This is a genomic window from Brevibacillus sp. RS1.1, assembly GCF_013284365.1.
GTDB lineage: Bacteria > Bacillota > Bacilli > Brevibacillales > Brevibacillaceae > Brevibacillus > Brevibacillus brevis_D.
In genome coordinates this window covers 461374-576716 of the sequence record NZ_JABSVA010000001.1, presented here as the reverse complement: position 1 = coordinate 576716, position 115343 = coordinate 461374, and the positions used below count along the sequence as shown (strand labels likewise).

112 protein-coding genes (2 of these 112 only partly in view) are annotated in these 115343 nt (G+C 46.8%); 103 read left to right on the top strand and 9 right to left on the bottom strand.

The window, feature by feature from the left end; genetic code table 11:
- From HP570_RS02515 to HP570_RS02090, 86 genes are all read left to right on the top strand, one after another.
- Positions 1 to 151, top strand: the final stretch of a protein-coding gene (locus tag HP570_RS02515; RefSeq protein ID WP_173624795.1) for a TIGR02530 family flagellar biosynthesis protein. 245 nt of this gene lie to the left of the window's left edge; the window shows 151 of its 396 coding nt (coding positions 246-396); the start codon falls outside the window, past its left edge; its stop codon occupies positions 149 to 151.
- A gap of 100 nt (positions 152 to 251) precedes the next feature.
- Complete coding sequence (gene flgG, locus HP570_RS02510; protein WP_173624794.1) at positions 252 to 1067, top strand: flagellar basal body rod protein FlgG; 816 nt, start codon at positions 252 to 254, stop codon at positions 1065 to 1067.
- A 69-nt stretch (positions 1068 to 1136) separates the two neighbouring features.
- Positions 1137 to 1358 carry a flagellar FlbD family protein gene (locus tag HP570_RS02505; RefSeq protein WP_015891749.1) on the top strand — a complete coding sequence of 74 codons (222 nt, stop codon included), beginning with the start codon at positions 1137 to 1139 and terminating at the stop codon, positions 1356 to 1358.
- Positions 1359 to 1373: 15 nt separating this feature from the next.
- On the top strand, positions 1374 to 1829 hold the full coding sequence (locus HP570_RS02500; protein ID WP_173624793.1) for a flagellar basal body-associated FliL family protein: 456 nt from the start codon (positions 1374 to 1376) through the stop codon (positions 1827 to 1829).
- Positions 1830 to 1868: 39 nt separating this feature from the next.
- Entirely contained in the window at positions 1869 to 2864 is a 996-nt protein-coding gene (gene fliM, locus HP570_RS02495) for a flagellar motor switch protein FliM (RefSeq protein WP_173624792.1), read from the top strand.
- Complete coding sequence (gene fliY, locus HP570_RS02490) at positions 2857 to 4197, top strand: flagellar motor switch phosphatase FliY (RefSeq protein ID WP_173624791.1); 1341 nt, start codon at positions 2857 to 2859, stop codon at positions 4195 to 4197. The genes fliM and fliY overlap by 8 nt, the downstream gene beginning before the upstream one ends.
- 35 nt (positions 4198 to 4232) lie before the next feature.
- Positions 4233 to 4595 carry a response regulator gene (locus HP570_RS02485; RefSeq protein WP_007719294.1) on the top strand — a complete coding sequence of 121 codons (363 nt, stop codon included), beginning with the start codon at positions 4233 to 4235 and terminating at the stop codon, positions 4593 to 4595.
- Complete coding sequence (locus HP570_RS02480) at positions 4595 to 5275, top strand: flagellar biosynthetic protein FliO (RefSeq protein ID WP_016743327.1); 681 nt, start codon at positions 4595 to 4597, stop codon at positions 5273 to 5275. Before HP570_RS02485 ends, HP570_RS02480 begins: the two co-directional genes overlap by 1 nt.
- Complete coding sequence (gene fliP, locus HP570_RS02475) at positions 5272 to 6033, top strand: flagellar type III secretion system pore protein FliP (RefSeq protein ID WP_173624790.1); 762 nt, start codon at positions 5272 to 5274, stop codon at positions 6031 to 6033. The genes HP570_RS02480 and fliP overlap by 4 nt, the downstream gene beginning before the upstream one ends.
- Positions 6034 to 6063: 30 nt before the next feature.
- Entirely contained in the window at positions 6064 to 6333 is a 270-nt protein-coding gene (gene fliQ / locus HP570_RS02470; protein ID WP_007719290.1) for a flagellar biosynthesis protein FliQ, read from the top strand.
- Positions 6334 to 6336: 3 nt separating this feature from the next.
- The gene (gene fliR / locus HP570_RS02465; protein WP_015891743.1) at positions 6337 to 7119 is read left to right on the top strand and encodes a flagellar biosynthetic protein FliR; all 783 of its coding nucleotides are present in this window, start codon (positions 6337 to 6339) and stop codon (positions 7117 to 7119) included.
- Positions 7116 to 8213 carry a flagellar biosynthesis protein FlhB gene (gene flhB / locus HP570_RS02460; RefSeq protein ID WP_016743330.1) on the top strand — a complete coding sequence of 366 codons (1098 nt, stop codon included), beginning with the start codon at positions 7116 to 7118 and terminating at the stop codon, positions 8211 to 8213. Before fliR ends, flhB begins: the two co-directional genes overlap by 4 nt.
- An 18-nt stretch (positions 8214 to 8231) precedes the next feature.
- Positions 8232 to 10274 carry a flagellar biosynthesis protein FlhA gene (flhA, locus tag HP570_RS02455; RefSeq protein WP_173624789.1) on the top strand — a complete coding sequence of 681 codons (2043 nt, stop codon included), beginning with the start codon at positions 8232 to 8234 and terminating at the stop codon, positions 10272 to 10274.
- The gene (gene flhF / locus HP570_RS02450; RefSeq protein ID WP_173624788.1) at positions 10271 to 11617 is read left to right on the top strand and encodes a flagellar biosynthesis GTPase FlhF; all 1347 of its coding nucleotides are present in this window, start codon (positions 10271 to 10273) and stop codon (positions 11615 to 11617) included. The genes flhA and flhF overlap by 4 nt, the downstream gene beginning before the upstream one ends.
- A 4-nt stretch (positions 11618 to 11621) precedes the next feature.
- Entirely contained in the window at positions 11622 to 12485 is an 864-nt protein-coding gene (locus HP570_RS02445) for a MinD/ParA family protein (RefSeq protein WP_173624787.1), read from the top strand.
- A gap of 31 nt (positions 12486 to 12516) precedes the next feature.
- Positions 12517 to 13632 (top strand): protein-glutamate methylesterase/protein-glutamine glutaminase, encoded by a 1116-nt coding sequence (locus HP570_RS02440; RefSeq protein WP_173624786.1) that lies wholly within the window; start codon positions 12517 to 12519, stop codon positions 13630 to 13632.
- 21 nt (positions 13633 to 13653) lie between these two features.
- A complete protein-coding gene (locus HP570_RS02435; RefSeq protein ID WP_173624785.1) occupies positions 13654 to 15678 on the top strand; it encodes a chemotaxis protein CheA in 2025 nt (674 codons plus the stop codon).
- A 16-nt stretch (positions 15679 to 15694) separates the two neighbouring features.
- Positions 15695 to 16171 (top strand): chemotaxis protein CheW, encoded by a 477-nt coding sequence (locus tag HP570_RS02430; RefSeq protein WP_173624784.1) that lies wholly within the window; start codon positions 15695 to 15697, stop codon positions 16169 to 16171.
- Between the two features lie 5 nt (positions 16172 to 16176).
- Positions 16177 to 16803: a chemotaxis protein CheC gene (locus tag HP570_RS02425; RefSeq protein WP_173624783.1), complete on the top strand. Its 627-nt coding sequence runs from the start codon at positions 16177 to 16179 to the stop codon at positions 16801 to 16803.
- Complete coding sequence (locus HP570_RS02420) at positions 16790 to 17275, top strand: chemotaxis protein CheD (RefSeq protein WP_173624782.1); 486 nt, start codon at positions 16790 to 16792, stop codon at positions 17273 to 17275. The genes HP570_RS02425 and HP570_RS02420 overlap by 14 nt, the downstream gene beginning before the upstream one ends.
- A gap of 3 nt (positions 17276 to 17278) precedes the next feature.
- Positions 17279 to 17662 (top strand): hypothetical protein, encoded by a 384-nt coding sequence (locus HP570_RS02415; protein ID WP_173624781.1) that lies wholly within the window; start codon positions 17279 to 17281, stop codon positions 17660 to 17662.
- A gap of 16 nt (positions 17663 to 17678) precedes the next feature.
- A complete protein-coding gene (locus HP570_RS02410; RefSeq protein WP_173624780.1) occupies positions 17679 to 18467 on the top strand; it encodes a FliA/WhiG family RNA polymerase sigma factor in 789 nt (262 codons plus the stop codon).
- A 31-nt stretch (positions 18468 to 18498) separates the two neighbouring features.
- The gene (locus tag HP570_RS02405; protein ID WP_173624779.1) at positions 18499 to 19917 is read left to right on the top strand and encodes a flagellar assembly protein A; all 1419 of its coding nucleotides are present in this window, start codon (positions 18499 to 18501) and stop codon (positions 19915 to 19917) included.
- A gap of 46 nt (positions 19918 to 19963) precedes the next feature.
- Positions 19964 to 20302, top strand: a complete 339-nt coding sequence (locus tag HP570_RS02400; protein ID WP_015891730.1) for a hypothetical protein — start codon at positions 19964 to 19966, stop codon at positions 20300 to 20302.
- A gap of 23 nt (positions 20303 to 20325) precedes the next feature.
- Positions 20326 to 20850, top strand: coding sequence for a DUF6115 domain-containing protein (locus HP570_RS02395; protein ID WP_082910099.1), 525 nt, complete (start codon positions 20326 to 20328; stop codon positions 20848 to 20850).
- Entirely contained in the window at positions 20825 to 21520 is a 696-nt protein-coding gene (locus HP570_RS02390) for a DNA polymerase III subunit gamma/tau (RefSeq protein WP_173624778.1), read from the top strand. Before HP570_RS02395 ends, HP570_RS02390 begins: the two co-directional genes overlap by 26 nt.
- Before the next feature lie 246 nt (positions 21521 to 21766).
- A complete protein-coding gene (gene rpsB, locus HP570_RS02385; protein WP_015891726.1) occupies positions 21767 to 22477 on the top strand; it encodes a 30S ribosomal protein S2 in 711 nt (236 codons plus the stop codon).
- Between the two features lie 137 nt (positions 22478 to 22614).
- Positions 22615 to 23502 (top strand): translation elongation factor Ts, encoded by an 888-nt coding sequence (gene tsf / locus HP570_RS02380; protein WP_015891725.1) that lies wholly within the window; start codon positions 22615 to 22617, stop codon positions 23500 to 23502.
- Between the two features lie 160 nt (positions 23503 to 23662).
- Positions 23663 to 24385 (top strand): UMP kinase, encoded by a 723-nt coding sequence (pyrH, locus tag HP570_RS02375; RefSeq protein WP_007719254.1) that lies wholly within the window; start codon positions 23663 to 23665, stop codon positions 24383 to 24385.
- A gap of 2 nt (positions 24386 to 24387) precedes the next feature.
- Positions 24388 to 24945, top strand: a complete 558-nt coding sequence (frr, locus tag HP570_RS02370; protein WP_015891724.1) for a ribosome recycling factor — start codon at positions 24388 to 24390, stop codon at positions 24943 to 24945.
- A gap of 66 nt (positions 24946 to 25011) precedes the next feature.
- On the top strand, positions 25012 to 25782 hold the full coding sequence (locus HP570_RS02365) for an undecaprenyl pyrophosphate synthase (RefSeq protein WP_173624777.1): 771 nt from the start codon (positions 25012 to 25014) through the stop codon (positions 25780 to 25782).
- 17 nt (positions 25783 to 25799) lie between these two features.
- On the top strand, positions 25800 to 26585 hold the full coding sequence (locus tag HP570_RS02360) for a phosphatidate cytidylyltransferase (RefSeq protein WP_173624776.1): 786 nt from the start codon (positions 25800 to 25802) through the stop codon (positions 26583 to 26585).
- 40 nt (positions 26586 to 26625) lie between these two features.
- Positions 26626 to 27774 carry a 1-deoxy-D-xylulose-5-phosphate reductoisomerase gene (locus HP570_RS02355; protein ID WP_173624775.1) on the top strand — a complete coding sequence of 383 codons (1149 nt, stop codon included), beginning with the start codon at positions 26626 to 26628 and terminating at the stop codon, positions 27772 to 27774.
- 43 nt (positions 27775 to 27817) lie between these two features.
- Entirely contained in the window at positions 27818 to 29083 is a 1266-nt protein-coding gene (gene rseP / locus HP570_RS02350) for an RIP metalloprotease RseP (RefSeq protein ID WP_173624774.1), read from the top strand.
- A gap of 55 nt (positions 29084 to 29138) precedes the next feature.
- The gene (gene ispG, locus HP570_RS02345; protein ID WP_015891719.1) at positions 29139 to 30221 is read left to right on the top strand and encodes a flavodoxin-dependent (E)-4-hydroxy-3-methylbut-2-enyl-diphosphate synthase; all 1083 of its coding nucleotides are present in this window, start codon (positions 29139 to 29141) and stop codon (positions 30219 to 30221) included.
- A gap of 43 nt (positions 30222 to 30264) precedes the next feature.
- A complete protein-coding gene (locus HP570_RS02340; RefSeq protein ID WP_173625124.1) occupies positions 30265 to 32010 on the top strand; it encodes a proline--tRNA ligase in 1746 nt (581 codons plus the stop codon).
- A 116-nt stretch (positions 32011 to 32126) separates the two neighbouring features.
- Entirely contained in the window at positions 32127 to 36431 is a 4305-nt protein-coding gene (locus tag HP570_RS02335; RefSeq protein WP_173624773.1) for a PolC-type DNA polymerase III, read from the top strand.
- Between the two features lie 167 nt (positions 36432 to 36598).
- Positions 36599 to 37057, top strand: coding sequence for a ribosome maturation factor RimP (rimP, locus tag HP570_RS02330; RefSeq protein WP_015891716.1), 459 nt, complete (start codon positions 36599 to 36601; stop codon positions 37055 to 37057).
- A gap of 53 nt (positions 37058 to 37110) precedes the next feature.
- The gene (nusA, locus tag HP570_RS02325; protein WP_015891715.1) at positions 37111 to 38202 is read left to right on the top strand and encodes a transcription termination factor NusA; all 1092 of its coding nucleotides are present in this window, start codon (positions 37111 to 37113) and stop codon (positions 38200 to 38202) included.
- Between the two features lie 2 nt (positions 38203 to 38204).
- Positions 38205 to 38495 (top strand): RNase P modulator RnpM, encoded by a 291-nt coding sequence (gene rnpM / locus HP570_RS02320; RefSeq protein WP_015891714.1) that lies wholly within the window; start codon positions 38205 to 38207, stop codon positions 38493 to 38495.
- Positions 38492 to 38791 carry a YlxQ family RNA-binding protein gene (locus HP570_RS02315; protein ID WP_015891713.1) on the top strand — a complete coding sequence of 100 codons (300 nt, stop codon included), beginning with the start codon at positions 38492 to 38494 and terminating at the stop codon, positions 38789 to 38791. The genes rnpM and HP570_RS02315 overlap by 4 nt, the downstream gene beginning before the upstream one ends.
- Positions 38792 to 38812: 21 nt before the next feature.
- Positions 38813 to 41446, top strand: a complete 2634-nt coding sequence (gene infB, locus HP570_RS02310; protein ID WP_173624772.1) for a translation initiation factor IF-2 — start codon at positions 38813 to 38815, stop codon at positions 41444 to 41446.
- Complete coding sequence (locus HP570_RS02305) at positions 41446 to 41727, top strand: DUF503 domain-containing protein (RefSeq protein ID WP_173624771.1); 282 nt, start codon at positions 41446 to 41448, stop codon at positions 41725 to 41727. Before infB ends, HP570_RS02305 begins: the two co-directional genes overlap by 1 nt.
- 27 nt (positions 41728 to 41754) lie before the next feature.
- On the top strand, positions 41755 to 42120 hold the full coding sequence (gene rbfA, locus HP570_RS02300; protein ID WP_007719226.1) for a 30S ribosome-binding factor RbfA: 366 nt from the start codon (positions 41755 to 41757) through the stop codon (positions 42118 to 42120).
- Positions 42110 to 43105 (top strand): DHH family phosphoesterase, encoded by a 996-nt coding sequence (locus HP570_RS02295; RefSeq protein WP_173624770.1) that lies wholly within the window; start codon positions 42110 to 42112, stop codon positions 43103 to 43105. The genes rbfA and HP570_RS02295 overlap by 11 nt, the downstream gene beginning before the upstream one ends.
- Complete coding sequence (gene truB / locus HP570_RS02290; RefSeq protein ID WP_087346763.1) at positions 43098 to 44024, top strand: tRNA pseudouridine(55) synthase TruB; 927 nt, start codon at positions 43098 to 43100, stop codon at positions 44022 to 44024. Before HP570_RS02295 ends, truB begins: the two co-directional genes overlap by 8 nt.
- 3 nt (positions 44025 to 44027) lie before the next feature.
- A complete protein-coding gene (locus HP570_RS02285; RefSeq protein ID WP_173624769.1) occupies positions 44028 to 44969 on the top strand; it encodes a bifunctional riboflavin kinase/FAD synthetase in 942 nt (313 codons plus the stop codon).
- A gap of 133 nt (positions 44970 to 45102) precedes the next feature.
- Positions 45103 to 45372, top strand: coding sequence for a 30S ribosomal protein S15 (gene rpsO, locus HP570_RS02280; protein WP_015891708.1), 270 nt, complete (start codon positions 45103 to 45105; stop codon positions 45370 to 45372).
- 266 nt (positions 45373 to 45638) lie between these two features.
- Entirely contained in the window at positions 45639 to 47786 is a 2148-nt protein-coding gene (gene pnp / locus HP570_RS02275; RefSeq protein ID WP_015891706.1) for a polyribonucleotide nucleotidyltransferase, read from the top strand.
- 159 nt (positions 47787 to 47945) lie between these two features.
- Positions 47946 to 48923 carry a polysaccharide deacetylase family protein gene (locus HP570_RS02270; RefSeq protein WP_015891705.1) on the top strand — a complete coding sequence of 326 codons (978 nt, stop codon included), beginning with the start codon at positions 47946 to 47948 and terminating at the stop codon, positions 48921 to 48923.
- Positions 48924 to 49035: 112 nt separating this feature from the next.
- The gene (locus HP570_RS02265) at positions 49036 to 50289 is read left to right on the top strand and encodes a M16 family metallopeptidase (protein ID WP_173624768.1); all 1254 of its coding nucleotides are present in this window, start codon (positions 49036 to 49038) and stop codon (positions 50287 to 50289) included.
- A 72-nt stretch (positions 50290 to 50361) separates the two neighbouring features.
- Positions 50362 to 50622 carry a YlmC/YmxH family sporulation protein gene (locus HP570_RS02260; RefSeq protein WP_015891703.1) on the top strand — a complete coding sequence of 87 codons (261 nt, stop codon included), beginning with the start codon at positions 50362 to 50364 and terminating at the stop codon, positions 50620 to 50622.
- 137 nt (positions 50623 to 50759) lie between these two features.
- A complete protein-coding gene (dpsA, locus tag HP570_RS02255; RefSeq protein WP_173624767.1) occupies positions 50760 to 51662 on the top strand; it encodes a dipicolinate synthase subunit DpsA in 903 nt (300 codons plus the stop codon).
- The gene (locus HP570_RS02250; RefSeq protein WP_007719213.1) at positions 51659 to 52255 is read left to right on the top strand and encodes a dipicolinate synthase subunit B; all 597 of its coding nucleotides are present in this window, start codon (positions 51659 to 51661) and stop codon (positions 52253 to 52255) included. The genes dpsA and HP570_RS02250 overlap by 4 nt, the downstream gene beginning before the upstream one ends.
- A gap of 57 nt (positions 52256 to 52312) precedes the next feature.
- Positions 52313 to 53353, top strand: coding sequence for an aspartate-semialdehyde dehydrogenase (locus tag HP570_RS02245; RefSeq protein WP_015891701.1), 1041 nt, complete (start codon positions 52313 to 52315; stop codon positions 53351 to 53353).
- Between the two features lie 11 nt (positions 53354 to 53364).
- Positions 53365 to 54591: an aspartate kinase gene (dapG, locus tag HP570_RS02240; protein ID WP_015891700.1), complete on the top strand. Its 1227-nt coding sequence runs from the start codon at positions 53365 to 53367 to the stop codon at positions 54589 to 54591.
- Positions 54592 to 54648: 57 nt separating this feature from the next.
- Positions 54649 to 55515 carry a 4-hydroxy-tetrahydrodipicolinate synthase gene (gene dapA / locus HP570_RS02235; protein WP_173624766.1) on the top strand — a complete coding sequence of 289 codons (867 nt, stop codon included), beginning with the start codon at positions 54649 to 54651 and terminating at the stop codon, positions 55513 to 55515.
- Positions 55516 to 55660: 145 nt separating this feature from the next.
- Positions 55661 to 57337 carry a ribonuclease J gene (locus HP570_RS02230; RefSeq protein ID WP_064202410.1) on the top strand — a complete coding sequence of 559 codons (1677 nt, stop codon included), beginning with the start codon at positions 55661 to 55663 and terminating at the stop codon, positions 57335 to 57337.
- Between the two features lie 121 nt (positions 57338 to 57458).
- Positions 57459 to 58283: a ClpP family protease gene (locus HP570_RS02225; protein ID WP_064202409.1), complete on the top strand. Its 825-nt coding sequence runs from the start codon at positions 57459 to 57461 to the stop codon at positions 58281 to 58283.
- Entirely contained in the window at positions 58280 to 58510 is a 231-nt protein-coding gene (locus HP570_RS02220; RefSeq protein WP_173624765.1) for a YlzJ-like family protein, read from the top strand. The genes HP570_RS02225 and HP570_RS02220 overlap by 4 nt, the downstream gene beginning before the upstream one ends.
- Positions 58511 to 58619: 109 nt before the next feature.
- Positions 58620 to 60998 carry an FtsK/SpoIIIE family DNA translocase gene (locus tag HP570_RS02215; protein ID WP_173624764.1) on the top strand — a complete coding sequence of 793 codons (2379 nt, stop codon included), beginning with the start codon at positions 58620 to 58622 and terminating at the stop codon, positions 60996 to 60998.
- A gap of 239 nt (positions 60999 to 61237) precedes the next feature.
- Positions 61238 to 61963: a GntR family transcriptional regulator gene (locus HP570_RS02210; RefSeq protein WP_015891694.1), complete on the top strand. Its 726-nt coding sequence runs from the start codon at positions 61238 to 61240 to the stop codon at positions 61961 to 61963.
- A gap of 57 nt (positions 61964 to 62020) precedes the next feature.
- Positions 62021 to 63067, top strand: a complete 1047-nt coding sequence (locus HP570_RS02205; RefSeq protein ID WP_015891693.1) for a BMP family lipoprotein — start codon at positions 62021 to 62023, stop codon at positions 63065 to 63067.
- Between the two features lie 93 nt (positions 63068 to 63160).
- Positions 63161 to 64702: an ABC transporter ATP-binding protein gene (locus HP570_RS02200; RefSeq protein ID WP_015891692.1), complete on the top strand. Its 1542-nt coding sequence runs from the start codon at positions 63161 to 63163 to the stop codon at positions 64700 to 64702.
- Positions 64695 to 65768: an ABC transporter permease gene (locus tag HP570_RS02195; RefSeq protein ID WP_015891691.1), complete on the top strand. Its 1074-nt coding sequence runs from the start codon at positions 64695 to 64697 to the stop codon at positions 65766 to 65768. The genes HP570_RS02200 and HP570_RS02195 overlap by 8 nt, the downstream gene beginning before the upstream one ends.
- The gene (locus tag HP570_RS02190) at positions 65768 to 66727 is read left to right on the top strand and encodes an ABC transporter permease (RefSeq protein ID WP_015891690.1); all 960 of its coding nucleotides are present in this window, start codon (positions 65768 to 65770) and stop codon (positions 66725 to 66727) included. The genes HP570_RS02195 and HP570_RS02190 overlap by 1 nt, the downstream gene beginning before the upstream one ends.
- 128 nt (positions 66728 to 66855) lie before the next feature.
- A complete protein-coding gene (locus HP570_RS02185) occupies positions 66856 to 68034 on the top strand; it encodes a stalk domain-containing protein (protein ID WP_173624763.1) in 1179 nt (392 codons plus the stop codon).
- 53 nt (positions 68035 to 68087) lie between these two features.
- Entirely contained in the window at positions 68088 to 68243 is a 156-nt protein-coding gene (locus tag HP570_RS02180) for a hypothetical protein (protein WP_016743372.1), read from the top strand.
- Between the two features lie 211 nt (positions 68244 to 68454).
- Complete coding sequence (yfmF, locus tag HP570_RS02175) at positions 68455 to 69750, top strand: EF-P 5-aminopentanol modification-associated protein YfmF (protein ID WP_173624762.1); 1296 nt, start codon at positions 68455 to 68457, stop codon at positions 69748 to 69750.
- A 1-nt stretch (position 69751) separates the two neighbouring features.
- Complete coding sequence (yfmH, locus tag HP570_RS02170; protein WP_173624761.1) at positions 69752 to 71044, top strand: EF-P 5-aminopentanol modification-associated protein YfmH; 1293 nt, start codon at positions 69752 to 69754, stop codon at positions 71042 to 71044.
- Positions 71045 to 71051: 7 nt separating this feature from the next.
- A complete protein-coding gene (gene ymfI, locus HP570_RS02165; RefSeq protein WP_087346722.1) occupies positions 71052 to 71789 on the top strand; it encodes an elongation factor P 5-aminopentanone reductase in 738 nt (245 codons plus the stop codon).
- Positions 71790 to 71889: 100 nt separating this feature from the next.
- Positions 71890 to 72159, top strand: coding sequence for a DUF3243 domain-containing protein (locus tag HP570_RS02160; protein ID WP_015891685.1), 270 nt, complete (start codon positions 71890 to 71892; stop codon positions 72157 to 72159).
- Between the two features lie 108 nt (positions 72160 to 72267).
- Positions 72268 to 73047, top strand: a complete 780-nt coding sequence (locus tag HP570_RS02155) for a YmfK family protein (protein WP_015891684.1) — start codon at positions 72268 to 72270, stop codon at positions 73045 to 73047.
- Positions 73048 to 73059: 12 nt separating this feature from the next.
- A complete protein-coding gene (locus HP570_RS02150; RefSeq protein ID WP_173624760.1) occupies positions 73060 to 73959 on the top strand; it encodes a helix-turn-helix domain-containing protein in 900 nt (299 codons plus the stop codon).
- A gap of 111 nt (positions 73960 to 74070) precedes the next feature.
- Positions 74071 to 75417, top strand: coding sequence for a 30S ribosomal protein S12 methylthiotransferase RimO (rimO, locus tag HP570_RS02145; RefSeq protein ID WP_064202400.1), 1347 nt, complete (start codon positions 74071 to 74073; stop codon positions 75415 to 75417).
- Positions 75418 to 75993: a CDP-diacylglycerol--glycerol-3-phosphate 3-phosphatidyltransferase gene (gene pgsA, locus HP570_RS02140; protein ID WP_015891681.1), complete on the top strand. Its 576-nt coding sequence runs from the start codon at positions 75418 to 75420 to the stop codon at positions 75991 to 75993. It abuts the gene before it with no gap.
- A 107-nt stretch (positions 75994 to 76100) separates the two neighbouring features.
- Entirely contained in the window at positions 76101 to 77345 is a 1245-nt protein-coding gene (locus tag HP570_RS02135; RefSeq protein ID WP_173624759.1) for a competence/damage-inducible protein A, read from the top strand.
- 8 nt (positions 77346 to 77353) lie between these two features.
- Positions 77354 to 78943, top strand: a complete 1590-nt coding sequence (locus HP570_RS02130) for a DEAD/DEAH box helicase (RefSeq protein WP_015891679.1) — start codon at positions 77354 to 77356, stop codon at positions 78941 to 78943.
- 166 nt (positions 78944 to 79109) lie between these two features.
- Complete coding sequence (gene recA, locus HP570_RS02125) at positions 79110 to 80168, top strand: recombinase RecA (protein WP_015891678.1); 1059 nt, start codon at positions 79110 to 79112, stop codon at positions 80166 to 80168.
- Positions 80169 to 80237: 69 nt separating this feature from the next.
- Positions 80238 to 80879: a RecX family transcriptional regulator gene (locus HP570_RS02120; protein ID WP_015891677.1), complete on the top strand. Its 642-nt coding sequence runs from the start codon at positions 80238 to 80240 to the stop codon at positions 80877 to 80879.
- A gap of 271 nt (positions 80880 to 81150) precedes the next feature.
- On the top strand, positions 81151 to 82692 hold the full coding sequence (rny, locus tag HP570_RS02115; protein WP_007719154.1) for a ribonuclease Y: 1542 nt from the start codon (positions 81151 to 81153) through the stop codon (positions 82690 to 82692).
- Positions 82693 to 82801: 109 nt separating this feature from the next.
- Positions 82802 to 83596, top strand: coding sequence for a TIGR00282 family metallophosphoesterase (locus HP570_RS02110; protein ID WP_015891676.1), 795 nt, complete (start codon positions 82802 to 82804; stop codon positions 83594 to 83596).
- 118 nt (positions 83597 to 83714) lie between these two features.
- Complete coding sequence (gene spoVS / locus HP570_RS02105; RefSeq protein ID WP_003385776.1) at positions 83715 to 83975, top strand: stage V sporulation protein SpoVS; 261 nt, start codon at positions 83715 to 83717, stop codon at positions 83973 to 83975.
- Positions 83976 to 84083: 108 nt separating this feature from the next.
- A complete protein-coding gene (locus HP570_RS02100) occupies positions 84084 to 85022 on the top strand; it encodes a dipeptidase (RefSeq protein WP_173624758.1) in 939 nt (312 codons plus the stop codon).
- A gap of 192 nt (positions 85023 to 85214) precedes the next feature.
- Positions 85215 to 86993, top strand: a complete 1779-nt coding sequence (locus HP570_RS02095; RefSeq protein WP_015891674.1) for a 2-oxoacid:acceptor oxidoreductase subunit alpha — start codon at positions 85215 to 85217, stop codon at positions 86991 to 86993.
- Positions 86965 to 87831: a 2-oxoacid:ferredoxin oxidoreductase subunit beta gene (locus tag HP570_RS02090; RefSeq protein WP_015891673.1), complete on the top strand. Its 867-nt coding sequence runs from the start codon at positions 86965 to 86967 to the stop codon at positions 87829 to 87831. Before HP570_RS02095 ends, HP570_RS02090 begins: the two co-directional genes overlap by 29 nt.
- Before the next feature lie 46 nt (positions 87832 to 87877).
- Here HP570_RS02090 and HP570_RS02085 read toward each other — a convergent pair whose 3' ends face one another.
- Positions 87878 to 88912, bottom strand: coding sequence for a YkvI family membrane protein (locus HP570_RS02085; protein WP_173624757.1), 1035 nt, complete (start codon positions 88910 to 88912; stop codon positions 87878 to 87880).
- Positions 88913 to 88965: 53 nt separating this feature from the next.
- On the opposite strand from HP570_RS02085, the gene HP570_RS02080 reads away from it, so the two are divergent.
- The 3 genes from HP570_RS02080 (at position 88966) to HP570_RS02070 (ending at position 91574) form a co-directional block, all read left to right on the top strand.
- Positions 88966 to 89715 (top strand): MBL fold metallo-hydrolase, encoded by a 750-nt coding sequence (locus HP570_RS02080; RefSeq protein WP_173624756.1) that lies wholly within the window; start codon positions 88966 to 88968, stop codon positions 89713 to 89715.
- Positions 89716 to 89748: 33 nt separating this feature from the next.
- Positions 89749 to 90309: a tRNA 5-(aminomethyl)-2-thiouridylate-methyltransferase MnmM gene (mnmM, locus tag HP570_RS02075; protein WP_087346693.1), complete on the top strand. Its 561-nt coding sequence runs from the start codon at positions 89749 to 89751 to the stop codon at positions 90307 to 90309.
- A gap of 164 nt (positions 90310 to 90473) precedes the next feature.
- Positions 90474 to 91574, top strand: coding sequence for a YheC/YheD family endospore coat-associated protein (locus tag HP570_RS02070; RefSeq protein ID WP_173624755.1), 1101 nt, complete (start codon positions 90474 to 90476; stop codon positions 91572 to 91574).
- A gap of 68 nt (positions 91575 to 91642) precedes the next feature.
- Here the strand turns inward: HP570_RS02070 and cbpB are convergent, their stop codons facing one another.
- From cbpB to HP570_RS02050, 4 genes are all read right to left on the bottom strand, one after another.
- Positions 91643 to 92113 carry a cyclic-di-AMP-binding protein CbpB gene (gene cbpB, locus HP570_RS02065; RefSeq protein ID WP_015891668.1) on the bottom strand — a complete coding sequence of 157 codons (471 nt, stop codon included), beginning with the start codon at positions 92111 to 92113 and terminating at the stop codon, positions 91643 to 91645.
- Positions 92114 to 92378: 265 nt separating this feature from the next.
- On the bottom strand, positions 92379 to 93518 hold the full coding sequence (locus tag HP570_RS02060; protein WP_173624754.1) for an acyltransferase: 1140 nt from the start codon (positions 93516 to 93518) through the stop codon (positions 92379 to 92381).
- 58 nt (positions 93519 to 93576) lie between these two features.
- Positions 93577 to 94419, bottom strand: coding sequence for a lipoate--protein ligase family protein (locus tag HP570_RS02055; RefSeq protein WP_173624753.1), 843 nt, complete (start codon positions 94417 to 94419; stop codon positions 93577 to 93579).
- Positions 94420 to 94583: 164 nt separating this feature from the next.
- Positions 94584 to 95828 carry an S-layer homology domain-containing protein gene (locus HP570_RS02050; protein WP_015891665.1) on the bottom strand — a complete coding sequence of 415 codons (1245 nt, stop codon included), beginning with the start codon at positions 95826 to 95828 and terminating at the stop codon, positions 94584 to 94586.
- A gap of 335 nt (positions 95829 to 96163) precedes the next feature.
- On the opposite strand from HP570_RS02050, the gene miaB reads away from it, so the two are divergent.
- From miaB to HP570_RS02015, 7 genes are all read left to right on the top strand, one after another.
- Positions 96164 to 97675, top strand: a complete 1512-nt coding sequence (miaB, locus tag HP570_RS02045; RefSeq protein WP_173625123.1) for a tRNA (N6-isopentenyl adenosine(37)-C2)-methylthiotransferase MiaB — start codon at positions 96164 to 96166, stop codon at positions 97673 to 97675.
- 6 nt (positions 97676 to 97681) lie between these two features.
- Positions 97682 to 98125 (top strand): YlbF/YmcA family competence regulator, encoded by a 444-nt coding sequence (locus HP570_RS02040; protein ID WP_173605038.1) that lies wholly within the window; start codon positions 97682 to 97684, stop codon positions 98123 to 98125.
- Positions 98126 to 98261: 136 nt separating this feature from the next.
- Positions 98262 to 98822 (top strand): outer spore coat protein CotE, encoded by a 561-nt coding sequence (gene cotE, locus HP570_RS02035; RefSeq protein WP_015891662.1) that lies wholly within the window; start codon positions 98262 to 98264, stop codon positions 98820 to 98822.
- 111 nt (positions 98823 to 98933) lie between these two features.
- Positions 98934 to 100220, top strand: coding sequence for a putative amidoligase domain-containing protein (locus HP570_RS02030; protein WP_173624752.1), 1287 nt, complete (start codon positions 98934 to 98936; stop codon positions 100218 to 100220).
- 89 nt (positions 100221 to 100309) lie between these two features.
- Positions 100310 to 102898 carry a DNA mismatch repair protein MutS gene (gene mutS / locus HP570_RS02025; protein ID WP_173624751.1) on the top strand — a complete coding sequence of 863 codons (2589 nt, stop codon included), beginning with the start codon at positions 100310 to 100312 and terminating at the stop codon, positions 102896 to 102898.
- Positions 102899 to 102922: 24 nt separating this feature from the next.
- A complete protein-coding gene (mutL, locus tag HP570_RS02020; RefSeq protein WP_173624750.1) occupies positions 102923 to 104995 on the top strand; it encodes a DNA mismatch repair endonuclease MutL in 2073 nt (690 codons plus the stop codon).
- Positions 104996 to 105965: 970 nt separating this feature from the next.
- The gene (locus tag HP570_RS02015; protein ID WP_173624749.1) at positions 105966 to 106775 is read left to right on the top strand and encodes an aminoglycoside phosphotransferase family protein; all 810 of its coding nucleotides are present in this window, start codon (positions 105966 to 105968) and stop codon (positions 106773 to 106775) included.
- 557 nt (positions 106776 to 107332) lie between these two features.
- On the opposite strand, the gene HP570_RS29860 is transcribed toward HP570_RS02015, so the two are convergent.
- Entirely contained in the window at positions 107333 to 108304 is a 972-nt protein-coding gene (locus HP570_RS29860) for a globin-coupled sensor protein (RefSeq protein ID WP_087346669.1), read from the bottom strand.
- Positions 108305 to 108596: 292 nt separating this feature from the next.
- Here HP570_RS29860 and HP570_RS02005 point away from each other — a divergent pair, with 292 nt between their 5' ends.
- The 5 genes from HP570_RS02005 to hfq all read left to right on the top strand — a co-directional run bounded on the left by HP570_RS02005 (position 108597) and on the right by hfq (position 112111).
- The gene (locus HP570_RS02005) at positions 108597 to 109487 is read left to right on the top strand and encodes an alpha-amylase family protein (RefSeq protein WP_254494988.1); all 891 of its coding nucleotides are present in this window, start codon (positions 108597 to 108599) and stop codon (positions 109485 to 109487) included.
- A 15-nt stretch (positions 109488 to 109502) separates the two neighbouring features.
- Positions 109503 to 109799, top strand: coding sequence for a hypothetical protein (locus HP570_RS29440; RefSeq protein ID WP_254494986.1), 297 nt, complete (start codon positions 109503 to 109505; stop codon positions 109797 to 109799).
- Between the two features lie 301 nt (positions 109800 to 110100).
- Positions 110101 to 110886: a class I SAM-dependent methyltransferase gene (locus tag HP570_RS02000; RefSeq protein ID WP_016743401.1), complete on the top strand. Its 786-nt coding sequence runs from the start codon at positions 110101 to 110103 to the stop codon at positions 110884 to 110886.
- Entirely contained in the window at positions 110883 to 111842 is a 960-nt protein-coding gene (gene miaA, locus HP570_RS01995) for a tRNA (adenosine(37)-N6)-dimethylallyltransferase MiaA (RefSeq protein ID WP_173624748.1), read from the top strand. Before HP570_RS02000 ends, miaA begins: the two co-directional genes overlap by 4 nt.
- A 29-nt stretch (positions 111843 to 111871) precedes the next feature.
- A complete protein-coding gene (hfq, locus tag HP570_RS01990) occupies positions 111872 to 112111 on the top strand; it encodes an RNA chaperone Hfq (RefSeq protein ID WP_007719110.1) in 240 nt (79 codons plus the stop codon).
- Between the two features lie 144 nt (positions 112112 to 112255).
- Here the strand turns inward: hfq and HP570_RS01985 are convergent, their stop codons facing one another.
- The 3 genes from HP570_RS01985 to HP570_RS01975 all read right to left on the bottom strand — a co-directional run bounded on the left by HP570_RS01985 (position 112256) and on the right by HP570_RS01975 (position 114547).
- Positions 112256 to 112687, bottom strand: coding sequence for a VOC family protein (locus HP570_RS01985; protein ID WP_064202666.1), 432 nt, complete (start codon positions 112685 to 112687; stop codon positions 112256 to 112258).
- Positions 112688 to 112799: 112 nt separating this feature from the next.
- Positions 112800 to 114023 carry a multidrug effflux MFS transporter gene (locus tag HP570_RS01980; protein WP_217364479.1) on the bottom strand — a complete coding sequence of 408 codons (1224 nt, stop codon included), beginning with the start codon at positions 114021 to 114023 and terminating at the stop codon, positions 112800 to 112802.
- Between the two features lie 56 nt (positions 114024 to 114079).
- A complete protein-coding gene (locus tag HP570_RS01975) occupies positions 114080 to 114547 on the bottom strand; it encodes a MarR family winged helix-turn-helix transcriptional regulator (RefSeq protein ID WP_015891650.1) in 468 nt (155 codons plus the stop codon).
- A gap of 201 nt (positions 114548 to 114748) precedes the next feature.
- Between HP570_RS01975 and infC the strand changes: the two genes are divergently transcribed.
- Both infC and HP570_RS01965 read left to right on the top strand, forming a co-directional pair.
- Positions 114749 to 115234, top strand: a complete 486-nt coding sequence (gene infC, locus HP570_RS01970; RefSeq protein WP_016743406.1) for a translation initiation factor IF-3 — start codon at positions 114749 to 114751, stop codon at positions 115232 to 115234.
- A 20-nt stretch (positions 115235 to 115254) separates the two neighbouring features.
- On the top strand, positions 115255 to 115343 hold the beginning of the coding sequence (locus HP570_RS01965) for a DUF4184 family protein (RefSeq protein ID WP_173624746.1). The gene runs 664 nt beyond the window's last position; 89 of the gene's 753 nt are visible here — the first part of the coding sequence; its start codon is at positions 115255 to 115257; its stop codon lies beyond the right edge, outside the window.

The window sequence follows — 115343 nt, the reverse complement described above, 5'->3', positions numbered from 1 at the left end:
AGCCGCCAAAGGCGCCAGAGAGTCTCTCATTATGATGGATAATGTGGCCTACGTCGTGAGCATCGTAAATCGGAAAATTATTACCGTCGTAGACGATGGCAGCATGAAGGATAACGTATTTACAAACATTGACAGTGCCGTCTTCGTGTAGGTGGCTGTTTACGGGCTGGACCTTCTTTTGAGGAAGCCCATTCGGCTACTGACTGACAGAAGTAGCCGCTGTAATTGAGAAGGTAAAGGAGGAAATAACAATGCTTCGCTCTATGTACTCAGGTATTTCAGGCTTGCGCGGTTTTCAAACTAAGCTGGATGTTATTGGTAACAATATCGCGAACGTAAACACCGTGGGCTTCAAAAAGGGTCGTGTTATGTTCCAAGATATTTTGAGCCAAAACGTTCAAGGGGCTGGGGCTTCAACAGATGATAAGGGAGGAACAAACCCGCTTCAAATTGGTCTGGGTTCATCTATTGCCTCCGTTGATACTGTATTTTCAACTGGTAGCCCGATGACAACAAACTTGCCAACAGATCTTTCCATTGAGGGAGACGCCTTTTTTATGGTGAGAGCAAGTGATGATTCACCTATCTACTACACACGTGCGGGTAATTTTACTCGTGACTCTCAGGGATTCTTGGTTAATCCACAGGGATACAAATTGCTAGATTCTGGTGGAACGCCAATTCAGATTGATCAGGAGGCTGGTGTCGTCTCCTATTCGATCGGGAAAGATGGTGTCATTACAACGGTTGACGATGCTGGGGAACTTACCTCAGATATTACGATTGGTGTCATGACTTTTAACAACCCTGGTGGCTTAAAGAAAATCGGAAACTCTCTTTATGAGAACACAGTTAATGCAGGTGCGAGAGCAGGAGCCCCTGATACTCCTGTCACTCCAGGAGATGCAAGTGTAAACATCATCGCAGGCCAACTGGAAATGTCCAACGTTGACCTTTCTGAAGAATTTACAGAAATGATCGTGGCACAACGCGGATTCCAAGCAAACTCTCGGATCATCACGACATCCGACACAGTACTGGAAGAACTGGTGAACCTGAAACGATAATTTCGTTTAACGGAAAAGCCGGGGAAGTGTTCTAAGCCTTCCCCAGCTTGATCCGGAAAGGAGCAGCCGATGATTAAGTTAACGCGGTTTAACGGTTCTACTTTTTATCTGAACATCACTCACATTGAAACTGTTGAAGGAACTCCGGATAGCGTAATTACGCTGTTCAACGACAGAAAGTACATCGTGAAGGATTCGGTGGAATCCATCGCTGAACGTGTTCAGGCTTTTTATCATAATGTTCCTCCGGCAACATCTGTACCGAAAATGCCGGGTGATTCAAATGAATAGCGGGAGGCATTAGCGATGTTTCAAAATCGATTGTTTAACATGGCTCTAATCATTATCATCGCGATATCGCTACTGGGAGTGATCTCGTTTGTTCTCTGGCAAACCTATCTCTCTCCAGCTGCGCAAACAGCTTCGACGGAAGAGCAAGAAGTGAAGCCACTCACGGCAGAGGAAATGAAAGAGTTCTCCGTTGACACTGGCGAAATTACTACGAACTTGCTAACGAATAATTACATGATCGTACGCTTTAGCATTACGGCTGACAGTACTGCTGCCAAAACAGAGTTGGAGCAGCGTTTGCCGCAAGTCAATCAGGTAATTATTAAAACATTGGCGGGGTTGACACCAGAAGACATAAAAGGAACTGAAGGTGTGAACAAGCTGGAAGCAAAAATTATGAATGAAATCAGCTCCCTGATGCAAGAGGGTAAGATTGTTCAAGTAGTGACAACCAAACGCGTCTTGTCGTAGGAAGCGATTATGGTATACATAGCAAGGAGGTGACGACATATGGCCGAGGTTCTCTCACAGAGTGAGATTGATGCGCTGTTGGCCGCCCTATCTTCGGGCGAAATGGATGCCAACGAGCTGAAAAAGGAAGAAACTGAGCGTAAAGTCAAAGTATATGATTTCAAACGCGCCCTGCGATTCTCGAAAGATCAGATCCGTGGTTTAACGCGAATCCATGAAAACTACGCGAGGCTGTTGACTACGTATTTTTCAGCTCAGCTCCGTACCTTCGTGCAAATTACGGTTGCCTCCGTCGATCAATTGCCGTATGACGAATTTATACGTTCTATTCCCAAGATGACCATCTTGAACATCTTTGAAGCTCCTCCGCTGGAAGGACGAATGGTTTTGGAAGTAAATCCAAACATCGCCTATACCATGTTGGATCGACTTCTGGGAGGTCAGGGGGCGATTCCGGAAAAAATGGGCGCCCTTACGGAAATTGAAACAACGGTGATGGAACGAGTATTCGGCAAAGCGCTGGATACTTTCCACGAGGCATGGAAGCAAATCATTGAACTGGACCCATATCAGGAAGGCTTGGAGATGAATCCACAGTTCATGCAGATCGTCTCACCAAATGAGATTGTCGTGGTAATCTCTTTTAGTACCAAAATCGGAGATACAACAGGAATGATCAATCTTTGTTTGCCTCACGTGGTACTGGAGCCAATCATGACAAAACTGTCTGGACAATACTGGTTCTCCAAACAGAAAAAAACGCGAGATGAAGAAGAGCGCCTGCGAGTAGAAGAGCGAGTAAAAGTTGCGAAATTACCGATTGTTGCTGAGATGGGAACAGCTACGATTACAGTAGGAGATTTCTTGCAGCTACAAAAAGGCGATGTCATTCAATTAGATCAATCGATCGACAACAAGTTGAAAATTAAAGTTGGCGATCACGTAAAGTTCGTGGGTCAGCCAGGAACACATAAAGGAAGAGTCGCCGTACAGATTGATGAAGTCATAGAGGAGGGGGAGGAACAAAATGAGTAGAGATATGCTTTCTCAAGACGAGATTGACGCGCTGTTACGTGCGAACAACTTGGTTGAGGACGAAGAGGAAGCTGTATCGGCAGTGACCCAGGATGTTGCCGATTTTCTGTCCCCGTTTGAACAGGATGCACTCGGAGAAATTGGTAATATCTCCTTTGGGAGCGCAGCTACTGCGTTATCTACTTTGTTAAGTCAAAAGGTAGATATTACAACCCCTACTGTTTCCGTAGTCAATGTTGATGAATTGGAAAGTGAATTTCCGATTCCTCACGTGGCTGTCCATGTGGAATATACAGATGGATTCAAAGGAATTAACCTGCTCGTCATTCGCATGGAAGATGCTGCAGTTATCGCGGATCTGATGATGGGAGGAGACGGTAGACCAGCGAGCACAGAAATGTCTGAGCTTCATATCAGCGCGGTTCAGGAAGCAATGAATCAGATGATGGGTTCCGCTGCTACGTCCATGTCGACAATTTTCAACCAGTTCATTAATATTACGCCACCAGGCATTGATGTAATGGATCTGGCGCAAGGCAAGGGTGGAGACAGCTTCTCTGATGATGACAGTCCTCTGGTGAAAGTATCTTTCCGCTTAAAGGTAGGAGAACAAGGTGAACTTATCGATTCAAATATTATGCAGCTTCTTCCGCTTTCCTTTGCGAAAAAGATGATTGATCGACTGGTGGGAGGTTCAGAGGATGAAGCAGCAGCAGCGGCCCTCATAGACGAGGTGCAGATGCCTTCTCTGCCTGCTATGAGTCTGTCGGCTCCTTCTGTTCAACCAAGTGTTCAAGAACAACCACAGAGCCACGTGCCGCCTGTAGCGCAGCCGCCACAGCAACAACCGATGTATCAGCAACCGCCGGGTTACGTACAGCCGTCGATGTATCCTGACGCGTATGGACAACCAATGATGCCACCAGGCTACGCTCCGTACCCAGGTATGTATCAGCAGCCTCCAATGGCTCCGTCAACACCGCAGCATTTCGGAGGTCCAGCCGCTAACCACGCGAATGTAGTACCAGCACAATTTGCTCCACTTGGAGGTGCTCCTATGTATACAGGAGATATACAGAACTTGAACTTGCTTCACGATATTCCATTACAAGTAACAGTTGAGTTAGGTCGTACGAAAAAGCTTATTAGAGAAATCCTTGACTTGTCCGCTGGATCGATTATACAGTTGGACAAGCTGGCAGGTGAGCATGTAGACATCTTGGTGAACAACAAATTAATTGCTAAGGGTGAGGTTGTCGTCATTGATGAGAACTTTGGGGTTCGTGTTACAGACATCATCAGTCAGATAGATCGTGTTCAAAAATTACAATAAACCAATCAAGAGGGAAGTATTAGGAGGAGCTATTCATGTCTAACAAAGTTTTGATCGTAGACGATGCAGCATTCATGCGTATGATGATCAAGGAAATTCTTTCGAAAAACGGGTACAGCGTCGTAGGGGAAGCGAGTGACGGTGCACAAGCAGTTGAAAAGTACAAAGAATTGGGACCTGATCTCGTAACCATGGATATTACCATGCCAGAGATGGATGGAATTTCTGCATTGAAAGAAATTAAAAAGTTGGATCCTAACGCGCGCGTGATTATGTGCTCTGCGATGGGACAACAAGCGATGGTAATCGATGCGATCCAGGCGGGCGCAAAAGACTTCATCGTAAAACCATTCCAAGCGGATCGTGTTTTGGAAGCGATCAAAAAGACAATGAGCTAATGATGATGATCCGGAATGCAGGGGCAAGACTCATTTTAGCCTTCAGTCTGATCCTGTTGCTTTTCGTCTCCTCCCTGCCGAGTACCGCTTTTGCGGAAGGTTCAGTAGCAGATGCGTACAACCAGGGAAAAGTGCCAACTAGCAATGCGCCCGCCGGCAGTGAACAGCCGGCGGCCATTCCGGGCAGCGGAACAGGAAGTATGATCGGGTATCTGGTTCAAGTCATCTTTTCGCTTGGCTTTATTGCAGTATTGATCTTTTTATTGCTCCGTTTTCTTGGTCGACGTCAAGGGGCTCAAAGTCATGGACCGATTAAAGTGATTAGCGCAACTGCGCTAGGTAATGGCAAAACACTGCAGGTTGTTATGATCGGTGAGTCGTTGTACATAGTGGGAGTAGGAGAAAACGTTCAATTGCTTCGTAGAATCGAACCGGGTGAAGAGGTAGATTTGATTTTGGCTGACGCTGAGATCAAACCGATGAAAAGCCCATTCTCGCTAGAATGGCTTCCGTTCGGTAAGAAAAAGCAGGCAGAAGAAGAAATCTTGTTTTCTTCTGAAATGGACGGGAAAAGCTTTCAAGATCTGTTGCAAGGTCAATGGAACGACTTGAAGAATCGTCCAAACCAAACAGAACATTGGAAGAACGAGCAAGCTCAGGACAGAGGGGACCAAAAATGAAATATTTTTTGCAGGTGCTGATGCTTGTCGCAGTGTTTCTATCCGTACCTGATATGGCCATGGCGGCGCCAGTGGGGACACCGCTTGTTCCAAGCATTGATTTGAAGATAGGCGGCGGAACAGGAACACCGCAGGAGACATCGACGGCCATTCAGCTGTTACTGATTTTGACAGTATTATCTGTAGCTCCAGCGATTTTGCTTTTAATGACTAGTTTTGCGCGAATTATCATTGTCTTGTCTTTTGTAAGAAATGCGTTGGCAACTCAGCAAATGCCACCGAATCAGGTATTGATTGCTCTTGCGTTATTTATGACATTTTTCATAATGGCCCCAACGCTCGGACAAGTAAACGAAACAGCCGTGCAGCCATTTATGCAAGGAAAGCTAACGCAACAGCAGGCATTTGACGCGGCGGTCATACCCTTTAAGCAATTTATGGCAAAACAGACGCGGGAAAAAGATTTAGCACTTTTTCTGGAATACACAAAAGCCGAACGACCAAAAACGATCCAAGATATTCCTTTGAATGCGCTGGTACCTGCTTATGCCATCAGCGAATTGAAGACGGCTTTTCAGATCGGCTTTATGATATTCATTCCTTTTCTCGTAATTGATATGATCATCTCCAGTATTTTGATGGGGATGGGGATGATGATGTTACCGCCGGTGATGATTTCATTGCCGTTTAAGATTTTATTGTTCATCATGGTGGACGGCTGGTATCTCATTGTGAAATCACTTTTGACCAGTTTTTAGCGACATTCCGAATGCCTCAGGAGGTAGAGCATGACACAAGAATTACTTATGCAGATTGCCCAAAGCTCTGTTTATACCATCCTGCTGATTTCGGCACCCGCACTTGGGGTCGCCTTGCTGGTCGGTTTGATGGTCAGTGTCTTTCAGGCAACGACACAAATTCAGGAGCAGACACTCGCTTTCATTCCGAAGATCGTGGCCGTATTTGTCGTGATCTTGGCTGCTGGTCCATGGATGCTTCGGGTACTGCTTGATTTTACGATGGGGATCTTCGGTAACCTTCATCGTTTTGTTGGGTAGCATATGAATCTTTTTCTGATGTATTTACCCATATTCATGCTTGTTTTTGTCCGAATGAGTGCTTTTTTTGTAACGGCTCCGTTCTTTTCCATTCGTGGAGTACCGAATCAGTTTAAAATCGCGCTCGCGTTTATCATTGCCGTCATCAGCTTTCAATCCTTGCCCGTACAAGGCGAGATTCCAATGGATTTGACATTTGTTATGTATGTCATAAAAGAAGCGCTTGTTGGTGTCATTCTTGGTTACATATGTGAAATGATGTTTATTGCCATTCAGGTTGCCGGCGGACTGATGGACATGCAGATGGGTCTTGCCATGGCAAACGTGATTGACCCGAAAACGGGTGCGTATATCCCAGTGACAGGTAACTTCAAAAACATACTCGCTGTCTTGTACTTTTTCAGTATCGACGGGCATCACATGCTGATACGAGGTGTGATAAGCAGTTACCAGGTTATACCGGTGGACATCATGTGGGCGGCTTTCGGAAGCGAAAACGTCATGATGACAGCAGTAAAGACATTTCTAACGATGTTTACGAGTGCGTTTATGATTGCGGCACCGATCGTCGTTGCATTGTTTCTGGTTGATCTCTCTCTTGGTATTATCGCCAAATCTGTCCCGCAGTTTAATATCTTTGTGGTGGGTTTGCCCATTAAACTGCTTGCCGGCTTTTTACTACTTATCGTAGTGATGCCTGCGTTCTTGCTGACCCTGAACGGATTGTTTGGGAATATGTTCCGGGCACTTGCAGAAATGATGAAATCGCTCGGAGGATCACCATGAATCAATTGAGGCTTTCTTATCAAGTAGATCTTCAATTTTTTAATGGGGAAAAGACGGAAAAAGCTACGCCCAAGAAAAAACAAGACGCACGAAAAAAAGGGCAAGTTGCAAAAAGTCAGGATCTTTCCCCAGCCCTATCTTTGACAGCATTTTTCTTTCTGTTAATGATGCTTGGCTCTACCATGCTAGGCACCTTTCAAGATTTGATGCGGGAGTCATTGATTACATACACCACGTGGCAATTAAATGAAGAAAATTTAAAAGTCATGGTGATGCAACTCGTATTTGAAGCAATAAAAATTGTAGGACCTATCTTAGGCTTGAGTTTTCTTGTCGCGTTTGCGGTGAACTACATGCAAGTAGGCTGGCATATTAGTACAGAGCCCCTTCAAATGAAGTTGGAAAAGATCGATCCGATTAAAGGGGCAAAAAGAATTTTTTCCTTACGCTCGCTCGTAGAGCTGCTGAAGTCTTTATTAAAAATAAGCGCAGGCATATACGTCGCGTACGTCATTTTGTGGAATGCAAAGGAACAAGTTGTACAACTTTCCTTATTGTCTCTCGGAGCAGTCCTATCGTTTACTGCCGAAGAGGTGACAAAGCTGGGAATCTATCTCGGGTTATTGCTTTTCATTCTCGCGGTTCTGGACTATGCCTATCAACGTTATGAGCATGAAAAGAATCTGCGGATGTCCAAACAGGATCTCAAGGACGAGCATAAGCAAGCGGAAGGTGATCCGCTCATCAAAGGGAAGATTCGTGAACGGCAAAGAAGTATGGCCATTCGCCGTATGATGCAGGAGCTTCCCAAAGCGGATGTCATTATTACGAACCCGACCCACTTTGCCGTTGCCGTTCGCTATGACGCAAGTGCGATGAGTGCACCAACGGTAATCGCCAAAGGGCAAGACTATCTAGCATTAAAAATAAGGGAAGTAGCGAAAAAGCATCGTATCGTTACCATGGAAAACAAGCCCTTGGCCCGGGCTCTCTATAGTCAAGTTGAAGTTGGGCAACAAATTCCCGAAGAGATGTTTAAAGCGGTCGCGGAAGTTCTCGCGTACGTCTACAAGCTGCAAGGGAAAGTGAAATAAATGGAAGGAGGATAACCAGTGGGATTCAAATTTAAAGAAGTTGGTACGATCCTTTTTGTCATAAGCATTGTTGTCATGATGGTAATCCCACTTCCTTCAGCGCTTCTTGATTTGCTGTTGATTTTGAATATCTCCCTTGCATTGACCATCTTGCTTGTGTCGATGTATACAAAAGAGACTTTGGAATTCTCGATCTTTCCGACGGTTTTGCTTATTACAACACTTTTTCGACTAGCCCTAAACGTGTCGACGACGAGAAATATTCTCTCGCACGGTGAAGGCGGTAAAGTTATTGAAACGTTCGGTAGTTTTGTAGTAGGTGGTAATCAAGTCGTCGGTTTCGTCGTGTTTCTGATCTTGATCATCATTCAGTTTATCGTAATCACCAAAGGTTCTGAGCGTGTCGCTGAGGTAGCAGCACGTTTTACGTTGGATGCGATGCCTGGTAAACAGATGAGTATCGATGCGGATCTGAATGCAGGAATGATCACAGAAGCTGAAGCACGTGTCCGAAGAAAAAAGATTGAGAACGAAGCTGACTTTTATGGAGCAATGGATGGTGCCAGCAAATTCGTAAAAGGGGATGCCATCGCGGGTATTATCATTTTTATCGTAAATATTATCGGTGGTTTTATCATCGGGATGCTCATTCACGATATGAGTTTTGCCGAGTCTGCCTCTCGTTTCACTACCATGTCTGTCGGTGACGCATTGGTGAGCCAGATTCCAGCGCTTTTAATCTCGACTGCAGCAGGTATTATTGTCACGCGTTCCACTTCTGGTGATGGTCTGGGAGAAGACATTGTCAAGCAAATGTTCAGCTTTCCGCGTCTTCTCTATATCGTAGCAGGATGTATGTTACTACTGGGACTCTTTACACCGATTGGAATTCTGCCTGTGCTTCCGGTAAGTGGGATAATGGCGTTTGCAGCTTGGAAAATGGAAAAGAACCAAAAGATGCAGATACAAGAATCCGCCGATATGGTGGAAGAGCAACAAATGGAAGAAGTACGCAGTCCAGAAAGCGTCGTGAACCTGCTACAGGTCGACCCGATCGAGTTCGAGTTCGGTTATGGCTTAATCCCGCTTGCTGATGTGAAGCAGGGTGGAGATCTGCTAGATCGAGTCATTATGATTCGAAGACAAATCGCACTCGAGATGGGGATCGTTGTACCGGTTATTCGTATACGTGACAACATCCAGCTTCGACCGAATGAATACATGATCAAAATAAAAGGCAACCAGGTCGCTAAAGGGGAAATCATGCTGGATCACTATCTAGCGATGAGCCCGGGGATTGAAGATGATTCCATTGTTGGGATAGAAACCGTAGAACCTGCGTTTGGATTGCCTGCATTATGGGTAACAGAAGAGAATAAGGAGATTGCTGAGCTGTCTGGCTATACAGTTGTCGATCCTCCATCTGTTGTGGCTACACATCTGACAGAGGTTATCAAGCGACATGCCCACGAACTGTTAGGTCGCCAAGAGACAAGGGCCCTGATCGACAATGTACGGGAGACAGCACCAGTTCTCGTAGACGAGCTGATTCCAAGTCTGCTAGCCATTGGGGACGTACAAAAAGTATTGCAAAAGCTGTTGCGAGAAAAAGTCTCAGTTCGAAATCTCCACGTCATTCTCGAGGCACTTGCGGATCATGCCTTGTATACAAAAGATCCGGATGTACTGACAGAATATGTGAGACAAGCGATGGCGAGACAGATTACACTCCAATTTACGGAGCCAGGACAACCACTTCGCGTGCTTACAGCTGGAGCAGGATTGGAAAAAGCAATCTCCGAACGTGTGGAACAGTCTGAGCAAGGAAGTTATCTGGCGATGGATCCGGAAACGTCTCAGAGGATTTTCCAAAACATGTCGACTGAAGTGAGCAAAATGATCAACTCGGGTCAACAACCGATCATTCTATCATCACCAGCGGTTCGAATGTATTTGCGTCAATTAGTAGATCGAATGATGCCAGACGTTCCCGTTTTGTCGTACAGCGAGCTCGAACCACATGTTGAAGTGCAAAGCGTAGGGATGGTGAACATTTCGTGAGGGTAAAGCGTTACATTGTCGATTCGATGCCAGAAGCAATGGAAAAAATCAGAACGGACTTAGGAATGGATGCAGTGATTCTGAATTCTAAGCCGATCAAAACAGGTGGATTGTTCGGGATGTTTGGCAAACAACGAATCGAAGTAATCGCTGCTGTCGATGAAAAGGCATCCGAGCGAGAAAATTCCACAGTAGCAGCTGAACATCGAACCAACAACGTTTTGCCCAAATCGCAGACGGGTACGTACACGGCTGCTCAAGCGTATCGAAGACCGACTGTGACCAAAACATCAGAGAATCAACAAGCTGAATCAACAGGTAGGGAGCAGGTCGTAGTCGCGATGACACAAACCGCGGTTGCGACGCTTCCACAGGAAGAGATCACAGATACGAGAGCTATGCCAAAGCAAGGCGAGCCAACTGAGCAGCATGCTCCTGACACGACGTCCCAAGAAAGAGCTTTACCCGCAAGCAATCATGACGCGATTGCTACTGAAATGCGAGATATGCGTCAAATGTTTCAAAAGCTGTTGGTGCATGACTTAAGTGAGCAACTTCCTCCAGCGGTACAGTCTATTCGTGCACAGTTATTGAAGCAGGAAGTGACTGAAGAGCTGACAGCGGAAATCATTCGCAAAATAATGGAAAAGTCGCAACCGGGTGAAAAGTGGACGGAGGAAGAAGCGTTTACGGTATGCCGGACAATCATCACTTCTATGATCGAGCCATATACAGCATCATCGCCAAGGCTGGGTAAGAACGTACGGTATGCTTTCTTTTTCGGTCCGACAGGGGTAGGAAAAACAACGACGATTGCCAAGCTTGCAGCGAACAGCATGTTGAAGGAAAAGCGGAAAATCGGCTTTATCACGGCGGATACGTATCGAATGGCGGCTGTAGAACAACTGAAGACGTATGCAAACATCTTGAATGTCCCGCTGGAGGTTGTCTTTTCTCCGAGAGAAATGGCGGCAGCGATGGAGCGCTTAAGTGATTGTGACCTCATTTTTGTAGATACGGCTGGACGAAATTTTCGCAACGATGAGTACGTCGAAGGCATTCGTGAATTGCTGGAGCATGGAAAAGACAGCGTGAACTATCTAGTACTTAGCTTAAGCTCCAAATTCAATGATATGAAAGCGATCGTCCAAAATTTTGCGGAAGTTCAAGTGAAGCAAGTCATTTTTACAAAAGCGGATGAAACGAGCAGCTTTGGCACGATGTTGAATGTTTGTCAGGAGATGAATCTACAGCTCTCCTATGTAACGACAGGTCAAAATGTACCAGATGATATCGTTGTAGCTACACCCGAGCTGGTTTCAACGATGATTATGGGAGAGTAAACAGATGCGTGACCAAGCAGAGCAACTCCGTGAGAGGATGCTACAAAACAAGAAGACACGGCCGACTAGACTGGTGACAGTGACGAGTGGAAAAGGTGGTGTCGGCAAGTCCAATTTCAGCCTGAATTTTGGACTTGGTTTGATTGAGAAGGGTCATAAGGCGGTTTTGTTTGACTTGGACCTGGGTCTGGCAAATCTGGATGTATTAATGGGAATTACCCCAAAAAAGCATCTGTTTCATTTGTTAGAGCCAGATACGACTGTTTGGGACATTATCGAGCACGGGCCTGGAGGCTTAGAATTCATCGCGGGTGGTTCTGGATTTACGCAGATCATGCAGTTAGATGATGAGAAGCTTGATCGCTTATTCTCACATCTGGACCCATTGCAGGGCTATGCTGACACTATCATTTTTGATACGGGAGCAGGTTTTTCAAAAGAATCCATGAGATTCATGCTCTCCTCAGACGAGGTCATCCTTGTTACCACTCCCGAACCACCAGCGATAACGGATGCATATGCAGTCATCAAGATGCTTCACTCACGTAACCCCGCTGTTTCCATTCGATTGGTGATAAACAGGGCGTCGTCGGAGAGAGAAGGGAAAATGACGGCAGACAAGATTGCGATGGTTTCCAAACGTTTTTTGAATATGGATATTCATTCGCTTGGATATGTTTCGGATGATCCTTATGTTTCTAAAGCTGTTAAACTGCAGCGTCCTTTTCTACTTACATATCCACAATCGCAAGCTGCGAGAAGCATACGAAATCTGGTAGAGCGGTACTTGGATCGTCCGGTTACTACAGACGATTCTATCAGTGGTCTCAAAGGTTTTCTTGCGAGGTTGAGGCACTTCATACGATGAGACACAAAAGTAGGAAAGGAGCGACATTCGAATGAGCAAAATCCGCGTTCTCGTCACGGACGATTCTGCATTCATGCGTAAAGTGATTTCGGACATTTTATCTACGGATCCTGAGATTGAAGTGATTGATCGAGCCAAGAATGGACTCGAATGCATTGAAAAATGTAAAGAACTGGCGCCGGATGTCCTCACACTTGACATTGAAATGCCGGTCATGAACGGTTTGGACGCTCTGGAAAAGTTGATGAATGAGTGCCCAGTTCCGATCGTCATGTTGAGCAGTCTGACGAAAGAAGGGGCCGAAGCTACGATTCATGCGTTGGAACTAGGTGCGTTTGACTTTGTAACGAAGCCCTCTGGACCAATTTCTCTCGACATCCACAAAGTGGGCGATCGTCTCATAGAGCGCGTGAAGGCGGCGGCGGCATCGAAAGTACGTTTGAAACAGCAGATGACTCGGGTAGCCAAACCGGTATCCTCTGAATCAAAAGCAGCACCTGTTACACCGGTAACTCCAGTAATACGTACGAAAATACCGAGCCCGCCTACTGTGATGCGGTCACAAGTGGGTGGAAAGGCAAGACTGGTGGTTTTAGGTACTTCAACAGGTGGTCCTAAAGCATTGCAAAGTGTACTAACTGCAATTCCGGCGAATTTTCCGGCACCAATTGCCATCGTTCAGCATATGCCGGCAGGTTTCACAAAATCGTTAGCAAATCGACTAGACTCGTTATGCCAAATTCGAGTAACCGAAGTTGTCGATGGCGAGTATTTGGAAAATGGGACAGCGTACATCGCTCCAGGAGGCTTCCATTTCGAAGTTCGTCAAGTGAATGGGAGACTACAGGCCTATTTGCATCAAGAGGAGCCACGAGGCGGACACAGACCATCTGTCGATATCCTGTTTGAATCAGTCAGTCAATTGACAAATGTAGACAAATGGGCAATCATCATGACGGGCATGGGAAATGATGGGACTAAAGGACTAAAGCTCATGAAGGAGCTTGGCCATGTCACAAGTATTATCGAAGATGAGTCGAGCTGTGTCGTATATGGAATGCCACGAGCAGCCATTCAAGCAGGCTTGGCAGACAACGTGGCCCCATTGGAAAAGATTCCAGAGCTGTTGTGCAAGCTCTTGCACTGATTTTTGGGAGGTGGATCACCTATGGATATGAATCAGTATTTGGACATGTTTATTGAGGAGTCAAAGGAACACCTACAGGCGATCAACGCTAACTTGTTACTCTTGGAAAGTGATCCGGGCAATATTGGTCACGTCAAAGAGATTTTTCGTTCCGCACATACATTGAAAGGTATGTCGGCAACTATGGGCTATGAAGACATGGCGAGTTTGACTCACGAAGCGGAAAATGTATTGGACCTGATTCGCAATCAGAAGTTAACGATTACCAGCGACATTATGGACGCTATTTTCCAGAGTGTAGATTTGATTGAAGGCATGGTCATCGATATCACAGAAGGCGGAGACGGTTCCGCGGATGTAACCGCTATTGTAAAGAAGCTGCGAGCGATTGTAGCGGGAGACTTTTCAGCCGAGCAGGAAGTAGCAGCTACTACGATGGCTGTGGAAGCACCGCAAGAGGAAAGTACACCAGCTGAAGATCATGAGCTGGATGACTATGCCATGATGGTCTTGAAGCAGTCTCAGGAGCTCGGTAACAATGTTTTGTGGATCAAAGTGACATTGAATGAAAACTGCTTGCTTAAAGCCGCTCGCTCTTACATGGTTTTTGATCAATTGGAATCCATGGGTGAAGTGATCAAAACGAAGCCAGCTGTTGAAGATATCGAGAATGAGAGATTTGAACAATCGTTTGAAATCGCCTATGTGACGGAGCAATCGATTGAAAAAGTTCGCACTACGATTCTTAACATTTCGGAAATCCAAGATGTGACAATCGAAACGATTCAAATGAAGAGTGAAGCTCCACCTGCTCCTGTAGTACAACAGACACCAGCACCAGCTGAAAAAGGAGCAGCAGATGCTCCTCAAGCACCCGTGAAGAAGGCGACGGCTGGTGGTAAAACCATTCGTGTGGATATCGAACGCTTGGATATCTTAATGAATCTGTTTAGCGAATTAGTTATTGACCGCGGTCGTCTGGAGCAGTTGGCGCGGGAGATCGGAAAGAACGAACTACAGGAAACAGTGGAGCACATGAGCCGGATTAGTGGCGATTTGCAAAACATCATTCTGACCATGCGCATGGTACCGGTGGAGCAAGTATTCAATCGTTTCCCACGTATGATTCGTGATCTGCAAAAAGATCTGAATAAAAAAGTGAATCTGGAGATCATCGGTGCGGAGACAGAATTGGACCGTACCGTCATCGACGAAATCGGGGACCCACTCAATCACTTGCTGCGTAACTCGCTTGACCACGGAATTGAGTCTCCAGCAGATCGGAAAAAGGCGGGTAAGCCAGAAGAAGGAAAAATCGAGCTTCGCGCTTTCCACAGTGGGAACCACGTATTTATTGAAGTAAAAGATGACGGTGCTGGAATCAATAAAGATAAAGTCCTAAAAAAAGCGCTTGAGAGAGGCATTGTCAATCCTGCTATTGCAGATAGCATGAGCGACAAGCAAATCCACGAATTGCTTTTTGCAGCAGGCTTTAGTACAGCGGAAGTTGTCTCTGATATTTCCGGTCGTGGTGTTGGACTGGATGTCGTGAAGTCCAAAATTGAATCGTTGGGCGGTAGTGTCGGCGTAGATTCTGTGCGCGGTCAGGGCACGACTTTCCTCATTCAATTGCCACTTACGCTCTCTATCATTTCCGCGATGTTGGTACAAGTGAAAGATGAGAAGTACGCTGTCCCACTCAGCTCCATCATTGAGACGGCTGTATTTAAAAAAGATCAAATCATGATGGCTCACCGCCAAAAAGTGATCGACTTCCGGGGACGTGTAGTTCCGCTCGTTTCGCTGCAGGACATTTTCCAAGTGCCTGAAAATGGAGAAACGATGGAAGATGAAGTGGCAGTCGTCATCGTACGTAAAGGTGAGAAAATGGCAGGCCTTGTCGTCGATTCGTTCATCGGCCAACAAGAGATTGTTCTAAAATCTTTGGGCAAATATCTTGTGAATGTATTTGCCATTTCAGGTGCAACGATTCTGGGAGACGGTCAGGTCGCGCTCATCATAGATTGTAACTCGCTGATTAAGTAGAAGGAGGGGCAGCCACATGCTCGATCATAAAGAAGTCATTAGCGAAGTCAAAGTGATTGTCTTTCGATTGAAGGACGAAGAGTATGGCGTAGAGGTTCATCAGGTCAAATCTATTGAAAAGCTGGAGCACATTACAAGAGTTCCTCGAACGCCTAGTTTCGTCAAAGGGGTTATTAATCTGCGCGGCGTTGTGACACCGATTATTGACCTGCGCAATCGTTTTAGTCTCGAAGAAAGCGTCTATTCCGAAACCACTCGAATCATTATCGTGGCCGTAGGTGAATTGGAAGTGGGTCTCATTGTAGATGCTGCAAACGATGTTATCGATATACCAGTTGATGCGATTGAACCGCCTCCAGAGGTTGTTGGTGGTGTGGAGGCTGCTTATTTGAGAGGCGTCGCTAAGCTGGATAAACGACTGTTAATCCTCTTAAACCTTGATAAAGTTTTGAGTACTGAGGAAATCAAGCAGTTGGACGCAATTGAGGGGTAAGTAAAATGGGCGATTTTACGAAGTTTGGGGATTTCCAATTTGACGTTTTACGGGAAATCGGGAACATCGGTGCTGGTCACGCTGCCACTGCTCTCTCCAAGCTCATACAAAAAGAAATTGATATGAAAGTTCCGCAAGTCAAGATTATCGCCTTCGACGAAGTGGCAGATTGTGTAGGAGGAGCGGAAACTGTAGTAGTGACCGTCTTCCTCCGAGTAGAAGGGGATTGTCCAGGGAACATGTTTTTTATCCTTGATTTGGATTCTGCCAAGCACCTGCTCGAACAAATTACAGGAATTGATAAAGATGTGTATGAGTGGGAAGAGCTGGAGATCTCAGCGCTGCATGAGATTGGCAACATTTTAACAGGTTCTTATCTATCATCGTTAGCTGATTTTACTAGACTAAATTTACAGCCGTCTGTACCTGCACTCGCTGTAGATATGGCTGGAGCTATTCTAAGTTATGGATTAATAGCGTTGGGTCAAGCGGGTGACTTTGCCCTCACGATTGACACCGCTTTTTTCGAAGGCAACGATCAAGTAAAAGGAAACTTTTTCTTAATTCCTGATCCTGAATCGCTCCCAATACTATTTCGTTCATTAGGGGTTCCGTTCGATGGAGATTATTAAGATAGGGATGGCTGATCTTGGTGTGGCAAAGCCGCCGAGTAAGCTGCGTACTACGGGTTTAGGTTCTTGCGTAGGGGTAGTGCTCTACGATCATATCCATAAAATTGCAGGTATGGCACATGTTATGCTCCCTGAATCGTCTTTGGCTAAAAGCGGGGAGTTAACGATAGGCAAGTATGCGGACACAGCAATCCCCCATCTGATTCAGTTGATGGTGAAGGCTGGTGCGGAGACCAGACACACAGTTGCGAAATTGGCTGGCGGTGCACAAATGTTCGCATTTTTAGGGAATAATGACACCATGCGGATTGGACCTCGAAATGTAGAGGCGTGTAAACTTGCATTGAAGGATGCTCATATAAAGATCGTGGCAGAAGATACAGGGGGAAACTGCGGTCGGACAATAGAGTTAGATGCCACTAACGGGGTTCTTCAAATCAGGACCGTAAATCAAGGTGTGAAGGAAGTATAACAAATGTTAGGGACCATTTGGATTAATTTTGGATTAGGGATGCTCGCATTTCTTGTAACGCTGGGCACGGCTGTGGCGAGTAATGTCTGGCTCGTATCACTGGAGAGAGCAGGTATCGCATTTGTCCTATTCTTCCTCGCTGCATTTCCAATTCGTTGGCTGATTTCAACATTTATACAGTCATCTACTCCACCAATGGTTACGGACGCGCTAGAGGGGACAAGCTCTCCTCTAGCTGAAGGTGGAGTCGTACTGGAAATTGGACAACAATTCGAACAGGAAGATCAAGAATTTGCACCACTCTCAATCAACAAGATGGATAGGATTCATCCAACTGAGGATCCAGCCACCGTTGCAGAGGTCGTTAGGCGCTTATCAGATGAGTAAAGGTTGGTGACTATTCGTGGCACGGCTAACCAGTCAAGAGAAAGCAAAAGAGTTCGATAAATGGGTCATGTGGAAACAAGAGGGGAGTCGCGAGGCGGAGGTTGACTTGATCACACGTTTTTTGCCACTAGTAGATAAGGTGGCAAATCGGTTGGCAATTAACCTGCCAGCAAATGTGGACAAGGATGACTTGATTAGTTATGGTCGTTTTGGCCTATTGGACGCTTTGGCTAAATTCGATCATACACGGGGTCTCCAGTTTGAGACGTATGCCATGTGGCGGATTCGTGGTGCGATGATCGATGGACTACGCGAGAACGACTGGATCCCTCGTACTGTTCGAGACAAGGCCAAAAAAATCGAAGAAGCATACACCACCTTGGAACAGCAAATGCTGCGAATGCCAACCGATCAAGAAATATCTGATTATCTGGGAATAAGCAAAAAAGAGCTTCAACAGGTTTTCTTGGAAACCTCTCTTGCTAGCATGGTTTCTATTGATGAGGCAGTAGGGGATGAAGACGAACAAAAAACAGCAAGACATTCGTATATCATCGACGAACTCACACCTCGCCCTGATAACGTGGCGGAAGTATCCAGCTTAAAAGAGGTTCTTGTAACGGTCATTGACAAATTGCCTGAAAAGGAACGTTTGGTTGTCTCCTTGTTTTATTTTGAAGAAATGACCCTATCGGAAATTGCAGAAATCATGAGCTTGTCACCTTCAAGAATATCCCAGTTGCATTCAAAAGCTCTTTTCCGACTTCGTTCGGCATTGTCTAGATGGAAATCGCAATTGATGTAAAAAGAAATTACCCAAGCTTGAGAGGGGTAGAATGATGGAAGGGATCGGGAAATATAAAATAGAAGCGAAAATTTCAGCTGACAAATTGGAGGCTGAGGTACTTCTACGTGTGGACGAACATGATGTCGACGAAATTGTCGTCTTGGAAACAGATGTATATAAAGCATTACAAGCAAGCAATGTTAAGTATGGAATTCTGGATGAAGTAATTCAGAACTTGTGTACCTTACCAGCAAAGTATGCAAACGCGAGAGTAAAAGTTGCTCAAGGGATTGCCCCTGTGGCTGGCACCGATGGGACTATCGAGTACTCTTATTTGGCGACTATTAATGAAGGCGAAGGTCCAAAAGAGCTAGAGGATGGCCGGGTTGATTTTTATAATGTGACGACGATTCCCAATGTGGCAAAAGGACAACTATTGGCACGTAAAATATCAGCAACCCAGGGACAACCTGGCACAGCAGTTACCGGAGAGCCCATCGCTCCCAAAGCAGGCAAGGAAATTAACATAAAGCCTGGGAAAAATGTTGTTCTCAACCAAGAGCGAACGATGCTGTACGCCGCTATTGACGGACAAGTCTCCTTTACGGAACAGGCAAAAATGAATGTCTTTCCCGTATTTGAAGTAAACGGCGATGTTGATTTTGGTGTTGGCAATATTGATTTTGTGGGAACGGTGGTCATTCGCGGGAACGTATTGAATGGCTTTCGCGTAAAGTCATCTGGAGATATCCGCGTACTTGGCAGTGTAGAAGGGGCCGAGTTGTACGCGGAAGGCTCCATTGAAATCAAAAGCGGGATTGTTGCTCAGGACAAAGGCAGTATTGTCGCAGGGAAAGATATCCGAACATCCTTTATCCAAAACGCCAATGTAACGGCAGGCAATCAAGTGATTGTTTCACAAAGCATTATGTTCTCAACCGTACGGGCCGGAAAGCAAATCATTTGCAAAGGTTCAAAAGGCTTCGTTATTGGCGGCGTGCTGCAAGCTGGCGAAAAGATTGTGGCGCGAGTATTCGGGAACAGCAGCGCCACTCCGACGATACTCGAAGTGGGAGTAAAACCAGAATTAAGACAAGAGCTGGCAAATATTCAAAAGGAATTACAAAATGTGTATGAAAATTTACGCAAAACTGACCAGGGATTAGGGGTTATTAACCAGATCCTCCAAGCCAGCAAAGAACTTCCAGCAGACAAACGTCTCATGCAAGTAAAGCTAACCAATACTCGTTTGGTTCTAGAAAAAGAAAGCAAGGAACTGGAAGCACGCAGAAATGATATTGAGCTTGAGTTGAAAGGGGAAGGCCCCGCAGCCATTGAGGCATATCATGTCATGTATCCAGGAATTAAAATGACGATTGGAAAGTTGATGCACTTTATCAAGCACGAGTATGCCAGAACGCGTTTTTTTGTGATGGATGGTGAAATTAGTACAGCAACTCTTATCTGATCCAAGAAGCAAGCGTACTTAGTTTGAAAAAGGGAGTTGTGGCCATATGAGTTTGAAAGCGGTTGAATTGCAGGTGGCAATACCACGCACGTTAGAAGTCAGCCGAATTCAGGAGCATCAGCAACAACGAACCATGCATGAACAACAATCAATGATTGATCAGCGAAGAGACCTGGATGAACATATGCGCCAGCGTCCGAGCGATCTTGAGCAATCACAAAAAAACCAGATACGCGAACGAGAAAAAAAACAGGGGCAGCAAGAACATCAGGACAAAAAAGAATCCACTGGGAGCCAATTGTCCGAATCGAGCGAAGGTGTATCTACGAATGCTGACCTCATGAGAGATCCGTTGCGTGGACGGATTATAGATATTTCTTTATAAATGAAGTCAAGCCAGAAATAAAGGTGGACAACATGGACGTAGTGTATCCCATCCTGATTGGAGCAGGAATGATCAGCATGCTTCTTGCTTTTGTTATTAAAAAGAAGCAGCCTGTTGACTCCTTTTCCTCATTACCGACACAACGCACGACGGACAAGGACGAGCTCGAAAAAAGCGTGCAGCGTCTTCAAAAACAGGTAAAGCAAGAAACCAATCTTCTTGCGGCGGAATGGCAGGAAATGAGAGCGGATCTTCTTGAGGATATCGCTGGTTTGCGCACACGCTTAGACAATATGGAAGAACAATGGCAAAAGAGTTCGAGTCACAAACCAGAAGCTCCAAAGGATACGAATAGGATAGAACCAGCACCTCAAGTTCAAGAGGTGGATATGCTGGCCTTGCGAGAACGTTATCGCCGTGCCTTTGAACTGAGTAAGGAAGGTTTGTCTCGGGATGAGATCGCAAAACGACTCGGTGCCGGCAGAGGGGAAATCGATTTGATCTTTTCCTTGGCTGACAGGCATGAGCGAGGTCTTGCCGATGCGTAAACAAGAGCTATTATTTGGATTTGGAGCAGGACTAATTGTGGCTACCTCCATTATCGGACTGATAGCGCCTAAGCAGACTGCGCAAGCCCCAGCCATGTCTGTAGATCAAATGAAGGTAGCTGCACAAGAGTTGAAAATGGTCGTACTTACGGCAGAAGAATACAAACAGTGGCAGGAAGAAAAGAAAGTAAACGTACAGCCAGCTCCTGGAGTGCCTAAGGCGCCAGTTACGCCAAAGGTAGGTCAAACAGTGACGCCCGTGACAAAGCAGCCACAAACGCCAACTGTACAGCCAACGACTCCTGGAGCTACATCGGAACAAAAGGTGAATCCGCCAACAAATCCAGTGAGTAAGGACGGCCAGGCTATTCCAACCGTACCGAATACGCAGACACCAACGTCTCCCAATACGGTGGCACCTAAAGCTCCGACAGTGGAAGCACCTGTAGCAGATAAAAAGGTTTCTTTCACCGTTCCTTACAAAGCAACTGCAGAGGATGTAGCGCAGATTCTCGTAAAGGAAGGAATCCTTCCTGCCGAAAATCAATTTGTGTCCCAGCTACGAGCGAGCGACAAATTAAATCGTATTCGTGTTGGTACCTATGAAGTGTCGACCGCCGCTAAGGAAGCAGATATCGTCAAGTTGATAACAACGCCGCCTAAAAAATAGGCGGTTTTTTCAATGTAACCAAATGTGTCCAATTGTCGTCAGCCAAGAAGGGTCAAAACTTTTTTTACGAAATAAATGGAATTCGTTTGTTGCAATTGAAACTCCCATATGATATATTCATTTACGGTGTTGAAATCGCACGTCCACCAATTCCAGCAACGGTGCTGCCAATGGCAGAATTGCTTGGAACATGCGGTGAGGCGGAGGTACGCATCACAAAAACCATCTTTGAAGGAGGTGTGAAATATGGCAGTAATTTCGATGAAACAATTGCTCGAGGCTGGTGTACACTTCGGTCACCAAACTCGTCGTTGGAACCCGAAAATGGCTCGCTATATCTTCACCGAACGTAACGGAATCTACATTATCGACCTGCAAAAAACCGTTAAAAAAGTAGAGGAAGCGTACAACTTCGTACGTGAACTCGCTCAAGACGGCGGAAAAATTCTCTTTGTTGGTACGAAGAAACAAGCACAAGAATCCGTTAAAGAAGAAGCAGAACGTACAGGTCACTACTTCATCAACCAACGTTGGTTGGGTGGTACTCTGACAAACTTCACAACCATCAAAAAACGTACTGCTCGCTTGGCTGAGCTGAAGCGTATGGAAAACGATGGTACTTTCGCAGTATTGCCTAAGAAAGAAGTTATCGTTCTGCGCAAAGAAATGGATCGTCTGGAAAAATTCTTGGGCGGTATCGCTCACATGGATAAACTGCCTGACGCTCTGTTTGTCATCGATCCTCGTAAAGAGCGCATCGCTGTAGCAGAAGCTCGTAAATTGGGTATCCCAATCGTAGCGATCGTAGATACTAACTGCGATCCAGATGAAATCGATTATGTGATCCCAGGTAACGATGACGCAATTCGCGCTGTGAAATTGCTCACTGCTAAAATGGCAGACGCTCTCCTGGAAGGAAACCAAGGTACAGAGCAACAAGCAACAACAACTGCGTAAGCATGTGTGTTAAAGGGTGGACTGAGGGTGTCAGAACCCCCGTCCATCCTTTTTTGCTGAATAGCGTCGCCGAGGTTAACAGGTGACTGGCTTTTCGATTATAATAGGATCGTAACTTTTCGAGGAGGTTTCACTCAATGGCAATTAGTGCACAAGCGGTTAAAGAACTGCGCGAGCGTACAGGCGCAGGTATGATGGATTGCAAACGCGCGCTGGAAGAAACAGCAGGCGACATGGAAAAAGCAATTGACTTGCTCCGTGAGCGCGGTGTAGCGAAAGCAGCGAAAAAATCCGGACGTATTGCAGCTGAAGGTTTGACTGCGACAGCGGTAGCTGGAAACGTAGCAGCAGTTGTAGAAGTAAACTGCGAAACTGACTTCGTTGGTAAAAACCCTGAGTTCCAAACACTCGTGAAAGACATCGCTGAGCACGTTGTATCCCAACGTCCTGCATCTGTTGAAGAAGCTCTGGAGCAACCTTTCAAAGGTGCTGGCGAGACTTTGGGTCATGTAATCAACGAGAAAATCGCGACTATCGGAGAAAACATCTCCTTCCGTCGTTTTGCACTCTCCGAGAAAACAGACAACGGCGTTTTCGGTGCTTACCTGCACATGGGTGGCCGCATCGGCGTTCTGGTTACTTTGGAAGGTACACAAGACGAAACACTCGCTCGCGACCTGGGCATGCACGCAGCAGCGTCTAACCCTCGTTTTGCTAACCGTGAAGAAGTTTCCGCTGATGAGATCGAGCGTGAGCGTGAGGTTCTGAAAAACCAAGCACTGGCTGAAGGTAAACCTGCTAACATCGTTGAGAAAATGGTAGAAGGCCGCCTCTCCAAATTCTTCGAAGAATACGTACTGGTTGAACAACCATTCGTAAAAGATACTGACAAGAAAGTAGCTGTACTTCTGAAAGAAGCAGGTGCTACCTTGAAAGGATTCGCTCGCTTCCAAGTTGGCGAAGGTATCGAGAAGAAACAAGAAGACTTCGCAGCTGAAGTAATGGCTCAAGTTAATAAGCAATAATAAAGGTTATAGGGAACACCTTCGTGTTCCCTATTTTCAAAGCGAAAGTTTCACTTTGTGTGAAACTTTCTGCATGTAAATAGCAAGTGTGTACCTGTTCCCAATGAGAAGGAATGAAGACTGGGCACAGAGAATGATTCATGAATGGAGGCCGTTTCACATGCCACTTCCTGCCTATAAACGGGTTGTGTTAAAGTTGAGTGGGGAAGCTTTGGCGGGGGACTTAGGGTATGGAATTGACCCAAAGGTAATCTTCTCCGTCGCTAACCAGATCAAGGAAATCGTAGAATTGGGTGTACAAGTCGCAGTAGTCGTCGGAGGAGGTAACATCTGGCGCGGACTTTCCGGCAGCTCAAAAGGAATGGATCGGGCAACAGCCGATTACATGGGGATGCTGGCCACGATTATGAACTCACTCGCCTTGCAGGATGGGTTAGAAAAAGTGAACGTCCCGACTCGTGTTCAAACCTCGATTGAGATGAGACAGGTAGCAGAACCATACATACGCCGTCGTGCCATTCGTCATTTGGAAAAAATGCGTGTGGTCATCTTCGCTGCCGGTACTGGTAACCCTTACTTTTCAACGGATACGACTGCTGCTCTGCGTGCAGCTGAGATTGAAGCTGAAGTGATCCTGATGGCGAAAAACAAGGTAGACGGTGTATACTCTGCAGACCCAAGCCTTGACCCGAACGCTAAGAAGTACGACCAGCTGACATTCCTGGAAGTGCTGAATAAAGGTTTAGGTGTCATGGATTCAACAGCGTCCAGTTTGTGCATGGATAACAGTATTCCGTTGATCGTCTTTAACATTTCTGAAGAAGGTAATATTCGTCGGGCAGTAATGGGCGACAAAATTGGTACTCTAGTGAAAGGGGAATAATTATGCCACAAACTGTGCTAAATGACATGGAAGATCGCATGAATAAAGCGATCAATGCTTTGAAAAGAGATCTGTCCAGCCTGCGTGCAGGTCGTGCGAACCCAGCGATGCTGGATCGTGTTACAGTAGACTACTACGGCACTCCAACGCCGATTAGCCAATTGGCAAACATCAGTGTACCAGAACCACGTATGCTGACAATCCAGCCTTGGGATAAAACGGCGCTTAAAGAAATTGACCGTGCGCTGCAACAATCGGATTTGGGAATTTCTCCATCCAACGATGGTGTGATTATCCGCCTGATCATTCCTCCCCTCACAGAAGAGCGTCGGAAAGAGCTCGTGAAGCTGGCAGGAAAAGGTGGAGAAGAAGCAAAAGTAGCGATTCGTAACATCCGTCGTGATGCAAACGATGAAATCAAAAAGCTGGAAAAAGCTGCTACCATTTCTGAGGACGATTCCCGTCGTCATCAAGAAACCATTCAAAAAACGACGGATAAATTCATCGCCGAAGTTGACAAGATCGTTAAGGACAAAGAGAAAGACATTTTGGAAGTATAGGTAAGGGTAATCCCCCTCGTTTGAGGGGGATGTACGTCTATATCTCTCATTACGGGGGAACACTTTATGTTAGAACATCTGGCGCGCAAATGGGGCCGCAAAGAAAAGCAATCGGAGCCAGCCGAGTTGGATCGTTCCGGTAAGATTCCGGAACATGTGGCGATTATTATGGATGGTAACGGTCGTTGGGCCAATAAGCGCAGTTTACCCCGGGTTGCCGGGCACCGTGCAGGAATGAAAGCAGTAAAAGAGGTCGTCAAGGCTGCTGACGAGATTGGCGTGCGTTATATGACGATGTACGCATTCTCTACCGAAAACTGGAAGCGTCCACGCGATGAAGTGGATTTTCTCATGAAACTTCCGCAGGAATTTTTGTCGACAGAATTGGATGAATTAATTGAACGAGGTGTCCGCATACGCATGGTGGGCAGTAAAAGCGAGCTGCCTTCTCATACGTTGAAAGCGCTATTGGAAGCAGAAGAGAGAACGAAGGACAATAGCGGTTTGCAATTGAATTTTGCCCTGAATTACGGCGGGCGAGATGAACTTGCAAAAGCATTTTCAGTGATGGCAGCACAAGTAAAAGCAGGCGAGCTTCAACCAGAACAACTGACTGAGGAATTGATATCGAGTTACCTGTACACAAGCGAAATTCCCGATCCAGACCTCTTGATTCGTACAAGTGGAGAGATTCGCTTGAGTAACTTTATGCTGTGGCAATTAGCATATACAGAATTATGGTTTACGGACGTGCTATGGCCTGATTTTACCCGTGAACATTTTTATCAAGCAATCGTGGAATACCAAGGCCGAGCTCGTCGCTACGGGGCGGTATAGCCGAGAGGTGGAATCAGTTGAAGCAACGTATAATTACAGGCCTGATTGGTGGGGCTGCATTTCTATTATTGATGTATGCTGGTGGAGTTTGGTACTCACTATTGGTGTTTTTACTGGCTGTCATTGGCTATTTTGAATTTATGAGAATGGCTGGCATTCAGTCATTTTATTTGGCAGGATTGCTCGGATATGTATTGATGTTAAGCATTTTGTGGCCGTCTCTATTATTTTCGGATTGGCTCAGTATCAGCATGCCGGATCTGATGCTGCCCGTCATCCTGCTCTTGTTGATTTACTCCGTTTTACGGAAAAATCAGTTTCACATTGAACACGTCGCCCTTACGTTGGTGGGGGCGTTATACATAGGCTATGGTTTTACTTATATGGCCGCTACCCGAAACCTACCTGAGGGATTCATGCTTACGGTCATGGTCATTATGGGAATCTGGTCGACTGATTCGGGCGCCTACTTTGTCGGAAAAGCAATAGGTAAACGTAAACTGTGGCCAGAAATAAGTCCAAACAAGACGGTGGAAGGGGCCTTAGGCGGTCTCGCCGCTTCTGTCTTGATTGTTCTTTCCATCAATGTAAGCTTTGGACATTTTGCAATTGATCAGGCTTTGACCATCGCACTTGTTGCGGGGATCGTCGGGCAATTAGGTGATTTGGTTGAGTCGGCTTTCAAGAGACATTTCCATGTAAAAGATTCAGGGCAGCTGATCCCAGGTCATGGGGGCGTTTTGGATCGCTTTGATAGTTTTTTGCTCGTCTTTCCGGTTCTACATCTATTAGGTATTGTCTAAAACCTTTTGCATATAGAAAGAGATATAGAGGGTGAAATCCGTGAAAAAAATAGCGCTCTTAGGTTCAACGGGGTCAGTTGGAACGAGCACACTTGAAGTCGTAGGCCAGCATCCTGAAAATTTTTCAGTGGTGGCTATGGCTGCTGGAACAAACATCGATCTATTGACACTCCAGGTGGAAACATTCAAGCCCGAGCTCGTTTCTGTAGGAAATGAGAAGGCTGCCGTTGAACTGCGCGATAGATTGGCGGGCAAGTCTCAACCAGAAATCGTTTACGGGGCGGAAGGATTGGAACTGGTTGCCCGTCATGAAGCTGCCAATTTCGTTATGACCGCTGTTGTCGGCAGTGTAGGGGTCGCACCTACACTCGCTGCGATTGAGGCGGGAAAAACAATTGGACTGGCCAACAAAGAGACACTGGTGAGCGCTGGCCCTGTCGTCATGAAACGAGCGAAAGAAAAAGGCGTATCCATTATTCCAGTAGACAGCGAGCATTCAGCAGTCTACCAATGTCTGCAAGGCGAACGTATGGAAGATGTGGCAAAGATTATTTTGACCGCATCAGGCGGTTCCTTCCGTCATCTCTCACGCGAGGATCTAGAGCAAGTGACGGTAGAGCAGGCATTGGCTCATCCGAATTGGAGCATGGGTGCAAAAATTACCATCGATTCTGCGACCATGATGAACAAAGGTTTCGAAGTGATCGAGGCTCATTGGCTGTTTGATCTACCTTATGAGCAAATCGAATGCGTATTGCATTATGAAAGTATCATACACTCTATGGTAGAATACAAAGACAGAGCGGTCATGGCCCAACTGGGTACACCGGATATGAAGGTTCCGATTCAGTACGCCATGAGCTATCCCATCAGAAAAGAACTGCCTACGGAACCACTTGATTTGGTCAAGATCGCCACTCTTCATTTTGCAGCCATGGATTATGAGCGTTATCCTCTGTTAAAATTAGCGTATGAGTGCGGCATGGCAGGAGGTACGCATACTGCAGTACTGAATGCAGCCAATGAGGTCGCAGTTGATATGTTCTTGAAGGGAGCGATCCGTTTTTTAGACATCGAAAAGGTCGTCCGAAAAACATGCGAAGCTCACCCTGGTGTAGCGAGTCCGGAGCTTGCAGATATTTTTGCCGCTGATGAATGGGCACGCTCTTATGCGCTCGTCTCCATCTAAGGAATATGAGTGTTAGATACTTGACAGAAAGGTGGCTGTTCACTTGCCTTTGCCCAACCTGGATTCCGTTGAATCAATTCTCGCGATTGTCGTTGTATTTGGGGTACTTGTCTTTGTGCACGAACTAGGACACTTCCTTCTGGCCAAGAAGGCAGGAATCTTATGTCGTGAATTTGCACTGGGAATGGGGCCAAAAATTTTTCGCGTGAAGCGGGGAGAAACGGAATACACCTTACGCCTGTTACCCATCGGTGGTCTCGTTCGTATGGCGGGAGAAGACCCGGAGATGGATATGTTAAAACCGCACATGGAAGTTACCGTGGAGCGGGATGCGTTAGGAAAGGTCACACATATTTTGCTCGATGGGCCAAGTTTTGGTTCTGCTCGTGCGATTACTGGTACGGTGGTACAATTCGATTTGGAGCAAAATTTAAATATCGTACTGGAACTGGACGGAGAGCAGAAGACGTTTGCTGTTCATCCACAGGCTCAGCTGGTCAAGGATGGACAAGAAGTACAGATTGCCCCTCTGAACAGACAGTTCAAAGGCAAGACAGTTTCACAACGTTTTTGGGCGATTTTTGCAGGACCTGCAGCCAACTTTTTGCTGGCATTTGTCTTGTTTATCGTGATCGGCTTCTTGTACGGCGTGCCGAATGGCAGCTATCTGGGGAATGTGATCCCGGATGGACCTGCTGCTCAAGCTGGATTATTGCCAGGTGATAAGGTGATCGCGATTCAAGGTCAGCCTGTATCCTCATGGAAAGACGTTGTAGAGAAGATTAGCAAAGCGCCGGACCAACAATTAACATTTGAGTACGAGCGCAATGGCCAGCGTATGACTGTGCCAGTTAAAGTAGGGAAAGACGAGAACAACGTGGGTAAAATCATGGTAACTAATGCAACCACGTTTGCCCCAGGAGAAGTTCTCAAATACGGTGCAACCTCCACGTACGATTTTACGGTGATGATCCTGAAAAGCTTGGGAATGCTCGTAACTGGGGAATACGGATTGAAGGACTTGAGTGGTCCAGTCGGTATTTTCAAGATGACTGGAGAGGTTGCGCAACAAGGTATGGCGATTCTGTTGAAATGGGCTGCTGTATTGAGCATTAACCTTGGGTTGTTCAATCTGTTGCCACTGCCAGCCTTGGATGGCGGACGTCTCGCATTCTTGGGAGTAGAGGCGCTGCGCGGTCGACCTGTTGACCCGCATAAAGAAGGAATGGTTCATTTCTTGGGCTTTGCTTTTTTGATGTTGCTGATTTTGGTAGTGACTTGGAATGATCTGCAACGATTGTTCTCCTAATCACGTACTAACACGATAGAAAGAAAAACAGACATACGTTAAAGGATGGTGCAAAATGTTCAAGCGCGAGGAGACGAAACCGGTTTTTGTAGGTGGAGTGCAAATCGGGGGCCAAAAAAGCGTAGTCATCCAGTCGATGACGACAGCAGACACGCGTGATGTAGAAAAAACTCTGGCCGAGATTCAGAGACTGCACGATGTCGGTTGCCAAATTGTTCGCTTGGCCGTCATCAATGAAGATGCAGCACGTGCCATCAAAAAAATTAAAGAACGTTCCCCATTGCCGCTTGTTGCCGACATTCATTTCGACCACAAGCTGGCATTGATTGCACTGGAGAGCGGGATTGATAAAATTCGGATCAACCCAGGAAACATCGGTTCGAAAGAAAAAACACAACGAGTAGTGGAAGCGTGCCGTGAGCGCAATGTTCCGATCCGTATCGGGGTCAACTCCGGCTCTGTCGAGAAAAGGCTTTTGGATAAATACGGTTATCCTTCTCCGGAAGCAATCGTAGAAAGCGCGATGGACCACGTGCAAATTTTGGAAGACCTGAACTACGACAACATTGTCATTTCCTTGAAGTCCTCCGATGTTCCAACGATGATCCAAACCTATTCGTTGATGGCACAGAAACGCAACTATCCGCTGCACGTTGGTGTAACAGAAGCAGGTACACAGTTCTCTGGTAGCATTAAATCTTCAGTTGGAATCGGAACGGTATTGTCGATGGGAATCGGTGACACGATTCGTGTATCCCTGACGGCTGATCCTGTTGAAGAAATTAAAGTAGCGAAACAAATCCTTCGCAGCTTGGATATCGTGAACAACGATCCAGTGGTGATTGCATGCCCATCTTGCGGTCGATGCGCAATTGACCTGATCGGCTTGGCAACCAAAGTCGAGGATGCCGTTTCCACGCTGAAAGTACCGTTAAAAGTAGCGGTAATGGGCTGCGCGGTAAATGGCCCTGGTGAAGCGCGTGAAGCAGATGTTGGCGTTGCCGGCGGAAATGGCGAGGGCTTGATTTTCCGTAATGGTGAAATTGTTCGGAAAGTAAAAGAAACCGAGTTGTTTGAAGAACTGATGAAAGAAATTAACGAAATAGTAAACGAGCAAAAACCTACAACTGTAGGATAATGCACGTTGATTGCTGATAAGGCATAAGGAGGACACGCACGTGTTGAAGCAAAGTCAAATGTTGATCCCTACCCTGCGGGAAGTGCCATCCGACGCGGAGATTGCCAGCCACAAGCTGCTGCTTCGCGCAGGTATGGCCCGCCAACTGGCTTCCGGTATTTATACGTACCTGCCCCTGGCGCTCCGTTCCCTGCACAAAATCCAAGCAATTGTGCGTGAAGAAATGAATAATGCTGGGGGACAAGAGCTGTTGATGCCAGCGATGCAACCAGCTGAGCTGTGGCATCAAACGGGTCGCTGGGATGTATACGGTCCCGAGCTCGTTCGCCTGCGTGATCGTCATGATCGTCCTTTTGCCTTGGGTCCAACCCACGAAGAAGTCATTACGAGTCTCGTGCGTGATGAGATTAACTCTTACAAAAAACTCCCGATCAACCTTTATCAAATTCAAACCAAGTTCCGTGATGAAGTGCGTCCACGCTTCGGTTTGATTCGTTGCCGCGAGTTTATTATGAAGGATGCTTACTCTTTTGATACGTCACAAGAAGGTCTGGATCGCAACTTCCAGGCGATGTACGATGCGTACACAAACATCTTTACCCGTGTAGGCTTGAACTTCCGTGCAGTAGAAGCGGATGCAGGTGCAATCGGCGGAAAAGGCACATACGAATTCATGGCGTTGTGCGACATTGGGGAAGACACGATTGCTTATTCTGAAGAAGGCGATTTTGCGGCCAACTTGGAAAAGGCAGAAGTCGTGTACAAGCCATCTGCGAAGCCAGCAACAGAAGCGCCAGCTCGAGAAAAATTGCATACACCTGGTACTAAAACGATCGATCAATTGGTACAAGCACTGCAAATCGAAGCAAAGCAAATCATCAAGAGTCTCATTTATCGCGTAGACGACAAGCTGGTTATGGTACTGGTGCGCGGTGATCATGAGATCAATGAAGTGAAGCTGAAAAACTTGTATGATGCGACGATCGTTGGACTGGCTTCTGAAGCGGATATCGTTTCCGTAACAGGAGCGCCCGCAGGATTTGTTGGTCCAGTTGGCATTGATCCTGAAAAAGTGGATATCATCGCGGACAATTTTGTTCAAGATGTTTATGATGGTGTTGTCGGTGCCAATGAAACAGATTATCATCTGACTCACGTAGTTGCTGGCCGTGATTTCAAGGTTTCGAAGTACGCTGACTTGCGCAACATTACTGAAGGTGACGAGTGCCCTCGTACAGGTGGTGTTATCAAGTTTGCACGTGGTGTAGAAGTCGGTCACGTATTCAAGCTGGGTACGAAATACTCTACAGCGATGGGTGCTACGTACTTGGATGAAAACGGACGCAGTCAACCGATGATCATGGGTTGCTACGGAATCGGTGTATCTCGTACAATTGCGGCAGTGATCGAGCAGAACAATGATGAAAATGGTATCATTTGGCCAGTGTCTGTTGCACCTTTCCATGTGCATGTGATTCCGGTCAATGTTAAAGTAGAAGAGCAACGTCAAGTTAGTGAACAAATTACAGAAGCACTGCGTAAGGCTGGCATTGAAGTATTGTTTGACGATCGTCCTGAGCGCGCTGGTGTGAAGTTTAAAGACGCCGATTTGATCGGATTGCCTCTGCGTATTACGGTTTCCGATAAAGCGGCACAAGAAGGAACAGTGGAAGTGCGTATCCGCAAAAACGGTGAAACACATGATGTGAAGCTGGATCAATTGGTCGATGAAGTGAAAGGTATCCTATCTCGTGTTGACCAAACCGGAGCTGCGTTGTTCGGGAACTAGTTGCATGCAGGAATAAGAAGGATTTTGTCGAATTTTTACGGGGTGCTCCCCTAGATTAAAGGGGAGTGCCTCTTTTTCTTGTTTGAACGCTCACTTATGGGGAAGGTGGGAAAACCGTGGACCGTTTACAAGAGCAAAAACATCGCTTCTCCCTATTGGTCAAGCAAATGGAAGTTCCTGACGAATGGGTGGAGCGATTTTTTCTTGATGCTCAGATTGAAAAGCTAGAGCTGTATAAGCAAAACAAAGAATGGGTTTTTCACTTTGCCCTCCCGAGAATGATACCAGCGGATGTTTATGCTGCTTTTACCAAGCGATTAACGCATACATTTTCACATCTAGCCAAAGTAGATACTCGATTCCGCTATCACCAAAAGCCCTCTCTCGATCACGTAGTTGAAGAGTATTGGGATGTCTTGCTCGCTGGGCTGGAGCCAACGCTGAACTCCTTGGCAGTTACGATGCGTCAAGCGCGTAAACAAGTCGACCAACAGGAAGTCAAGGTGTACTTGCCAACAGAGATGTCCGTTGAGGTTGCCAAGCGAAAACGAGCGGATAATGAGCTTTTGGCTGCTTTCCAGAAAGCTACCGATTGTTCGATGCGTTTTTCTTTCCATGGGGAAGAAAGCGATGACGCGTATAAAGCCTTCGAGGAGCAACGTAAAGAAGAAGAACGTGCTCTCGTCGAAGTGGTGATGACGGCTGCCCAACAAGAGAGCAAATCGTCTGATAAAGCTGAGGCTGTCACTACGCTCATGATGGGTTATGAAATCAAAGATGCGCCGATCCCGATTTGCGAGATTCAAGATGAGGAACGCCGTATTGTCATCCAAGGAACCGTGTTTAACGTAGAGGTAAAAGAGCTCCGTAGTGGGCGTCATTTGCTCACGTTCAATATTTCTGACTATACGGATTCTCTCACGGTGAAGATGTTCTCTCGCGATAAAGAAGATGTGAAAATGCTCGAATTGCTGAAAGACGGCATGTGGGTGAAAGTGCGGGGAAGTGTACAGCATGACACATTTGTACGCGATCTCGTTATGAATGCCAATGATTTGAATCAGATTGAGCAGGTTATTCGGAAAGATCAAGCGGAAGAAAAGCGTGTCGAGCTTCATTGCCATACGCCGATGAGTGCGCTAGATGCTGTTGCATCTGTAAAATCACTGATCTCGACGGCAGCCAAGTGGGGTCATAAAGCCATTGCTGTCACAGACCATGGTGTCGTACAGGCTTTTCCAGAGGCGTATTCCATCGCCAAAAAGAACAACATCAAATGCATTCTCGGTATGGAAGCGTACGTAGTCGAGGATGGTATCGACATCGTTTACAACCTGCAAGCAGACAATAATATTTCCATTGATGAAAATACGGAATACGTCGTGTTTGATACGGAGACGACGGGTTTAAACGCGTCAGAGCATACCATCATCGAGATCGCTGCTGTCAAAATGAAAGGCGCAGAAATTATCGACCAATGGACGGAACTGATTGACCCGCAATTGCAAATTGGGCCAAAGACAACCGAGATTACGGGGATTACCAACGAAATGCTCCGCGGGCAAGAGACACTTGATGTGGTACTTCGCAAGTTCAAGGATTTTACTGGTGACGCCATTCTGGTCGCACATAATGCAGAGTTTGACAAAGCGTTTATTAACGCCTGCGCCAAACGGATTGGCATGGAGCCATGGACCAATCCATTTTTAGATACGCTGCCTTTGGCGCGCTTGATGTACAAAGGCATGCGCAATTATCGATTAGGATCATTAGCGAAAAAGTTCAACGTCGAGCTCATCAATGCCCACCGTGCGTTGGACGATACCGTAGCCTTGGCTCACGTGTTCCAGCAAATGTTGAAGGACATAAAAGAAGCGGAGATCAAATCGCTAGCAGAGCTGAATGAAAAAAGTAACGAAGAGGCCGACTATAAAAGTGGACGCCCATTCCATGCGACCATTCTCGTGCAAAATAAAGAGGGCCTCAAAAACCTGTACAAGCTCGTAAGTCGCTCCCACGTGGAAACATTCTTCCGTTGGCCACGAATTCAGCGAAGCCAGCTGACCAAATACCGCGAAGGCTTGTTAATTGGTACTGCGTGCAAAGACGGAGAACTCATGCAATCGATTCTCCGTGGTAAGTCACCTGAAGAATTGAAGGAAGTTGCGGCTTTTTACGACTTTATAGAAGTACAGCCGATCGCCCATTACTCACCACTGTTGCGTAATGAAGAAATTCCTTCGCTGGAGACGATGAAAGGCTACCATGAAAAGATCGTCCAAATGGGAAAAGAGCTCGGTAAGCTGGTCGTAGCTACAGGGGATGTGCACTTCCTGAATCCCCAGGATGAGATCTTCCGCGATGTTTTCTTACTGTCAAAAGGGGATCCAACCGCTGGCAATCAGCCGCCGCTGTACTTTCATACAACGGATGAGATGCTGGAGGCGTTCTCCTTTTTGGGAGAAGAGACCGCAAAAGAAATTGTCGTGACGAACACAAATGCCATCGCGGACATGATTGAGGATATCAGTCCGATTCCAGACAAGCTGTACACGCCGATCATTGAAGGGGCGGACGATGAGCTGCGTCAAATGTGTTATGACAAAGCAAGGTTGTTGTATGGTGACCCCTTGCCCGAACTGGTCGAGCATCGCTTGGAAAAAGAATTGAACAGTATCATCAAGCACGGTTTCGGTGTGATTTATTTGATTTCACAGCGTTTGGTAACGAAATCGTTGAATGATGGTTATCTGGTAGGTTCACGTGGATCTGTAGGCTCGTCTTTTGTTGCAACGATGTCTGAGATTACAGAGGTAAACCCATTGCCTCCTCATTATCGCTGCCCAAATTGCAAGCACAGCGAGTTTATTACAGATGGTTCAATCGCCTCTGGCTTTGACTTGGAGGATAAAGCATGTACACAATGTGGAACCATGTATGCCAAGGATGGACAGGACATCCCGTTCGAGACGTTCCTCGGCTTTAAAGGAGACAAGGTACCGGATATTGACTTGAACTTCTCTGGTGATTATCAGCCGCGTGCACACAAGTACACACAAGAGCTGTTCGGAGCCGACTACGTATATCGTGCAGGAACGATTGGTACGGTTGCGGAAAAAACAGCGTATGGCTACGTGCGCAAGTATGCCGACGAACGAGGCATGACGTTGCGCAATGCGGAGATATCCCGAATCGTCAACGGCTGCACAGGTGTAAAAAGGACGACAGGGCAGCATCCGGGCGGTATTATCGTAGTTCCTGACTACATGGAAATCGAAGACTTTTGTCCGATTCAGTTCCCGGCTGATGATAATGAGTCTGAATGGCGCACAACCCATTTTGACTTCCACTCCATCCATGACAACTTGCTAAAACTCGATATTCTGGGACACGACGATCCAACCGTCATTCGTATGCTGCAAGACTTGACAGGAATGGACCCGAAGACGATTCCACTGGATGATAAAAAGACAATGTCCATCTTCAGTTCGACGGAAGCCTTGGGGGTCTCACCGGAGCAAATCGGTACGAACATGGGAACATTGGGGATTCCAGAGTTCGGAACCAAATTCGTACGACAGATGCTAGAGGACACTAAACCGACTACGTTTGCCGAGCTTGTTCAGATTTCTGGACTCTCTCACGGTACGGACGTTTGGTTGAACAATGCGCAGGACTTGATCCGCAATGGTACTTGCAAGCTGCCAGACGTAATTGGTTGTCGTGACGATATCATGGTGTATTTGATCTATAAAGGGCTAGAGCCATCTCGTGCCTTTAAGATCATGGAGTCCGTGCGTAAAGGTAAAGGGGTTCCTGAGGACGATCAGGAAGAAATGCGTAATAACAATGTGCCGGAATGGTATATACAGTCATGCCAGCGGATCAAGTACATGTTCCCGAAGGCGCATGCGACTGCCTACGTCATGATGGCTGTACGGATCGCCTATTTCAAGGTTCATCGACCACTGGAGTTTTACGCGACGTACTTCACCGTTCGTGCGGATGACTTTGACATCCCACTGATGGTCAAAGGATCAGCGGCGATCAAGCAAAAGATTGAGGAGATCGAGGGCAAGGGGCACGATGCACAGCCAAAAGAAAAGGCATTGCTAACTGTTTTGGAGATGGCGTTGGAAATGATAGAGCGGGGCTTCCGCTTTGTCAATGTTGATTTGTACAAATCGGACGCTACTCGCTTCTTGATCGAAGGTGATTCCCTCATCGCTCCATTCAACGCCCTGCCTGGTTTAGGGACGAACGCAGCGATCAGTATCGTGCAAGCGAGAGAGCAAGGGGAGTTTTTGTCCAAGGAGGACCTCCTATCCCGATCCCGCATCTCCAAGACTATTTTGGAGTTCTTGGACGAGCAAGGTGCGTTGCAAGGATTGCCAGAATCCAACCAGCTATCCTTGTTCTAAGGCGTGCAGTCAAGGCTCACAGTCATCCAAAGGTTGTCAGCGGAGGGCTGTTATGCTATAATTTTTTTGGAAATACTGGTTTTATACGCATGGCTGATCGAGAGTGGGGAAACCCACTCTTTCTTTCTGGCTACACCTCATGGTTCAAATGAGAAGGAGGTACTTGCTTGAGCAAGGTAACAGGCATCGTCACTGAACTCATCACGCCCATTGTTGAAGAAGTGGGCCTGGAGCTAGTTGACATCGAGTACAAAAAGGAAGGCAGCAACTGGTTTCTGCGCGTGTTTATCGACAATGAAACTGGCAACATCGACATTGATGACTGCCGCCTTGTCAGCGAGAAGCTGAGCGAAAAACTTGACGAAGTAGATCCCATCCCTACGGCATACTTTTTAGAAGTATCTTCGCCGGGTGCTGAGCGCCCATTACGCAAGGATAAGGATTTCACGAAAGCTGTCGGCAGAAATGTGCATATCACAACAAAAGAGCCAATAGAAGGTGCAACCACGTTCGAAGGCGAACTGGTATCCTATGAGGATGGCAAGCTGACAGTAAAAGAAGCAAAGAAAACGTATGTAATTTCCCAAGAGCAAATTGACACGGCTAGAATGGCAATTATTTTTTAGTTGTTGCGGTCTGTGTTAGCCCGTGGTTAGTAAAGGAGGAGGCAACGAAAGTCATGAACGGCGATTTTATCGAGGCTTTAGAAGCCATTGAGAGAGAGAAAGGCATCACCAAAGACGTACTGATTGAGGCCATCGAAGCGGCTCTTATCTCTGGATACAAACGTAACTTCAACTCGGCCCAAAATGTGCGGGTGGATGTAAATCGTCATTCAGGTATGGTGCGTGTGTATGCGCGGAAGAGCGTAGTCGAAGAGGTTTTAGATCCACGCCTAGAGATCTCTCAAGAAGCAGCACAAGAAATCGATCCTAACTTCCGTCTGGAGGACATCGTCGAAATCGAGGTAACGCCTCGTGATTTCGGTCGTATTGCTGCTCAGACAGCGAAGCAAGTGGTTACACAGCGCATTCGCGAAGCGGAGCGCGGTTTGATCTACAGCGAGTTTATTGAGCGTGAAGACGATATCGTAACAGGCGTCGTTCAGCGTATGGACGCTCGCAATTATTACATTGATCTGGGTAAGGCGGAAGCCGTTATGCCGATCACCGAAAAAATGCCATCCGAAGATTTTAAATCACAAGATCGCGTGAAGGCATACATCATCAAAGTAGAGAAAACCACTAAAGGACCGCAAATCGTCGTTTCCCGTACTCACCCGGGGCTTTTGAAGCGTCTCTTCGAATTAGAAGTGCCAGAAATATATGACGGTGTGGTTGAAATCAAATCTGTTGCACGTGAAGCGGGTGATCGCTCAAAGATCGCTGTGCATTCCATCAACGCAGATGTTGATCCAGTAGGGGCTTGTGTCGGTCCAAAGGGCATGCGCGTCCAAACGATCGTTACAGAGCTGAAAGGCGAAAAGATCGACATTGTTCGTTGGTCTGAAGATCCGGCCGAGTACGTAGCCAATGCACTCAGCCCAGCAAAAGTGCTGCACGTAGAGGTTAACGTAGCGGAGAAGGTTACACGTGTGATCGTTCCTGATTATCAATTGTCTCTGGCGATTGGTAAGCGCGGTCAAAACGCACGCCTGGCAGCCAAGCTGACTGGCTGGAAGATCGATATCAAGAGCGAGTCCCAAGCCGACCAAGAAGGCATCGCTTATCCAAAAGAAGTAGAGAGCGATGAAGGGACGGACAACGAATAATCATGAAGCAAAAAAAGATCCCGTTGCGTAAGTGCATTGTTTGCCAAGGAATGTTTCCGAAAAAGGAATTAATCCGCGTTGTCCGGACGCCAGAAGAAGAGATCGTCATTGATCTTACTGGAAGGGCGGCGGGACGCGGTACCTATGTGTGTCGGCAGGAAAGCTGTCTGAAGCCGGATGCGTTCGCATCGGGAAAATGGAAAAAAGTGCTGGAACGTGCCCTCAATATGTCCATCTCCCAAGAAAAGTATGATGCTTTCCGTGAGAAATGGCTGGAGATGGTGGGAAAATGACCCCAAAAGCAGCACAATTACTCGGATTAGCGATGCGTGCGAGAAAGATCGTTAGTGGGGAGGGGCTGGTCATTACTGCTGTTCGTAATGGGCAGGCTCGCCTGGTATTGCTCGCATCAGATGCATCAGACAATACCGCCAAGAAAGTAAAGGATAAATGTTCCTATTACGGTGTCTCATGTGTAACCACTGGCGACCGACATTCATTGGGACACGCAATCGGAAAAGATGGGCGCGTTACCGTGGCGGTAACCGATGGGAAATTGGCCGAAAGCATTCAGCGTCTGCTCACCTAACTTAGAAAGGGTGAAGTATATTTGAAGACACGTGTGTATGAGTATGCCAAACAGCACAACATGAGCAGTAAGGAAATCCTCAATTTGCTAAAACGATTGAATATAGAAGTAGCAAATCATATGAGTATCATGGAAGAAGGGACGATCAAGCGGATCGAGGATCACATGGCCAAATTGCGTTCTGGTGCCAAACCGGAGCAGCGTAATACGCCAAGTGATGCAAGACCCAAGCAAACGGAAGATCAACAACGCCCCAACGACTCCAGAGGACAACTGAACAAGCCCCAGCAACAAGCGGGGCAAACTCAAACGGTTAGAAATGACAGACCAAACAGCGATCGTGGAGGAAGCACATCAAACATCAATCGTCCAGCTAACAACAGTGCGAGTGCCAATTCCGATCAGCAAAGTCCTCAGCATGGAAAAAATCAGGGGAAGAATCAGGAGAGAAAACCAAACAATATGAGAAGTCAACCCGCAAAGCCGAATGACCGCAAGCCACAAGGCCAAGGACAACAAAGACCACAAGGCCAAGGACAACAAAGACCACAAGGCCAAGGACAACAAAGACCACAGGGTCAAGGACAACAAAGACCACAGGGTCAAGGACAACAAAGACCACAGAACAATCAGCAACGACCACAAAACCAACAGCGTCCTGCACAACAACCTGTTGCTAATCAAACAGAGGGACAAGAATTTGAAGATAAAGTAAATCTTCCATCCAATGTTGGTACAGAAAAACGTGAGAAAATCAAAAAAGGTCCACAGACTCAAAAGACTTTTGAAGATAACAAGAAGAGTCAGCCTTTCCGTGGCGGTGGTAATAACCGCTATAACCAAAATAATCGCCGTGGCAATAACAATCGTGGTGGTCAAAAAGCTCCACGTCCAGTTTTTGACCCACCTACAAAAATTACCTTTACGGAGTCTTTGACCGTAAACGAATTGGCTGTAAAACTACGCAAAGAACCAGCAGAAGTCATCAAAAAGCTGTTTAATTTGGGAATCATGGCAACGATTAACCAGTACCTTGACCGTGAAGCCATCGAACTCATTTGCGCAGATTATGGCATTGAAGTCGAAGAAAAAATCATCATTGATGAAACCAACTTCGAAACATTGGAAGAAGTAGATGCACCAGAAAGCCTGATGGAGCGCCCGCCAGTTGTTACGATCATGGGTCACGTTGACCACGGGAAAACAACATTGCTCGATGCGATCCGCTCTACCAACGTGGTAGCAGGAGAAGCAGGTGGAATTACCCAGCACATTGGTGCCTACCAAGTCGAGATCAAAGGAAAGAAAATTACTTTCCTGGATACTCCAGGTCACGCGGCCTTCACAACTATGCGTGCTCGTGGTGCTCAAATTACAGACATTACCATTCTGGTAGTTGCAGCAGATGATGGTGTTATGCCGCAAACCGTAGAGGCAATCAGCCATGCAAAAGCAGCAAATGTTCCTATCATCGTAGCGGTAAACAAGATTGATAAACCAGAAGCCAATATGGATCGTATCAAGCAAGAACTGACCGAGTATGAACTGGTTGCCGAAGAGTGGGGCGGCGAGACGATTTTCTCCCCATTGTCCGCTAAACAGCGTACAGGTATCGAAGAACTGCTCGAGTACATCTTGCTCGTATCCGAGGTTCAAGAACTGAAAGCAAACCCAGACAAGCGCGCTCGCGGTACCGTTGTAGAAGCTGAGCTTGATAAGGGACGCGGTCCGGTTGCAACCATTCTGGTTCAACAAGGTACCCTGCGCGTTGGTGACCCGATTGTAGTAGGTTCCGCATTCGGACGTGTACGTGCAATGGTGAACGACAAAGGACGTCGTCTGAAGGAAGCGGGTCCATCTACGCCAGTAGAAATCACTGGTCTGAATGATGTACCACAAGCTGGTGACCAATTCCGTGTCTTTGAAGACGAGAAAAAGGCGCGCGCAATCGGGGAAGCACGTGCATCCAAGCAGCGTGAATCCGAGCGTCGTGAAAGCTCCCGCGTTTCTTTGGATGACTTGTTCCAGCACATTCAAGAAGGCGACATCAAAGAGCTGAACCTTATTGTAAAAGGTGACGTACAAGGTTCTGTAGAAGCTCTGCGCGGTTCTTTGGAAAAAATCGATGTCAACGGTACACGTGTGAAAATCATTCATACAGGTGCTGGTGCGATTACGGAATCTGATGTTACGTTGGCAAATGCATCGAATGCGATCATCATTGGCTTCAACGTGCGTCCTGAACCGAATGCACGCAGCATGGCTGAACAAGAGAAGATCGACATTCGCCTGCACCGTGTCATCTACACTGTAATCGAAGAGATCGAGTCTGCTCTCAAAGGGATGCTTGATCCAGTCTTCAAAGAAAACATTATCGGCCAAGCTGAGATTCGTGAAGTGTTCAAAGTATCCAAAGTCGGAAACATTGCTGGTTGCTATGTGACTGAAGGTAAATTGAGCCGCGATGCTGGTGCGCGTTTGATCCGTGAAGGTATTGTGATCTATGAAGGTAAGCTCGATACCCTCAAGCGCTTCAAAGATGATGCGAAAGACGTTGCAGCAGGCTATGAGTGTGGTCTGACTTTGGAACGCTTCAATGACCTCAAAATCGGCGACGTAATCGAAGCATTCGTCATGGTTGAAGTGAAACAATAATGATAGCAGGTGTGCAGATTGAACTGTTTCTGCCCGCTAGCCAAAACCTGAAAGAAAAACGAGCCATCGTCAAAAGTCTGATCGGCAAGCTGCGGAGCCGATTTAACGTCTCCGCAGCAGAGGTGGCTTATCTCGAGCAATGGCAGCGTACCGTGTTGGGTATCGCTGCCGTTGCTAATGAGATCTCTTTTTTACAACAAGAAATGCAGACTGTCGTTCGATTAGTAGAGAACCATCCAGATGTAGAGTTGATTCGTGTGGATACGGAATACTACGATTAATGAACAGTCAGCGGAGGTGAAAAATCGATGAATAAAACACGGATTAGCCGCGTAGGCGAAGAAATCAAAAAAGAGCTGAGCCTCGTATTGCAGCGTGGACTCAAAGATCCTCGTGTCGGTTTTGTAACAGTAACGGATGTAGAGGTAAGCAGTGACCTGCAATTGGCGAAGGTTTTTGTCAGCATTTTTGGCAGTGAGGAAGAGCGTAAAGCTTCTCTTGCTGGATTGACAAAAGCAAAAGGTTATTTGCGTACGGAGATCGGGAAACGCGTAAAGCTGCGTCACATTCCTGATTTTGTATTCAAGCTGGACGAGTCCATTGACTACGGCAGCAAAATTGAATCAATCCTGCGGGAAATCTCCACAGAGGGAGAGAAACAGGATGAATCCTAATCAAGTAGCAGTACAGGAAGCGGCGCGGTTTATGCAGGAGCACGACCGCTTCCTGGTTCTTTCTCATGTAAGTCCTGACGGAGATGCTACAGGATCTGCTTTGGGAGTCGTGCTCATGCTGGAGCAATTGGGAAAAGAGTATGTGGTTGTAAACGAAGGGGAAACACCGATCAAGTTTAACTTCTTGCCGCGGTTTGACCGTCTTTATAACCTGCGCAAACAACCACTGAACGAGACGTTCGGGGCCGTAATCGCTGTAGACTGCGCGGATGAGTCGCGGATGGGCGATGTACGGTCTTTATTTGCGTCTGGCGCTGCTTTGCTGAATATCGATCACCACCCGACCAACGATCATTTTGGAACGGTCAATCTGATTCGTCCGGATGCAGCCGCAACAGCAGAAATTTTGTTTGATGTTGCAGAAGCAGCGGGGGTTTCTTTCAACGAAGAGCTTGCACTATGCATCTATACTGGCCTTCTGACAGATACAGGTGGTTTCCGCTATTCCAATACATCACCGCGCGTCATGGAAATCGCTGCCCAATTACTTGGTTACGGTGTGAAGCCAGGAGACGTAGCAGAACGGTGTCTGGAGGAAATTACTTTTGCCCATGTGAAAGTACTGCGACGCGCTCTGCAAACCTTGCAACTGTCCCATCAAAATTTGGTCGCCTCTATCACTGTTTCAGCCGCAGATTTTGCCGAAGTGGGTGCAGAGCGGGAAGATGCCGGTGGATTGGTGAATTACTGCCGCAACATTGAGGGAGTCGAGGTAGGCGTTTCTTTTGTGGAAGCGGAACCAGGAGTGGTCAAGGTGAGCATGCGCGCTCGTGATCGGGTTGACGTAGCTGTCATTGCGAAGCAGCTCGGTGGCGGTGGACACGCAAAAGCAGCAGGATGTACGATCAAAGGACCACTTTTAGAAGTACAGAAAAAAGTATGGACTGTGCTGGACGATGCAGTAGGAGTGAAATTCGATGAGTAACGTGAACGGCGTGCTGGTTATCGACAAGCCAGCTGGAATGACTTCCCATGATTGTGTAGCGCGTATTCGTCGATTGTATGGAACGAAAAAAGTGGGGCATACGGGTACACTTGATCCAGATGTGACAGGTGTACTCCCCATTTGTGTGGGACACGCAACCAGGCTGGTTGAATATTTGCAAGAGCTGCCTAAGCGTTATGATGTAGTCATGCGCCTAGGCTCTACGACCACAACGGAAGATGCTTCTGGAGAAGTGGTGGAGCAAGCTGGAGTAGATGCAGCATCGATTACGACGGAGCGTATTCAAGCGCTGTTCGAATCCTTTTTGGGTGAAATGGAGCAGGTACCTCCGATGTTCTCTGCGGTAAAGGTAAACGGCAAGCGGCTGTACGACCTGGCTCGTGAAGGCACGGTGATCGAACGGCAGGCACGGAAAGTGACGCTCTATGAGCTGACGCTTCATAAGATTAGCGTGGATGGGGACACTGTCGATGTGGCATTTACGTGCACATGTTCCAAAGGCACATACATGCGCACCTTATGTGTTGACCTCGGACGCGCTCTGGGTTATCCTGCCCATATGAAGCTGTTGCGGCGAATTAAAAGTGGCCCGTTCCAGGAGCAAGAGGCAATCCCCCTCCAGCAAATCGAGGAACAGGCAGCAAGCGGGGAAGATATTTCCCGTCACTTGGTCTCCATCCCCCAGGCAATCTCATTCTTACCATCGTTTCAGGTCAAGCCAGAACGGATCAAAGCAGTACGTAATGGACTTGCGACTGCACTTCCGGGCGTCACTGCGGAGGAAGGAAGTTTGATTTGCTTGTTTGCGGGGGAAGATTTACTTGGCATTCATCGTGTATGCCGCGGAGACAAAGGACTTTTCGCCAAACCAGAAAAAGTCTTTCCAGCCGAGGTGTAATCCGTGAAAACGATCTACCTAACATACCCGTTTCCGTCTGACCTGCAAGCGAATCCTTGTGCGATTGCACTGGGGTACTTTGATGGTGTACATATTGGGCATCGCCGTGTAATCCAAAAGGCGATTGATACAGCGAAAGCAAACGGATGGCAAAGTACGGTAGTGACCTTTGATCCGCATCCACGAGAAGTATTGGGGCAAAGCGGTTATACCCGCTATTTGACACCACTTGCAGACAAGCTCGAGCAGTTCGAAAAGATGGGCGTAGACACTACATATGTGATGAAGTTCGATATTAGCTTTGCGGCAATTTATCCAGAAGATTTCATCACAGAGTGCCTTCTTCCATTGGAATGCCGCCATATTGTCGTTGGTTTCGACTACACCTTTGGTTATCGCGGGATGGGGACTGCCCATACCTTGCATGAAATGAGCAAAGGTCGCTACGGGCTCGACATCGTGGGTCCGGTAAATCGCTTGGGTGAAAAAGTGAGCAGTACAATCATCCGTGAATACCTCCATCATGGGGATGTCGAGCAGGTTCGTCATTTGCTAGGTCGCTCCTACAAAGTGCGCGGAACAGTCGTGCATGGTGACAAACGCGGTCGAACCATTGGCTTTCCTACAGCGAACGTTCAAGTGAATCAGCCGTACTTGATCGGAAAGAATGGGGTCTACGGCGTTCGCTTTACCGTGGATGAACAGAGCTACTATGGTGTCATGAACGTTGGGATCAAGCCAACATTCGAACTGGAGAAAAAAGAAAAGTCACTAGAAGTGCACATTTTTGAGTTCTCTGGTGAAATCTATGACAAAGAAGTAGAGGTAGAGTTCTTGTTCTACATCCGAGAGGAACAGAAATTTGCTGGAGTCGATGCACTCATCGCGCAAATAGGACGAGATGTTCAAACGGCGAAGCAAAAATTCGCGGAGGGAATCTCGTAAAGGATTCTCTTTGCTTTTCACAAAATGGTATGCTATAATTCAAAACGTTGTACAGATAACCGTAGCTTGGCTGTCCGATTCTCACCGACGGCAGACTCGGCGAACGGTATAAAAAATGAGGAGGTGAGTCATGATGGCATTGACTCAAGAACGTAAAACTCAACTGATTCAAGAGTTCCGTACTCATGAGAACGACACCGGTTCACCGGAAGTGCAAATCGCTATCTTGACCGAAAACATTAACAATCTGAACGGACACTTGCGTACGCACAAGAAAGATCACCACAGCCGTCGTGGTCTCTTGAAAATGGTTGGTCAACGTCGTAACCTGTTGACATACCTGCGTGAAGCAGATGTTCAACGCTATCGTTCGGTTGTAGACCGCCTGGGTCTGCGCCGCTAATCAGCGTCTTGTAAAAAGCGGGTTCTACCCGCTTTTTCTATCGTGTAGGAGGGCTTAGCGTAGAAATACGCTAAGCCCATCCGAAACGAGTAAAAGGCTTGTGCCGTATCTGTTAGTTTCAATTAGCTTCAAAAGAAGCTTTTTTTATTATCTAGAAAGACTGCCAAAGGTAACCATTTAATTTTTATCTTGGCAGGAAATAATACATATAGGTAGAAAACAAAGTGTGTAAACGCACATTGTTGTGAAGGAGGACTGCTAGCATCATGGAGCAACAATACCGTACATATGACTTCGAACTGGCAGGCCGAAAACTGACCCTGGAATTTGGCAAAATGGCTAAACAGGCGCATGGTTCGGTCTTGGTTCGTTACGGCGATACAGCAATCCTGTCCGCAGTTACAGTCTCGAAGGAACCAAAACCACTTGATTTCTTTCCATTGACTGTCAACTATGAGGAGCGTCTCTACGCGGTTGGGAAAATTCCTGGCGGCTTTATTAAAAGAGAAGGACGCCCAAGCGAAAAGGCGATTTTGGCCAGCCGCTTGATTGACCGCCCTGTCCGCCCTCTTTTTGCAGAAGGATTCCGTAACGATGTACAAATCGTAAATACTGTTCTGTCTGTGGATCAAGACTGCTCACCTGAAATCGCTGCGATGATCGGTACTTCCGCAGCGCTATGCGTCTCGGAGATTCCTTTTGAAGGCCCGATTGCAGGAGTAATCGTAGGACGAATTGACGGAGAGTTCGTCATTAACCCTACAGTAGCTCAAGCAGAGAAAAGCGATATTCACCTGACTGTCGCAGGTACGCATAAAGCGATTAACATGGTGGAAGCAGCTGCGAACCAAGTACCGGAAGCAATCATGCTCGAAGCGATCATGGCTGGTCATGACGTGATTAAGCAACTGGTAGAATTCCAGAACATGATCGTGTCCGAAATTGGCAAGCAAAAGATGGAAGTCATCTTGCATGAGGTTGATCCTGAAATCGATCAAGCTGTACGTGCATATGCGGAAGCTCGCTTGAAAGAAGCTGTTCGCATCGAGGAAAAACAAGCACGCTACGATGCCATTGACGATATCAAGGCAGAAACCAAAGAGCATTTTGCAGCCAAGGATGCTGAGGCATATCCAGAGCAGGAAAAGATGATTAGCGAAGTACTTGGCAATATTGTCAAGGACGAGGTTCGCCGTCTGATTACTGACGAGAAAGTTCGCCCTGATGGACGAGCTCTGAACGAAATCCGTCCGCTGTCCAGTGAGACAACCATTCTTTCCCGTACACATGGCTCTGCAATGTTTACCCGCGGTCAGACGCAAGCACTGAGCGTTTGTACATTGGGCGCGCTGGGAGATGTTCAAATTCTCGATGGACTCGGTCTGGAAGAATCGAAGCGCTTTATGCACCACTACAACTTCCCGCCGTATAGCGTGGGTGAAGCACGTCCGTTGCGTCCTCCGGGTCGTCGTGAAATCGGACACGGTGCGTTGGGTGAGCGTGCAATCGAGCCGATCATTCCATCTGAGGTTGAGTTCCCATACACCATTCGTCTCGTATCAGAAGTAATTGAATCCAACGGTTCCACATCCCAAGCGTCGATTTGCGCGAGCGTACTCGCCTTGATGGATGCAGGTGTACCGATCAAAGCACCGGTAGCAGGTATTGCGATGGGCTTGATCATGAGCAAAGATGAGAAATCTTTCTCGATCCTGACTGATATTCAAGGTATGGAAGATCATTTGGGAGATATGGATTTCAAAGTAGCGGGTACAGAGGCTGGTGTAACAGCTATCCAAATGGACATCAAAATTTCCGGTATCAACCGTGAGATTTTAGAGTTGGCCTTGGAACAAGCGCGTGTAGGTCGTTTGCACATTCTGAACCATATGATGAGCACGATTTCCGAACCACGTAAAGAACTGTCTCCTTATGCACCAAAAATCATGACCATGACGATCAATCCGGAGAAAATTCGCGATGTAATCGGTCCACAAGGTCGTGTCATTAATAAGATTATCGAAGAAACCGGCGTAAAAATCGACATCGAACAAGATGGACGTGTCTTCATCGCATCCATCAACCACGAAGCGAATCTGCGCGCGAAACAAATCATTGAAGATCTGGTTCGTGAAGTAGCTGTTGGTCAGGTGTACCTGGGAACAGTAAAACGCGTAGAGAAGTACGGTGCGTTCATCGAGTTGTTCGCAGGTAAAGAGGGCTTGTGCCACATCTCTCAACTGGCTGAAGAGCGTGTAGCCAAAACAGAAGATGTTGTCGCAGTTGGTGATAAAGTACAAGTGAAAGTGACCGAGATCGACGACCAAGGTCGTGTGAATCTCTCTCGCAAAGCAGTTTTGAAAGAACAAGCTGCTGCGGAACAAGCTGCTGAAACACCAACAAAAGCAGAATAAAGAAAAACAAAAGGCTTCGTCACTCGAAGAAATTCGTGTACGGAAGCTTTTTTCTTTTCTATGCCAGAATGCTCCCGTTTCGTATGTCTAAGTCGTCCCATCCTCTCATACATTGGACAAGAGAGACTCGTACGATCGATAGAGGAGGGCGACGCCCTAATGACGAATAGGACCAGGAGACTTTTGTTCATATTTATATATGGAGCAGCGCTGATTGTTCTCTTGAATTATCAGCCTATTCATCATTACATTAGCACGATCAAAAATGTCCACGTAGTGACTGGGGATCGAAACGAAAATGAAAAAGCGCGTTTACGGGCGCAGATTGAAAAGTGGCGAGAGGGCCGAGAGGAAGAGCCGATCGATGCCGTCGTTGATCAGACGTGGAAGGCGATTCCCGGCTATAATGGACGTGTAGTCGATGTAGAAGAATCGCTCAATAAAATGCTGGCTGCGGGTGTGTCCAGCCCGGATTTGCTCGTATACAAGGAAGTACCCCCAGCGATTTCGCTTGAGCAATTGGGAGCACAACCCATCTATCGAGGAAATCCAAATAAACCAGCGATTTCTTTCATGATCAACGTGGCTTGGGGAAATGAGTATCTCGACTCGATGCTCAATACACTCGATAAACATAAGGTAAAGACAACGTTCTTTCTGGATGGCTCTTGGGTAAAACGTTACCCCGAAGAAGCAAAAAAGATCATGGCACGTGGCCATGAGATTGGTAATCATGCGTATTCCCATCCCGATATGAACACACTGGGAACACAGAGGATTCATCAAGAGATAAGTCGTACGCAAGATGTTATTTTTAAAACGCTGGAAGTGAAGCCTACCCTTTTTGCTCCGCCATCTGGTGCTTTTAACCAACGCGTTGTACAAATCGCGGACTCGTCTTTTCAAATGAAGACGATTCTATGGACGGCAGATACAATTGACTGGCAGAAACCATCGCCTGCTTATGTGATCAATAAAATAAGCCGAAAAATGGAGAACGGTGTCCTCGTGCTCATGCACCCTACGTCTACCTCCGAGGCGAGTTTAGATCAACTTCTGACGATCGCCAAAAAGAAGGGGCTACAGCCGACGACTGTTTCGGAGGTTATATCGAGTCGTAGACTCCCGTCACCGTAATTACATGTTCATTTATTGTGGAGACAAAGGAAGTTTGCTATAGTTAGACGTGTTTACAAGAAATTCCCCGAGGTTTCGGGTAGAGACAGATGAACAACCGAGGAGGATTTACGTGATACAACGTCATACGTGTGATAACGGTCTTCGAATCGTGACGGAACGGATTCCGTCCGTTCGCTCCGTTGCCTTAGGCATCTGGGTAGGGACTGGTTCGAAATATGAAAATGAGAAAAACAACGGGATCTCCCATTTTCTCGAGCATATGTTTTTTAAAGGTACAAAAACTCGTTCTGCAAAGGAAATTGCGGAAACCTTTGATGAGATTGGCGGGAACGTGAACGCCTTTACTTCGAAGGAGTATACCTGCTATTACGCAAGGGTGCTCGACCAACATGCTCCTATTGCTCTCGATGTTCTTTCCGATATGTATTTCAACTCGGTATTTGATGCAGATGAGTTGGAAAAGGAAAAGAACGTCGTCATTGAAGAGATTAGCATGTATGAAGACACGCCAGATGATTTGGTGCATGATTTGATTGCACGCGCTTCATACAGCTCACACCCGCTAGGCTATTCGATTTTAGGTACGGAAGATGTCCTGCGCAGCTTGAAGCGTGACGATTTGCTCGCTTATATTGATCAGCACTATCTGCCAACGAATACGGTGATTACGGTAGCGGGTAATTTTGAAGACAGTTTGATTGAAGATATCCAAAAGCGCTTTCAAGCTTTCTCGCGTTCAGGCATTATGCCGACCTTGTCTACCCCAGATTTTGCTGGAAATGTGATCGCGCATCATAAGGCAACAGAGCAAGCGCATTTGTGCCTGTCTTTACCCGGGTTTAAGGTAGGACATCCTGAAGTATACTCCTTGATTTTGCTGAACAATGTGCTGGGTGGTAGCATGAGCTCGCGTCTCTTCCAAGAAATTCGAGAAGAACGCGGATTGGCATACTCTGTTTATTCTTATCACTCTTCCTATAAAGAAGCGGGTACGTTCCACGTGTATACAGGAACGGCACCAGAGCAAGTAGGACAGGTATTTGACATTGTCTCGCGCGTCCTGCGCGATGTCGCTGATCATGGAATTACGGACAAAGAGCTGAACAAAGGAAAAGAGCAGCTGAAAGGCAGCCTGATGCTCAGCTTGGAAAGCACGAATAGCCGTATGAGTCGCCTTGGCAAAAATGAACTCTTACTGGGCCGTCACCTTAGTCTAGATGAGATCATCGCCAAAATTGACCGCGTTTCCCATGAATCTGTTCTGGCTGTGGCGCAGCAGCTGTTCCGTTCCAAGATGTCTATGGCGATGGTGAGTCCACTCGATGGCTTCCCTGAAAATGTGAAGAACGATATTCTGTTGTAGGGAAAAATCCGGCATAGCCCGGATTTTTTTGCGTATATCAACAGTAAATGAAAGGACAAAGGGGGCTTCTCCATGCGCTTGAGCGAGTTGGGTGGGAAGGAGATTATCGGACTGGACAACGGAGAGAAAATGGGGGTTATCAGTGATTCCGATTTAGTCATCCATCCCGAAAACGGTACGATTCAATCCATCATCTTGCCAGGAGGTAGTTTCTTTGGGTTCGGAAAGAAACGAGAGGACCTCGTGATCCCGTGGAGCTCCATCGTAAAAATTGGGCCAGATATGGTCATCATCCAGCTTAAAGCGCCTGAAGCACAAGCCTCTCAAAAGTAGGCGCTACTGTCACCGAAGTAGCAGGAGCGGAATAGGATGGGGGTAGACCGCATGGATTTCCGTCAACTTTTCCAAAAGGAAAACCTTTGCGTTCCGATCATTTAATGCAGTAAAATGTGTGGAAAGGGGAACGCAGCATGCTAACGGGCATACATGTTGCCTTCATCGGCGGAGACGCTCGCCAGTTGGAAGTCATTAAGCGATGCATACAACTGGATGCTAGCGTCACGTTAGTTGGCTTCGACAACCTGGAAAGTAATTTTACAGGGGCAACGAAGAAACCATTAACATGCGATGTGTTGAAAGACGTGGACGCCCTCATCCTACCCATCGTAGGGACCGATGATCAAGGATACGTGGAAAGTATTTTCTGCTCCAAACAACTGCAGTTGCTAGATGAACATGTGGCAAGTCTGCCGAGTCATTGCGTGGTTTACACGGGAATGGCAAAGTCTTATCTGAAAAAACTATTGGCTTCCACAAGGCTTCCTCTCGTGGAGCTCTTGGATCGTGATGACGTAGCTATCTATAACTCTATCCCTACTGTAGAGGGAGCGTTAATGATGGCGATTCAGCATACGGATATTACGATTCATGGATCACAGTCAATTGTTTTGGGATTGGGCCGAACAGGTTTGTCCATGGCTCGAGCATTGCATGCGTTAGGGGCCCGCGTAAGAGTTGGGGCCAGACGTCAAGAACACTTGGCACGCATTTATGAGATGGGATTGACTCCCTTCCATATAAGCGAAGTAAGGCAACAGGTTACGAATGCTGATTTCATTTTTAATACCATCCCGCAATTATTACTCACGGCAGAAGTGATTGCTCAAATGCCTCAATCGGCGTTTATTCTTGATCTTGCCTCCAAGCCAGGAGGAACAGATTTTCGTTACGCTGAAAGACGAGGGATCAAAGCTCTTCTTGCTCCCGGCTTACCTGGAATCGTTGCACCTAAAACCGCTGGACAAATTTTGGCCCAAACATTGTCTCGTCTGATTGCGGATCAAAGGAAAGCGCCAGGAGGGGATGCAACATGAGTAAGCTTCAGGGAAAGACCATTGGATTTGGTTTGTCTGGATCGCATTGTACGTTTGAGGAAACGATGCCGCAAATTAAGCGATTTGTGGATGCTGGAGCAAGGGTGGTTCCGATTGTATCGAATACGATTATGACCACGGATACACGCTTCGGTACTTCGCAAAGCTGGCAGCAACAAATCAAGGAACTAACAGGGGAGGAACTTATTTCGACGATTCCTCAGGCTGAGCCGTTGGGACCTTCCAAGTTGTTGGATGTCATGCTGATTGCGCCTTGCACAGGCAGTACGACGAGTCGACTAGCGAATGCCATTACGGATAGTGCCGTACTGATGGCAGCGAAAGCGACCATGCGTAATTTGCGACCTATTGTGATTGCCATATCCACCAATGATGGTCTGGGATTAAATGCAGCCAATATTGCCAAGCTGTTGGCTGCGAAGAATATGTATTTCGTGCCATTCGGGCAGGATGCCCCGGATAAAAAACCGAATTCGCTTGTAGCTCGTATGGATCTCCTATTGGAAACATGCGAAGCAGCTTTGGAAGGTCGACAATTGCAACCCTTGCTCATCGAGAGATTTAACTACTAATAAGACTACAGAAAAACCAATAAACCTGCTTTTTCGCGATTAGGAGGAGAGTAAGAGATGGCAAACCAACTGACTTTCAATGTTGCTGTAGTCGGTGCGACTGGTGCAGTCGGACAGCAGATGATTCAACTATTAGAAAAGCGCAACTTCCCAATCAAACAGCTTAAGCTGCTTGCTTCTGGACGTTCTGCAGGAAAAACAGTCACCTTCAAGGGGCAAGAAATTGTACTGGAAGAGGCGACTCCAGACAGTTTTGCAGGGGTTGATTTTGCCCTGTTTAGTGCTGGTGGATCGGTCAGCAAGGAACTGGCTCATCACGCAGTGCGTCATGGTGCAGTTGTCATTGACAATACCAGCGCATTCCGGATGGACCCAGATGTTCCTCTCGTTGTGCCAGAAGTAAACATGGATGCTGCGCTCGCTCATAATGGAATCATTGCGAATCCGAATTGCTCTACGATTCAGATGGTTGCCGCTCTAAAACCCCTGTATGATCGTTTTGGTATAGACAGAATTATCGTTTCTACTTACCAGGCAGTATCTGGTGCAGGTCAATCTGCGATCAATGAATTGCTCGACCAGAGTCGAGACATTTTGGATGGTAAAGAACCGCAGTGTAACGTACTTCCCGTAGGCAAATTGCCTGTACATCATCAGATTGCGTACAACGCGATTCCGCAGATTGATGTGTTCACCGACAATGGTTTTACTTATGAAGAAATGAAAATGGTTAATGAAACCAAAAAAATCTTCGGTGATGACACTGTACTTGTTTCAGCTACTTGCGTACGTATTCCAGTGGTCTACGGCCACAGCGAGTCGGTATATGTAGAGCTGAAACAGGATTACGATCTGGCAGAAGTAAAGGCCCTGCTGAAAGACGCTCCGGGTATCGCGTTAGTAGATGCGCCGGAGGAACAGCAGTATCCACTCGCTACTGATGCAACAGGCAAACTGGAAGTATTCGTGGGCCGGGTGCGTCGTGATCTCCATCATCCTCGTGGACTGCATATGTGGATCGTTTCTGACAATCTTCTCAAGGGTGCAGCATGGAATACAGTACAAATCGCTGAAGAACTCATAAAAGCAAGAGTATAGGGGAGAGGTTAGTGAAGATTCTCGTCCAGAAGTTCGGTGGTTCTTCCTTGACGACGGAGGATTGCCGGATGCGGGCAATCTACCATATGGAAAAAGCAATTGATGAGGGTTATGCCCTCGTCGTTGTCGTATCGGCGATGGGGCGCAAGGGCGATCCATATGCGACCGATACACTTTTGCAGTTGGTTCGTGCGAATGGGAACCAACTGCCGAGTAGAGAAATGGATATGCTGATGCATACCGGAGAAATCATCTCTGCTACAGTCATGTGCAGCATGCTAAATGCACGGGGAATAAAAGCAACAATTTTGACAGGCGGTCAGGCAAATATAGTGACGAGCGACGACTTTACGAATGCACAAATTATGTCGATCGATCCAGCTCGCATTTTGCAGGACTTGCAGGAAAGTCAAGTTGTGATCGTCCCAGGATTTCAGGGACGTACAGCCGAGTGGGAAATTACGACACTGGGACGGGGCGGAAGCGATACGACTGCAACCGCTCTCGGTGTCGCCTTGAAGGCTGAAACGGTGGATATTTTCACCGACGTGGAAGGCATCATGACCGCAGACCCGCGGATCGTTGAGGAAGCGCAGCGGCTCGGTATGGTGACCTACACGGAAATTTGCAACATGGCTCACCTGGGTGCAAAAGTTATTCATCCTAGAGCGGTGGAGATCGCGATGCACGCAAACGTGCCGATTCGTGTTCGCTCTACGTTTTCGGACGACCCCGGTACACTTGTTACGACTATGCTGGAGATTGGGAAAATGGGCTACACAGTAAACGACAGAGTCGTTATGGGAATTGCTCATGTACCGAACATTACTCAAATTAAGGTCGCGAACAAAGAAGGGTCTTACGATACACAGCTGCAAGTCTTCAAAACGATGGCAACCAATAACATCAGTGTAGATTTCATCAATGTGAACCCAATGGGTGTCGCTTACACGGTCCATGATGAAATGGGAGAAAAAGCTGCTCGTTTGTTAACGGAAATGGGATACGAGCCGCAGCTTTTGCCGCATTGCGCGAAAGTGTCCGTGATAGGTGCAGGGATGACGGGCGTGCCCGGCGTGATGGCAAGAATCGTGGAGGCACTTACACAAGAAGATATTCAAATTCTTCAATCGGCAGACTCTCATACAACCATCTGGGTACTCGTGCATGAAATGGATATGGTGAAGGCGGTTCGCGCACTTCATCAGCAGTTCAACCTGCATGTTCAACATAAGTAAGAGCATATCCTGACTTTAAATACCTACTGATCACGATAAAGAGGAGTTGGAGAGGTAGTGGCACGTTTTGGTCGACTGGTTACCGCAATGGTAACGCCTTTTAATGAGCAGCTACAGGTCGATTACGATAAAACAGAGCGACTGATTGACCATTTGATTGCAAATGGAACAACTGGAATCGTATTGAGTGGTACCACGGGTGAATCACCGACTTTATCCCGTACGGAGAAACTCGATCTTTTCCGCCATGTGGTTTCCTACGCAAAAGGAAGATGCCACATCATTGCAGGAACAGGCAGCAATGATACAGCCTCAAGTATTGAGTTCACCCAAGCTGTACAATCGATTGGCGTAGACGCTGTCATGGTCGTTGCTCCTTATTACAGCAAGCCATCGCAGGAAGGGCTTTACGCACACTTCAAGACATTATCGGAAGCGACGGAGTTGCCCGTGATGCTATATAATGTGCCGGGAAGATCCGTGGTCAATATGACTGCCGAAACGACACTACGTTTGGCAGAGCTGCCTAATGTGGTATGCATCAAGGAAGCCTCCGGGAATTTGTCGCAAATGGCGCAAATTATTGAGCATGCCCCGGAAGGCTTTGAGCTGTACAGTGGCGATGATGGCTTAACTTTGCCGATCTTGTCAATCGGGGGAGTGGGCATTGTCAGTGTGGCGAGTCACGTAGTCGGCCGCCCAATGACAGATATGATGGACGCTTATTTTGCCGGTAACTATACAGAGGCAGCAAGACTCCATCGCAAGCTGTTGCCGATTTTTGAAGGCCTCTTTGCGTACCCGAGCCCTGGACCGACCAAGGTCGCTTTAGAAAAGCTCGGCGTTCAAGTTGGAGGTGTTCGGCTGCCTTTAGTTGAGCTGAACGAACAGGAAAAAGATTTTGTGCATTCTCTGCTTGTTTAACTCCATAGAAGTTCAAGAGCCATTCCTTCCGGGGATGGCTCTTTTTCCTTGTGTTCATGATTTCACTTCGGGTATAATAAGAACAAGTGATTTGGGGCGGTTTTTTTGAGTGGACATGACAACTAAATATAGGAGGTTACACGTTTTGGCAAAGTCGAATCACTCTGTTCTCGTTTTCGCCCTGGGCGGAGTCGGCGAAATTGGGAAGAATATGTACGTGGTACAAAGCGGTGACGACATCGTGGTGATTGATGCCGGATTGAAGTTCCCAGAAGAGGAAATGCTGGGGATTGATATGGTTATTCCGGATATCACCTACTTGGAGGAACATCGCGACAAGGTTCGGGGTATTATTATTACGCATGGACATGAAGACCACATCGGCGGCCTCAGCTATGTGCTGAAGCATTTGAAAGTCCCGGTTTATGCGACAAAACTTACCCTTGGTTTAATTGATGCAAAGTTAAAAGAAGCGGGCATCCTAAACGAAACAAAACGCGTATTGATCAACAGCGACTCGGAAGTCGTTCTCGGAAAGATGAAGGCGACCTTTTTCCGTGTAAACCACAGCATCCCGGATTGCGTAGGGGTATGCTTGGATACGCCGGAAGGTTACATCGTTCATACAGGAGACTTCAAGTTCGATCAAACACCTGTTAACAATCAGGTAGCTGATCTGGCAAAAATGGCGATGATCGGTGACAGAGGCGTTTTGTGCTTGCTCTCTGACAGTACGAATGCAGAACGGCCTGGATTTACCGGATCGGAACGCTCAGTGGGAAAAGCACTCATGGATGTGTTCAGCAAAGCATCTGGACGTATTGTTGTTTCTACGTTTGCATCAAATGTTCACCGCATTCAACAAGTGGTGGACGCTGCAGCACAGTTCAACCGTAAATTGACGGTTGTCGGCCGGAGCATGCAAAATGTTATTAATATCAGCAGAGACTTAGGGTACTTATTGGTCCCAGAGGGTTTGATTGTTGAGATCGATGAAATCAACAAATTGCCTGCTGAACAAGTCGTTATTTTATCAACTGGAAGCCAAGGAGAGCCTATGTCCGCGCTCACTCGGATGGCCCGATCCGCCCATCGGAAAATTGACATCCTTCCAGGGGATACCGTTATCATTGCAGCCACTCCCATTCCAGGGAATGAAAAATATGTGGCTCGTACGATCGATCAATTATCGCGCATTGGTGCAGATGTCATCTATGGCGGCCATGGACCTAACGGAACCGTCCACGTCTCCGGTCATGGTAGCCAAGAGGAATTGCGCCTGATGCTTAACCTAATGAAGCCGAAGTACTTTATTCCCGTTCACGGTGAATATCGCATGCTGAAAACACATGCCTTACTTGCTGACCAGGTTGGCATTCCTGAAGAAAACACGTTCTTGCTGGATAACGGCGATACAGTTGAATTCTCAGGGGGCAAGGCCCGTTACGGTGGAAAAGTCCATGCTGGCAACGTTTTGATTGACGGCTTGGGTGTTGGTGATGTAGGAAACATCGTCCTTAGAGATCGCAAATTACTGTCACAAGATGGCATACTGGTAGTTGTCGTTACACTCAGCAAACAAAATGGCACGATTTTGTCAGGTCCAGACATCATTTCTCGCGGTTTCGTCTACGTGCGTGAATCCGAAGAGCTGCTGGATGAGGCAAATCGCATAGTGACCCAAACACTTGTCAAATGCATGGAAGAAAATGTGAATGAATGGTCTTCACTGAAAAATAACGTAAAAGAGTCATTAGGCCGTTATCTGTACGAGCAAACGCGCAGACGTCCGATGATCTTGCCGATTATCATGGAAGTGTAGGATCACGATAAAGAGCTGGAAATCCTTTGGAAAAAGGGTTTCTGGCTTTTTTTGCCTTTGTGGGCGCATGATTTTTCCTCCCCTTATCCATACTACAGAGGAAAGTGAGGGAGGATCATCCATGTCGAATCAACAATTTAGCGATTTTTTAAATAAGCCGCCGTTTGCAAGCACAGCGGTAACGAGTAAGGAATCCCAGCCACAATCACCAACTGATGATCAGGAGCCTGCTGCCTCGCCGCCATCAGAAGCACCTGGGCAAGAAGATCCGAAGAAAAAACTGCTCGATTCGATTACGCAACTGGGTCAGACAAACGTCCCACAACTCGAAAGCAATATTTATTGTATGACCATCATCGGACAAGTAGAAGGGCATATTCAGTTGCCCCCACAAAATAAGACGACCAAATATGAGCACCTCATTCCTCAATTGGTTGCGGCAGAACAAAACAATAAAATAGAGGGCGTTCTCGTTATTTTGAACACAGTTGGCGGGGACGTAGAAGCGGGCTTGGCAATTGCGGAGATGGTAGCGTCCCTGTCCAAACCGGTAGTCACACTTGTACTCGGCGGTGGCCATAGCATTGGTGTGCCAATTGCCGTTGCTGGTTCGTACTCGTTTATTGCAGAAACAGCCACGATGACGATTCACCCGATCCGTTTGACTGGTCTTGTAATTGGTGTGCCCCAAACGTTTGAGTACTTGGACAAAATGCAGGATCGTGTAGTAAGTTTTATTGCCCGTCACTCCAAAGTTTCAGAAGAAAAGTTCCGTGAGCTAATGACCCGAACAGGTGAATTGACACGAGATATTGGAACCAATGTGATTGGCGTAGATGCGGTGAAATATGGATTGATTGATGAAGTTGGCGGTCTTGGTAGCGCGCTGAAAAAACTGAACGAACTGATCAAAGCGCAAAAAGGCGAGGAGAGTGTACTCCAATGATCTTATACTCCATCATTCCGATGGAAACAGTTTTTGAGAACATGGAGCAAGTGGAGAAGCAAGAGCTGAAAGAGATAACGATGGGGCATGCCACGATGCTCATTGAGCAAACCGGACCGTTTGAAGGAAAAATCGTCAGGCTGATTAGTCCTGATCCGCAAGACTACCTGAAGCAGCAATACGCACCCGGACAAAAAATTCAGTTTCAACCTGAGTGGCTCGCCTAAGAAGTCCTGTATTTCTATGAATTTCCTGTGTTATACTAGAGAAGTACGAACAGCAGCCGAACACGCGACGGCTGCCTTTTTTCCATTAGGTACATAACGAGGAGGAGGCATGCCATTGAGTAGGAGAAAAAAAGAGCGTTCACAAGCGGCATTGGCCTCAGTTGTCAAAATAGAGCTGCTGGGACTTCTCATCATTGTGCTGTCCTTGATCGGGCTATTGGAGAGTGGATGGCTGGGCAAAAATGTACTGGCACTTCTATTTCGGTTTATTGCGGGCTCATGGGATTTTATCATTCCTGTTCTGCTAATCGGTATGGCCATACATATGATGTTTACGAGAAAGTCACCGAAGCTTACTTACCGCGTCTTAGGGATAGCGCTCATTGGTGTGGCGATTTTGACCTGGGATCACATGATTTTGTACAAACAAATTACCGCAGATGGAAAATTTGCAGAGCAAAGCATTATTAAGGTTACATGGGACAGGATTTGGCTGGATCATGGTCAGAAAGTGTCCACCACCGGGGTAGGTGGAGGAATGATCGGTGCTCTGTTTTTTGCGGTGACAAATGGTCTTGTTGGAACAATTGGTACTGGTCTGGTGATTGTGTTTCTTTTCCTCGTGGGACTGATGTTTCTGTTCAATCTTTCTTATGTAAACATTTTGATGTTTGCCAAGGACAAGCTCGCTTTGTTTTACGGAAAGGCCAAGCACACAGTGAAGGACTCTGTACAGCTTTTGCAGGAAGAGAGCGAGAAGAGAAAGAAAGAAGCAAAGGAAGCCGAAGAGGCTCGCAAGCAAAAGCAATCGGCGGAAGAGAACGAGGCCATTGCTGTCACGGCGTTGAAAGAGCAAAAACCTCATTCACAACCTGCTAATCAGGAGGAAGCAGTCCAGCAACTGAATGCCCCATTAATTCGTGATTTTACGGATCGCATTGCGCTGGAAGAGGATGAAGAACCGAGTAATCCTGGTCATCAAGCGAGAGCTGCACAACCGAAACCGAATCAGGAGATTACGTTTGCACTTGAAGGAGAAGCAGAAATCTTCGGTACAATAGATACCGGAGAAGAAAAGAATACCATACCGTATGAGCTGCCAAGTCTGCAAATGCTCGCAAGGCCCAAAGCGAGTGCAACAGGTAAAGACGTCGATCATACCTCAAATGCGGCAAAATTAGTGCAGACACTGAAGAGCTTTGGCGTCAATGCAACTGTTTCCGAGGTACATCGAGGACCGGCTGTTACACGTTACGAAGTTCAGCCTGCTACAGGGGTAAAAGTAAGCAGGATTGTCAGCTTGACGGATGATCTTGCATTGGCATTGGCAGCAAAAGATATCCGAATTGAGGCACCAATTCCAGGGAAATCAGCCATCGGTATCGAGGTTCCGAACTCGGAGGTAGCGGTCGTATCACTACGAGAAGTGTTGGAAGCTCCCGAGTATCAAGATGCAGCAGGGAAGCTTACCGTTGCTCTTGGCCGGGATATTTCCGGAGAGCCGATTGTAGCCGATTTGACCAAAATGCCCCATTTGCTCGTAGCGGGTGCGACTGGAAGCGGTAAATCAGTCTGTATTAACGGATTAATCATGAGTATTTTGTTCAAGGCCAAACCAGAAGAAGTCAAGCTGATGATGGTTGACCCGAAAATGGTGGAACTGAATGTGTACAACGGAATTCCGCATTTGTTGGCTCCAGTTGTGACTGACCCGAGAAGGGCTTCTGTTGCTTTGAAAAAAGTAGTGGCAGAGATGGAACGGCGCTATAATTTGTTTGCCAAAACAGGTAGCCGCAATATTGAAATGTACAATGCACAAGTGGAAGGCACCCCACTTCCCTATATCGTCGTCATCGTCGATGAGCTTGCGGACTTGATGATGGTAGCTCCGGGAGAAGTGGAGGATGCGATTTGTCGACTCGCGCAAATGGCTCGTGCTTCCGGAATTCATCTCATCATCGCGACCCAGCGTCCTTCCGTAGATGTCATTACGGGTGTGATCAAGGCAAATATCCCATCCCGCATTGCCTTTGGCGTATCTTCCATGGCTGACTCTAGAACGATTCTCGATATGGGTGGAGCAGAAAAGCTTCTCGGTAGAGGGGACATGCTATCACTGCCGATGGGGGCATCCAAGCCGACCCGTGTTCAAGGAGCTTTTGTATCTGACAAGGAAGTAGAAGAGGTCGTTTGTTTTGTAAAAGAACAGCAAGAGGTTCGCTACAATGAAGAGATGATCCCGGGTGACGTGCAGGAGGAGCAACAGCCAGTTGTGGATGATGAACTGTACGATCAAGCCGTCCAAATCGTTTCAGAAGCCCAAACGGCATCGGCATCCTTGTTGCAGCGTCGTCTCCGTGTCGGTTATACGCGGGCGGCACGATTGATTGATATGATGGAAGCCCAAGGAGTAGTCGGTCCTTATGAGGGAAGCAAGCCTCGTGAGGTTCGTCTTCCACGCCCGTCCATTGAAAGTAATATTTCATAAAGAGAGACCTTGCCAACATTTGTACTGGCAGGGTCTTTTTTCCTATTTTAGTAGAAAAACCCCTGTCGAAATTAATCATTTTGCATTATTATTCATAAATATTTGGCTTGCATGATACTCGCCCCTCATGTAAAATTTCTAAGAGATTGACGGAAATTGTTGTTATTAAGTCTCATACGAATCAGAGGTCTGACGTCCTACCTGTTGGGATGGCTGAAGGACAGCAGGAGTGAATGATGATGAGCATCAAAGGGAATGTTCGATCACTGTTTCTCTTGGTAATGGACAAGATCAAGAGTGATATCGAAACCGGACTTCTTCGTCCTGGTGAACGCCTCCCTTCTGAAGCCGAACTATCCAAACAGCTTGGTGTAAGCAGGGCGACGCTTCGCGAGGCACTCCGACTTCTTGAGGAAGAGAAGATTGTCATTCGTAGACACGGTGTAGGTACCTTTATTAATTCAAAGCCTGTTTTTTCAGGTGGGATTGGGGAACTCTTTAGTGTGACGGATGCAATCGAGCGTCAAGGATATACGGCAGGAACCTTGATCCTGAAAACATCCTTTGGCGAATCTGCTGAAGAAGAGAGGAAGCGACTTGCCTTAAATCCGGGTGAAGGCGTTCTCATAGTAGAGCGAATTCGAACGGCTGACGGTGAGCCTGTGGTTTATTGTGTGGACCGCATTCCTGCACATCTGGTGCCCGAGGGCTATGCGGCAAGTGGAGAGTCTATCTTCAAATGGCTGGAGAGCGTAACAGGGGTAAGGATCGCATACGCAGTAGCTGATATTGAACCCGTGGGCTACAATGAAAAGGTTTCCAACCTGCTGCATTGCGATAAATCTGCTCCCATGCTCTTGCTCAAACAGATTCATTACGACGAAAGTGAAAAGCCAGTGCTATACTCCCATAATTACTTCAGAGCTGACAAAATTCACTTTCATGTCGTACGGAGACGGTTGTAACTGTGGGGGCAACCTCACTCAACAATTTCATCAACTAAAAACAGGGGGTAATCTCAGATGAAGAAAGTTCTATCCGTGCTTTCTGTGGCAACACTCAGCCTGTCGCTCGTTCTCGCTGGCTGCGGAAGCAAACAAGAAGCACAGCCTCAAGGCCAAACTGGTAGCAATGGAGGCGCTCCAGCCGCTAGTGCTATCAAAGTAGGTATGGTTACAGACGTTGGCGGTGTAAACGACAACTCCTTTAACCAGAGTGCTTGGGAAGGGCTGCAAAAACTCCAAACCGAAATGAATCTCCCGAAAGAAAACGTAAACTATCTGCAATCAAAATCAGATGCTGACTATGTACCAAACCTGACTCAATTCGTAAAAGACGGTTGGGATCTGACTTGGGGTATCGGCTTCTTGATGGGTGACCACCTGAAAAAAGTAGCAAATGAAAACAAAAACGCAAAATTGGCGATTATCGACGCTGAAGTAGATGCTCCTAACGTAGCATCTGTACTCTTTAAAGAGCATGAAGGCTCCTTCCTTGCTGGGGTAGTTGCAGCGAAGATGACCAAAACGAAAAAGGTTGGATTCGTGGGTGGCGTTGACATCCCGGTAATCAAACGTTTTGACCTTGGTTTCGAAGCGGGCGTAAAAGCTGTAGATCCAAGCATTCAAGTAGTGAAAGTTTACACGGGTGCTTTTGACAAACCAGATATGGGTAAATCTACTGCTTCCTCCATGTACGGTCAAGGTGTGGACATCATCTTCCACGCTTCCGGCGGTACAGGCGACGGTGTGTTCAACGAAGCAAAAGACCGTAAAGCTAAAGGCGAGAACGTATGGGTAATCGGTGTTGACAAAGACCAATCCCTGACTTTCGGCGACGAAGTTACATTGACTTCCATGGTAAAACGTGTTGACGAAGCAGTTATTCGTGTATCGAAAGAGCTTTCTGAAGGTAAATTCAAAGGCGGAGTACAATGGCTCGGACTGGCTGAAAACGGTGTAGGTCTGGCTGACACTTCTACGAAGAATGTTCCTGAAGACGTACTGAAGCTGGTTGAAGAATACAAGCAAAAAATCGTTAAAGGCGAAATCACAGTTCCTGATAAGTAAAAACCAAGGAAGTTGCAAATGGACAAGGCTGGTTTGAGCTACTGGCCTTGTCCTTTACCTTCACACTAGACCCGAAAAATGGGGTGAGCATGCATGAACTCGGTAAAAAAAGTGGTTGAAATGAGAGGGATCACAAAACGGTTCCCAGGCATTGTTGCGAATGACAGTATTACGCTGTCTGTAGGTAAAGGTGAAATTCATGCGCTGCTCGGAGAGAATGGCGCGGGCAAGTCCACACTCATGAATATCTTGTTTGGTCTATATCAGCCGGATGAAGGCGAAATTCTGATTAACGAGAAAGTTGTACAGATCACAAGTCCAAGGATTGCAAACGAACTTGGTATCGGAATGGTTCACCAACATTTTATGCTCGTAGAAACATTTACAGTCACGGAAAACATTGTGCTAGGAAATGAACCGAAAAACGGGTTGAAGATAGATATTCAAAGCGCTGAGAAAGCGGTAGAAAAACTGTCGAATCAATACGGGCTCAAAGTTGATCCGAGAGCAAAAATTCAGGATATCTCAGTTGGGATGCAGCAGCGTGTAGAGATTTTGAAAACGCTTTATCGCGGTGCCGACATCTTGATTTTTGATGAGCCTACGGCTGTATTGACGCCGCAGGAAATCCATGAACTTATCGAGATCATGCATAACTTGGTAAAAGAAGGTAAGACGATTATTCTGATCACACACAAGCTGAAAGAAATTATGGCTGTATGTGACGCGGTTACGATTATTCGTCGAGGAAAGGTCATTGACTCCGTATTGGTAAAAAATACGAATCCAGACGATTTGGCTGCGAAAATGGTTGGTCGTGAAGTGAACTTCCGAGTCGATAAAACGGAAGCAAAACCAAAAGAAACCATCTTGGCCGTAGAGAATGTGACTGCAATGGGTAACCGTGGTGTGAATGCGCTGAACAATCTCAGCCTAGAGGTTCGCGCTGGAGAAATCCTCGGAATTGCTGGAGTCGACGGCAATGGCCAAAGTGAACTGATTGAAGTATTAACTGGCTTGCGTAAGGCAACAAGTGGGCGTGTCCTTCTTAATGGCAAAGAAATTACGAATCAAAATCCGCGCAACATCTCAGAATCAGGATTGTCGCACATTCCTGAAGACCGACATAAACGAGGATTGGTTCTTGATTTCACCATGAGTGAAAATATGGTATTGGAAACGTACTTCCATCCAACGTTTTGCAAAAACGGTTTTCTTGATTATGGCGCTATTGACAAGCATGCGGCTAAGCTTATCGAAGAATTCGACGTTCGAACTCCGAGTATTTACACGCCAGCACGAGCGCTTTCGGGAGGAAACCAACAGAAGGCGATTATTGCCCGCGAAGTGGACAAGAACCCGGATTTGCTGATTGCGGCTCAACCTACTCGTGGCTTGGACGTAGGGGCTATCGAATTTATTCATCGTAGGCTAATTGATCAACGCGATCAAGGAAAAGCGGTTCTCTTGCTTTCCTTGGAGCTGGATGAGGTTATCAATGTGTCCGACCGGATTGCGGTTATATATGAGGGAGCTATTGTGGGGATTGTCGATGCAAAATCAACAACGGAGCAAGAGCTCGGCTTGATGATGTCCGGCGGAAAAGTAATGCAAGGAGGGGGAAACGATGAATAAAGTTATTGCAGTCTTCACGAAAGAATCGTTTCTCGTTCCTGCCGTTGCGATCATTCTTGGTCTTTTGACCGGAGCAATCGCAATGCTGGCAGGTGGATTTGATCCAATCGCTGCCTATACGGCTTTGATTAAAAAAGTATTTGGAAGCGCGTATAACTTTGGTGAAACGATTCGCCAAATTACCCCTTTGATCTTTACAGGTTTGGCTGTAGCTTTTGCTTTCCGTACCGGTCTTTTTAACATCGGGGCAGAAGGTCAATTTATCGTAGGGATGATTGCTTCTACTGTCGTAGGTGTTTCTTTTGACCTTCCAGCTATCATTCATGCTCCACTTGCTATCCTTGCAGGTGCTTTAGCAGGCGGTTTGTGGGGGGCCATTGCCGGTTATTTGAAAGCAGCACGTGGTGTCAATGAGGTTATTACCAGCATCATGTTGAACTGGGTAGCACTGTACTTTGCAAACTGGATCATGAATGCTTTCTTTATTCCAGCAGGCAAGCAAACATCTGAAGAAGTAAAGGATTCTGCGATCATTACCATTGGATGGCTCGCTGAAATGTTTGACAATGCTCGTTTGCACTGGGGTACACTGATTGCTGTACTTGCAGCTATTTTCTTCTATATCATCCTTTGGAAAACAAAGTCTGGTTTTGAATTGCGTTCCGTTGGTTTGAACCCGCATGCTTCTGAGTATGCTGGTATGAACGTGAATCGTAATGTTGTAAAGGCCATGTTTATTGGTGGTATGTTTGCAGGAATTGGTGGGGCTACTGAGATTTTGGGCGTTTTCCACTATCAAGCGATTATGACGCAGCATACGGGCTATGGATTCGATGGAATCGCGGTAGCATTGATTGGCGGAAATACTCCGTTCGGGGTTATCCTTGCTGCCATCTTGTTTGGGGTTCTTACATTCGGTGCGAGCGGCATGCAGTTTAGTGCGGGTGTACCGTTTGAGTTGATTCGCGTCGTGATTGCTTCTGTTATTTTCTTTGTTGCCGCACATGGCATCGTGAAAATTTTCGTTAAGCCAATCTTGATGAAGAAAAAGGAAGGTGGAAACTGATGGATTGGGGATTAATTCTTAGCAACCTCGTTCATGATACCATCGTGTTTTCCACTGCCTTGATTTTTGCCGCATTGGGTGGATTGTACTCGGAGCGTTCTGGTGTCGTGAACATTGCGCTAGAAGGTATGATGATTATCGGTGCTTTTACTGGTGCCGTAATGACCTATGCTTTCCAAGATTCATTTGGAGCTTGGGCACCGTGGGTCGGATTTATTGCGGCTGGGATTGCCGGTGCTATTTTTGCCCTACCGCATGCCGTTGCTTCGGTTACATTTAAAGCGGACCAGACCGTCAGTGGTGTGGCCCTGAACTTCTTGGCAGCGGGGCTTTCCATTTACCTGACCAAAATTATTTTCAACGGAGCAGGTCAAACAACAACATTGACCTCTGTATTTAACAAGTTCAGTATTCCTGGATTAAGTGAAATTCCTTATATCGGACATGCCATTTTTGAGGCGTATCCGACTAGCTATTTGGCTTTCATTGCTGTATTCGTTACTTGGTATGTTATTTTTAAGACACCATTCGGATTGCGCTTGCGTTCCGTTGGTGAGCATCCGCGTGCGGCTGATACAGTCGGGATCAATGTGAAGAGAATGCGCTACACGGCTGTTATGATCAGTGGGCTGTTGGCTGCATTGGGTGGAGCTACGATTTCCTTGACGACAACCAGTAACTTCTCCCATAACACGGTTTCTGGACAAGGTTTCATCGCAATTGCGGCCTTGATCTTTGGTAAATGGCATCCAATGGGTGCGATGGGAGCAGCATTGTTCTTTGGTGTCGCTCAAGCGATTAAGTCTTTGGTGCAAATCTTCGGATTGACCAATTACATTCCTACTGAATTTATCTTCATGCTTCCGTACGTACTGACAATTCTCGTGATGGCTGGTCTGGTAGGACGATCCAGTGCTCCAGCGGCCCTCGGCAAACCTTACGATACGGGATCGCGTTAATCATTCGTTGACAAAATTTAGCGTCTAGAACCTGTCACTTCCCCTGTGCGATAATTTTTGTGACTGCTTGCGGTCCACAAAAAACGGTCCTATCCGTTTTAGCAAATTGTCTGTGGGGAGGGAAAAAGATGAACCGCTGTCTACGTGAGTACAGCAGTTATCGATGGAACAGGATTCTAGGCGCTTTTGTTTTTTGCCTGATGATAGCCGTACCCGGTGGAATGGTTTTTGCAAAAGAGCCAGGACCTGTTATTTCTGTTGTTATCGATGGAATGGGCGTCCAATCTGATGTAACGCCCACCCATCGAAATGGGCGAATGCTCGTTCCGATACGAGTAGTTGCAGAGGGAACAGGCTCAGAAGTAAGCTACGAAGCCGCCACTCAAAAAGTATCACTCAACAAAAAAAGCAAGCATATATCCCTTACGATTGGCAGCCAGACAGCATATGTAGATGGAAAACGCTTGAAGATGGATGTCTCTCCAACCATTGTGAATAAGCGGACGCTTGTTCCGATCCGATTTATCTCAGAGGCATTTGGTTATCAAGTCCAATGGGATGAGAATACGGCCGTTGCATACATACAATCCAAACCAGTGGAAGACAAGACAACGAGTGTCAAATACTCGTCGAATCCTTATGTCGTTCAACAGGGTGATACCTTATCAAAAATTGCAGCTCGCCACGACACGAACATGAGTGCCATTCAAAAAAATAACCATCTCTCTTCTGATGAGTTACTGGTGGGGCAAGTTTTATTTTTGCCAGATGGGGCACAAAGACCTGAGCACTCTACTGCCACAAAAATTGCGGATGATCAATTGATTGGGAAACAATTTCGGTTTCCTTTCCACGAAAAAAGTTGGTATGAGCCATATGGGGATAGCTTCGGATCCGATCGAGAGTGGACGGAGACGAATAGCGGCAGTGTCCGTAGTCACGAGGGCATCGACATTATGGCACCGAAAGGAACGCCGATTTACTCGGTATCCGATGGGACGATCAACAAAGTGGGCTGGAATACGTATGGTGGCTGGAGAGTAAACATTACGGATGAGAATGGCCAATATCGGATGTATTACGCTCATTTGCAGGCGTATACACCAGGATTGTATGTTGGGAAAACGATAAAAGCTGGGCAGTTGATCGGTTTTGTTGGAGATACAGGCTACGGTGGAACGGGGACAGTGGGAATGTTTGAACCTCACCTACATTTTGGCCTCTATCGTAACAGCACGGGGAAGGCAATCGATCCGTATGATTACTTGCGGGTTTGGGAGCAAAACAAAGTGGAAAGTCCCCTTTAAAATTGGGACAAACTACTACGGAGTACCTTCACGAATAAAAGGAGGCCCTTCGTATGTGGACTTGTCCGTACTGTGGGGGAAGCCACGGCTTACCCTTTCACGATGAGCAACTGGATGGCATGCTCTGTCTCTCGTCTGATTGCGGTCGATTTGTTGAAGAGCATAGCACATCGGATGATCCCGGGGACTGGGATGCAATGGATATGTAAGGAAAAGAGTGAACGCCCTTTGTAAAACAGGGGCCGTTCGCTCTTTTTTTATTCAACGGAAGCGCTGTGATTTACGTATTACGGGACTTGCGTGAGCGCATAGGATGAAGCACTGGGATATATAATGGAAGATTCTGATGCTTGATGCCCTGACAATTGGTTACAATAGAGAAGAATATGAAGTAAGCTGATGGAGAAGGGAGATTGAACTATGACTGCTACTACAAACGAAATTGCATTTCAAAGCTCCCAAATCAATGGGATGAACGTACATATCCTTCCAACCAAAAAGTTCAAGACCACGACGATCGTGACGATGATTGAACAGGCGTTATCGGAGGAGCACGTAACAAAAACAGCTTTGCTTGCGATGGTCATGAAACGTGCCAGTGCTCGTTTTCCGGAAACGAAGCTATTGCGAGCACATTTGGATTTCCTGTACGGAGCCATTTTTGATGTCGATGTGATGAAAAAGGGCGAACGGCAAATCCTGCAAATTTACATGGAAGTACCGAATGAAAAATATTTGTCCAATGAAGCCTCACTTTTGGGGCAGGCCATCGAATTCGTAGGAGATATGCTCGTCAGACCATATGTACAAAACAACGCTTTTTCTGAAAAGTACATGGCACAGGAAAAAGAGACGCTTCGTAAACGGATAGAGAGTTTAATCGACGATAAAATGAAGTATGCGAACCAACGCGTGACAGAAGAAATGTGTAAAGGGGAACCATTCTCTCTTCTCGTCCAAGGTCGTGTGGCGGATTTGCCGAAGATCACTGGTCAGGAGCTGTATCAATATTTTAAAGAAATAACAACGACGAATCCAATCCATATGTTCGTGGTGGGCGATGTCGAGCAGCAGGAAGTGAGCGAGGCTATTCGCAAGCACATTCCCTTGGAACGCTCCCAAGTAGGAGAACCACAGATCGAATCGACCGCGAAGGACGTATCTGCTGAAAGCGAAGTGATCGATCGACTCGATGTCAACCAAGCAAAGCTCAATATCGGGTGCCGTACGCAGATCACTTATAAGGATGAGGACTACCCGACGCTGTTGCTATATAACGGGATTTTAGGCGGTTTTCCTCACTCCAAGTTGTTTGTCAATGTCCGTGAAAAAGAGAGTCTTGCTTACTATGCCGTATCCAGGCTAGAGAGCCACAAAGGGATTCTCATGATTATGTCCGGGATTGATGTAAGCAAATATCAGCGTGCGGTTGAGATTATTAAGCAGCAGCTTGATTTGATGCGACAAGGAACCATATCGGAAGAGGAAATGAGCCAGACACGTGCGACATTGTCTAACCAGTTCCTCGAACTATTGGACAGCGCTCGCGGCATGATTGAATTTACGTACAACGGTGTGATTAGCGGACGTCCTCGGAAAATCGAAGAGCTTTTGGCGGGGATCAACCAAGCGACCATTGAGGATATCAAGAAAGTAGCAAACAAGGTGACAATCGATACGATTTATCTGCTACGGGACAAGAAGGGAGAGGCATAAGATGCAGACCACTGATTTTGAACAAGTAAATGAAACGGTATATCATGAAGCTCTCCAAAATGGATTGCAAGTCTATTTGGTTCCCAAACAGGGCTTCAGCAAAACATACGCTGTGTTCACAACGCGGTACGGCTCCATTGATAGCCATTTCCGCACCCGAAGCGGGGAAGAAATCAATGTTCCCGACGGCATTGCGCATTTTCTAGAGCACAAAATGTTTGAGAAAAAAGATCGGGATGTCATGCACGAATTCAGTAAAAACGGGGCGAGCTGCAATGCGTTCACGAGCTTCAATCGTACGGCTTATTTGTTCTCATCCACAGATAAGTTAGATGACAATCTGAATCTGCTGCTTGATTATGTGCAGGACCCGTATTTCACAGATGCAAGTGTAGAAAAGGAAAAAGGAATCATCGGCCAGGAAATCACCATGTACGAGGACAATCCGGACTGGAAGGTGTACATGAACCTTCTAAAGGCCATGTACCAGAAGTATCCGATTAACATTGAAATTGCGGGTACGATCGAGACGATCTCTCATATTACAAAAGAAAATTTGTATCAGTGCTATGAAACGTTTTATCATCCTGCCAATATGCTTCTGTTGGTCGTGGGCTCCTTTGAACCAGAAGCGATTATGAAGCTCATTCGTGAAAATCAGGGAGCAAAGGAGTTTCCTCCTGCGCCACAAATCACGCGCGTTTTTCCAGAAGAGCCATCAGAGCCAGCGGAAGCGAAAGTAGAAGCGTTTCTAACAGTGGGTCTGCCCAAATGCATGATTGGAATCAAGGAAAAGGAAAACGGTCTAACCAAGGAGGCCTTGTTAAAACGCGAGTTGACTACTAAACTGGTATTGGACATCGCGTTCGGCACTAGCTCCGCTGTCTATGAGCGTTTGTATGACAGCGAGCTGATTACGGAAAGCTTTGATTTTGACTACAGCAGTGAGCAGGATTATGCGTATTCGATCATCGGTGGAGATACACCTGATCCAGAGCGTTTGGTGGAAACGATCAAAGCAGAAATCGAACAGTTGAAGCAAACTGGTATAGCCCAGGAAGATTTTGAACGTGCGAAGCGTAAAAAAATCGGAAACTTCCTACGTTCTCTAAACTCTGTGGAGTTTATCGCTAACCAGTTTACCAGCTTCAAATTTAACGGGAACGATCTGTTTTCCGTAGTGCCGACCTTGGAGTCGATCACACGCGAAGATGTGGAAAAACGTTTGAAGGAGCATTTTTTAACCGAGCAGATGGCTGTTTCCATCGTTCGTTCCGCTTCGCCACAGGAGTAATGTATTCATGTTCAAGCAAGAGACGCCATGGGCGTTAATTACGGGAGCTTCCGGAGAGATCGGGCAGGCGATTGGTGCCTACCTGATTGATGCGGGGGTTCCCCTTTATCTGCATTACAATCGAAATAAAGAAAAATTAGAGCCATTGGTGCAAAAATGCCAGGAGCGGGGCGTTCCGTTCGGCATCCTTCAAGCTGATCTGCGGGATCCACAGCAAATTGCGGCGATGTTTGCTCAGATGCAGGCTGCACCACTGTTGATCGTAAACAACGCCTCAGTGGACGATGTCGGATTATTTACGGATGTGACTGTCGAGAAATTCGATGAGCTCCTTGCCCTCAATGTTCGATCCGCTTTTTTGGTCTGCCAAGCTGCTGTTCCGGCCATGCTACGTGCAAGGTATGGGCGCATCGTCAATATTTCTTCCATATGGGGGCTTACTGGCGGTTCGTGTGAAGTACTGTACTCCATGACCAAAGGAGCAATCAATACGTTCACCAAAGCCTTGGCAAAGGAAATGGCACCAAACGGAATCACGGTAAATGCAGTCGCTCCTGGAGCGATTGCTGGTGGAATGATGGAGCGCTTTGCTCCGGATGAAATGGAAATGATCGCGGAAGAAATACCTGCCAACCGTCTTGGACAACCCTATGAGGTAGCCGCAGTCGTGCGTTTCTTGCTTTCGGCGGATTCCAGTTATGTGACAGGGCAAGTGATTAGTCCAAACGGTGGATGGTACACCTAGAAGCGAAGTATGCATGAATAAAAAACGAGAAATGATGGAATTCTACCTTTTGTGTGGGCAGCAAATCTGTTCGCAACGTACAAAAGGAGGGAATTTCCCTATGTCGATTCTTGACAATTTCAGCGACTGGAAAGCGTTTCTCGGAGATCGGGTAGAACAAGCGAAACAAGCCGGGATGGAAAGCGAAACGCTTCAAAATGTAGCTTATCAAATCGGTAGCTATCTATCTGAGCAAGTAGACCCGAAAAACGATCAGGAGCGTCTGTTGAAACAGCTGTGGGACGCAGGTGATCAACAGCAGCAACAAGCTTTGGCAACACTCATGGTGAAGCTTGTTCAGAATCGCAATGACGCGAACGCTGGCAGCTAGCCATTCAAATCCCCTACTTTTGGGGATTTTTCTTTTCGCGATTGTCGAATGAAACGAACGTGATATACTACATAAGAAGAGAATTCTGGTTGGCGGAGAGGATTGCATATGGAAGCGAAGAAAGAATGGTACATGGAGTATGAGATTGCCCGTAACCGTCCCGGTCTCTTAGGGGACGTATCTTCTATTCTGGGGATGTTGAACATCAATATCGTGACGATCAATGGTGTGGATACCATGCGCCGAGGTATGCTGCTTTTGACCGATGATGATGAGAAAATGGAGGTTTTGCGCAACGTTGTGCAAAAAATGGACAACATAACCATAACGAGGTTACGTCCCCCGACAATGCTGGATCGCTTGGCTGTTCGCCACGGTCGCTATATTGAACGGGATAGCGAGGACAAAAAAACGTTTCGCTTTGTTCGTGAAGAGCTGGGCTTGCTGGTCGATTTCATGGCAGAAATCCTGAAGAGGGAAGGTCATCAGCTCATCGGGATCCGTGGAATGCCTCGTGTAGGGAAGACTGAATCAATGATTGCTGCCAGCGTATCCGCCAATAAACGTTGGACATTTATTTCCTCCACTTTGTTGCGCCAGACGGTGCGTAGTTCCTTAGCCATTGATGAAATGTCTACTGATCATGTATATTTGATAGATGGAATTGTCTCAACGCTGCGATCGACAGAAAAGCACTTCACCTTGCTTCGGGAGATTATGAACTTTCCTGCCGCAAAAATCATTGAGCATCCGGATATATTCGTAAGGGAATCAGAGTATCAACTTGATGATTTCCATTACATAATTGAGCTGCGTCATCATCCGGATGAAGAGATTACCTATGAGCTTATCAACAATCGCGGCTTTGATAATTTCGAAATGAATTAAGGAGGGGCAGCTGTGTCTGAGCTAGGTCAAGTCCTGCAAAGGGCCCGCGAAGAAAAAGGAATCACGCTCGACGACATCCAACGTATCACCAAGATACAGCGGCGATATTTGGAAGCAATTGAAAGGGGTCATTTTCACGTACTTCCTGGCCACTTTTACGCGCGTGCATTTATAAAGAGTTATGCGGAAGCTGTCGGTCTAGACCCGAACCACATCCTGAATCACTTTCAGTCCGATTTGCCGGCCCAGCCACCTACAGAGCAAGTAGAGAGACTGCGTCGCAGACGAGTTGCTTCAGCGAACAATCCATTACAAGCGGGGCGATGGGTGACCAAAACCTTGCTCGTATTGTTTATTGCCTTGATTATCGGGGTTATTTATTTCGCTGTCGTCAACAACAACGGAAGTCAGTTTACTCAACCAGTGCCGGGGGGAACTGTTAACCCTGGAGCGGAAATTGTCACGCCTGGTAATGGTGGTGGAGCGGCAACATCCCCGATTGCTCAACAACCGAAGCCTCCTTCTATTACCACACCGAACCCTCAAACAGGAACAAACCCACCTGAGACCGTTACGGAAACTCCTCAGGCAACCATCACATTTGAATCGCAGCAAGGTTCGATGTATAACTATTCCTTGCAGGGTGGAGAAAAAATCACGGTTTATCTGAAGGTGAAAGAAGAAACAAGCTGGTTTGGTATATCGGAAGGAAAAGGAAAAAAGTATGTTGAGCAGGGCACGCTCAAGAAAGATCAGGAAAAAACGATTGAGCTTGGGAAATCCGCTTATATTCGTTTGGGCAAACCGACTGTATTGGAATTAAAGGTGAACGGAGTCTTGATAGACACGTCTAAAATGAAGTCAATGCCGTCCAATATTACGATGAAAGTAAAAGAGGCGGTCACCCAGTAGGCAAGCATATGCTTGCCTTTTGTTCTTTTCTCTTTTTTGACACTTCCTTTAGGCTTATATTATACTGGTTAGGTGTAATATGGGTTGGTGTGACCAATTGGAGGAAAAAAGATGACAGAGAAGGTAGGCACGCGTGAAAAAGTAGCGATTGTTACGCTGGGCTGTGAAAAAAATCTCGTTGATTCGGACATGATGGCCCATCTGATAGATGAAAAAGGTTATGAACTGGTTGATAACCCGGAAGAAGCAACTGTGGTTATCGTCAATACCTGCGGTTTCATCGATGCAGCCAAGGAAGAATCCGTAAATAAGATTCTGGAAATGGGTGAATTGAAGGAATCCGGCAAACTGAAATCGCTTGTGGTGGCAGGCTGTCTCACACAACGTTACAAAGAGGATATCTTGAATGAGATTCCTGAGGTGGATGGCATTGTCGGAACAGGCGATTTTATGTCGATTACAGGTATTATCGAAGAATCTCTAGAGGGCAAGCGACCGATCTTTGTAGGAAATCCCATTTTTACGTACGAAGATGTAGTGAAACGGAAAGTAAAGCAAGGCACGTACACCGCATATATTAAAATTGCCGAGGGCTGCGACAACGCCTGTACGTTTTGCTCGATTCCTTTGATGCGTGGAGGATTCCGCAGTCGTACAATCGAATCCATCGTGGAAGAAGCTCGTCATTTGGCGGCACAAGGGGTCGTAGAAGTGAGTCTGATCGCACAAGATTCTACGAACTACGGAACAGATATTTACGATGGAAAATTGATGCTTCCTGAACTTTTAAACCGTCTGGCAGAAGTCGAGGGCATCGAGTGGATTCGTCTTCACTATGCATACCCTGGATTTTTCACGGATGAACTGATCCACACCTTTGCTACCAATCCAAAAGTATGCAAATACGTAGACATGCCTTTGCAGCATTCAGAAGACCATATTCTGAAAAGAATGCGTCGCCCAGGAAGACAGACGGACATTCGTGCGCTGGTAGCAAAAATTCGCGCACAGGTCCCAGATGTTGCACTGCGTACCTCTTTGATCGTAGGGTTCCCTGGGGAAACAGAGGAAGACTTCGAGCGTCTGAGCGAGTTTGTCAAGGATATCCGCTTTGATCGACTGGGTGTGTTTACTTACTCCAACGAGGATGACACTCCAGCTTCCCGTCTGCCTGACCACGTAGACGAAGAGGTTAAAGAAAAACGTGCGAACATGCTGATGGAAATTCAGCGTGAAGTAGCCGGAGATCGCAATGGACGCTTTGTTGGTCAAGTCTTGGATGTATTGATTGAACGTTACGAAGGACGTAACGATATTTATGTAGGTCGAACACAGTATGACGCTCCGGAAATCGATGGTGAAGTATTCGTCACTGGTTTTAAAGGCGAACTGGGCACCATTGTAAAAGTAAAAATAACACACTCCTATGAATACGATTTAGCCGGGGAGGTAGTCTAGGTGAATCTCGCCAACCGCATCACCCTCGCCAGGATTTTTCTGGTGCCGGTAGTTATGTTTTTTCTGCTGGTGCGTTACAACATCGGGACATTTTCGATTGGTAGCCTGACGATGACGTATAATGAGCTGATTGCGGCTTTGGTGTTTATCCTAGCAGCCAGTACGGACGGACTCGACGGTTATATTGCACGGAAGAAAAAAATCGTGACAAACTTGGGGAAGTTTCTGGATCCGCTTGCTGATAAGCTATTGGTTTCTGCCGCACTCATTTCGCTGGTAGAGATGCAGCGTTTGGAAGCGTGGATTGCGATTGTCATTATCAGCAGGGAGTTTGCGGTAACGGGTTTACGATTAGTTGCTGCGGCAGAAGGACAGGTAATTGCTGCGAGTGCATTGGGCAAACTGAAAACATGGGTGCAGATCGTAGCGATTACGGCTGTCATGATTCGCAACTTCCCATTTGGTTTCTTCGGCATTCCGTTCGACGAATTAGCTACATGGGCGATGGTGATCATCACGATTTACTCAGGGTACGACTACTTTGCGAAAAATCGTAACGTGATCCAATACTCGTAATGCGGGTATTGGTCTCTTTTTTCACAAGACTCTTCTCTTGAGCGTTTGCAAGTGATAAACTGTTAGTTTAGAGGCTTTTCTACTCTCAAAGAGAATGGATGAGGAAGATGAGAGCGGAGATTATCGCGGTAGGTACCGAACTTTTGTTAGGCCAGATCGCTAACACCAACGCACAGTTTCTTTCTCAGAAGCTGGCGGAAATTGGCGTGGGAGTTTACTTTCATACGGTTGTGGGAGACAACACGGAGCGATTGCTACAAGTGATTCGATTGGCATCAGGACGATCTGATCTCGTCATTTTCACGGGTGGGCTAGGGCCGACTCAAGATGATTTGACGAAAGAAACCGTGGCGGGGCATGTAGGCATTGAATTGGAAACGAATTCAGAGGCCATGGAGAGAATTGAAAAATTCTTTTCGCAACGTGGGATTGTCATGACGGAGAACAATCGTAAGCAGGCGCTGGTGCTTTCTGGCAGCCATGTATTCTCCAACGATTTCGGGATGGCGCCGGGGATGGCGATCCGTCATGACAGTAGTACGTTCGTGCTATTGCCTGGACCACCTAGTGAGATGTATCCAATGGTGGAGAATTACGTGATGCCTTACTTGACCGATTTGCTCCCCGATAAACAAGTGTTTCATTCTCATGTACTCCGGTTCTACGGAATAGGCGAATCCGCTTTGGAGGAAAAACTGCTTGATCTGATCGAAAAGCAGGACAATCCAACGATCGCTCCATACGCCAAAGAATTCGAAGTAACACTGCGAATTACGGCAAGAGCTGCTACAGTCGAAGAAGGAGAAACCTTGATTTTACCTGTAGAAAAAGAAATTCTCAGCCGTGTTGGTCAGTACATGTACGGGATGGGGGAGAACTCGTCACTGCATGATGTGCTAGTTTCTGAGTTGAAAAAGAGAAATGAGACAATTGCTTGTGCAGAAAGCTGTACAGGTGGAGCGATTGCCTCGTTGATTACCGCTGTGCCAGGAAGCTCACAAGTGTTTCGTGGCGGGGTAGTCTGCTACACCAATGAAGTGAAAAAACAGTTGCTCGAAGTACCTGCTTCCATTTTGCAAACAGATGGGGCAGTCAGTGAAAAAACAGCTCAATTGCTGGCTGAACATGTACGAGAAAAGCTGGGAGCTACTTACGGGATTTCCGTTACGGGAGTGGCTGGACCCGATCCTTCCGATGGCAAGCCTGTTGGCCTTGTTTACGTGGGGATCGCGGCAGAAGGAATGCCCACAGTTGTAAAAGAGCTGCACCTTGCCGGAAGAAGGCATGCAATCGTTGGGCGTGCCGCTAAATACGCGTTGTTTTATGCGTTGCAAATGCAAAAAGAAAGGTGATTTTTTTCATGACGATTTTTTCTGATTTTCCTTTACATAAATCTATTCTGCAAGCGATTCACGATATGGGCTTCGAGGAGCCATCACCGATTCAGGCAGCTTGCATTCCAAAAGTTTTGGATGGCGGAGACCTGATTGGTCAAGCACAGACAGGGACTGGTAAGACTGCTGCCTTCGGGATTCCACTTGTAGAAAAGATTACGCCTGCCAATCGTGTACAAGCGATCGTGTTGACTCCGACTCGTGAGTTGGCTATTCAGGTAGCAGGAGAGCTCTTGCGTATCTCCAAATACAACAAGGTTCGTACGCTGCCAATCTATGGTGGACAATCGATCGGACATCAAATTCGTGCACTGCGCCAAGGTGTACAAATCGTTGTAGGTACTCCTGGCCGTGTCATGGACCACTTGCGTCGCAAAACATTGAAGCTGGATCACGTACATACACTCGTTTTGGATGAAGCGGATGAAATGCTGGACATGGGCTTCATCGAAGATATCGAGACAATCATCAATCATATGCCAGATGAGCGTCAAACCTTGCTGTTCTCTGCGACGATGCCGCCAGAAATCAAGCGTTTGGCTACCCGGTACATGAAACAGCCGCAAACGATTGCGGTGAGCCGTGAAGAAGTAACGGCGCCATTGATCGAACAGGTATACTACAAAGTGTTTGACCGGAATAAAGTGGAGAGCCTCTGCCGCATCTTGGACAGTGAGGATGTCGAGCTGGGTATCATTTTCTGCCGTACTAAGCGCGGTGTAGATGAGTTGTCCGAAGTGCTGCAATCCCGCGGATACCTTGCGGACGGCTTGCATGGCGATTTGTCCCAGGCACAACGTGACAAGGTCATGAATGCGTTCCGTGAGGGATCGATTGAATTCCTGATCGCGACGGATGTAGCAGCACGTGGTATCGACGTAGGAAACGTCTCTCACGTAATCAACTACGATATTCCACAAGACTCTGAGAGCTACGTACACCGTATTGGCCGTACTGGTCGTGCAGGTCGCAAAGGAATTGCGATGACGTTGGTTACGCCTCGTGAAGTAAGACAAATGATGTTTATCCAAAAGCAGACAAAAGCACAAGTGCTCTCTCGCAATGTTCCTTCTTTGGAGGAAGTGGCTGAGCGCAAACAAGAACAATTGCGTGAACAGTTGACTAGCCTTTTGGAAAGCGATGCAATCGCGGATATGTATCAAAAAGTAGCGGATGCTCTCGTAGGTCAATACCCGGCTGAAAAAGTAGCAGCTGCTGCATTGCACCTGGCATTCCATACGGAAGCGGGACAAGGGCAGGAAGCAGAAGCGTACAACTTTGGTGAGACGGGTGCAGCAAAAGGCATGGTTCGCTTCTTCCTGAACGTAGGTCGCAATGCGAACATGAAGCCGCAGGATCTGGTACGAGAGATCTCTGAATCTGTTGGTATCCCAGGAAAATCAGTAGGTCGCATCGACATTTTCGAGAGCTTCACGTTTGTAGAGGTTCCAGAAGAGGTTGCGGCATTCGTATATGAGTCACTGCGTCAAACCCGAATCAATGGAAAACGAATCAATCTGGAGCCTGCAAAGCCTCGCGGAGCGAAGCGTTCCTAATTCAATAGAAATGAGAAGCAGTCATTTCGCTGGGAATAACCAGGAAATGGCTGCTTTTTTGTGATGCGAATATTTGTTCGTAAAAAATACTTGGCAAACACTTCTGTCTCGAGGTATGATGAAGACAAGCAAAACAGAAGCGAAAAGTTGAAAGGGTGTGTACCATTTGTCAGATCGTCGCGCAGCTTTGGAGAGTGCATTGCGTCAGATAGAAAAGCAGTTCGGTAAAGGTTCCATTATGAAGTTGGGGGAAGTATCCAACATCCAGATTTCTACGGCTTCTAGCGGTGCGCTTGCTCTAGATATCGCACTTGGTGTGGGTGGTTTCCCACGTGGACGGATTGTTGAGATTTACGGCCCAGAGTCTTCTGGTAAAACAACGGTAGCGCTTCATGCGATCGCAGAAGTGCAAAGACAGGGTGGTCAGGCTGCGTTTATCGATGCAGAGCATGCCTTGGATCCGGTTTACGCTGCAAAGCTGGGTGTGAACATCGACGAATTGCTGTTGTCCCAACCAGATACGGGTGAGCAAGCTTTGGAGATCGCGGAAGCACTGGTACGTTCTGGTGCAGTAGACATTATCGTAGTTGACTCCGTTGCGGCACTCGTGCCAAAAGCAGAGATCGAGGGCGAGATGGGAGATTCTCACGTAGGTTTGCAAGCACGCTTGATGTCCCAAGCACTCCGCAAGCTGTCTGGTGCCATCAATAAGTCCAAGACGATTGCGATCTTCATCAACCAGCTTCGCGAAAAAGTGGGAGTTATGTTCGGTAACCCGGAAACAACGCCAGGTGGACGCGCTTTGAAGTTCTACGCGAGTGTTCGTTTGGACGTTCGTAAAGCTGAATCTATCAAAGTCGGTAACGATATTTTGGGAAGCAAGACGAAGATCAAGGTCGTGAAAAATAAAGTAGCACCACCGTTCAAGGTTGCAGAAGTGGATATCATGTACGGCGAAGGTATTTCCAGAGAAGGTAGCATTCTCGACATCGGTTCCGAGATCGATGTAGTACAAAAGAGTGGCGCATGGTACTCCTTCAATGAGGAGCGACTCGGTCAAGGTAGAGAGAATTCGAAAGTCTTCTTGAAGGAAAATCCGCATATTGCCTCTCAGATTGAAACAAAGGTGCGCGAATACTTCAGCCTGAACCCTAGTTCTGTTCCAGAAGCAGAGGCAGAACATGACCCAGAGCAAGATGAAGAGCCTACATTTGATCTGGAGTAATGAAGAGTTGAAGAGCAGCCTGTCGATGAGACAGGCTGTTATTTTAGCTTTGCGAAGGAGTGACTCATCATGAAGAGCGGCCTGATCACTGCCGTTCATCGAGATATCAAACAAAAGCAACGCTACCATATCGATGTAGAAGGCGAGTATGCCATTACCGTACATGAAGACATACTGGTAAAGTACAACCTATTTAAGGGAACAGAATTAGACGAAGCTTTTTGCCGAGAAGTCCTGATAGCAGAAGAAAAGCATAAAGCGTATTTAGGAGCTTTGCGATACCTCGGCATACGCCCACGGACAAGCAGTCAGCTGCATTCTTATTTGGTAGAGAAGGGATTTTCTACGCAGATTGCAGAAGAGATATGTCAGCGCTGCATGGAACATGGCTACATCGATGATGAAGCATTTGCGAAGCAATGGGTAGACGAGCGATTGCGTTTGAAGCCGAGAAGCCCGTATATGCTGCGTATGGAGCTTACCCAGCGTGGAGTGGACAGAGCGATTGTAGAGGACGCAGTACGTGGCGTGTCTAGGCAGGCTGAACTAGATGCTGCTCGCGCATTGATAGAGAAGAAGGTGCGACGCATAGAAGGTGCACCGAACCCCGATGAAGAACGCAAGCTGCTGTCCATGCTGATGCGCAAGGGATTCTCCCATGCGATCATTCAACAAATGCGTGAAGAATTGCGTCGTAGAAGCGATAGTTAGGGTCAACTCTATTTGCATGATCTTGACAATTCTTGTTCACAAATAATAAAATAGGTTTGTATTTACTTGGTGTATCATAACTTTTGTGATTTGCTCACTCGATGCCTATGAAACAACTGAAAAACCGTGCGAAAGTAGTACGGATTCAGCGGACCGAGTAAAATCGGTCTTGTTTTATAGCCGAATGTTCAAATGTGAGAGCACTCCATGAAAAACAAATGCTTGGAAAGCGGGGAGATGTCTTACAATAAGGAGGTGAAACGAAAAACCTATGGATCCTATAATTACTGTTGTCATTGTGCTCGTTGCCCTGCTGATCGGCTTGGGTGCTGGCTACTTCACTCGTAAATCGATTGCGGAAGCGAAGATCTCCAGTGCAGAAGAAGCTGCACGACAGATCGTGGAGGAAGCCAAACGGGACGCCGAAGCTGTTAAGAAGGAGAAGGTGCTGGAGGCAAAGGATGAAGTGTTCAAGCTTCGATCCGAAGCGGAAACCGAATTGCGTGAGAGACGCAATGAGATCCAGCGTCAGGAACGACGAATTCTACAAAAAGAAGAATCGTTGGACCGTAAGATGGAACAGTTGGAGCGCAAAGAAGAAGAATTGTCTGAGCGTGACCGTGCCATCGCAGAACTGCAAAGCAAGGTAGAGCACTTATATAAAGAACAAGTATCAGAGCTAGAACGAATCTCCGGCTTGACGCAGGATGAGGCGAAGACGATTATTCTCACTGATGTGGAGAATACCGTCCGTCACGAAATGGCTGTGATGATCAAGGAGATTGAGACTCAGGCCAAAGAAGAAGCGGACAAGCGTGCTCGTGAGATCATTACGACCTCCATTCAACGTTGTGCAGCGGACCACGTAGCAGAAACAACCGTTTCTGTGGTTACACTGCCAAATGATGAGATGAAGGGACGTATTATCGGACGCGAAGGACGTAACATTCGTGCCCTGGAGACGTTGACTGGTATCGATCTGATTATTGACGATACTCCAGAAGCAGTCATCCTGTCTGGCTTCGACCCGATTCGTCGGGAGATCGCCAAGACAGCGCTGGATAAACTGGTAGCAGACGGTCGCATTCACCCAGCTCGCATCGAGGAAATGGTGGAAAAAGCGCGTCGCGAGGTAGACGAGCGAATCCGTGAATACGGTGAGCAAGCAACGTTCGAAACAGGCGTTCACGGCTTGCATCCAGATCTGATCAAGATTCTCGGACGCTTGCGTTATCGTACAAGCTACGGTCAAAACGTACTGAAGCACTCTATGGAAGTGGCACATCTCGCCGGTTTAATGGCGGCGGAATTGAAAGAAGATGTGAAGCTGGCCAAACGTGCAGGTTTGCTGCATGATATCGGAAAAGCGATTGACCATGAAGTAGAAGGTTCACACGTTGAAATCGGTGTAGAACTGGCTAAGAAGTACAATGAGCATCACGTTGTAGTGAACAGCATTGCGTCTCATCACGGTGATACCGAACCAACTTCCGTCATTGCTATGCTCGTGGGAGCTGCTGACGCTCTGTCTGCCGCACGCCCAGGTGCACGCCGTGAGACATTGGAAACATATATCAGACGTTTGGAGAAACTGGAAGAAATCTCTGAGTCGTTCGATGGCGTAGAAAAGTCTTATGCGATTCAAGCAGGACGCGAAATTCGCGTGATGGTTCAACCTGATAAGATTGACGATGCGGAAGCTACCCGTCTGGCACGGGATATCACGAAACGAATTGAAAATGAACTTGACTACCCAGGTCATATTAAAGTAACGGTTATCCGTGAAACACGGGCAGTTGAGTATGCAAAGTAAAGTGGCTGCGTGCCACTTTACTTTTTTTATCGCACACCAAATGCGTGACGAAGTCAAGTTTTCTAATGAGCAGAGGAATTGTGTATACTAGCAATGAGGTGATTTGGTAATGAAGTTGTTATTCATTGGAGATATTATGGGCTTGCCTGGCAGAGAGATCGTGAAAACATATCTGCCGTTACTGAAACGAAAATACAACCCTACCTTTATCGTAGCGAATGGAGAGAACGCTGCGCATGGTCGCGGGATCACAGAGAAAATTACCAAGGAGCTTTTCGAGTGGGGGGTTCACGCGATTACGCTCGGGAATCATACGTGGGATCAAAGAGAAATTTTCGATTTTATTGATGATGAGCCGCGGATGATTAGACCCGCGAACTTCCCAGAAGGGGCACCTGGAAAAGGGATTACATATATCAAACAACCTGAAGGGGAACTAGCCGTCATTAATTTGATGGGGCGTACGTTCTTGCCACCGCTGGACTGTCCGTTCCAAATGGCTGACAAGCTAGTAGAGCAAGCTCGGAAGCGCACGAAGCTCATTTTTGTAGACTTTCATGCCGAAGCCACATCGGAGAAGCAAGCAATGTCATGGTACCTTGATGGAAAGGTAACGGCAGTCGTGGGGACACATACCCATGTGCAAACCGCTGATGAACGTATTTTGCCTCAAGGAACCGGTTTTTTGTGTGATGTAGGAATGTGTGGCCCAAGTAACGGCATTTTGGGGATGGAACGCGAAGCTGTCATTAAGAAGTTTTTGACGCAGCTCCCTGTTCGATTTGAGGTAGCACCAGATCCTGCGCAGTTGAATGCAGTGTTGATTACCCTAGATAAAACGAATGGGCATGCGAAAAAAATGGAACGAATCAGAATTGACTCTGACCATCCGTTTATGGAATAATGGGAATAAGATTAGAATTTTTTGAATCTTTCATGCAAGTTAGCAGGAATTTTTAGGGGTTATGCGAATATCATTCTAATGATGACAGGATTCCTATCAGACGGGAGGTTCAAAAAGGATGGAAGTATTAAAAGTTTCAGCAAAGTCTAACCCCAATTCCGTTGCTGGTGCCCTTGCCGGAGTTCTTCGTGAACGAGGTGCGGCTGAGATCCAAGCCATTGGCGCTGGGGCGCTTAATCAAGCTGTGAAAGCAGTAGCAATCGCACGAGGGTTCGTAGCGCCGAGTGGAGTTGACCTCATTTGTATTCCAGCCTTTACCGACATCGTGATTGATGGAGAAGAGCGAACTGCAATCAAATTAATCGTAGAACCCAGATGATACAACTGCAAATGCTTCACCTGCCTGTTTGTTCGAAGAATGAACAGGTTTTTTCGTTTGTCCAGAAGTATGAATTTCGACGATATCGAAGAGAAGGAGCGTTTCCATATGAAAATCTTTGATGCGCATAGCGATGTATTATGCAAGCTGTGGCAGAATCCCGAGCTGGACTTTTATAAAGAAGACAAGCTCTTGCAAGCTGGTTTTACCGCCCTTGAAAAAGGGAATGTAGACATACAAGTGCTTGCCTGCTTCGTTCCTTCTCAGGTGCCGTTTGGACGACGTTTTCATACGGTACTAGAAATGATCGATATTTTTTATCAAAAGGTGGCGAGTGAACAATTCCGTCCTATTTTCACAAAGGCAGATTTGGCTGAATGCGTATTAAAGGGACAGAAAGGGGCTATTCTGTTTGTAGAAGGCGCGCATGCATTAGAAGAGAGCCTCGTTCAGCTACGTACGTGGTCCCGGCTTGGTGTACGAGGAATGACACTGACCTGGAATCATGGCAATGCCCTAGCAAGTGGAAACGGGGAGCCGAATCCAGGTGGACTTACTTCATTTGGACGAGAAGTCATAGAAGAAATGAATCGGCTGGGGATGATCATTGATGTTTCGCATCTGGCCGACCCAGGATTCTGGGATGTACTAGAATGCTCGAAAACACCAGTGATCGCTTCGCACTCGAACGTGAGAAGCCTATGCCATCACTCTCGCAATTTGACGGACGAGCAAATTCGAGCGTTAATCGCCAAAGATGGAGCGATCGGCTTGACGTTTGTAGACTTCTTTACCGTATCGGAGAAGCGCACAGTTTGGATCGATGACCTGCTGCGCCACTTGGATCACATCTGCGCATTGGGTGGTGTAGACCACGTAGGTTTTGGTTCCGATTTCGATGGGATTACCGAGACGTTTGGAGACATGGTATCCGCGGCAGATTACTCCCAGTTACTAGAAGCTTTGTTAAAACGTTATAAAGAGGCGGAAGTATTGAAATTTGTGCAAGGAAATTGGTTGCGTGTTTTCGGAAACGTGCTACAATAAAGCATGAGGATATTAATGTACCAAGTTCAACATTAAAATTCAGGTCAAAAGTAAGTTGAGTAAAAGCACTTGCAATTTGACATGGACAGGACTACAATTGTTACTGTCTATGCACAGAAATGTCACATCTTATCAGTCTTTTCAAGGTGTGATAGCAGCTTTTCTCACAGTCACTGAAAGGGTGGAATCTGAATGATTAGTCAACTTTCCTGGAAAGTTGGAGGACAGCAAGGGGAGGGCATCGAGAGTACTGGTGAGATTTTCTCGATGGCGATGAACCGGATGGGGTACCATCTGTATAGCTACCGTCACTTCTCTTCCCGTATTAAGGGTGGACACACGAACAATAAAATTCGCGTGAGCACAACGCCTATGCGTGCGATCTCTGACGATCTGGACATTCTCGTAGCGTTTGACCAAGAAACGATCGATTTCAATGCGCATGAGCTCCGTGAAGGCGGTATCATTATCGCGGATGCGAAATTTAATCCAAAGTTGCCGGACGGCTTGAAGCCAGTTCGCTTCTTCACTGTACCACTGACTGAAATCGCTGATGAGCTGGGAACTTCCCTGATGAAAAACATGGTGTCGATTGGTGCGTCCAGTGCCATCCTCGGCATTGCAGTGGAAAGCTTCCGTCCCATCGTTGAAGATATGTTCCTCCGCAAGGGCGAAAAAGTGGTTGAAAAGAACATGGATGCCATTCGCCGCGGTTTTGATTTTGTAAATGAATTGACTGGTGGTCAACTGCCTGAGTTCCAAATGGAAAAGGCTGATCCACAAAAACAACTGTTCCTCATCGGTAACGATGCGATCGCTCTGGGTGCTGTAGCTGCAGGCTGCCGTTTCATGCCAGCATACCCGATCACACCTGCTTCCGAAGTAATGGAATACTTGATTAAAAAGCTGCCTAAATTGGGCGGTACGGTTATCCAAACAGAAGACGAGATTGCTGCTATTACGATGGCAATCGGTGCTAACTTCGCGGGTGCTCGTTCCTTGACTGCTTCTGCAGGTCCTGGTCTGTCCCTGATGATGGAAGCAATTGGTCTGGCGGGTATCACGGAACAACCAGTTGTAATCGTGAACACGCAGCGTGGTGGCCCATCTACCGGTATGCCTACCAAAATCGAGCAATCCGATGTGAATGCTATGATCTATGGTACACATGGTGATATTCCAAAAGTAGTTATCGCGCCAAGCACAGTAGAAGAGTGCTTCTACGATGCAGTTGAAGCGTTTAACATTGCGGAAGAATACCAACTGCCTGTAATCCTGATGACAGACTTGACGCTGTCCTTGGGTAAACAAACCGTTGTTCCATTTGACTACAACAAAGTAGAAATCCGTCGCGGAAAACTGCTTGCTGGACAAGAATTGCCAGAAAAAGAGCAAAACGACCTGTTCAAACGTTATGAAGTAACAGAAGACGGCGTTTCTCCTCGTGTTATTCCTGGTCAAAAATACGGTCTGCACCACGTAACTGGTGTTGAGCATGATCAAACTGGTCGTCCATCTGAGAATGCTGCAAACCGTATTCAACAAATGGATAAACGTATGCGCAAAATGGAAGGCGTCCTGAAAAACTTCAAAGGCGCTGTAACAGCAGATGCTCCTCACGCTGATGCGGATGTTCTGGTTGTGGGTATCAACTCTACAATTGGTACAATTCAAGAAGCAAAAGGCCGTCTGGAACAAGAGGGAATCAAAGTAAACCATGCACAAATCCGTTTGCTGCATCCGTTCCCAACTGAAGAAATCAAAGCACTCGTAGATAAAGCGAAGAAAGTTGTTGTTGTTGAGCACAACGCTCAAGCACAAGTAACAAGCTTGCTCAAACAACACGTTGGAAACGCTGAAAAAATCGAATCCGTGCTTAAATATGACGGTAACCCATTCCTGCCGAAGGAAATCTATGCTGAAGTGAAGGAGCTGGTAAAACATGGCGACTATGAAAGAGTTTCGAAATAACGTTAAGCCAAACTGGTGCCCAGGCTGTGGTGACTTCTCCATCCAAGCGGCTATTCAACGCGCCGCAGCAAACGTAGGCCTGGAACCTGAAAATCTGGCGGTTGTTTCCGGTATCGGTTGCTCTGGTCGTATTTCCGGCTACATCAACTGCTATGGTTTCCACGGTATTCATGGACGTTCCCTGCCAATCGCACAAGGTGTGAAAATGGCGAACCGCGAGCTGACAGTTATCGCTGCTGGTGGTGACGGAGATGGTTTCGCGATCGGTATGGGTCATACTGTACACGCTATCCGTCGTAACATGAACGTTACGTACATCGTAATGGATAACCAAATCTACGGTCTGACAAAAGGTCAAACCTCTCCGCGTTCCGCGACTGGTTTCGTGACCAAGTCTACACCGGCAGGTTCCATCGAGTCCTCCATTTCCCCAGTGGAACTGGCGCTGTCTGTAGGTGCGACTTTTGTTGCTCAATCCTTCTCCAGCGATCTGAAGGGCTTGACTGAACTGATCGAAAAAGGTATCCAACACGAAGGCTTCTCCTTGATCAACGTATTCAGCCCTTGTGTAACGTACAACAAGGTAAATACGTACGACTGGTTCAAAGAGAACATCGTACCAGTAGAAACGATCGAAGGATACGATGCACATGACCGTATCAAAGCAATGTCTACTTCCATGCAATACAAAGGCCTGATTACAGGTCTGATCTACCAAAACACTGAGCAAAAACCTTATGAAGCTCTCGTAAATGGCTTCAAAGAAGAAGGTTTGGTTAACCAAGACATTCGTTTGTCTGAAGAAGACTTCGAAAAATTGGTTAAAGAATTTGCTTAAGTTTGATAGAGTGAAAAACCTCTCCTTAACGGGAGAGGTTTTTTTATTACACGCGATCCCGCCAATGCCTGTACACGAGCATGACAAGGAAAAAGACGACCAGTTGACCAAAGAGTGGATACAGGTAACGGAGAAGTGAGCTAAACCCGATAAAACTGATCAAATAGCAAATGAGCAAAATCCCGAGTAAAATTGTCGGACCTCGAAGGGGGATAACTTGTCTAATCTGTTGGGCTAGACCAAATACGTTTGCCACAAGAGTGGAGAAAATTTCGGCATATACCAATAGGGAGAACAAAAAGGGAATCGTTGGTCCCAAGCCTTGCAGCACAGCGATCATGGGCATTTCCGCGTGATGGATTCCCGGCATTTTTACAGATAGGGAAGCGTAAGCGAGCAAGAGCAAAAGGCCTATTCCCAGCCCTCCTATGATTCCCCCTAGGAGAAGAGGTTTCTCGCTGGGACTCTGTCTGCCCATCGGAATCAAAACCGCTTGTGTTAGTGTGACATTTAAGGCAACATAATAAAAGGGAGAGCTAAGCCACGCCCAAGGCCGTAACGATTCAACGACGACACTCGTATCTAACCATGGCTTCGTATAAAAAAAGACAAGTACAGTAAAACAAATGAGCATCGGAACAAAAACACTGTTCACGTGATGGATGGCAAATAGCCCTTTTTTCGTCACGAAAAAAATCAAGATCATGCTAAACCAAATACCGATTTGGGGAGATAATCGAAATGACTCCCAAAAAATCGCACCGGTAGCAGCGAGCATGACGGAGGTAGTGCCTAGCAATACGGTTAGAAGCAAGGTATTAAATACAGTGCCAAACGGATGCCCAAATAAATAGGTGCTGACTTCTTGATAGGAATCGGCCTGAATCCGATAGGCAATCAGCATGACGCGGATACCTGCCCAAATAAACAGCATCGTCGCCAGAATGATGCCAACTAAGCCTTGTGTTCCATATTGAACAAAGAACTCTACAATTTCTTTGCCTGAGGCAAAACCAGCTCCTACGACTGTCCCAATATACGTAAAAGCGATCTGCCATGCGGCTCTCCATGTTCCTTGCATCTCAGACCTCCTGTCCCACCTTATTCCATCCTATGAGAGGGAGTGAACCGAATATGCGCGTTACTGTGTTAGGCTATCAATCTCCTTATCCTGGCCCAGGTGGTGCTACTCCGGGTTACCTGATTGAGACAGACCGTGTCAAAATTCTTCTAGACTGCGGCAGCGGTGTTCTTGCGCAGTTAGGCAAGCATTTACCTATTTTTGAGCTGGATGCTATGCTCTTATCTCACTATCATCATGATCATGTTGCGGATGTAGGAGTGATGCAGTACGGTTTGATGGTTCATCAGTTATTTGGCCAAAGACCTGCTGACAAGCCGCTTCCGATCTACGCTCCTGCACTGCCTGTGGCCAATGCCGAGACATTGGTGTATCGAAAGGCGACCACATTTACCCCAATCACCGAAGAAACGTCTGTTACCATTGGGGACGTTGCAATCACTTTTTTACGGACAGATCATGGAGACGGAGATCCTTGCTACGCCATGCGTTTGGAAGCCAACGGACGTGTCCTTGTATACGGAGCGGACAGTGGACCAGGTACAGCCTGGGAGGGCTTTGCAAGTCAAGCGGATTTGTTTATTTGCGAGGGGACCTATCTAGATTACAATGTACCAGCGAAGCCAAATGGACACCTTTCTGTTCGCCAAGCGGCGGAATTGGCGCAATCCCTATCCTGCCGTTCTTTATTAGTCACACATTTGTTTTACGGCTATGAGGAGTCCCAAGTAATTGCGGAGGCCAATGCCTTTGTCGAAGGTCCAGTTTATGCAGCGCGCATTGGTCTGCAAATCGATTTATAACGTTGTTTGTGTACATAGAGAGGAGAGCTGACTGTGTTTCCAAATGTATTAGAAGTCGCACGCAAATTAATCCGTGAACGGGTACAAGTAGGGGAAACGGTTGTAGACGCTACAATGGGGAATGGAAATGACACCTTATTTCTTGCGCAATTGGTGCAAGAAGAGGGGAAGGTAATCGCCTTCGATATCCAGCCGCAGGCGATTGAGAAAACGCGCGAGAGACTCGAGAGAGAAGGTCTGGCGAACAGGGTAGAAATGAAGCTCGCCAGTCATGAGGAAATTGACAAGCTGGAGATTCGTGCCGCGGCCATCATGTTTAATTTGGGCTATTTGCCGGGTGGAGACAAGGAAATTACAACTCAAGCGAGCAGTACCATTCAGGCGATTCAATCAGGATTGAGGGTGCTCAGACCAGGTGGAATCATGACAGTCATGATTTATTGGGGGCATCCGGCGGGAGAGACGGAAAAAGAGGCAGTGGAAGCATTTTGCCATGAGCTAAGTCAATTGGATTATTTGGTTTTAAAATACCAATATATCAATCAGCAAAACCAAGCCCCATTTTTACTAGCCATCGAGCGCAGGGGACAATAAAAAAACGAAACGCGATCCTTTCCCGGGCAAGCGCAGCATCCGACATCATTCTTATGAGAAAGCAATGATTTTGTCAGGTTGCGAAAGAGGTGTACAAAAATAGGCACGCTCTTGGCCTTTCTGGCACATACCCTATGTAGAGCAATGTGGCAAGGGGGATCTGTGTGGACAGAATCGGAATAATGTTGGATTGGGCCCTTATGGTGAAAGGAATTCAAGGCATCAAGTCATATGAGCGTATACCTTATTATGTCGAAATCGGTAAAGAGCTTGGGTTGGAGCCAGTTTTTTTTCATCCGCGGCATGTGAAGCCAGGAGATGAAAGAGTCAAAGGATATTTTTGGAACGGAAACCGACTCGTCTCACAACTGGTTTCAGTCCCGCGAGTCATCCACAATCGTGTTTTGACAGGGGATGCAAAAGCGCGGAATGTGATTCGAAGATTGAGCCAAAAGAAAACGGTGTTCAATGGCTTGGTTGTACGGGATAAGCGGAAAGTACACCAGATGCTCTGGAAAAATGAACAAATTCGCAGCTATCTGCCGCATACAGTGCCTTATTCCATGGAGCAGTTGCGTCAGTTTTTAAATAAGTACCAGGTGGTGTACGTCAAGCCTTCGATTGGATCAGTCGGAATTGGGGTAGCACGTATTGAACGGCATGGAGGCAATTATCATTTCATTGCATCGAAAAAACGGCAGATCTTATCTCATTCGCAGATCTTCTCCACGGTGCGACGTTGGGTTGGTAACAAAAGATTTTTGATCCAGCGAGGAATTCCTTTGGCCCGCTATGGAGGCAAAACGTTTGATATTCGTGTTTCGGTGCAGAAAAACAAAGAGAAGCAGTGGACTGTGAGCGGGATGGTTGCCAAGGTCGCCAATACGAAAAACAAGCTGAGTAATCTCTCTCGAGGAGGGACAGCAGTACCGTTTTCGGAAGCTTTGGTACCCATCTTTCCTGAGGTGAAACAACAACAAGCTGTCATTGAAAGAGTTGGCATAGCGGCGGTGGAAATTGCGGAGCAGTACGGTCGGCATTTTTCATCATTAGCAGACTTAGGGATGGATATGGGAATTGACGAGAGAGGCAATCCGTATTTGATCGAAGTCAATGTGCGTGACCAACGCTATTCGTTTTTCAAAGCAGGGGAGAAGGAGATGTTTAAACAAACGTACCGTCATCCACTGGAATATGCGCAGGCATTGCTCACGGAAAAAAAGAAACGGAAACATCTACTCCTTGCGCCAAGCCAATGGGTCTAAAGAAGACAGGCAGAAGAATGTGAAAAAGACGGTGGCATTTATTGCCCCGTCTTTTCGTATGCCTTGACTTACGATTCTGCCGGCTGTTGTTGGTCAGCCAATGGAAAGGGCAGATTGCGAAAGTGACGATATACCAAAGCCAAAATCGATTTTCGAGTCAAGATTCCTTGGAAATAGTGCTCCTCGTCTTCAATACAGACGAAAGGGTGATTAATGGACACTTCTAATGCTTTCAAAAATTCATCGGTGTCACGCAATCGAGGGACCTTCGCATCCATCACATCATCTACAATATGTTCGGACATACGCTCAGTTTCGAAGCGCTCCAAACCAAGAGTCTTATTCATGATCATATTCGTGCTGATTAACCCATGCAAACGATACTGATGATCCAGTACAGGAACGGCTGAATAGCCGGACTTGATTAGGACTAGCAGGGCGTGCTCAAGCGAATTACCTAGCTGCACATGTGCGACCTTTGTGGACGCGATTATGAGATCTTTGATCGGAATATGTAACAAAGGGATCTCTTGATTCATTCAGATCCACCACCTTTTCTTTCTGTCGTCTATAGCAGTAAGAACTGCATGTGGTCCCCTTCTATGATACCGTAAGAGAGGTACAAACGGTAGGGCTACATTTAGAAAACTTGGCGTCGCCAAGGCTTTGTCGGGGCTAAAGACGAAAAAAGCCCGGCAGTTACGCCAGGCAAGTAATCGAGGTGTGGAACAATCGTCCCTAGCTCTAGTATGCGAGCCCAAATTGTTTTTTACATTAGGAGTTTAGAGGAAACCAGTTCCTCCCTTACGCTTTATACGTTTGATTTTTGAAAATGGGCTTGGCTTCCACCCGTTTTTTTCGATTGAACCAAAAGGACATCGTCGTCAACTCGTAAAGGAAAATGCAAAGTGGCGGTGTAATCACGAACATGCCGAGAACCATTGACGGCGTCGACCAGCCTAGTCGATGAATGACGTAGCTCTGCATCAAGAACAAGATCAACGGATGAACCAAATAGATGGCCATATTTTGTTTGGCCAAACGGGAAAGCCATGGACCGAGTTTAGGCAGCTTGCCGAAATAACTGGATGCAGGGTAAAAGCTGACGATTACACAGAGTGTGTACAACAAGTAAAGCGGCTCGAAAATGTTCATACTCTCGTAATAGCTTTTGGAGCCGGAAAGATAGCTGTAAGCCATCCAAACGCCTGCACTTGCCATTACAACGATAGAAGGTATTTGAAGACGTTTCACCCATGTCCGCCATTTATCCACATTCATCCCGGCATAAGCGCCGAGTGCAAAAGTAAACACGTACATGAAAACATAATGCTGTCCGTAAACATACGTGTGCTTCACAAGGGACAGAAATGGGTTTGCAGCCCAATCAATGGCCCATAACGGCGTAATGAACAAATTGTGGTAGAGAAGGTACAGACCAGCTTGTCCAATAAATAGGACGATGATCCACCGGAAATTCAAGTACCGTTCCATCCACGGTTTAATCAGGCAAAACAACAAGCACAATTGCAAGTAAACCGGAATGTAGTACAAGTGGTAGAAAGAGCTACCCGTAAACAGACTATCGAAAAACGGTCCTACCAGCACGGCTGGGTCAAAGGTTTGATGTTTAAAATAGGTGAAGATGGCCGTCCAAATTACGTAAGGCAATATAACAGCGCGCCAGCGTTTTTTCCAGAAAGCACGCCAATCCAATTGTCGATTTTGATACCAGTAAAACAGTAGCATTCCAGTTGCAAATATAAACAAAGAGCGACCGAATTTTAATAAGATAATTAGAACGGCTTGCAAATCACTATTCCACGGATACGTCTTCTCATTGGCCAGGAAAAAACTGAGGATGTGAATCATCAAGACAGTAAGAGCCCCAAAAACAAAAAGGGCATTCAGATCCTGAAACGTCCCCTTTCGATTGCTATTCATAATTCCTCCAGAATTTTACCGGCAGCACCTGGAGAATCAAAAACAAGTACAACGCCCGTTATTCGGGTAAGTGCCAGTCAGGTGCGGCCAGTTCTTTTGCGGTATAAGAAAATAAGTGTAATCGCTGCGACAAATGATGCCTCGACTCTGTCACTAACTCATTTTGCACATAAAAGGGGGTAGGTGATACAGCCCACTCAGAACGGATTGTCTCCAATAGACGTTCTTTTACATCATCCATTGTGGCCAATTTTCCAGTCAAACTCGCAATGCTGCCAACGGTAGAAGCATCGATGGAAGGAATTGGCTTATGGCTTTGCATTTCATCCAAGCCGGCGAGACGGTAAAAGTGCTCCATCCATTCGCCTCGTGGACGATCGTCGACGTTAATGCATAATTGCAAAATAGAGCCGTGTCGCGTGCGTCTTTGTGCCATACCTCCGATTTTTTTACCGTGAATGGAAAAATCGTATTCCCCTGCACAGTAGGAACCCGTCACTTCTCCAAATTCCAGCCTTCCGTAATCGCGCAGGCCCACATCAAGAAGCTGGGCAACAAACGAGAAGAAGGAGTCAATGGAAATCGAAGTGTCAGGCAATAAACAAGCCATATTGAGTACGCCAGCATCAAGCGGAACACAAGCTCCTCCAGACGAGCGAAGAACACAACCAAAGCCATCTTGACCGAACTGATGCAAGGCTTGCTGGAGATGTGGAAGCTTGGCGTCTCTGCGGCCGAGATACAGCGCCTGATCGTACACCCAGAGATGAATGACAGGTGTTGCTGATTCAGATTGCATACTGGCTGCCAACGCTTCATCACGAATTAAAGGCTCAAGTGGACTATCCTGGTAGGTACCGGAGTCCATCCAGCGAAACGGTTGATTAACAGAAAAAGACATAGGAAGGCTCCTTCACAGGACAAGAATAGCTACCATTATAACATCTGAAATGCGTTTAGTTCTACGTTTTCGCTATCTTTTTTCCATTTGGTAGAACATGCATGTCGTGTGGAGTGAAAAATACCCGACAGGCCAAGATAGCTTGTCGGGTGGGATATGGGTCTTTATTTCGTCTCTTTAAAGGTGAAATTGTCCAGGTAAGTCGTTTTGCGAGGAGCGCCTTTTGTCGCTTCTTCTTGCAGATACAGACCGAGTTTTTTGCCTTCTTGTTTCACATATTGTTGACCGAACAAGTATTGATCGTTCAAGTAAATGGAAACGGTATTGTCAGTGACAGCTACCTTCAAGCGATTGCTTGATTTCAGCTTGTAGGTGCTGGATGAGATGATGTCGATATCGTCGTCTTCCACATCATTTACTTTTCCTAAAACAACGCGATCTTTTTGGATGAAAACGACATTGGCTTTTCCATCTTTGCCGTTGAAGTACAGACCGCCTAAACCTTCACTGCCAACCACATTCACATCGACGCTCAATTCATAATTCTTGACGTTGTCAGATTCATTCCAGCGAAGTGGCAGAAGGTAATGATCCAGATCATCATCATCGGATTCAGCAGTCACTTGTTTGCTAGCGACCTCCCAGTTACCGATCGCTTTGTCAGTATCCCAGTTTTTCAATTTGGTATCAGAGAAGGAATCGCTGATATTGATTTTCTCTGGTTCTGGCTGAGGCTGCGGTTGACCAGGGGTAGGGAATACAATTTTGCTTTCATCATCGCCACGATCCAAAATAGCACGATAGAGCAGAGAAGCAGCTTCCGCACGAGTAATCGGATCTTGTGGACGGAAATTGCCATTGTATCCTTTCATCAGATCGGTTTGGATCGCAATCGCAATATACGGACGCAGAGCGGACGAAATATCGTCGTAATCACGGAACTTTTTCAATTGATCCAAGTCGGCTTTGTACTTTTGATCGTAGCCCAATAGGCGTACCAATGCGACAGCAATATCTTCACGTACTGCCGCTTTATCTGGCTTATACGTGTAGGTAGAGCCGGATTTGTAACCAGTCAAGTAAGGCTTGGCGTGCTCCACATACAAAAATGCCCAGTGATGACGAGGGACATCTTTAAAGGTTTGCTCGACGTAGCGTTTGTTTATATCTACATCTGCTGCTGCGATCATAATTTTGGCAAATTCGGCGCGGGTTACCTCATTGTTCGGTCTAAATGTTCGATTGTCGTACCCTTTGATGATCCCTTTTGCCGCCATCTCCGTAATTTCCTTGTATGCCCAATGGCTACGCGGAACGTCAGAGAACGAAGGGGTGGAAGCGGCACCGACGACCGGGATAATCGTTAAGAACATCAACACCGACAAAAATACGGCTAGTGCTCTTTTCATATTAACCTCCTCAAAATGGCAATGTAGTTTTTGTTGACTGCTATTCAGACGTCGAGTGGGCTTGTATTGTTGCAGGGGAAAAAAATATTATGGTGAAAATAGGAAAAAAGGAGGAGTTTCAAAAAAATTGGCAGGTAAGGAGGAGTATGTACCAATGGTAAGGGCATGCAGGACCAAGATGGGTATGTTTGGAAAGACGTTGTCTATCAGACTTTCGCCGTTTCGTACATATTTTGCCTCATAATGGTTATTATGCATTGGCTTTTGTATCACCCAAAATGATATAATTCTTTATTGGTTACTTATGTAGATGATTATAGCTGAGGTGATATATGATGAAGGAAACAAAAGAGGCGACTGTGGACTTAAAATCCGTTAAGTCTCCAAAGAAGATGGAAGACTATGCGAAATACTTCCAGGCCCCCTCTCTGAAAGATGCGAAAACGCGCGGTAAGGAAGAGATTTTAGTCCATTACGATTTTCATATACCAGAAGACATGCAGAACATCGGAAAAGGAAAGCGCTATCACGTTCGTACGTATGGCTGCCAAATGAACGAGCATGATTCGGAGACGATTTCTGGTATTTTGCAGGCAATGGGTTATACCTCGTCTGATTCTGTCGAAGATGCGGATGTCATTCTATTTAACACCTGTGCGATCCGCGAAAATGCAGAGGATAAAGTATTTGGGGAGCTTGGCCACATGAAGCGGCTCAAGAATAACAATCCAAATCTGATCCTCGGTGTTTGCGGCTGTATGTCCCAAGAAGAGAAAGTCGTCAAGAAAATCCTGAAAAGCTACCAGCAGGTCGACTTGATTTTTGGAACGCACAATATTCACCGATTGCCAGAACTGTTGCGCGATGCGATGTTCAGCAAAGAAATGGTGATTGAGGTTTGGTCCAAAGAAGGCGATATCGTCGAAAATATGCCGAAGCTCCGCGAAGGAAACACCAAGGGCTGGGTTAACATCATGTACGGCTGTGACAAGTTCTGTACGTACTGTATCGTGCCGTATACCCGCGGAAAAGAACGCAGTCGACGCCCGGAAGATGTCATCGCGGAAGTGCGTGATCTCGCTCGCCAAGGCTTTAAAGAAATCATGCTTCTTGGACAAAACGTCAATGCGTACGGTAAAGATTTTGAGGATATCAAGTACGGTTTTGGAGACCTGATGGACGAGATCCGCAAGATTGATATCCCACGTGTGCGTTTCACGACAAGTCACCCGCGCGATTTTGATGACCATTTGATTGAGGTGCTGGCAAAGGGCGGCAACCTGGTGGAGCAAATCCATTTGCCTGTCCAATCCGGATCGACAGAAGTACTCAAGCGGATGGCACGTAAATACTCGCGTGAGCATTATCTGGAGCTCGTTCGCAAAATCAAGGACGCGATCCCGAATGTCTCGCTTTCCACCGATATTATTGTTGGCTTCCCAGGCGAGACCGATGAGCAGTTTGAAGATACGATTTCGATGGTGGAAGAGGTCAAGTATGATTTTGCCTATACCTTCATTTACTCCCCACGTGAAGGTACACCGGCTGCTGTCATGGAAGACAACGTTCCGATGGAAGTGAAAAAAGCACGCTTGTATCGACTCAATGAAGTGCTGGCTGGCATCGCTCTGGAGCAGAACAAAAAACTGCAGGATCAGGTTGTCGAGGTACTCGTGGAAGGCGAATCGAGGACGAATGCGGAAGTGCTTGCGGGACGTACGCGTACGAACAAGCTTGTCCATTTCACCGGCGACAAATCTTTAATCGGACAGTATGTGCACATAAAAATTACGGATGCGAAAACGTGGACACTCCACGGTGAACTCGTATCCAAAGTTGAGGTGTAGGTCATTATGGAACAAACAAACGTTTTTACACAGAAGGAAATTCTCGATAAAGCTCGCGAGCTTGCCGCTATGATCTCGCGTACGAATGAAGTTGATTTCTTCAAACGTGCTGAACTGCAAATCAAACACAATGAACGTGTGCAAGATTTGATTGATACATTGAAGCAGAAACAAAAGCAAATGGTGATGTTTGAATCCATCAACAAGCCGGAACTGGTGAAAAAAGTGGAAGACGAGTACAACCAATTGCACGAAGAGCTGGATGCCATTCCAATCGTTACGGAATTCAAGCAATCGCAGGTTGATGTGAACGATCTTTTGCAAATGGTCACGAACGTGATCACGAACACCGTTTCGGAGCGTATTATTTTGGATACAGGCGGAAACCCATTGACTGGAAAGACTGGTGGCGGGCCTGAAAAGAAAAAATCTGACGGCTGCTGCTCCTAATTCTTGATAGAAAGCCTTCCCGGCGCTGTTCTGATCAATACCCAACAACTTTCCCAAATATAAGGTGGTTGTTTGCACGCTAGTCGAATGCCCTGCATACAAATGTACAGAAACGTTGTATGGAGGAGGTAACGAAATGTCGGGTATAGACAAAGATCTACAGTGCCGGGAACTTATCGCGAAAGCAGTCTGCGGCAAAGGCCATAAATTTTCTATTACCACCCACACCATCATACCGTCGCAAACTCCTTCGACGATCCTCGGATGCTGGGTTATAAACACGAACTTCCAAGCAGAGAAAGTCGGAGATGCCGTTGAAGTATCTGGTACGTATGACGTCAACCTGTGGTTTTCGTTTGCTAATAACACGCAAACCGAAGTCAAGCGGGAAACGGTTCATTTCTCCGTTCTCGTACCGCTTACGTTCTTCGACAAGAACTGCAGAGGCGATCTGGAAATCGTTGCACGTGCCGTGGAGCAACCGAAGTGCATAAAAGCGGAGTTAAGTGGTGGTGGCACAATCACGGTCAGAGTTGAAAGCGAATATGCAGTAGAGGTCATTGGAGAAACAAAGGTGTGCGTTGTTGTCTGCAATAGTTGTGATGACAAAGAATTCCATCTGGTTGACGACTTTGAAGATAACAGTGACGAGTTTGATGACTTTGATTCAGCTACGCTACTCGACGAGCTCGACTAAAGAGGAGAAATTATCTCCTCTTTTTTCTTTTTTTTCGGATACAGGTCATTCACACTTTTTTCTGGGCGCATTCATAAGATAACGAAAGAACAGCGAGGGAGTGTGGAAGGCATGATTCTACGCACAAAAACGAGTCAGCGAGCTAACGGGCAGGAAACGCCAGCAACACAACCGATGACGGCCAACGCGAAAGAAGTCGTAGCCTATTTACATCGTCCTGAAATCGGTCGCTGGTTGCTCCGGCAGGGGCGAATACCTGTAACAGGAAAGACAGCGCGACCGGGCTGGCGAACATATAGGGTATGCCTTTACCAAGACTATGTACTGGATATCGCCAGAAGCGAGGAGCAATCACATTGGCTGCTGCATCGTCTGCAGGAACCCGAGTGGCATTCCGTCACCTTGCCTTCCACTGAAACAGAGATTCAGATGGTGCAAGGGCTGGCTGCGCGCAGTTTGTATGCCGCGGGAGCGGATGCGGGTCAAGTGACGATCATGGCGGCTTCTCCCCATCGACTTAAGGTCGTCGAGGTGGAACCAAATTGGCCAGCCAGGTATGCTGACGAATATATGCAGCGTGCCCGAGATTGGTGGGAAGCTCGGATGCGTAAACAGCCGCAAACGCTACAAAGTTTGGGGGCTGATCCGGAATTTGCTTTACGCAAGCCCACAGGAGAGATGGCACTTGCTTCTGACTTTCTGAGCATCAATGGGGCGGTTGGATGTGATACGACACGCTACCGGGAAGAATTAGGTCTCCATCAGCACCCGGTTGCAGAGTTGAGACCTGCGCCATCGGAGGACCCTGATCAATTATTTGCGCATATCTACGATAATCTGGCACTCGCCTACCAAAAAATAGGGGACGCGTCTATCGAATGGCTCGCTGGAGGAATGCCGTTTCAAGGTTATCCAATCGGCGGGCATATTCATTTTGGCGGGCTCACACCTACTTTTTCTCTTCGGCGAAAGCTGGATGCGTACTTGGCTCTTCCTCTTGTTCTGATTGAGGATGCAGGCTGTATGAGGCGCAGAGAGCGTTATGGATTTTTGGGGGATGTAAGGGAGAAGGAATATGGATTCGAATACCGTACACTCCCGAGCTGGCTCGTTGATCCCCTTGTCGCTCGTGGGATTCTTCATTTGGCCCATTTGGTTGCAACCAATCACGAGAAGTTACAAGCGACGCCTCATCTCAAGCTACCGCTAATCAAAGCATACTACCAAGGCGAAAAAGAAAAGCTCCTGCCGTACGTAGTTCAAGTCTGGCAAGAAGTAAAGGAGCTACCAGGCTATACGCTGTCACGAATTCATTTGGATCGATACTTTTCGTTTTTAATCGAGAGTCAATCGTGGAGAACGGATGAAGACCTGCGCAAGATATGGAAGCTACCATAAACGGATACTACCATCGGATGCAGGGTCAACATTACCGTTCAATCATGATATAATAGCGACGAGAATTAGTAGGCTAGGAGAAGAAAATCATGGCTCAATATACCCCGATGATTCAACAGTATCTGGCTATCAAAAAAGATTATCCGGATACTTTCTTATTTTTTCGCTTAGGCGATTTTTACGAACTGTTTTTTGATGACGCCATTCTTGCGTCCCGTGAGCTGGAAATTACACTGACGGGACGTGATGGTGGTGGTTCTGAGCGCATACCAATGTGTGGAGTTCCACATCATGCGGCAGACGGCTATATCGCAGAGTTACTGAAAAAAGGACATAAAGTAGCCGTTTGCGAGCAAGTCGAAGATCCAAAAGAAGCCAAAGGGGTCGTTCGCCGGGAAGTGACACGCGTCATTACCCCAGGTACGATGATGGAAGGCAAATGGCTGACGGATAAGGAAAACAATTACATGGCAGCGTTGGCTCAAGTAGAAGGGCGAACGGGTGTTGCTGCGTGTGATATGAGTACAGGCGAGATGTACGTTACTTCTTTGGCGGGACAGGCAGAGGGTGTCCTGGATGAAGCCTTGCAATATCGCCCTAAGGAGCTCGTCTTTTTTGGTCTCGCTGCTTTGCCGAAGACAGCACTGCCATCTACTGTCGTGGATGCGCACCAACTGGACGTATTTGCAGTGGATAGTCAATACGCGGAGCAGGCAAAAGGGCTGGATGTGTCCATGCGAGCGGCGGTCAATGCACTCTTGTTCTACATAGGGACGACGCAAAAACGCAGCCTTGCCCATATGCGCCTGTTAAAGCAGTACGATGCAAAGCAGTATCTGCAAATGGACGGCTTTTCCAGACGCAATTTAGAATTGACTGAGACCATTCGCGATAAGACGAAAAAAGGCTCCCTGTTGTGGCTGTTGGATCGGACTCAAACGGCAATGGGTGGTCGTCTTTTGCGCAGATGGATTGAGCGTCCATTGCTCAGTCGCGATCAGTTGGAGGCACGCTTGAGCGCTGTGGAAGCCTTGAAGGGGGACATGCTGCTTCGCTCGGATTTGCGGACTTGCTTGGATCGTGTCTATGATTTGGAACGTCTGGCGGGCCGTATTTCCTACGGGAATGCGAACGCACGAGATCTCATTCAGCTACGGATGTCATTGGAAGCTGTTCCAGAGCTGAAGCAGTATATGATCCAAACGAATACCCCGGTATTGATGGAACTGGCTAATGGGATGGATGAATGTACAGATATGGTCAACTATTTGGCTCATGCCCTTGTGGATGATCCCCCGATATCGGTTCGTGAAGGCGGAATGATTCGGACGGGATATGATGAGTACCTGGACAAGCTCCATACGGCAAGCCGTGAAGGGAAGACGTGGATCGCCCAACTGGAGCAGGGAGAACGGGAAGCGACAGGGATTCGTTCACTTAAAGTTGGCTTCAATAAGGTATTCGGCTATTACATCGAAATATCGAAATCAAACATTGCCAACGTTCCGGCTGGTCGGTATGAGCGCAAGCAAACTTTGGCCAATGCAGAGCGGTACATCACGCCAGAGTTGAAGGAACGTGAAGCCCTCATTCTGGAAGCAGAAGAAAAGATGATTGAGCTGGAGTACCAGCTATTCGTTGCTGTAAGAAGTGAAGTCGCGAAGCATATACCAAGACTACAGAACCTCGCGGAGCGCATTGCGTCTGTGGACGTTCTCCAGGCGTTTGCTACAGTAAGCGACGAGCGGGGATTTGTACGCCCTGAGCTTGTGGAAAGCGGCGATTACGTCATTACAGAAGGGCGCCATCCAGTGGTAGAAGCTGTTCTGGAGCGCGAAAAATACGTGGCTAATGACGTGGAGATGGATCAGACCAATCGTCAAGTTTTGCTCATTACGGGTCCGAATATGGCGGGTAAGAGTACGTACATGAGACAGATTGCCTTGATCACGGTGATGGCACAAATCGGTTGCTTTGTTCCTGCTAAACAGGCCAAGCTGTCGATTGTCGATCAGATTTTTACTCGAATTGGGGCAGCCGACGACTTGGTAGGCGGGCACAGTACGTTTATGGTGGAAATGCTGGAGACGAGACACGCCCTGCAAAAAGCGACAGCGAAGAGCTTGATCCTGCTCGATGAAATTGGTCGCGGGACTTCGACGTACGATGGAATGGCGCTTGCACAAGCAGTCATTGAGTACATTTGCCAAAAAATCGGTGCCAAAACACTCTTCTCCACGCATTACCACGAGTTGACCGGGTTAGCTGAGACGTTGAGTGGTGTCGTGAATGTCAACGCTCGATGCGAAGAACGGGAAGGGAAGCTCTTGTTCCTTCACAAAATTGAAGAAGGACGAGCAGATAAGAGTTATGGAATTCATGTGGCAGAGCTTGCGGAAATGCCGACTTGGGTCATTGAGCGGGCGCGTAGCATCTTAACCGGACTTGAAGCAAATGGGAGTACAGGGAATGGAAATGCAGCGAGTGACGTCCAAATGTCGCTCGAAACGCTATGGACGGCACCAGTTGCTGCGGTGCGTGAAGAGCCGATGCAGTTTGCGTCAGCGGAGGAAGAAGCGATTATGGCTGAGCTGCGCGAGCTGGATTTGAATTCAACGACGCCAATGGACGCCATGATGAAACTATATGCATGGAAACAGCAATTGAAAAAGCGATAGGGTTCGTCCGGAGGGGAGGCACTCATGGGAACCATTCAAGTTTTAGATGAGCAACTCGCCAATATGATTGCTGCAGGGGAAGTAGTGGAAAGACCGGCTTCGGTTGTCAAAGAGCTGGTCGAAAATGCAATTGATGCTCGTGCAACGACAATCGAGATCCACGTTGAGGAAGGCGGTCTGGAGATGATTCGGATCGTTGACAATGGGAGGGGGATGGATCGGGAAGATTGTCAGCTGGCTTTTGAACGCCATGCTACGAGTAAAATTAGCAACGCTCGTGATTTATTCCGCATTCGTACGCTGGGCTTTCGCGGAGAGGCACTGCCGAGTATCGCGGCAGTCTCGCGTATGGAGCTGACGAGCAGCACGTCCAGTAGTGAGGTAGGTACTCATCTCTTGATTGAAGGTGGGCAGCTCGGAACGATTTCCGATAAGGCCTCTGTAAAAGGGACAGAAGTATGTGTACGCAGCTTGTTTTTCAACACACCTGCTCGCTTGAAATATATGAAGTCGATCGCCACGGAAGTCGGACATATTTCTGATTATGTGAATCGGCTTGCACTCACTCATCCGTCGATCTCCTTCTTGCTGACTCATAACGGCAAGACACTCTTGCAAACGTCTGGGGACGGAAAGCTGTTGCACGTCATGGCGGCGATCTACGGTGTGCAGGTCGCGAAGCTGTTGCTTCCAATTGCAGGGGAGACTCTCGATTATAAGTGGTCTGGTTTTCTTTCGAAGATGGAAGTGACAAGGGCGAATCGCTCTTACCTTTCGACACTGGTAAACGGTCGATACGTGCGTAGCTATTCGATCAACAATGCGATTATGCGCGGTTATCATACATTGTTACCGATCGGTCGTTATCCGATTGTAGCTTTGCAGATCGAAATGGATCCGTCACTGGTAGATGTGAACGTACATCCTGCCAAACTAGAGGCGAGATTCAGTAAAGAAGATGAATTGTGCAGTGCAATAGAACAATCGGTAAAAGAGACATTGCGACAAGGCTTGGGGATTGTCAGACCTATGGTTACTCAACCAAAAGCTAAGGTCGTCACCCAGGTTGTTCAACCGCAGTTTGACCTGCAAATTACCAAGCCTGATACTCCGCAATCGCCGTTACTCGCTGCGAGTCCCCGACTCCAGGAATGGATGGCCAAGCAGGAGGTGCCAACTAAGCAAGTGGATCTAGTGACACCTATCGCTCCATCTTTTGAGAACGGCACGGTCAAGGAGACTGCGGCCAACTATGAAAAGCTGGAGGCTGCAAAAGTAGAGGCTATCCCCCATGAAATCGTGCAGGCGACTCTATTGGATCAAACAGACACGAGGGAAGCTTTCCAGCCTAATGAGCCGAAGATTCCGGTACAATTGGACATTGCCCAGGCACCATCTCCTACGTACCCAATCCATGAAATCAGCAGCGAGGATCATTCAGCCATAGCGGGTACCGAACAAACACCGCCACTCGTGGAAGCCACCAATGAAAATGAAACGGATTCGCCTGTTCCCGTTATGTACCCAGTTGGTCAAGTCCATGGTACCTACATCGTCGCGCAAAATGACGAAGGCATGTATTTAATTGATCAACATGCCGCGCAGGAGCGGATTTTTTACGAGTATTTCATGGACAAGCTTGCAGAAGAGGACATTTCCAGCCAGATCATGCTGTTTCCTCATACGGTGGAATATACGGCTGCAGAGGCAAGCAAACTGGAGAAACGACTGTCGCTTTTGCAATCGTTTGGTTTAGAGATCGAGGCGTTCGGTGGACGGACCTTTATCGTTCGCGCTCATCCACATTGGTTCCCAGAAGGGGCTGAGCTTGAGGTCATTGAGGAGCTCATTCAGTTTGTACTGGAAACGGGAGAAAACACCCAAGCCAATGTCGTGCTGATGCGCGAAAAAGCTGCCATCATGATGTCCTGCAAAGCATCGATTAAAGCGAACCGCTTCCTGACGCATGCAGAGATGGAAAGCTTGCTGAACCAGCTACGCAAGACGAGCAGTCCGTATACGTGCCCGCACGGCAGGCCGATTGTGATTCATTTTACTGGTTATGACTTAGAAAAAATGTTTAAGCGTGTGATGTGATCGATGCCCTCCTGCGGAGAAATCCGGGGAGGGTATTCTACTGTAAAAGAAAGCGGGAAAAACAAAAGTCAATAAGCAAATCTCATGCTGGAACAGAGCTTCTTCCATCGAGGACCTATTAACTGGTCCTGATTGGGGACTACGTTTGGACGGCGGTCCTGGCTGGCACCCGATGGCATTGCTCCACTAAAAAGTGGGGCTTTTCTTTTTTCTTCACCCCTAAAAAACAAGAACAAACGTTATCTAGAATTAACCACTAAACTGAGCTAACAATAGAAAAATTAGGATAGGATTAATAATGTGTCACATTTAGCTTGGACAGGCACGGCTACATCGTCGTTCTCGAAGCGGGTGATAACGTCTGCGATCTAAGAAACGTCGGACTTAACCGTGAAGACGGAGGACTGCTGGGGAGTTGTCCCGAGTACGTCGAACTCCTCGACGTCGGCGAAGGTCTTCAGTGACCCCCAAAAATCTCGCAGAAGCCCGTTTGCGCTCACTTTGCAGTCTAGCGTGCCCATCCCAAACCATGCACACCAAAGCGCCTTTCCAAGCCTTCTGCGAGATTTTCCGAAAAAACTTGCCGTTACTTATGATACGGTTCTCCGCGCTTGATCTTAAACTAATTTGCCAATTAGCTTAATGAGGCGCCAGTCAGTCTAATTTTTTTTCTGAGTCTAACACTTAATTTCTCCGCTTCGTCCTCATGTTCAACCCTTAGTTGGTTGAAGTAGTCCTCAACCTGATTAAGGAGCGCAGCGCAGGACGACAAAGTCCTGCCGTATCTTGATAACCCTCATTCTTACGTCCCTCCTGAAAATAATAATGCCCCCTCGAAAAGGGGTCTTGGTCTGGATCACGAACTTGATATATATAAGAAATTGTAATAGATTCGCTTTTTTAAGTTAGCAGGCAGCATTCCTAATATGAAGCATAATCACAGGGAGATTTCAAAGTAGGAGATGATACATTGAAAAAGATTAGCGAGGGTCGAACAGCCGAAGTATTTGCTCAAGATCAGGAGAAGATATTAAAGCTTTATAGGGACGGATTTCCAATGGAAGCGGTGAAATATGAATATGAAGTAAATCGGATTGTGGCCTTCCTTGAAATTCCTGCTCCAAGAGCGTACGATTTGATTGACTTTGATCATAAGAAGGGTATTGTGTTTGAAAGGATTGAGGGCTCAACACTGCTTCGTATGGGTGTTCAGTTTCCTAACGAACTCAATTGCTTGACTAAAGAGTTTGCTGAACTACATTATCGCATACATAAATATGAACTTGATGTGGAACGAATTGGAGGATCATCCATCCTTAATCAGAAAGAGGTCTTGGCTCGTAACGTTCAGAACGCTTCCCAACTATCTAACGAAGTGAAGCATGAGATCATTGAATATTTGAAAAATCTACCGGATGGAAACCGTCTATGCCATGGTGATTTTCATCCAGAAAATGTTATGATCGGTGAGCGTAACTGGGTAATAGATTGGATGACAGGGATGATCGGTAATCCTGCTGGTGATGTCGCTCGAACTTTGCTATTATTCCGTTTTGGTACGCTGCCTGATGAGGCTCCAAGTAGCGTTAAAGATGCACTTGAACTGATGAGGGATAAAATAAACGGAGTATACTTGGAACAATATCTTTCATATTCTGGTCTGCAGTTCAGTGACATTGATGAGTGGATGTTACCGATTGCAGCGGCTAGACTATCGGAATGGATTCCTAACGAAGAGAAAGCACTACTGTTAAACTTAATCGAAGAACGATTGAAGTAACGAAAAACAACGGTTTTTTGATCGAGCATAAATGAAAGGGCCATCCCGCAAAAGGATGGCTCTAAAACTTGCCGTTACAGACAGCGCGGAGAACCGTATCACAAATTGAAGTTGTTATTTAACTCCCTCTAAATGATTAAGAATACTCACTCTAGCTCATGAATTCGTAGAACGGGTATCGTTAGTTCAATCAAAAAGCCGCAGTCTAGGACTTTATCTTCTGGTCGTGTCTGATACGCTCCCCATACGGTAGACTGCCGCTTTTCTTAAACATGTTAATAACATGAAAAATGCTATAGGAATATATCGTATGACACATGAGATGATTCTCTAGTACTTTAGCTATCTATCAATCAAAATAGTTACTCTAGTTTACAAGTAGCTCTTGTTTTTTCAGCAGGGCGGGGTAGAACACCAACAATAGAGGAACTATGTATCAAGACAGGTCGATCTCGCGGCGGCAATTGACAGTGTTGGAGGTTCTGGAAGCGTGAGGGGAGGAGCTACATAATAGAACACGGCCAAAGAAATAAGCTCCTTTGGCCGTTCAGAAGTAGTTAGTGTTTATTCTGAAGACGACGAGAAATTTCATCTAGTTTATGGATGATAGAAAATAATTGCTCAGAAGTAGTATCTAATTGCTCAGCGGAAACCGTTGATAATGAGACCTGTTGATCAATTTTAAGTAATTGATTGTTAATGTTCTGTAGAGATTGATAAATGTCTTTAGATGAGGCATTTGATTTATCGGCTAATTTACGTACTTCATTAGCAACAACGGTAAAGCCACGTCCGTGCTCTCCAGCTCTAGCAGCTTCAATCGCAGCATTAAGGCCTAGAAGATTGGTTTGTGTAGAAACATCTGCTACGAAGCCGCTGAGTTTCTCAATCTCCTCATTCTGCTCCTTTAACACATTCATGGAATGTGCGATCTCACCATTGTATTCATATAGTTTGGTTGCGGAGTCGGTGAAGACGGAAGAGATTCTAAGCGCTTCCTGGGTTGTAGCTGTCAATTCGACTGCCATTTGCTCCATATTTAGGCGGTAGCTTACATTTTCACGCATCGTGTCACCGATATACTGTTCAAGAATAATTGCAGAATCAAAAAAAACTCTTTTGAAAAGAGCCTGAAAAAATGCAGCTGGGTTTTCTAGCGATTGAATTCTTTCTGAAAAAAGACGTAAATACAGTGAGTATCCACCCAAAAACCAAGAAGCAGACAATCCAATTCTCGCATGGGTTGTTCCGATTCGTTTTCGGCTGTTTACATATTCTTCATCAATAACATGAGAAGAAAGTGTTTCGATATACCAAATCTGCATGTTCTTTAATTGGTCCATTGTTACATTTGTACGAATCAATTGATCCAAGTTAGGATGTTTTTCCAATTCTTCATAAAAACAATCTACGATTTCTTTTGAGTGAGTGCTGAAGAACTCTTTGTGTGAATACAAGAGGTCTAAGTCTTCTTTTGTTAGGCCGTAGAACACCCTAAGTGAATTCCATTTATTATCCAGTGCAATCATGATGCCAACCCCTATTTTCTTTATATGTAATGTAAAACTCTTTCAGATTCTAACAAAAATAAAATGCTAAATAATAATAAAATGTTAAATAAAAATGAAATATTTATGAACTATATACTGATTCGATAAATATGAGATGTTGAAGAAGGGTGTATCCCTGCAACTAAGAACATGGAAGATGTATGGGATTTGGGGGGATTTGTTCGGGGTATTATTCAGATAATTCTAAAATTTGAATTGATTTTAGGCAAACACTGACTTATGATTACTTGCAAAAACGAGGTGAAACAAAATGAGTTCATCACGCCAAACCGGGATGTTTATCTATCCGTGGGATATAGCCGAAAGTGGTATCGAGGCTGTGATGCAAACATTGCAAGAAGCCAGATGTAATACAGCGGTGGTCAATAGCAGCTACCATCAGGGGAGATTTTTTCACCCGCGAAGCAAAACGTTTCGCAGGCTGCCGTTTTCAGGGGTATCGTTTACGCCTGAATGGTCAAAGTACAACCGTTTGCGCCCGACTGTACACGAGTCAATCGCACAAGCAGACATTCTTGGCAAAATGAAGGAAGCTTGTGAGCAGGCAGGGATGGGGTTTCATACTTGGTGGGTTGGCCTTCACAATTCTACACTTGGTTTGGCTTACCCAGATCTTTGTGTGCAAAACATTTGGAGGGATACATACACATATGCACTATGTCCATCGCAGCCTGAGGTTCAGCATTACGCCAAGGCCCTTTTTACCGATACGCTAGAGCAGGTCAAGCCAGAGCGGATTTTGATCGAAGCGACTGCCTTTTTGCCGATGAAGCATGGCGAGCATCATGAAGTATGTCTCTTACCGTTAGGAGAATCGCTGCAATGGTTACTCTCGCTCTGTTTTTGCGGGGCATGTACGGAGCGTGCCGAATTGCAGCGAATCGATGTCGGAGCAGTTCGACAGCTTGTATCAAGGCTAGTCAGTCAGATGGTGGATGCCGATTCTCACTCGCAAGTATCCGCTGAAGCGAGAGAAGTTGCCTTTTTGCTGCTGGAATACCCGGAATTGTATCACTATCAGCAATCTCGTCTGGAAGCGGTAGATCAGTTATGGAGGAGCCTGAGGGAGATCGCACAGAGTCTGGGGACTGCGTTGGATGGCTTTCCGTCCTCGACACCATTTTTAGTGAATCAGTCATAGTGGGAAGGGGTTTCTTTGCGAAAAGCAGCGGCTACTCTCGATCGTGTCGTGCCGCTCGCCTATGGAGACAGTGTCGGTGATGTGGCCTACACATTCCATGCAATCAAGCTGGTAGCACCAGAAGCTACGTTGGGAGCCGCTTTTTCCCTGCACCATAACCAAATCCAGTCAGCAGTCGAGTTGGCAGCGAGGGTGAAAACAGCGGTGGACGCAGGCGCTCAATCGATTGTTTATTACAACCTCGGTCTGTTAAATAACCGCAGGCTGAACTGGATCAAACAGGCAAACCTTGCCGTTGAGGAGTGGAGGTAACTTTTTCATTCACTTGGCGTATACCCCTATGCAACAAGGCCCACGGAACTTCGCGGGTCTTTTTTACTTGGGTGAAGCTGATGGACTGAAAATCATACTACAGTCCGACGCGCTTTCATAAAAAATGGTATGATTGTCATAGCGAACAGGAAAAAAGTTTGGTTCAGATTCTATTTGACCGGCAAATTAATCCTGCTTACAATAATATGATCGTTACCGTTTATGTAAAAACCGTCGAGTCGTTTTTCTGGAACAGCAGTTCTGATCAAAAGGGCGAAGACGTAAGGAAGGGAACAAAGGCGTGATTGTTACGACAGGACTTGAGCCTGGTGAAGAAACCTTGCGTCACGCAGCTGAATTGGCTAGTACATTGGGGCTACAAGTTGTGAATCGACGCGATTTTTCATTGGGTCAAATGCGCAAGCGATATGGGGTAGAAGAAGTGTTGGTGGTTTCCGCTCTCGGAGCACGTCTGGAAGTACCGGGGAAAAAACCATTCTTTTTTCATCCGAACACATCTGCTTTTCGTATAAAGCGGCTCATGCGCGGCGATACTGATACTATGCTTGTTGCTTGCCAAATTCATCCAGGGGATAAAGTGCTGGACGCCACCTTGGGTTTGGGTGCTGATGCGATTGTGTTTTCTCATGCGACTGGTGCAAATGGGAAAGTTGTTGGCATCGAATCTGAGCGATTGCTAGCCATCTTGGTAGAAGATGGACTGCGGCACTGGTCATCCGATGCGGAAGAATTGGAGCAAGCGATGCGTCGTATTGAGGTACGATGTGGCAACCATCTAGAAGTACTGAGAGGACTGCCCGCCCGTTCCTTCGACGTCGTTTATTTCGATCCTATGTTCGAGATAACTGTACAAAGCTCATCGGGGATCGCTGGAGTCCGTGAGCTCGCCAATCCAGAGGCTCTTTCCGAGGAGGCTGTTTTGGAAGCGCAGCGTGTTGCGAGAAAACGTGTGGTAATGAAAGAAGGAAAAGAAGGTAGGATGTACGAGCGCTTTGGCTTTACGCCGTTTCGCTCCCGCGGCCAGCAGGTCGTGTACAGCTACAAAGAGATAGGTGGAGGGGAGTGACCTTGCAACAGAGAGAAAGGCTAGTTGTAATTATTGGCCCAACAGCGGTCGGCAAAACCCAGCTTAGTCTGGAGCTGGCCGAACAGTTCGACGGTGAGATTATTTCCGGTGATTCCATGCAAGTTTACCGTGGGATGGATATTGGCACCGCAAAAGCAGAACCTGAGGAGCTTGCGAGCATACCGCATCACCTCATTGATATTAAAAATCCAGACGAGGAATACTCTGTTGCGATGTTTCAGGAAAGTGCCGCAGGGTTGATTTCAGACATCAACCAACGTGGCAGACTTCCGTTTATCGTCGGCGGGACAGGTCTGTACATAGAATCGGTTACTCATCGATTTCAGTTTTCCACCACTTCTCAAGACCCTGAGCTGCGTGATCGACTGCAAAGATTGGCTGACAGTGAAGGTGTGGAAGCACTACACGCCCGATTGGCCGATGTCGATCCGATTACAGCCGAACGATTGCATCCCAATGATGTAAAGCGGGTGATTCGCGCATTGGAGATTTATGAAAGCAGCGGGTACAAAATGTCCGACTTTCAGCTCCGGGCGAAGCATTCACCCTATGATTTGGTGATGATTGGTCTCACGATGGACCGCGCAAAGCTGTATGAACGAATCAACCACCGGGTCGAACTCATGATCGAAGCGGGACTGGTTGAGGAAGTGAGGGGGCTCTTGGATGCTGGTTACGACGCGTCACTGGTCTCTATGCAAGGCTTAGGGTATAAGGAGCTCATCCCTTACCTGTATGGAGAAATCACGCTAGAAAAAGCGATGAACGACATACAGCAGCGAACGCGACATTTTGCCAAACGCCAGCTTTCCTGGTTCCGGCGCATGGAAGAAATTCATTGGTTTGACATGACCGATTCAGCCGAACAGAGGAATAACGTGGAAACTATCAAGCGAATATTGGCAGGAAAGTTTCAACAATTGCCGAATATATAACATACAAGTCCTTTTAGGGGGTAGTGTACATGAAACAGACGATCAACATTCAAGATACGTTCTTGAATCATTTGCGGAAAGAAAACATCGCGGTTACCATTTACCTTGTGAATGGATTTCAATTGCGCGGGTATATTAAAGCATTCGATAATTTCACGATTGTGATTGATAGCGAAGGCAAGCAACAATTAGTATACAAGCATGCGATCTCCACTTTCACTCCGCAACGCCCTGTATCACTCATGTCTCAGGAGAACAACCAACAGTAAGCAAAGCAACACCAACAGCCAGGATACATGTGATCCTGGTTCTTTTTTATGATCTGGCCCGAGTGTTGGAAATACCATCAACGTCCAAATCCAAAGTATCAATAAAAAAGCCCTGTCGCCGTTGAAGCGAACAGGGCTTTCACATTACTCCATGCAATGATTATTCGTGTAAATTTGGAACGTGATGCCGAACTTGTCCTTCACATTGCCGTATGCTGGGCTGAAGAACGTTTCTTGCAGAGGCATAATCACTTGACCGCCTTCTTGCAGGGCATTAAAAATCTTATGAGATTGTTCTTTATCATCGGTCGAGATGCAGATGGTCACTTGATCCCCAGGCTGATGCGGTTGACCTGGAAAGGTATCGGAAAACATCATTTCAGTTTCACCGACGCGAATAGTAGCATGCCCGATACGATTCTTGGCTTCTGCAGGTAATGGGAACTCCGGATTTTCCGGCATTTCACCGAAGGTTTGCTTGAATAGCACTTCAGCACCTAGCGCACCCTCGTAAAAGCTGATCGCTTCACTTGCAGTACCGTCCAAAACGATGTAAGGAATCAAACGCAATGCCATGTGTCAACATCTCCCTTGGTTTTCATATGACCAACTTGTCAAATCCACTTACTATTATTGCCCATAATTTGATTGTAATACACAGAACGTATGTTTGCAATAGGGGAATTGATCAGGATGCTGAAGAACTCCGGCGAACCATGACTACGTAACAGACAATGGCGCCGATTGTAGAAAGCGCAATGATGATCCCCATTGGTACTGCTGTATGTTCGCCACCGATTCCCACAAGTGGCGCGACAATTCCACCGCTAATGAAGGAAAGTAGCCCCTGGAGAGCAGATGCACTTCCTGCCGCCTTGCTTTGATTTTGCATGGCAAGGGAAAAGCCTGTCGCGCCCACAATCCCTACACTGGATACGACAAAGAATAGGGGAACGAGCACAGCAATAAGCCCAGCTTGTAGGAGAATCATTGCCAGAAGGAGAATTCCGCCGACTCCCGCAATGGTAATCCCGACAATGAACAAGGAAGTTTCTTTCACTTTACCTGCCAGCTTCCCAGTGATTTGACTCGCAATAATAATGCCGACACCATTAATCGCGAAAATCAGACTAAACGTTTGTGGAGACACTTCAAATATTTTTTGAAACACAAACGGCGAACCGGCGATGTAGGCAAACATAGCGGCAGTCACCAGCCCCTGCGCCATGGCGTAACCCATGAAAACGCGATCCTTCAGCAAGGTACCAAAGGTCGCCAGTGTATTGCCGATTCCTGCCTTGGAGCGGCGATCTAGTGGCAATGTTTCTGGAAGAGCGAGCAGCACGACGAGAAACATGATAGCGCCAATCAGACCCAGTACGACAAACACGCCGTGCCAGGTCGTAAATTCCAGGATTTGTCCCCCTACGATAGGTGCCGCAATCGGAGCGATCCCGTTAATGAGCATCAAGAGAGCGAAAAACTTCGTCAGTTCTGTCCCTGCGTACAAATCGCGAACCGTAGCGCGGGCGATAACAATTCCAGCAGAACCAGCAAGACCTTGTACGAAGCGAAGTAAGACGAACGTATAAATAGAGGGAGCTACCGCACACAAAAAGGAAGAGACCGCATACAAAATGAGTCCAATAATCAAAGGGATTCTTCGACCACGTACGTCGCTGATCGGTCCTGCGAATAATTGACCGATGGACAGGCCGAGCATGCATGCTGTCAAACTAAGCTGGGTCATGGAGGTGCTCGTCTGCAAATCATCGGCAAGCATAGGGAGTGCAGGTAAATACATATCTAAGGACAGTGGGCCAAAGGCAGAAAGCGATCCTAGAATCGCAGCCATCCACAGCCGTCGTGATTTGTTGCCAGTCAGAGAAGAGGGATCAAGTTCTTTTGCCATATGATTCACGATAAGTTGTCAAACCTTTCTCATTGTTTTTCCAGGAAAAAAGCTATTTACAGCTCAGAAGTGGGTTGCGTATTTTGCAAGTAATAAGCTTGAAGGTTGCTGTGCATGCGATCGAGCAAGCCGCGCAACACATCCTTTTCTTCCTCTGAGAATCCGATGAAGCAGTTTTCCTCAATGACGCGTAATACTTCTTTGACATGCTTGGTAGCCATCCGACCTTTGTCGGTAAGATAAACACGGGAGATACGTTGGTCGCGTTCGTCTTCTCTACGCTCGACAAGTCCCGATTTGGCCATCCGATTAATCATGACGGTAAGCGTAGCGGGCTTTACCCCGATTTTTCGGGCCAATTCGCTTTGAATCATTCCATCCTTTTCAATCAAGCGCATCAAGAGAATGGGCTGGCCGGGATAGACGTCGTATTTTTGAATCAGAAACTCTACATTTTGCCGATGCATTTTCATTACATGAGATGCAGAATGGGTTAATGCGGTTGCATAACTGAACTCCACCAAAGTACCCCCAATGAATTAGTGTGCTAACGAATATTCTGTGAAAGACGCCCGTAAGTTCATGCCTTGTCCTATTATACAAAAAACGATTGGACTTCGTCATGAAAATGATTTGCATGTACGAGCTTTAGAAGGATACGCAGCATTCTTTGGAGAAGTAATCATGTCCTTGAAAATCGAAAGAACAGGTTAGGTGAGATCAAGATGATCCTGAACGAAAAAATAAAAGCGGCTGTCGTGCATGTAACAGGAGTAAACGGGGAAGATCTCGGAATCATCTCCACAAAAGAAGCGCTACAAATGGCAAAAGACCAGGGAGTGGACCTCGTCTGTCTTTCTTTGGCTTCAAGTCCGCCGCCTTGTCAGTTAGTGAATCGAACGAACTATAAGGAACAGGTTATCCAGGAAAACGCCAAAAACCGGAAAGCTGAAAAAGGCGTAAAAATAAAAGAAATTCGTCTAAGTGCCTACATTGAAGACCATGATTACGATACGAAAAAAAGACAGGCAGAACGAATTCTTTCATCCGGAGATGCCGTGCAGCTGACTGTAAAATTGGAAAAAAAGGAAAGTCAGGAAGCCAAGCGATTAATTGAGCAGCTCATCAAAGATCTGGCTCATTGCGGAAAACAGGATAAAGGGATTCAAGTAAGCGGCAAGCAGGTAGTTGCCAATCTATTGCCGCTCTAATCAAGAAAAGGAGTAAGCACATGCCTTTTACTTTTGCTCATCCGGCTATTGTACTACCGTTACGCAAATGCAAGTGGTTTTCATTCTCTGCCCTTGTTTTTGGCAGTAT

Bases quoted from the DNA above. Each gene is read 5' to 3' on its own strand.
- flgG (WP_173624794.1), top strand. From the start codon at position 252: ATGCTTCGCTCTATGTACTCAGGTATTTCAGGCTTGCGCGGTTTTCAA.
- HP570_RS02505 (WP_015891749.1), top strand. From the start codon at position 1,137: ATGATTAAGTTAACGCGGTTTAACGGTTCTACTTTTTATCTGAACATC.
- HP570_RS02500 (WP_173624793.1), top strand. From the start codon at position 1,374: ATGTTTCAAAATCGATTGTTTAACATGGCTCTAATCATTATCATCGCG.
- fliM (WP_173624792.1), top strand. From the start codon at position 1,869: ATGGCCGAGGTTCTCTCACAGAGTGAGATTGATGCGCTGTTGGCCGCC.
- fliY (WP_173624791.1), top strand. From the start codon at position 2,857: ATGAGTAGAGATATGCTTTCTCAAGACGAGATTGACGCGCTGTTACGT.
- HP570_RS02485 (WP_007719294.1), top strand. From the start codon at position 4,233: ATGTCTAACAAAGTTTTGATCGTAGACGATGCAGCATTCATGCGTATG.
- HP570_RS02480 (WP_016743327.1), top strand. From the start codon at position 4,595: ATGATGATGATCCGGAATGCAGGGGCAAGACTCATTTTAGCCTTCAGT.
- fliP (WP_173624790.1), top strand. From the start codon at position 5,272: ATGAAATATTTTTTGCAGGTGCTGATGCTTGTCGCAGTGTTTCTATCC.
- fliQ (WP_007719290.1), top strand. From the start codon at position 6,064: ATGACACAAGAATTACTTATGCAGATTGCCCAAAGCTCTGTTTATACC.
- fliR (WP_015891743.1), top strand. From the start codon at position 6,337: ATGAATCTTTTTCTGATGTATTTACCCATATTCATGCTTGTTTTTGTC.
- flhB (WP_016743330.1), top strand. From the start codon at position 7,116: ATGAATCAATTGAGGCTTTCTTATCAAGTAGATCTTCAATTTTTTAAT.
- HP570_RS02445 (WP_173624787.1), top strand. From the start codon at position 11,622: ATGCGTGACCAAGCAGAGCAACTCCGTGAGAGGATGCTACAAAACAAG.
- HP570_RS02440 (WP_173624786.1), top strand. From the start codon at position 12,517: ATGAGCAAAATCCGCGTTCTCGTCACGGACGATTCTGCATTCATGCGT.
- HP570_RS02435 (WP_173624785.1), top strand. From the start codon at position 13,654: ATGGATATGAATCAGTATTTGGACATGTTTATTGAGGAGTCAAAGGAA.
- HP570_RS02430 (WP_173624784.1), top strand. From the start codon at position 15,695: ATGCTCGATCATAAAGAAGTCATTAGCGAAGTCAAAGTGATTGTCTTT.
- HP570_RS02425 (WP_173624783.1), top strand. From the start codon at position 16,177: ATGGGCGATTTTACGAAGTTTGGGGATTTCCAATTTGACGTTTTACGG.
- HP570_RS02420 (WP_173624782.1), top strand. From the start codon at position 16,790: ATGGAGATTATTAAGATAGGGATGGCTGATCTTGGTGTGGCAAAGCCG.
- HP570_RS02415 (WP_173624781.1), top strand. From the start codon at position 17,279: ATGTTAGGGACCATTTGGATTAATTTTGGATTAGGGATGCTCGCATTT.
- HP570_RS02405 (WP_173624779.1), top strand. From the start codon at position 18,499: ATGATGGAAGGGATCGGGAAATATAAAATAGAAGCGAAAATTTCAGCT.
- HP570_RS02400 (WP_015891730.1), top strand. From the start codon at position 19,964: ATGAGTTTGAAAGCGGTTGAATTGCAGGTGGCAATACCACGCACGTTA.
- HP570_RS02390 (WP_173624778.1), top strand. From the start codon at position 20,825: ATGAGCGAGGTCTTGCCGATGCGTAAACAAGAGCTATTATTTGGATTT.
- rpsB (WP_015891726.1), top strand. From the start codon at position 21,767: ATGGCAGTAATTTCGATGAAACAATTGCTCGAGGCTGGTGTACACTTC.
- tsf (WP_015891725.1), top strand. From the start codon at position 22,615: ATGGCAATTAGTGCACAAGCGGTTAAAGAACTGCGCGAGCGTACAGGC.
- pyrH (WP_007719254.1), top strand. From the start codon at position 23,663: ATGCCACTTCCTGCCTATAAACGGGTTGTGTTAAAGTTGAGTGGGGAA.
- frr (WP_015891724.1), top strand. From the start codon at position 24,388: ATGCCACAAACTGTGCTAAATGACATGGAAGATCGCATGAATAAAGCG.
- HP570_RS02365 (WP_173624777.1), top strand. From the start codon at position 25,012: ATGTTAGAACATCTGGCGCGCAAATGGGGCCGCAAAGAAAAGCAATCG.
- ispG (WP_015891719.1), top strand. From the start codon at position 29,139: ATGTTCAAGCGCGAGGAGACGAAACCGGTTTTTGTAGGTGGAGTGCAA.
- nusA (WP_015891715.1), top strand. From the start codon at position 37,111: ATGAACGGCGATTTTATCGAGGCTTTAGAAGCCATTGAGAGAGAGAAA.
- rnpM (WP_015891714.1), top strand. From the start codon at position 38,205: ATGAAGCAAAAAAAGATCCCGTTGCGTAAGTGCATTGTTTGCCAAGGA.
- HP570_RS02315 (WP_015891713.1), top strand. From the start codon at position 38,492: ATGACCCCAAAAGCAGCACAATTACTCGGATTAGCGATGCGTGCGAGA.
- HP570_RS02305 (WP_173624771.1), top strand. From the start codon at position 41,446: ATGATAGCAGGTGTGCAGATTGAACTGTTTCTGCCCGCTAGCCAAAAC.
- rbfA (WP_007719226.1), top strand. From the start codon at position 41,755: ATGAATAAAACACGGATTAGCCGCGTAGGCGAAGAAATCAAAAAAGAG.
- HP570_RS02295 (WP_173624770.1), top strand. From the start codon at position 42,110: ATGAATCCTAATCAAGTAGCAGTACAGGAAGCGGCGCGGTTTATGCAG.
- truB (WP_087346763.1), top strand. From the start codon at position 43,098: ATGAGTAACGTGAACGGCGTGCTGGTTATCGACAAGCCAGCTGGAATG.
- rpsO (WP_015891708.1), top strand. From the start codon at position 45,103: ATGGCATTGACTCAAGAACGTAAAACTCAACTGATTCAAGAGTTCCGT.
- pnp (WP_015891706.1), top strand. From the start codon at position 45,639: ATGGAGCAACAATACCGTACATATGACTTCGAACTGGCAGGCCGAAAA.
- HP570_RS02270 (WP_015891705.1), top strand. From the start codon at position 47,946: ATGACGAATAGGACCAGGAGACTTTTGTTCATATTTATATATGGAGCA.
- HP570_RS02260 (WP_015891703.1), top strand. From the start codon at position 50,362: ATGCGCTTGAGCGAGTTGGGTGGGAAGGAGATTATCGGACTGGACAAC.
- dpsA (WP_173624767.1), top strand. From the start codon at position 50,760: ATGCTAACGGGCATACATGTTGCCTTCATCGGCGGAGACGCTCGCCAG.
- HP570_RS02250 (WP_007719213.1), top strand. From the start codon at position 51,659: ATGAGTAAGCTTCAGGGAAAGACCATTGGATTTGGTTTGTCTGGATCG.
- HP570_RS02245 (WP_015891701.1), top strand. From the start codon at position 52,313: ATGGCAAACCAACTGACTTTCAATGTTGCTGTAGTCGGTGCGACTGGT.
- HP570_RS02225 (WP_064202409.1), top strand. From the start codon at position 57,459: ATGTCGAATCAACAATTTAGCGATTTTTTAAATAAGCCGCCGTTTGCA.
- HP570_RS02220 (WP_173624765.1), top strand. From the start codon at position 58,280: ATGATCTTATACTCCATCATTCCGATGGAAACAGTTTTTGAGAACATG.
- HP570_RS02215 (WP_173624764.1), top strand. From the start codon at position 58,620: ATGCCATTGAGTAGGAGAAAAAAAGAGCGTTCACAAGCGGCATTGGCC.
- HP570_RS02210 (WP_015891694.1), top strand. From the start codon at position 61,238: ATGAGCATCAAAGGGAATGTTCGATCACTGTTTCTCTTGGTAATGGAC.
- HP570_RS02205 (WP_015891693.1), top strand. From the start codon at position 62,021: ATGAAGAAAGTTCTATCCGTGCTTTCTGTGGCAACACTCAGCCTGTCG.
- HP570_RS02200 (WP_015891692.1), top strand. From the start codon at position 63,161: ATGAACTCGGTAAAAAAAGTGGTTGAAATGAGAGGGATCACAAAACGG.
- HP570_RS02195 (WP_015891691.1), top strand. From the start codon at position 64,695: ATGAATAAAGTTATTGCAGTCTTCACGAAAGAATCGTTTCTCGTTCCT.
- HP570_RS02190 (WP_015891690.1), top strand. From the start codon at position 65,768: ATGGATTGGGGATTAATTCTTAGCAACCTCGTTCATGATACCATCGTG.
- HP570_RS02185 (WP_173624763.1), top strand. From the start codon at position 66,856: ATGAACCGCTGTCTACGTGAGTACAGCAGTTATCGATGGAACAGGATT.
- HP570_RS02180 (WP_016743372.1), top strand. From the start codon at position 68,088: ATGTGGACTTGTCCGTACTGTGGGGGAAGCCACGGCTTACCCTTTCAC.
- yfmF (WP_173624762.1), top strand. From the start codon at position 68,455: ATGACTGCTACTACAAACGAAATTGCATTTCAAAGCTCCCAAATCAAT.
- yfmH (WP_173624761.1), top strand. From the start codon at position 69,752: ATGCAGACCACTGATTTTGAACAAGTAAATGAAACGGTATATCATGAA.
- ymfI (WP_087346722.1), top strand. From the start codon at position 71,052: ATGTTCAAGCAAGAGACGCCATGGGCGTTAATTACGGGAGCTTCCGGA.
- HP570_RS02160 (WP_015891685.1), top strand. From the start codon at position 71,890: ATGTCGATTCTTGACAATTTCAGCGACTGGAAAGCGTTTCTCGGAGAT.
- HP570_RS02155 (WP_015891684.1), top strand. From the start codon at position 72,268: ATGGAAGCGAAGAAAGAATGGTACATGGAGTATGAGATTGCCCGTAAC.
- rimO (WP_064202400.1), top strand. From the start codon at position 74,071: ATGACAGAGAAGGTAGGCACGCGTGAAAAAGTAGCGATTGTTACGCTG.
- HP570_RS02135 (WP_173624759.1), top strand. From the start codon at position 76,101: ATGAGAGCGGAGATTATCGCGGTAGGTACCGAACTTTTGTTAGGCCAG.
- HP570_RS02130 (WP_015891679.1), top strand. From the start codon at position 77,354: ATGACGATTTTTTCTGATTTTCCTTTACATAAATCTATTCTGCAAGCG.
- HP570_RS02120 (WP_015891677.1), top strand. From the start codon at position 80,238: ATGAAGAGCGGCCTGATCACTGCCGTTCATCGAGATATCAAACAAAAG.
- rny (WP_007719154.1), top strand. From the start codon at position 81,151: ATGGATCCTATAATTACTGTTGTCATTGTGCTCGTTGCCCTGCTGATC.
- HP570_RS02110 (WP_015891676.1), top strand. From the start codon at position 82,802: ATGAAGTTGTTATTCATTGGAGATATTATGGGCTTGCCTGGCAGAGAG.
- spoVS (WP_003385776.1), top strand. From the start codon at position 83,715: ATGGAAGTATTAAAAGTTTCAGCAAAGTCTAACCCCAATTCCGTTGCT.
- HP570_RS02100 (WP_173624758.1), top strand. From the start codon at position 84,084: ATGAAAATCTTTGATGCGCATAGCGATGTATTATGCAAGCTGTGGCAG.
- HP570_RS02095 (WP_015891674.1), top strand. From the start codon at position 85,215: ATGATTAGTCAACTTTCCTGGAAAGTTGGAGGACAGCAAGGGGAGGGC.
- HP570_RS02090 (WP_015891673.1), top strand. From the start codon at position 86,965: ATGGCGACTATGAAAGAGTTTCGAAATAACGTTAAGCCAAACTGGTGC.
- HP570_RS02085 (WP_173624757.1), bottom strand. From the start codon at position 88,912: ATGCAAGGAACATGGAGAGCCGCATGGCAGATCGCTTTTACGTATATT.
- HP570_RS02080 (WP_173624756.1), top strand. From the start codon at position 88,966: ATGCGCGTTACTGTGTTAGGCTATCAATCTCCTTATCCTGGCCCAGGT.
- cbpB (WP_015891668.1), bottom strand. From the start codon at position 92,113: ATGAATCAAGAGATCCCTTTGTTACATATTCCGATCAAAGATCTCATA.
- HP570_RS02060 (WP_173624754.1), bottom strand. From the start codon at position 93,518: ATGAATAGCAATCGAAAGGGGACGTTTCAGGATCTGAATGCCCTTTTT.
- HP570_RS02055 (WP_173624753.1), bottom strand. From the start codon at position 94,419: ATGTCTTTTTCTGTTAATCAACCGTTTCGCTGGATGGACTCCGGTACC.
- HP570_RS02050 (WP_015891665.1), bottom strand. From the start codon at position 95,828: ATGAAAAGAGCACTAGCCGTATTTTTGTCGGTGTTGATGTTCTTAACG.
- miaB (WP_173625123.1), top strand. From the start codon at position 96,164: ATGAAGGAAACAAAAGAGGCGACTGTGGACTTAAAATCCGTTAAGTCT.
- HP570_RS02040 (WP_173605038.1), top strand. From the start codon at position 97,682: ATGGAACAAACAAACGTTTTTACACAGAAGGAAATTCTCGATAAAGCT.
- cotE (WP_015891662.1), top strand. From the start codon at position 98,262: ATGTCGGGTATAGACAAAGATCTACAGTGCCGGGAACTTATCGCGAAA.
- HP570_RS02030 (WP_173624752.1), top strand. From the start codon at position 98,934: ATGATTCTACGCACAAAAACGAGTCAGCGAGCTAACGGGCAGGAAACG.
- mutS (WP_173624751.1), top strand. From the start codon at position 100,310: ATGGCTCAATATACCCCGATGATTCAACAGTATCTGGCTATCAAAAAA.
- mutL (WP_173624750.1), top strand. From the start codon at position 102,923: ATGGGAACCATTCAAGTTTTAGATGAGCAACTCGCCAATATGATTGCT.
- HP570_RS29860 (WP_087346669.1), bottom strand. From the start codon at position 108,304: ATGATTGCACTGGATAATAAATGGAATTCACTTAGGGTGTTCTACGGC.
- HP570_RS02005 (WP_254494988.1), top strand. From the start codon at position 108,597: ATGAGTTCATCACGCCAAACCGGGATGTTTATCTATCCGTGGGATATA.
- hfq (WP_007719110.1), top strand. From the start codon at position 111,872: ATGAAACAGACGATCAACATTCAAGATACGTTCTTGAATCATTTGCGG.
- HP570_RS01985 (WP_064202666.1), bottom strand. From the start codon at position 112,687: ATGGCATTGCGTTTGATTCCTTACATCGTTTTGGACGGTACTGCAAGT.
- HP570_RS01980 (WP_217364479.1), bottom strand. From the start codon at position 114,023: ATGGCAAAAGAACTTGATCCCTCTTCTCTGACTGGCAACAAATCACGA.
- infC (WP_016743406.1), top strand. From the start codon at position 114,749: ATGATCCTGAACGAAAAAATAAAAGCGGCTGTCGTGCATGTAACAGGA.